81 protein-coding genes, 2 tRNA genes, 1 pseudogene and 2 riboswitches are annotated in these 82894 nt (G+C 35.4%); of the genes and pseudogenes, 61 read left to right on the top strand and 23 right to left on the bottom strand.

Annotated elements, in window-relative coordinates:
- Positions 1-78: 78 nt before the first annotated feature.
- From FH036_RS24375 to FH036_RS24290, 18 genes and pseudogenes are all read left to right on the top strand, one after another.
- Positions 79-150, top strand: a tRNA-Gly gene (locus FH036_RS24375).
- Positions 151-160: 10 nt separating this feature from the next.
- Positions 161-233, top strand: a tRNA-Ala gene (locus FH036_RS24370).
- A 117-nt stretch (positions 234-350) separates the two neighbouring features.
- Entirely contained in the window at positions 351-1496 is a 1146-nt protein-coding gene (locus FH036_RS24365) for a glycerate kinase (protein ID WP_044790559.1), read from the top strand.
- Positions 1497-1705: 209 nt separating this feature from the next.
- Positions 1706-2599, top strand: a complete 894-nt coding sequence (gene rocF, locus FH036_RS24360; protein ID WP_044790560.1) for an arginase — start codon at positions 1706-1708, stop codon at positions 2597-2599.
- Between the two features lie 248 nt (positions 2600-2847).
- Entirely contained in the window at positions 2848-3669 is an 822-nt protein-coding gene (gene cdaA / locus FH036_RS24355; protein WP_001115700.1) for a diadenylate cyclase CdaA, read from the top strand.
- Positions 3662-5149 (top strand): CdaR family protein, encoded by a 1488-nt coding sequence (locus FH036_RS24350; RefSeq protein WP_139896334.1) that lies wholly within the window; start codon positions 3662-3664, stop codon positions 5147-5149. The genes cdaA and FH036_RS24350 overlap by 8 nt, the downstream gene beginning before the upstream one ends.
- Entirely contained in the window at positions 5142-6488 is a 1347-nt protein-coding gene (glmM, locus tag FH036_RS24345) for a phosphoglucosamine mutase (protein WP_000521482.1), read from the top strand. The genes FH036_RS24350 and glmM overlap by 8 nt, the downstream gene beginning before the upstream one ends.
- 286 nt (positions 6489-6774) lie before the next feature.
- Positions 6775-6960 (top strand): hypothetical protein, encoded by a 186-nt coding sequence (locus tag FH036_RS24340; protein WP_001208183.1) that lies wholly within the window; start codon positions 6775-6777, stop codon positions 6958-6960.
- A gap of 12 nt (positions 6961-6972) precedes the next feature.
- A complete protein-coding gene (gene glmS / locus FH036_RS24335; RefSeq protein ID WP_000334168.1) occupies positions 6973-8775 on the top strand; it encodes a glutamine--fructose-6-phosphate transaminase (isomerizing) in 1803 nt (600 codons plus the stop codon).
- A 112-nt stretch (positions 8776-8887) separates the two neighbouring features.
- Positions 8888-9106, top strand: a pseudogene (locus FH036_RS24330) (transposase); the annotation flags it as partial.
- A 266-nt stretch (positions 9107-9372) separates the two neighbouring features.
- Positions 9373-10041: a hypothetical protein gene (locus tag FH036_RS24325; protein ID WP_001171286.1), complete on the top strand. Its 669-nt coding sequence runs from the start codon at positions 9373-9375 to the stop codon at positions 10039-10041.
- 261 nt (positions 10042-10302) lie between these two features.
- A complete protein-coding gene (locus tag FH036_RS24320; RefSeq protein ID WP_000029411.1) occupies positions 10303-11112 on the top strand; it encodes an alpha/beta fold hydrolase in 810 nt (269 codons plus the stop codon).
- A gap of 407 nt (positions 11113-11519) precedes the next feature.
- Positions 11520-12251 carry a gluconate operon transcriptional repressor GntR gene (gene gntR, locus FH036_RS24315; protein WP_000167470.1) on the top strand — a complete coding sequence of 244 codons (732 nt, stop codon included), beginning with the start codon at positions 11520-11522 and terminating at the stop codon, positions 12249-12251.
- Complete coding sequence (gene gntK, locus FH036_RS24310) at positions 12244-13779, top strand: gluconokinase (RefSeq protein WP_000100548.1); 1536 nt, start codon at positions 12244-12246, stop codon at positions 13777-13779. The genes gntR and gntK overlap by 8 nt, the downstream gene beginning before the upstream one ends.
- Positions 13780-13898: 119 nt before the next feature.
- Positions 13899-15245, top strand: coding sequence for a gluconate permease GntP (gene gntP, locus FH036_RS24305; RefSeq protein ID WP_001131723.1), 1347 nt, complete (start codon positions 13899-13901; stop codon positions 15243-15245).
- Positions 15246-15509: 264 nt separating this feature from the next.
- The gene (gndA, locus tag FH036_RS24300) at positions 15510-16919 is read left to right on the top strand and encodes an NADP-dependent phosphogluconate dehydrogenase (protein ID WP_139896333.1); all 1410 of its coding nucleotides are present in this window, start codon (positions 15510-15512) and stop codon (positions 16917-16919) included.
- A 313-nt stretch (positions 16920-17232) separates the two neighbouring features.
- Positions 17233-19191 (top strand): S9 family peptidase, encoded by a 1959-nt coding sequence (locus tag FH036_RS24295; protein ID WP_138322572.1) that lies wholly within the window; start codon positions 17233-17235, stop codon positions 19189-19191.
- 118 nt (positions 19192-19309) lie between these two features.
- Complete coding sequence (locus tag FH036_RS24290) at positions 19310-19876, top strand: DUF4256 domain-containing protein (RefSeq protein ID WP_044790565.1); 567 nt, start codon at positions 19310-19312, stop codon at positions 19874-19876.
- Positions 19877-19947: 71 nt separating this feature from the next.
- On the opposite strand, the gene FH036_RS24285 is transcribed toward FH036_RS24290, so the two are convergent.
- The 4 genes from FH036_RS24285 to FH036_RS24270 form a co-directional block, all read right to left on the bottom strand.
- Positions 19948-20454 (bottom strand): DoxX family membrane protein, encoded by a 507-nt coding sequence (locus FH036_RS24285; RefSeq protein ID WP_000236350.1) that lies wholly within the window; start codon positions 20452-20454, stop codon positions 19948-19950.
- A gap of 240 nt (positions 20455-20694) precedes the next feature.
- On the bottom strand, positions 20695-21612 hold the full coding sequence (locus FH036_RS24280) for a sigma factor regulator N-terminal domain-containing protein (protein WP_044790567.1): 918 nt from the start codon (positions 21610-21612) through the stop codon (positions 20695-20697).
- A complete protein-coding gene (locus FH036_RS24275; protein ID WP_000514137.1) occupies positions 21612-22103 on the bottom strand; it encodes an RNA polymerase sigma factor in 492 nt (163 codons plus the stop codon). The genes FH036_RS24280 and FH036_RS24275 overlap by 1 nt, the downstream gene beginning before the upstream one ends.
- 140 nt (positions 22104-22243) lie before the next feature.
- Entirely contained in the window at positions 22244-23545 is a 1302-nt protein-coding gene (locus FH036_RS24270; RefSeq protein ID WP_070805074.1) for a DUF5068 domain-containing protein, read from the bottom strand.
- Between the two features lie 440 nt (positions 23546-23985).
- Here FH036_RS24270 and FH036_RS24265 point away from each other — a divergent pair, with 440 nt between their 5' ends.
- A complete protein-coding gene (locus FH036_RS24265) occupies positions 23986-24762 on the top strand; it encodes an SDR family oxidoreductase (RefSeq protein WP_041184059.1) in 777 nt (258 codons plus the stop codon).
- 53 nt (positions 24763-24815) lie between these two features.
- Here FH036_RS24265 and FH036_RS24260 read toward each other — a convergent pair whose 3' ends face one another.
- Positions 24816-25724 carry an NAD(P)-dependent alcohol dehydrogenase gene (locus FH036_RS24260; RefSeq protein WP_070805075.1) on the bottom strand — a complete coding sequence of 303 codons (909 nt, stop codon included), beginning with the start codon at positions 25722-25724 and terminating at the stop codon, positions 24816-24818.
- Between the two features lie 145 nt (positions 25725-25869).
- Between FH036_RS24260 and FH036_RS24255 the strand changes: the two genes are divergently transcribed.
- The 6 genes from FH036_RS24255 to FH036_RS24230 all read left to right on the top strand — a co-directional run bounded on the left by FH036_RS24255 (position 25870) and on the right by FH036_RS24230 (position 32654).
- Entirely contained in the window at positions 25870-26634 is a 765-nt protein-coding gene (locus FH036_RS24255; RefSeq protein WP_000720093.1) for a DUF6612 family protein, read from the top strand.
- Between the two features lie 111 nt (positions 26635-26745).
- The gene (locus FH036_RS24250) at positions 26746-28182 is read left to right on the top strand and encodes an FAD-binding oxidoreductase (RefSeq protein ID WP_139896332.1); all 1437 of its coding nucleotides are present in this window, start codon (positions 26746-26748) and stop codon (positions 28180-28182) included.
- Positions 28179-28712, top strand: a complete 534-nt coding sequence (locus FH036_RS24245) for an MFS transporter (RefSeq protein ID WP_070805077.1) — start codon at positions 28179-28181, stop codon at positions 28710-28712. The genes FH036_RS24250 and FH036_RS24245 overlap by 4 nt, the downstream gene beginning before the upstream one ends.
- A 78-nt stretch (positions 28713-28790) precedes the next feature.
- Positions 28791-30512 (top strand): DUF3981 domain-containing protein, encoded by a 1722-nt coding sequence (locus FH036_RS24240; RefSeq protein WP_139896331.1) that lies wholly within the window; start codon positions 28791-28793, stop codon positions 30510-30512.
- Positions 30513-30677: 165 nt separating this feature from the next.
- The gene (locus tag FH036_RS24235; RefSeq protein ID WP_116777297.1) at positions 30678-31889 is read left to right on the top strand and encodes a multidrug effflux MFS transporter; all 1212 of its coding nucleotides are present in this window, start codon (positions 30678-30680) and stop codon (positions 31887-31889) included.
- Between the two features lie 261 nt (positions 31890-32150).
- Complete coding sequence (locus FH036_RS24230; protein ID WP_000756528.1) at positions 32151-32654, top strand: hypothetical protein; 504 nt, start codon at positions 32151-32153, stop codon at positions 32652-32654.
- 16 nt (positions 32655-32670) lie between these two features.
- Here the strand turns inward: FH036_RS24230 and FH036_RS24225 are convergent, their stop codons facing one another.
- Positions 32671-32886 carry a DUF3951 domain-containing protein gene (locus FH036_RS24225; protein WP_000371388.1) on the bottom strand — a complete coding sequence of 72 codons (216 nt, stop codon included), beginning with the start codon at positions 32884-32886 and terminating at the stop codon, positions 32671-32673.
- A 171-nt stretch (positions 32887-33057) separates the two neighbouring features.
- Positions 33058-33163: riboswitch (SAM riboswitch) on the top strand.
- A gap of 135 nt (positions 33164-33298) precedes the next feature.
- On the opposite strand from FH036_RS24225, the gene FH036_RS24220 reads away from it, so the two are divergent.
- From FH036_RS24220 to FH036_RS24200, 5 genes are read left to right on the top strand one after another with little or no spacing between them, the layout of a single operon-like run.
- Positions 33299-34216, top strand: a complete 918-nt coding sequence (locus FH036_RS24220) for an ABC transporter permease (RefSeq protein WP_000289331.1) — start codon at positions 33299-33301, stop codon at positions 34214-34216.
- Between the two features lie 16 nt (positions 34217-34232).
- The gene (locus FH036_RS24215; RefSeq protein WP_000501524.1) at positions 34233-35237 is read left to right on the top strand and encodes an ABC transporter permease; all 1005 of its coding nucleotides are present in this window, start codon (positions 34233-34235) and stop codon (positions 35235-35237) included.
- Positions 35194-36204 carry an ABC transporter ATP-binding protein gene (locus FH036_RS24210; protein ID WP_139896330.1) on the top strand — a complete coding sequence of 337 codons (1011 nt, stop codon included), beginning with the start codon at positions 35194-35196 and terminating at the stop codon, positions 36202-36204. Before FH036_RS24215 ends, FH036_RS24210 begins: the two co-directional genes overlap by 44 nt.
- Positions 36201-36974 carry an ABC transporter ATP-binding protein gene (locus tag FH036_RS24205; protein WP_000205663.1) on the top strand — a complete coding sequence of 258 codons (774 nt, stop codon included), beginning with the start codon at positions 36201-36203 and terminating at the stop codon, positions 36972-36974. The genes FH036_RS24210 and FH036_RS24205 overlap by 4 nt, the downstream gene beginning before the upstream one ends.
- A gap of 13 nt (positions 36975-36987) precedes the next feature.
- A complete protein-coding gene (locus FH036_RS24200) occupies positions 36988-38598 on the top strand; it encodes a peptide ABC transporter substrate-binding protein (protein WP_000714127.1) in 1611 nt (536 codons plus the stop codon).
- Between the two features lie 16 nt (positions 38599-38614).
- On the opposite strand, the gene FH036_RS24195 is transcribed toward FH036_RS24200, so the two are convergent.
- Positions 38615-39082 (bottom strand): YusW family protein, encoded by a 468-nt coding sequence (locus FH036_RS24195; protein WP_001221555.1) that lies wholly within the window; start codon positions 39080-39082, stop codon positions 38615-38617.
- Positions 39083-39255: 173 nt separating this feature from the next.
- Here FH036_RS24195 and FH036_RS24190 point away from each other — a divergent pair, with 173 nt between their 5' ends.
- The 4 genes from FH036_RS24190 to FH036_RS24175 all read left to right on the top strand — a co-directional run bounded on the left by FH036_RS24190 (position 39256) and on the right by FH036_RS24175 (position 42213).
- Positions 39256-40155, top strand: coding sequence for a helix-turn-helix transcriptional regulator (locus FH036_RS24190; RefSeq protein ID WP_000544196.1), 900 nt, complete (start codon positions 39256-39258; stop codon positions 40153-40155).
- A gap of 18 nt (positions 40156-40173) precedes the next feature.
- Positions 40174-40365: a hypothetical protein gene (locus FH036_RS24185; RefSeq protein ID WP_000922536.1), complete on the top strand. Its 192-nt coding sequence runs from the start codon at positions 40174-40176 to the stop codon at positions 40363-40365.
- A 65-nt stretch (positions 40366-40430) separates the two neighbouring features.
- Positions 40431-41012: a TetR/AcrR family transcriptional regulator gene (locus tag FH036_RS24180; RefSeq protein WP_000124366.1), complete on the top strand. Its 582-nt coding sequence runs from the start codon at positions 40431-40433 to the stop codon at positions 41010-41012.
- A 58-nt stretch (positions 41013-41070) separates the two neighbouring features.
- On the top strand, positions 41071-42213 hold the full coding sequence (locus tag FH036_RS24175) for a YhgE/Pip domain-containing protein (protein ID WP_000444664.1): 1143 nt from the start codon (positions 41071-41073) through the stop codon (positions 42211-42213).
- 44 nt (positions 42214-42257) lie between these two features.
- Here the strand turns inward: FH036_RS24175 and FH036_RS24170 are convergent, their stop codons facing one another.
- The 4 genes from FH036_RS24170 to proC form a co-directional block, all read right to left on the bottom strand.
- Positions 42258-43898: a peptide ABC transporter substrate-binding protein gene (locus FH036_RS24170; RefSeq protein WP_000731078.1), complete on the bottom strand. Its 1641-nt coding sequence runs from the start codon at positions 43896-43898 to the stop codon at positions 42258-42260.
- 386 nt (positions 43899-44284) lie between these two features.
- Entirely contained in the window at positions 44285-45925 is a 1641-nt protein-coding gene (locus FH036_RS24165) for a peptide ABC transporter substrate-binding protein (RefSeq protein ID WP_044790576.1), read from the bottom strand.
- Between the two features lie 132 nt (positions 45926-46057).
- Positions 46058-46164, bottom strand: a riboswitch (SAM riboswitch).
- Positions 46165-46314: 150 nt separating this feature from the next.
- The gene (locus FH036_RS24160; RefSeq protein ID WP_000060176.1) at positions 46315-47148 is read right to left on the bottom strand and encodes an aldo/keto reductase; all 834 of its coding nucleotides are present in this window, start codon (positions 47146-47148) and stop codon (positions 46315-46317) included.
- A gap of 1 nt (position 47149) precedes the next feature.
- Complete coding sequence (proC, locus tag FH036_RS24155; protein WP_000956262.1) at positions 47150-47953, bottom strand: pyrroline-5-carboxylate reductase; 804 nt, start codon at positions 47951-47953, stop codon at positions 47150-47152.
- Between the two features lie 187 nt (positions 47954-48140).
- Between proC and pnuC the strand changes: the two genes are divergently transcribed.
- The gene (gene pnuC / locus FH036_RS24150) at positions 48141-48791 is read left to right on the top strand and encodes a nicotinamide riboside transporter PnuC (protein WP_000621370.1); all 651 of its coding nucleotides are present in this window, start codon (positions 48141-48143) and stop codon (positions 48789-48791) included.
- A gap of 67 nt (positions 48792-48858) precedes the next feature.
- On the opposite strand, the gene FH036_RS24145 is transcribed toward pnuC, so the two are convergent.
- The 3 genes from FH036_RS24145 to modA form a co-directional block, all read right to left on the bottom strand.
- The gene (locus tag FH036_RS24145) at positions 48859-49710 is read right to left on the bottom strand and encodes a GRP family sugar transporter (RefSeq protein WP_000353544.1); all 852 of its coding nucleotides are present in this window, start codon (positions 49708-49710) and stop codon (positions 48859-48861) included.
- Positions 49711-50011: 301 nt separating this feature from the next.
- Complete coding sequence (gene modB, locus FH036_RS24140) at positions 50012-50686, bottom strand: molybdate ABC transporter permease subunit (RefSeq protein ID WP_001996525.1); 675 nt, start codon at positions 50684-50686, stop codon at positions 50012-50014.
- Positions 50687-50691: 5 nt separating this feature from the next.
- Positions 50692-51498, bottom strand: a complete 807-nt coding sequence (gene modA, locus FH036_RS24135) for a molybdate ABC transporter substrate-binding protein (protein ID WP_001032218.1) — start codon at positions 51496-51498, stop codon at positions 50692-50694.
- 133 nt (positions 51499-51631) lie between these two features.
- Between modA and FH036_RS24130 the strand changes: the two genes are divergently transcribed.
- Complete coding sequence (locus tag FH036_RS24130; RefSeq protein ID WP_000712210.1) at positions 51632-52579, top strand: helix-turn-helix transcriptional regulator; 948 nt, start codon at positions 51632-51634, stop codon at positions 52577-52579.
- 214 nt (positions 52580-52793) lie between these two features.
- Here the strand turns inward: FH036_RS24130 and FH036_RS24125 are convergent, their stop codons facing one another.
- Both FH036_RS24125 and FH036_RS24120 read right to left on the bottom strand, forming a co-directional pair.
- On the bottom strand, positions 52794-52895 hold the full coding sequence (locus FH036_RS24125) for a DUF3948 family protein (RefSeq protein ID WP_001060013.1): 102 nt from the start codon (positions 52893-52895) through the stop codon (positions 52794-52796).
- A gap of 255 nt (positions 52896-53150) precedes the next feature.
- Complete coding sequence (locus tag FH036_RS24120; protein WP_000423069.1) at positions 53151-54017, bottom strand: LysR family transcriptional regulator; 867 nt, start codon at positions 54015-54017, stop codon at positions 53151-53153.
- A 127-nt stretch (positions 54018-54144) separates the two neighbouring features.
- Between FH036_RS24120 and FH036_RS24115 the strand changes: the two genes are divergently transcribed.
- Positions 54145-55113: a DMT family transporter gene (locus FH036_RS24115; protein WP_139896329.1), complete on the top strand. Its 969-nt coding sequence runs from the start codon at positions 54145-54147 to the stop codon at positions 55111-55113.
- Between the two features lie 21 nt (positions 55114-55134).
- Entirely contained in the window at positions 55135-55275 is a 141-nt protein-coding gene (locus tag FH036_RS24110; protein ID WP_000894070.1) for a YrzO family protein, read from the top strand.
- Positions 55276-55335: 60 nt separating this feature from the next.
- Here the strand turns inward: FH036_RS24110 and FH036_RS24105 are convergent, their stop codons facing one another.
- Complete coding sequence (locus FH036_RS24105) at positions 55336-55431, bottom strand: DUF3948 family protein (protein ID WP_070805086.1); 96 nt, start codon at positions 55429-55431, stop codon at positions 55336-55338.
- 337 nt (positions 55432-55768) lie between these two features.
- On the opposite strand from FH036_RS24105, the gene FH036_RS24100 reads away from it, so the two are divergent.
- The gene (locus tag FH036_RS24100; RefSeq protein WP_139896328.1) at positions 55769-56374 is read left to right on the top strand and encodes a lysophospholipid acyltransferase family protein; all 606 of its coding nucleotides are present in this window, start codon (positions 55769-55771) and stop codon (positions 56372-56374) included.
- A gap of 73 nt (positions 56375-56447) precedes the next feature.
- On the opposite strand, the gene FH036_RS24095 is transcribed toward FH036_RS24100, so the two are convergent.
- Positions 56448-56543: a DUF3948 family protein gene (locus tag FH036_RS24095; protein ID WP_001060010.1), complete on the bottom strand. Its 96-nt coding sequence runs from the start codon at positions 56541-56543 to the stop codon at positions 56448-56450.
- A gap of 457 nt (positions 56544-57000) precedes the next feature.
- On the opposite strand from FH036_RS24095, the gene FH036_RS24090 reads away from it, so the two are divergent.
- The 6 genes from FH036_RS24090 (at position 57001) to FH036_RS24065 (ending at position 63323) form a co-directional block, all read left to right on the top strand.
- A complete protein-coding gene (locus tag FH036_RS24090) occupies positions 57001-57978 on the top strand; it encodes a LacI family DNA-binding transcriptional regulator (RefSeq protein WP_098922458.1) in 978 nt (325 codons plus the stop codon).
- A 152-nt stretch (positions 57979-58130) separates the two neighbouring features.
- Positions 58131-58460 carry a PH domain-containing protein gene (locus FH036_RS24085; protein WP_139896327.1) on the top strand — a complete coding sequence of 110 codons (330 nt, stop codon included), beginning with the start codon at positions 58131-58133 and terminating at the stop codon, positions 58458-58460.
- Positions 58461-58578: 118 nt separating this feature from the next.
- Positions 58579-59415, top strand: coding sequence for a YitT family protein (locus FH036_RS24080; RefSeq protein ID WP_044790585.1), 837 nt, complete (start codon positions 58579-58581; stop codon positions 59413-59415).
- 139 nt (positions 59416-59554) lie between these two features.
- Entirely contained in the window at positions 59555-59911 is a 357-nt protein-coding gene (locus FH036_RS24075; RefSeq protein ID WP_000728417.1) for a YxeA family protein, read from the top strand.
- 896 nt (positions 59912-60807) lie between these two features.
- Positions 60808-61605 carry a TatD family hydrolase gene (locus tag FH036_RS24070; protein WP_139896326.1) on the top strand — a complete coding sequence of 266 codons (798 nt, stop codon included), beginning with the start codon at positions 60808-60810 and terminating at the stop codon, positions 61603-61605.
- A gap of 212 nt (positions 61606-61817) precedes the next feature.
- Positions 61818-63323, top strand: a complete 1506-nt coding sequence (locus FH036_RS24065; RefSeq protein ID WP_070805091.1) for a DL-endopeptidase inhibitor IseA family protein — start codon at positions 61818-61820, stop codon at positions 63321-63323.
- A gap of 35 nt (positions 63324-63358) precedes the next feature.
- On the opposite strand, the gene FH036_RS24060 is transcribed toward FH036_RS24065, so the two are convergent.
- Positions 63359-65008 carry a DUF2334 domain-containing protein gene (locus FH036_RS24060; RefSeq protein ID WP_000710540.1) on the bottom strand — a complete coding sequence of 550 codons (1650 nt, stop codon included), beginning with the start codon at positions 65006-65008 and terminating at the stop codon, positions 63359-63361.
- Positions 65009-65258: 250 nt separating this feature from the next.
- Between FH036_RS24060 and FH036_RS24055 the strand changes: the two genes are divergently transcribed.
- Entirely contained in the window at positions 65259-65792 is a 534-nt protein-coding gene (locus tag FH036_RS24055) for a transglycosylase SLT domain-containing protein (RefSeq protein WP_000713259.1), read from the top strand.
- A 16-nt stretch (positions 65793-65808) separates the two neighbouring features.
- On the opposite strand, the gene FH036_RS24050 is transcribed toward FH036_RS24055, so the two are convergent.
- Positions 65809-66597, bottom strand: coding sequence for a DUF4931 domain-containing protein (locus FH036_RS24050; protein ID WP_000381049.1), 789 nt, complete (start codon positions 66595-66597; stop codon positions 65809-65811).
- A gap of 134 nt (positions 66598-66731) precedes the next feature.
- Positions 66732-66854, bottom strand: a complete 123-nt coding sequence (locus FH036_RS24045) for a hypothetical protein (protein WP_000709145.1) — start codon at positions 66852-66854, stop codon at positions 66732-66734.
- Positions 66855-67280: 426 nt separating this feature from the next.
- Between FH036_RS24045 and FH036_RS24040 the strand changes: the two genes are divergently transcribed.
- The 7 genes from FH036_RS24040 (at position 67281) to FH036_RS24010 (ending at position 74864) form a co-directional block, all read left to right on the top strand.
- Positions 67281-67415, top strand: a complete 135-nt coding sequence (locus tag FH036_RS24040; protein ID WP_000830642.1) for an RAxF-45 family protein — start codon at positions 67281-67283, stop codon at positions 67413-67415.
- A gap of 124 nt (positions 67416-67539) precedes the next feature.
- Positions 67540-69420, top strand: a complete 1881-nt coding sequence (abc-f, locus tag FH036_RS24035; protein ID WP_000150899.1) for a ribosomal protection-like ABC-F family protein — start codon at positions 67540-67542, stop codon at positions 69418-69420.
- 150 nt (positions 69421-69570) lie between these two features.
- The gene (locus FH036_RS24030; protein ID WP_139896324.1) at positions 69571-70764 is read left to right on the top strand and encodes a sensor histidine kinase; all 1194 of its coding nucleotides are present in this window, start codon (positions 69571-69573) and stop codon (positions 70762-70764) included.
- Positions 70765-70778: 14 nt separating this feature from the next.
- Positions 70779-71423 (top strand): response regulator, encoded by a 645-nt coding sequence (locus tag FH036_RS24025; RefSeq protein ID WP_002035574.1) that lies wholly within the window; start codon positions 70779-70781, stop codon positions 71421-71423.
- Positions 71424-71561: 138 nt separating this feature from the next.
- On the top strand, positions 71562-72494 hold the full coding sequence (locus FH036_RS24020; RefSeq protein ID WP_044790876.1) for an ABC transporter ATP-binding protein: 933 nt from the start codon (positions 71562-71564) through the stop codon (positions 72492-72494).
- Between the two features lie 15 nt (positions 72495-72509).
- On the top strand, positions 72510-73706 hold the full coding sequence (locus tag FH036_RS24015; RefSeq protein ID WP_139896323.1) for an ABC transporter permease: 1197 nt from the start codon (positions 72510-72512) through the stop codon (positions 73704-73706).
- Positions 73707-73718: 12 nt separating this feature from the next.
- Complete coding sequence (locus FH036_RS24010) at positions 73719-74864, top strand: ABC transporter permease (protein ID WP_000758387.1); 1146 nt, start codon at positions 73719-73721, stop codon at positions 74862-74864.
- A 12-nt stretch (positions 74865-74876) separates the two neighbouring features.
- On the opposite strand, the gene FH036_RS24005 is transcribed toward FH036_RS24010, so the two are convergent.
- Positions 74877-75074, bottom strand: a complete 198-nt coding sequence (locus FH036_RS24005) for a hypothetical protein (protein WP_000369247.1) — start codon at positions 75072-75074, stop codon at positions 74877-74879.
- 99 nt (positions 75075-75173) lie between these two features.
- On the opposite strand from FH036_RS24005, the gene FH036_RS27585 reads away from it, so the two are divergent.
- The 6 genes from FH036_RS27585 (at position 75174) to FH036_RS23975 (ending at position 81222) form a co-directional block, all read left to right on the top strand.
- A complete protein-coding gene (locus tag FH036_RS27585) occupies positions 75174-75293 on the top strand; it encodes a hypothetical protein (protein ID WP_048553621.1) in 120 nt (39 codons plus the stop codon).
- A gap of 247 nt (positions 75294-75540) precedes the next feature.
- Positions 75541-77268: an ABC transporter substrate-binding protein gene (locus tag FH036_RS23995; RefSeq protein ID WP_139896322.1), complete on the top strand. Its 1728-nt coding sequence runs from the start codon at positions 75541-75543 to the stop codon at positions 77266-77268.
- A gap of 108 nt (positions 77269-77376) precedes the next feature.
- Positions 77377-78333, top strand: a complete 957-nt coding sequence (locus tag FH036_RS23990) for an ABC transporter permease (protein WP_139896321.1) — start codon at positions 77377-77379, stop codon at positions 78331-78333.
- Positions 78334-78345: 12 nt separating this feature from the next.
- A complete protein-coding gene (opp4C, locus tag FH036_RS23985) occupies positions 78346-79269 on the top strand; it encodes an oligopeptide ABC transporter permease (protein ID WP_139896320.1) in 924 nt (307 codons plus the stop codon).
- Positions 79270-79279: 10 nt separating this feature from the next.
- A complete protein-coding gene (locus FH036_RS23980; RefSeq protein WP_000030798.1) occupies positions 79280-80260 on the top strand; it encodes an ABC transporter ATP-binding protein in 981 nt (326 codons plus the stop codon).
- Positions 80257-81222, top strand: coding sequence for an ABC transporter ATP-binding protein (locus FH036_RS23975; RefSeq protein ID WP_001294511.1), 966 nt, complete (start codon positions 80257-80259; stop codon positions 81220-81222). The genes FH036_RS23980 and FH036_RS23975 overlap by 4 nt, the downstream gene beginning before the upstream one ends.
- A 37-nt stretch (positions 81223-81259) precedes the next feature.
- Here FH036_RS23975 and FH036_RS23970 read toward each other — a convergent pair whose 3' ends face one another.
- A complete protein-coding gene (locus FH036_RS23970; protein WP_139896319.1) occupies positions 81260-82132 on the bottom strand; it encodes a Cof-type HAD-IIB family hydrolase in 873 nt (290 codons plus the stop codon).
- 460 nt (positions 82133-82592) lie between these two features.
- Here FH036_RS23970 and FH036_RS23965 point away from each other — a divergent pair, with 460 nt between their 5' ends.
- Positions 82593-82700, top strand: coding sequence for a DUF3948 family protein (locus FH036_RS23965; protein WP_000664237.1), 108 nt, complete (start codon positions 82593-82595; stop codon positions 82698-82700).
- Positions 82701-82733: 33 nt separating this feature from the next.
- Positions 82734-82850 carry a DUF3948 family protein gene (locus FH036_RS23960; RefSeq protein ID WP_001984868.1) on the top strand — a complete coding sequence of 39 codons (117 nt, stop codon included), beginning with the start codon at positions 82734-82736 and terminating at the stop codon, positions 82848-82850.
- Positions 82851-82894 lie beyond the last annotated feature (44 nt).

Here is an 82894-nt window from a genome sequence, read left to right as displayed (position 1 = left end):
CCATTAGCTCAGTTGGTAGAGCATCTGACTTTTAATCAGAGGGTCGAAGGTTCGAGTCCTTCATGGCTCACCATTTTCGCGGAAGTAGTTCAGTGGTAGAATACAACCTTGCCAAGGTTGGGGTCGCGGGTTCGAATCCCGTCTTCCGCTTAATTACTAAGGGGCCTTAGCTCAGCTGGGAGAGCGCCTGCCTTGCACGCAGGAGGTCAGCGGTTCGATCCCGCTAGGCTCCATCTAATAGAGAAAGCTTACATCATATGATGTAAGCTTTTTTTGTGTTTAAAAAGACAACTTTCATACTTGTCATTTAAAATGGAGAAAACGTGAAAATAAAGGGTGGGGGGATAATTATGAAAGTTGTTATTGCATCTGATTCATATAAAGAAAGCTTAACAGCTATAGAAGTATGTGAAGCTATTGAAAGAGGTTTTGGAGCAATTTTTCCTAAAGCAGAGTACGTAAAAATACCAATTGGAGATGGAGGGGAAGGAACGGTCGATTCCCTTGTTGATGCTACAAGCGGGAGGATTATATCATTTCATGTGACAGGACCGCTTAGAGAGAGCGTACAAGCCTTTTACGGTATGTCTAAAGATAAAAAGACAGCGTTTATTGAAATGGCAGCAGCATCAGGTTTACAACACGTTCCGGCTAAAAAGCGAAACCCACTTATTACGACGACGAAAGGAACAGGAGAACTTATACTACATGCGCTAGACGAAGGAGCTGAGCATATCATTTTAGGACTTGGGGGAAGTGCTACAAATGATGGAGGAGCGGGTATGTTGTCAGCTTTAGGAGTCAGGTTTATAAATAGAAAAGGAGAAGTAATAGAGCCGTCTGGTGGAACGTTACATTCGATTGTCTCTATTGATTTTTCACAAATGGATTCACGCTTAAAGCATATAAAGATAGAAGCAGCATGTGATGTAGATAATCCGTTAGTTGGAATAAAAGGAGCATCTTTCGTATTTGGACGACAAAAGGGTGCGGATGAAGAGATGATGAAAGAGCTGGATGAGAATTTAAAGCATTATGCGCATATCCTTAAACAATACCTATTTTGCGACGTATCTAAAATACCTGGTGCAGGAGCTGCAGGAGGTATGGGAGCAGCTGTTATTGCAGTGCTAAAGGGAGGCTTGCGGAGAGGAATTGAAATTGTATTAGATTATACAAATTTTGATAAGCATATAGAAGGTGCAGATTTAATTATAACTGGCGAAGGGAGAATAGATGAACAAACAGCATATGGAAAGGCACCAGTAGGTGTTGCGGAGCGTGCAAAGCGTCTTCATATTCCTGTCATTGCGATTGGGGGATCAGTATCTCCGAATTACTCGGCTGTTCATGAAAAAGGAATTGACGCAGTATTTAGTATTACAACAAGTCCGATGACATTAGAGGAGGCATATAAAGTAGCAGAAGAGAATATCGAAATGACAGCAAAGAATATTGCAGCAGTGTGGAAAATAGCATCAGAAAAACACTTCTAAATGCGGGAGTGTTTTTTATTATTATCTAATAATAATGATGGTAGTTGTTTCATTAAGTTAACTTTATACATAGAATAGTCTTAACATTTGGATTTTTAGGTGGATATAAGTGAATAATTTGTATATCCATACAGAAAAATGTCGAGTTGAGTCAGACTATATAAAAGATTTAAAATATTTAGTGAAGGCACAGAAGGGGGATACTATCTATGAAAAAAGAAATTTCAGTTATTGGAGTTCCAATGGATTTAGGGCAGATGCGTCGTGGCGTTGATATGGGACCGAGCGCAATCCGTTATGCAGGTGTAATTGAAAGAATTGAAGAAATTGGATATGACGTTAAAGATATGGGAGATATATGTATAGAGAGAGAAAAAGAAGTAGAGGTAAATACAAGCTTAAGAAACCTTACACAAGTTGCAACTGTATGTAACGAATTAGCAAGTAAGGTGGATCATATTATAGAAGAAGGGCGTTTTCCACTTGTATTAGGTGGCGATCATAGTATCGCTATCGGTACATTAGCTGGTGTTGCGAAACATTATAAAAACCTAGGTGTTATTTGGTATGATGCACATGGTGATTTAAATACAGAAGAAACTTCACCATCTGGAAATATTCACGGTATGTCACTTGCAGCAAGTTTAGGGTATGGACATCCCACGCTTGTAGATTTATACGGGGCATATCCAAAGGTGAAAAAAGAGAATGTTGTAATTATCGGTGCACGTGCATTAGATGAAGGAGAAAAAGACTTTATTCGAAATGAAGGTATTAAAGTATTTTCAATGCACGAGATTGATCGTATGGGTATGACGGCTGTTATGGAAGAAACAATCGCGTATTTATCTCATACTGATGGTGTGCATTTATCATTAGATTTAGATGGTCTTGATCCTCATGATGCACCAGGAGTTGGAACACCTGTAATTGGTGGCTTATCTTATCGTGAAAGTCATTTAGCAATGGAGATGTTAGCGGAAGCTGATATTGTTACATCTGCCGAGTTTGTTGAGGTAAATACGATTTTAGATGAGCGAAATAGAACGGCAACAACAGCGGTTGCTTTAATGGGTTCTTTATTCGGTGAAAAACTAAAATAAATGTAAGAAAAGCAACTGAGAAGTTGCTTTTTTTATTTGAAAATAGGCGTATAATAATGATTTATATTATACTGTACGATAAGAATGTTTGACATCTTACCAATTTAGACTAAAGGGGGTTGTTTGTAATTGTCGTTTGTTTCATGTATGGTATAATTAACTAGTTGTTGGAAATACATACAGATAGAGCATAAAACAATATTTCAATATATGGATAGAATTGCTCGTAAGTAGGAGGAAGGGTTAGCATGCCTTTTGAAGATACGACCATTTTGAAATATCTTAGTACGGCATTAGATATTGCCGTTGTATGGTTTATTATATATAAGCTAATTCTCATAATCCGAGGGACGAAAGCTGTTCAACTTTTAAAAGGGATTACAGTTATTATTGTCGTTCGGATGATCAGTATTTTCCTTGAATTGCGAACGCTATATTGGCTAACTGAACAAGTATTAACGTGGGGATTTTTAGCCGTTATTATTATTTTCCAGCCAGAATTGCGAAGAGCGCTTGAGCAGCTAGGACGCGGGAGTTTATTTTCGCGTACTGGAACTCACGAGGATGATGAGCCTGAAATGGTTGCAACAGCGATAGCGAAAGCAACGGAATATATGGGAAAACGTAGAATTGGTGCATTAATTACCTTGTCAAAAGAGACCGGTATGGGTGATTATGTAGAAACGGGTATTCCGCTAAATGCAAACGTATCATCGGAATTACTCATTAATATTTTCATTCCAAACACACCTCTTCACGATGGAGCAGTAATTATGCAAGGAAGTACCATTAAAGCAGCAGCTTGCTATCTTCCGTTATCGGAAAGTCCATTTATTTCTAAAGAGTTAGGAACTAGGCATCGCGCTGCAATGGGAGTTAGTGAAGTTACTGATAGTATTACAGTAGTTGTGTCGGAAGAAACAGGCCAAATTTCTTTAACGAAAAATGGTAAGTTGCATCGTGATTTGAAGACAGAACAACTGAAAGATATGTTGTTAGCTGAATTTAGTGCGAACGAAAAAACGACTTCTTCGTCTTTATGGAATTGGAGGAGAAAGCGTCATGGATAAGTTAATGGAGAATCATTGGTTTTTAAAGGGGATCTCATTACTATTGGCGTGTATGCTTTTTATGTCAGCGACTTTAACTGAAAAAAATACGACATCGGGGATACTACCTTTTGCAAATGATGCGAAAGAAACATTAACTAATTATGCTATTAACGTTAAGTATGATGAAGAGAAATATATTGTAAGTGGTATTCCGGCAGAGGGCGTTAAGGTGAAGTTAGAGGGTCCAAAAGCAGCAGTTGCTACGGCAAAAGCGAAAAAACAATTTGATATACCAGTTGATTTGAGAGGCAGCGAAAAAGGAACGTATGAAGTTTCTTTGAAAACGAATGGACTTCCAGATGATGTGAAAGGAACAGTTCAGCCATCAACAATTAAAATTACTCTTCATGAAAAAGCGAGAAAATATGTTCATGTAGACTTGAAATTATCAAATGAGGATCAAATGCCAGCTGGTGCTACTCTCGAAAAATCAAACATTAAACCTGATACGGTTGAGGTAGTTGGGACGAAAGAAGAAATTGAAAATATTTCATCTGCTAAGGCGTATGTTGATTTAAAAGGTGTTAATAAAACTGTTACAAAAACAGCCGAAGTTACATTATACAATAAAGAAGGCAAACGTTTAAATGTAAGAACAAGTCCATCTAAAATTAGTGTAACGTTGAATGTGGCGACGCAAGCTACGGCCAATAATACTGAAAAAACTGTTCCTATAACATATGCGAAAAAGGGGAGTTTACCGGAAGGATTGGCCGTTACAAATATTAGTGTTGAGCCGAGAGAAGTAACGATAGCAGGTCCAAAAGATATATTGGATAATATACAATCGATAGAGGGGGTCGAAGTAGATCTTAGTCAATTGACAGAGTCTACAACATTCGATACCTCTGTTTTATTACCAAAGGGTGTAACAAGTGCGAAGCCAAATCAAGTAAAGGTTTCAGTAGGTGTACAAAAAACAAAACAAACGAAAACAAGAACGATTGATGGTATATCAATTCAAAAAAATGGACTTTCTAAAGACGTTACGGCCCAGTTACTTTCGCCGCAAGATGGGAAGATAAGCGTTGATATTTCAGGAGAAACAAGTATAGTAGATAAAATAACAGCTGCTCAAATAACAGCAGTGATTAATCTACAAAATGTGTCTCCTGGGACGAAGGATGTTGCTATTCAAGTGAGTGGCCCTGGTAATATTTCAATAGAGCCAAAACAAAAAAGTGCTAAAGTTACAATTGTGAAGAAAGAAAATCCCGATAAAGAAGTACAGGGTAACGGTGAGCAACCAAATTCAAATAATAATAAAGATAATCAAACTGAAAAACCAAAAAATCCTGAACCTGAACCTAAGCCTGATCCAGAAAAGGAAAAGGAAAAGGAGAAGGAATCGGAACAAAATAAAGATAAAGAAACTAGCCAAGAGCCAACAGTAGATAATCAAAAAGAGCCAGAAAAAGGAGCGAATCATAATGGGTAAATATTTTGGTACAGATGGAGTACGCGGGGTTGCGAATCAGGAGTTAACACCTGAATTAGCGTTCAAAATTGGACGTTTTGGTGGTTATGTATTAACAAAAGATACAGACCGTCCAAAAGTAATTATCGGCCGTGATACACGTATATCAGGACATATGTTAGAAGGAGCTTTAGTAGCAGGTCTATTATCAACTGGAGCAGAAGTAATGCGTCTTGGTGTTATTTCTACACCAGGTGTTGCTTATTTAACGAAAGCGTTAGATGCACAAGCTGGTGTTATGATTTCTGCATCTCATAATCCAGTACAAGATAACGGAATTAAATTCTTCGGTTCAGACGGTTTTAAATTAACAGATGAGCAAGAAGCAGAAATTGAAGCTTTATTAGACAAAGAAGTGGATGAATTACCACGTCCAACAGGTACGAACCTTGGGCAAGTGAGTGATTATTTTGAAGGTGGACAAAAGTATTTACAATACATTAAACAAACTGTAGAGGAAGATTTCTCAGGTTTACATATCGCTTTAGATTGTGCGCATGGTGCTACGTCTTCTTTAGCTCCGTACTTATTTGCTGATTTAGAAGCTGATATTTCAACAATGGGAACTTCACCAAACGGTATGAACATTAACGATGGAGTAGGTTCTACGCATCCAGAAGTATTAGCTGAATTAGTAAAAGAAAAAGGTGCTGATATTGGTCTTGCTTTCGATGGTGATGGTGACCGTTTAATCGCTGTAGATGAAAAAGGAAACATTGTTGATGGCGATCAAATTATGTTTATTTGTGCAAAGTACATGAAAGAAACTGGTCAACTAAAGCATAATACAGTTGTTTCAACAGTTATGAGTAACTTAGGTTTCTACAAAGCACTTGAAGCTAACGGTATTACAAGTGATAAAACAGCAGTTGGTGACCGCTACGTAATGGAAGAAATGAAGCGCGGAGGTTACAACTTAGGTGGAGAACAATCAGGCCATATTATCTTACTTGATTACATTACAACTGGTGATGGAATGTTAAGTGCACTTCAACTTGTAAACATTATGAAAATGACGAAAAAACCATTATCTGAGCTTGCAGGAGAAATGACAAAATTCCCGCAATTACTAGTAAACGTTCGTGTGACAGATAAAAAACTAGCACTAGAAAACGAAAAAATTAAAGAAATTATTCGTGTTGTAGAGGAAGAAATGAATGGTGATGGCCGCATTCTTGTTCGTCCATCTGGAACAGAACCACTTATTCGTGTAATGGCAGAAGCACCAACACAAGAAGTTTGTGATGCATATGTACATCGCATTGTAGAAGTTGTGAAAGCGGAAGTTGGCGCTGAATAATTTAATAAATTTATTGAAAAGGAGCACAATAAGTGCTCCTTTTTCATATGTTTTATAGATGGTGAAAAAATTTTCATTGACGGTTTATCCATGTTTGTTATAAGATGGTCTTGTTCTTTTTCTCAAAGGAAATATTGTAAATTATAGAAGCGCCAGAACTACAAGTAGTGTAGTTGACGAGGTGGGGTTTATCGAGATTTCGGCGGATGGCTCCCGGTTGTTCATCACAACCGCAAGCTTTTACTTAAATCATTAAGGTGACTTAGTGGACAAAGGTGAAAGTGTGATGAGAGAAAAGGAACGGATACAAACTAGCTGTATAAGTATATACGGACTTAAACCCAATCGAGAGGAAGGTGAAAGCCGTTACAAGCTTACAGGGCTAGCAATATGTAATCCGTTTTTTAGTATAAATAAAAATGGTATCGGACTATGTCGTTACATGTTCGCAGAGCAGTGTAAGCATTTGTAACGGCGACTAAACATGTGTGGAATCGTAGGATTTATTGGAGAGCAAGATGCAAAGGAAATTTTATTAAAAGGTTTAGAAAAGCTAGAATATCGTGGATATGATTCAGCAGGTATTGCAGTACAAGCAGAGAACGGTGTTGTTGTATACAAAGAAAAAGGCCGTATTGCAAAACTTCGCGAAATCGTAGATGAGAACGTAGCAACAAGCGTGGGGATCGGTCACACACGCTGGGCTACACATGGTGTTCCGAGCAAAGTAAACGCGCATCCGCATCAAAGTACATCAAAGCGTTTTACACTAGTTCATAACGGTGTAATTGAAAACTATGAGTTAGTGAAGAAGGAATATTTACAAGATGTAACGTTCGTAAGTGAAACGGATACAGAGGTTATCGTACAGCTTATGGAACAACAAGTGAGCACAGGACTAAGTGTAGAAGAAGCGTTCCGTAATACGCTATCTCTTTTACATGGCTCTTATGCAATCGGATTACTTGATGCTGAAAATCCAAACATGATTTATGTTGCTAAAAACAAAAGCCCGCTATTAGTAGGTGTTGGTGACAACTTTAATGTTGTGGCGAGCGACGCTATGGCGATGTTACAAGTTACAGATCAATTTATTGAATTAATGGATAAAGAAATTGTAATTGTAACGAAAGAAAGTATTACAATTAAAAACTTACAAGGTGAAACGATTGAACGTGCACCGTTTACAGCGGAATTAGACGCAAGTGATATTGAAAAAGGAACATACCCTCATTTCATGCTTAAAGAAATCGATGAGCAACCACTTGTTATCCGTAATATAATTCAAAAGTACCAAGATGAAAATGGCGAGATTGAATTAGATCAAGACATCCGCAATGCGATTTTAGATAGCGATCGTATTTACATCATTGCATGTGGAACAAGTTATCATGCAGGTCTTGTTGGAAAACAATTTATCGAGAAGTTTGCAAAAATGCCAGTTGAAGTGCATGTAGCAAGTGAATTCTCTTATAACATGCCATTATTAACAGAAAGACCATTCTTCATTTACATTTCACAAAGTGGTGAAACAGCTGATAGCCGTGCAGTACTTGTACAAACAAATGAAATGGGTCATAAAGCATTAACAATTACAAACGTACCTGGTTCTACACTTTCTCGTGAAGCAGATTATACACTTCCGTTATACGCGGGACCAGAAATCGCCGTTGCATCAACGAAAGCTTACACAGCACAGCTTGCAGTACTTTCAATTTTAGCTGCAGATATTGCTAAAGCAAAAGGTGAAGTTCTTGGTTTTGACTTAACACACGAACTAGGACTTGTAGCAAATGCAATGGTACAACTTTGTGATCAAAAAGAAGAAATGGACGCTTTAGCAAAACAATTTTTAGCAACAACTCGTAACTGTTTCTTCATCGGACGTAGCGTAGACTTCTACGTAGGATTAGAAGGAGCGTTAAAGCTAAAAGAAATCTCTTACATCCAAGCAGAAGGATTTGCTGGAGGAGAATTAAAACACGGTACAATCGCTTTAATCGAAAATGGTACACCAGTTATCGCACTTGCTACACAAGAGCACGTAAACCTTGGAATTCGTGGTAACGTGAAAGAAGTAGTAGCACGAGGAGCTAACCCATGTATCATCTCAATGAAAGGCTTAGAAATGGAAGGTGACAGCTTCGTATTACCAGCTGTACACGAAGCACTAGCACCGTTAGTAGCAGTTATTCCATTACAACTTATCTCATACTACGCAGCACTTCACCGCGAGTGTGACGTTGATAAGCCACGTAACTTAGCTAAGTCTGTTACGGTTGAGTAGGAGATTAGTAGGTTAGTAAATATAGTTGTGGATTTGAAATAAAGTCGCGATGTTTTAAAAAAAGTTGTGATGCTTCACCCCTTTAGATATGATTATCTAAAGGGGTGTTTTTATGTCTAAAAGAAAAAGAACACCTGAAATTGAAAAGTGGATAAAAGAAGGTCGTGGTTCAGGTATCGGTATAAATTATAAAACATGGCTGAAAATTCAAGATGTATCCTCTCTAGGTCGTTCAACTCGTTTAAAAGGAATAAAAATGAGTAGGTAACATGAATTTTTATCGGATTTAGAACAAAAATATTTTTATTTAAATGAATATTCAGATTTTATTAAGAGAGAAATTGTTTAAGAGGTTATTGAAGTGAGGAAATATCCGAAAGTTTATTTTGAGAGATCTGTCAATTTTTATTCTGAATATTATAAAAAAGAGTTGTTTTGTAATAAAATTAGAGTAGATTTAAATAGCATTTACTGATGAATTGCATTAATTTGTAAAGATGAATAAATTTCAAAATAATTGTACTTTACTTGAAGGTATGATGGTGAAAACGGGTGCGAAAAAAGCTTGGTCAACAGTAGCGGGGTGGTTTAATTAACATGCAAAAAAATATAGATTTTAATAAGAAAGCTTTTGAATACTATATGGCTGTTTATGCTGCACAGGATATAAGATCGACCATTATTACTCTTGTTATTGGGATAGCAGACATATTTGTTCTTGCGCCTGCTTTTGCGAATCCTTTTCGATTATTGTATGTATATATAGTGGCTCCTCCGATTATCTTTTTGAACTTATGGGCGATATGGATTATTATCAATCCTCGGAAACGGCAATTACAATACACTCTATTTCGAGGAGTATTTGGTATCGTATGTTCAGTAGGATTATTGGTTATAGCTCAAAAATTTGCATATGAAATGTTAGAATTACAAACGCCAATTTATTTTATTTTTTCATTTGGTTTATATAGTTTTGCTTTGTATCATTATTATAAAAATCATATTAAAAAACTTCAGGAACCAAGAAAAAAGTCAAAATCATCGAAAGGAATGGGGGGCATAGGAGCAGTTGCTTTTGTAGGATTAGGGCAACTTATTGCTAACATCAGTCTTGGTTTTGCAACACAACAGATGGTGGCAATTGTATTAATGTGTGTATACTCAATGCTTTCGCTTATTTTGTTTCATTTCATTATGGAACTTCATAGATATTATTATTTACGGAAGCATATAGAAAGTGGAGGGAAAACACATAGAGCCTTTTAAAGAGGGTTTGTTGAACCTTGATTATATAATTGCGTTCCTCTTTTGGATAAGAAACCATTTTGATTAGACCTTTTCAAAATGGTTTCTTTTTATTCATCATAGAATACGGTTTAACACAATATTTTTAATCAAACTTTATTTTAAAGCCACACATTGCTTTTTCTTATGGTAAATTTGTTTCTTAGTTATTTCCTGCATTTTATATCGTTCACCAATTATGTAATGTTAAGGGAGATGACAAAAGAAAGGAAGAATGTACAAATGAGTATAGTAAAAAACGGAACATTGCAAGTAATTGGAGCAAGCATCTATTATGAGGTGCGTGGCTCGGGTCCAATTCTTCTTTTGATTCATGGTGGGGGTGGTGATGCCGACAAGTTCCATAATATCGCCGACCATCTTGCTAAGTGGTATACCGTTGTTACTTACGATCGTCGTGGTCATTCCCGTAGCAATCTCGTCAATAAAAATGAGGATTACCATGTGCACACGCATAGCGAAGATGCTCATCGGTTGCTAGCTAATCTGACCAAAGAACCGGCTTATGTATTCGGAAGTAGTTCTGGTGCTGTTATCGGACTTGATTTGTGCATACGTCATCCTGAGCAGGTACAGTTACTAATTCCACACGAACCGGTTTTATTACAACTTTTATCTGAAAATGAGTTGAAGCAGGCTATAAATTTCATGGAAGACCTTAAAGGGAATCATCAAAGTGAGGTCATGAAGTTATTGTCAAATATTGATGATAGTAATTCCGAACCATCGAAGGATATGCTAACAGAGCGACTACTTGGCAATTCGATGTATTTCACTGAGTATGAAATCCCGGGAATTCTCAGCTATACTTTAAATATCGATGCATTAAAGTCCCTATTAAAACCTGCATCGATACAGGTACGTCCAGCTGGTGGAAGTATTTCAAGAGAAACTTTTCCTTATCATTGCGCATTCAACTTAGCAGAACACCTCGGAACAGAATTCGCAGAGTTTCCAGGACATCATGTGGGTTATAACACAGTGCATCATAAAGAGTTTGCTGAGAGGTTACATGATGTTATTGAGAATTAATCGGGAAGCTATCAATGAGCAGTGTATAAACACAATAGTGCGAATAGATATTCATGGAGTTACAAGACAATACGTAATTTAGGGTTTTGTCTATATGTCTAAATTAATTTCAAAGCATCAGCAGAATATGAACAACTAAAAAAGCAGCTACCTCTCCATTTAAAGGTAGCTGCTTCTTTTTACATAGATTCTATAATTATTTGTCTTTCATACCACTTGTTTCGTTTTCCATTTCCTAAATCTTCTTTATCAACAATAATAGTTTTGGGGTGACTTGATTTGTTAGCTTAATAATTATGGGCTTTCCTCTAATAGAACTAAAGCAAATAATAAAAGCGCTTGCATAATTAAAAATCCGAGTTATAATACTTGTATACAAGTATACTTGATTAACACGAGGTGGATTTATGACGAAATCAATGGAATTTCTTTATCCTGAAAAATGGCTTTCAAAAGCTTCTACAGGTGATCGTGTTGCGAGCGAATTGAGAATGCGCATTATTGCAGGTGCAATTGAAAGCGGTACCATATTGTCAGAAAATAAAATAGCTGCCGATTTTTCTGTAAGTCGGTCACCCGTTCGTGAAGCATTAAAATTACTAGCTTCTGAAAATATTATTCGCTTAGAAAGAATGGGCGCAGTTGTCATTGGTTTAACCGAGAAAGAAATTGAAGAAATATATGATGTTCGTTTACTTATAGAAACGTTTATCTTTGAGCGACTTGGAAAGATGGACACAAATGATTTAGTAAGAGAACTAAATAAAATAATGGAAATGATGAAAATCGCCATTAAATATCATGATTCTGATGAATTTTCTTATCAAGATCTCTTATTCCATGAAACGATTATTCGAACCATTGAGCATTCCTACATCCTGATGATTTGGAATAATTTAAAGCCTGTTATGGAAAGCTTAATCCTTTTATCAATGCGTACTCGTTTCAAGGAAAAGTACGAAGACTTTGAACGGATTATTAAAAATCATGAGCTTTATATAAAAGCAATCGAATCAAAAGATCGAGCCCTCATGATTGAGGCCTTACATCAAAACTTTGATGATGTTCAAGGGAAAGTCGAAGACCTCTGGATGTCACAACAAATGTTATCTAAAGGAGTTGAGCAAGGACATGAGTAGCTATATGTTAGGTATAGATATCGGTACAACAAGTACGAAAGCAGTTTTATTTACTGAAAAAGGCGAAGTCATTCAAACTGAGAATATTGGTTATCCACTTCGCACACCGGATATATCCACAGCGGAACAAGATCCAGAAGAGATTTTTCAAGCAGTTTTACAAGCAATATCAAATATAACGAAACAGCATTCAGATAAAAACCCATCGTTTATTTCATTTAGCAGTGCTATGCATAGTGTCATTGCCATGGATGAAAATGATCAGCCGCTGACACCTTGTATCACTTGGGCAGATAATCGCAGTGAAGCATGGGCACATAAAATCAAAGATGAACTGAATGGCCATGCAGTTTATAGACGAACAGGAACACCTATTCACCCAATGTCACCATTAAGTAAAATTACATGGATTGTGAATGACCATCCAGAAATTGCGATTAGAACGAAAAAATATATTGGAATCAAAGAATATATCTTCAAAAAATTCTTTGATCAATATGTTGTGGATCATTCCATCGCCTCGTGCATGGGTATGATGAACTTAAAAACGCTAGATTGGGATGAGGAAGCTTTAAAAATTGCTGGTATAACATCAGCTCAATTATCTAAACTCGTACCAACCACCAAAATATTCAGCAACTGCAATCCAGATTTAGCCCAAAAGATTGGTATCGATTCCCAAACATCGTTTGTCATTGGTGCCAGTGATGGGGTGCTTTCTAATCTAGGTGTGAACGCAATTCGAAAAGGGGAGATTGCTGTCACAATTGGAACAAGTGGTGCTATTCGGACCATCATTGATAAACCACAAACAGATAAAAAAGGAAGAATATTTTGTTATGCCTTAACCGAAAAACATTGGGTAATTGGTGGACCGGTAAACAATGGAGGGATGGTCCTTCGCTGGATTCGTGATGAACTTGCTTCATCAGAAGTAGAAACTGCGAAAAGACTAGGAATTGATCCATACGATGTATTAACTAAAATAGCAGAACGCGTGAGACCTGGTGCAGACGGATTATTATTCCATCCGTACCTCGCAGGGGAACGTGCACCATTATGGAATCCAGATGTACGTGGCTCCTTCTTCGGTTTAACGATGTCACATAAAAAGGAACATATGATTCGTGCAGCTTTAGAAGGTGTTATATATAATTTATACACTGTATTTTTAGCATTAACAGAATGCATGGATGGTCCTGTAACTCGTATTCAAGCAACAGGCGGCTTCGCAAGGTCTGACGTTTGGCGACAGATGATGTCCGATATTTTCGCATCTGAAGTCGTTGTTCCAAAGAGCTACGAAAGCTCTTGTCTAGGTGCATGTATATTAGGTCTCTATGCCACAGGAAAAATTGATTCTTTTGAAATCGTTTCTGAAATGGTTGGCAGTACCTACAAACATACACCGAAAGAAGAAGCAACAAAAGAATACAGACAATTACTGCCTATATTTATTAACCTATCAAGGGCGCTAGAAGACGATTATACACGAATTGCAAATTATCAAAGAAATTTAATAAAGTAAAACTTTCATCAGTAATCTCCCATGCCTCGCTTCTATCTAAATCTCGAGGTGGTGGGGGCCTTACTGCCCACGAATAGCGGGATCAATACAAATACAGCTAAGATTAGGGGGGAACTACGATGCCATTAGTCATTGTAGCAATTGGGATTTTAGCATTACTTTTACTGATTATGCGCTTTAAATTAAATACCTTTATTTCATTAATCATTGTATCCGTCGGGGTTGCGTTAGCACTTGGAATGCCACCAGAAAAGATTTTTAAAACCATTGAAGCGGGATTAGGCGGAACACTTGGGCACTTAGCACTCGTTTTTGGACTTGGTGCGATGTTAGGTAAGTTGCTTTCAGATTCTGGGGGTGCACAACGCATTGCCATGACCCTTGTGAAAAAATTTGGTGAAAAGAACATTCAATGGGCTGTTGTGACCGCCTCATTTATTATAGGGATTGCATTATTTTTTGAAGTAGGATTAGTATTATTAATTCCGATTGTATTTGCAATTTCAAGAGAATTAAAAGTTTCTATCTTATATCTCGGTATTTCGATGGCAGCTGCTTTATCTGTAACACACGGATTTTTACCACCACACCCAGGACCAACTGCTATCGCTGGTGAATTGCATGCAAACATCGGTGAAGTATTACTTTACGGTTTTATGATAGCGGTTCCAACGGTTGTGTTAGCTGGACCTGTATTTACTAAACTTGCAAAAAAACTAGTACCTGAGGCGTTCACAAAAACCGGTAATATACAATCATTAGGTGAGCAGAAAGTATTTAAACTTGAAGAAACTCCTGGTTTTGGAATCAGTGTTTTTACCGCTTTACTGCCTGTTCTTTTAATGGCAGTCGCTACAATTATTACTTTGTTGCAAAAAACAATGGGATTCAAAGATAATAGTTTACTAGCAACGATCGAGTTTATTGGGAATGCGGATACTGCCATGTTGATATCCTTACTAGTTGCGATCTATACAATGGGATTGGCAAGAAATATTCCAATCAAAAACGTGATGGAATCTTGTACAACAGCGATCTCGAATATTGGGATGATGCTCTTAATTATTGGTGGAGGCGGCGCTTTCAAACAAGTATTAATTGATGGCGGCGTTGGTAACTATGTAGCCGAATTATTCAAAGGAACTTCATTATCACCGATCTTGCTCGCATGGATTATCGCTGCCATCTTACGTATTTCATTGGGGTCTGCTACGGTTGCTGCATTAACAACTGTCGGTTTAGTGATTCCGATGTTAGGTCAATCTGATGTTAACCTTGCTTTAGTTGTCCTTGCAACAGGGGCTGGTAGTTTAATTGCTTCACACGTGAACGATGCTGGTTTCTGGATGTTCAAAGAGTACTTTGGTTTAAGCATGAAAGAAACATTTGCAACATGGACTTTACTTGAGACTATCGTTTCTGTAGCCGGATTAGGGTTTACTTTATTATTAAGTTTATTTGTATAGATCTTTCTAAACAGTAAAAGGGATACGGAAGCTGTTTAATGTGATTTTTCATAATTAACCAGTGATTTTTCATGATTGATTAATAAGGATGAAAATTTCTCTTTATTTTTTAACTTGATAGTGATGTGCCGTGTCCCTTTAACCTTTTGCACGAATACTGGCAGAGCCTATTGAAATGAAAAAGTTGGATTATTTGATTAAAATGTTATTTTAGGTATATATACTATAATACAGAGTAACATACATGGAAAGGAACGATAGAATATGGAAAAGTTACAAATTGGAGTTGTTGGTGTGGGCGTTATGGGAAAAAGCCTCGCACTTAACTTTGAGAGTAAAGGGTATTCTGTTGCCCTATATGATATTTCAAAGGAAAAAGTTGATGAAACCATTGAGGAAAACCGTGGTAAAAACTTAGTTGGTACTCATATAGTTGAAGAGTTTGTTAACTCACTCGAATCACCTAGAAAGATTTTATTAATGGTTAATGCGGGGGAAATTACAGATAAAGCGATTGATTCTCTAGTCCCTCACCTCGATAAAGGCGATATTTTAATTGACGGTGGTAATACATACTTTGTCGATACAATTCGCCGAAACAAACGTCTTGCCGAAAAAGGAATCAATTTCATCGGGGCAGGTGTGTCAGGCGGCGAAGAGGGTGCATTGAAGGGACCATCTATTATGCCCGGCGGACAGAAGGATGCATACGAAAAAGTAAAGGATATGCTTGAAAACATCTCTGCAAAAGTGAATAACGAGCCTTGCTGTTCTTATATCGGACCTAATGGGGCAGGACACTATGTAAAGATGGTTCACAATGGTATTGAGTATGGAGATATGCAATTAATTTGTGAAGCATATTTCTTCTTGAAACAAACACTAGATTTGACTGCAGAAGAGTTCCATGAAATATTTGCTGAATGGAATAAAGGTGAACTGAACAGCTATTTAATTGAGATTACAGCCGATATTTTCAAGAAGAAAGATGAAGAAACTGGTAAGCCATTAGTGGATGTTATTCTTGATACTGCAGGACAAAAGGGTACAGGGAAATGGACAAGTCAAAGCGCACTTGATTTAGGTATCTCTCTGCCTATTATCACGGAATCTGTATTTGCACGTTGCATTTCTGCTTTAAAAGAAGAGCGTGTGAACGCAAGTAAAGTTTTATCTGGCCCTAAAGATAAAACAGCAATTGGAGTTGAAAAAGCCGAATTAATTGAAGCGGTGCGTCAAGCTTTATATATGAGTAAAATTTGTTCTTATGCACAAGGATTCACGCAGTTGAAGGCAGCTTCTGAGGAATATGATTGGAACCTTGATTTTGGCAACATTTCTATGCTTTGGAGAGGCGGATGTATTATCCGTGCTGCCTTTTTACAGAACATTAAAGAGGCTTATGAGACTAACATTGACCTACCGAACCTTTTACTTGATCCATACTTTAAAGAAATTGTAGAGTCATATCAAGGTGGATTACGCCAAATTATCTCAATGGCGGTACAACAGGGCATTCCGATACCTGCATTTTCAGCAGCAATTTCTTATTATGACAGCTATCGTACTGCCAAACTACCTGCAAACTTGTTGCAAGCGCAGCGCGATTATTTTGGAGCGCATACGTATAAACGAGTAGATAAAGAAGGTACATTCCATACAAAATGGATATAAAATAAAAAATGGACTAAGATTAAATTCTTAGTCCATTTTTTATTCCACAATTCGTAGGCTATAAGACTCCCACTGATGGAAGTTCACTTTAAACGAATGTATGAATCAAAATGCGTTTATTTTTCCCATTTAGATGAAAACCACATAATCTTTAATTTGAGTGGATAGAACCCTATAGATTAAAGTTTTACTTTATCAGATGCACTTTTATTTATCTGAATTTTCCGTTACTATTTTAAGTATCCGTGAACAATTTGCTTTATTATGACAAAAAGAGACGAGAGATTTATGGACATTACAAGGGGGCATATTGATGAAAGTGAGTGAAAAAACATATTTAAGTATAGAAGAGATTATTTCATTACCGGCCGTATCAAGTACAAACATAAGTGATGATGGCAAAAACGTAGCATTTGTTAAGAGGACAGCTAACTGGAAAGACAATACATATAGAAATCATGTATGGATATATGAAAAAGGTAAAGGGCAAAATTATCCATTAACAAATGGGGATATAGATAGTACATGCCCGTTATGGTCTCCAAATTCTAGGGATATTGCATACCTTAGTCCTGGTGGTAATGGGAAAAATCAAATCTTCGTTAAGTCATTAGATGGTTATGGTGGGGTGCAAATTACTGATGAGGAAGAAGGGATCAGTACATTCAAATGGGATCATACTGGTAAAGGTTTTTATTATATTACACAGTCAAAAGAATGTGAGGAAATAAAGAAACGTAAGGAGCTATATGGAGATTTTCAACATGTAGGTAAGGAACATCAAAATAATTGTTTATGCTACATTGAAATAGAAAAAGTGATACAAAATGATAAAGAGGAACGAGAGATTAACGGTGTTTATCAATTAACTGATGGTAAGGAGTTTTATATCCATGACTTTGATATTTCAAATGATGGGAAAAAAGTTGTATGTATGGCTACACCAAGCCTAAACGATTATATGAATGGTGATCTATATATATTAGATGTTGAAGCTGAGGAACTGCAAAAGATGAATGTAGATAAGTTGTTGGGCGGGAGCATTTGCTTTTCTCCTGAGGGCAGCAAAATATGTTACTCAGCAAGCATAAGAGAGAAGGATTACTATAGAAACCATATACAAGATAGTACATTAGAGATATATGATATGAATACGAGAGAGGTAATTCAACCTTTAACAAATTTTGATAGTACGGTTATGCCATTACAGTGGACAGCTAAAGGTATTTTAATTAGATGGCAGGATAAAACGAATTATCGTATTGGATTACTAGCTGAAGATGGCACTGTGGAAGCATTAAGTGACAACATAGATGGCTTTATAATGGATGCCTCTATAACAAGGGATGGCAATCATATAACCTATAATAAGGCTATAACAAATGAAACCTTTGAAATCTATTTGGATGATAAAAAAATAACGAATGAAAATAGCTTTTTCGAAGACAAGCTTAAAAGCAACAGGGAAATCATCTCATGGCAAAGTAGTGATGGTCTTAAAATAGAGGGTGTTTTATCAACACCAGTAGAGTTTGATACAAATAAAAAATATCCTTTATTAGTAGTAATTCACGGAGGTCCGGCTTGGGCATCCTTTCCGATATTTTCAGACTGCTTCAATGAGAAATATCCGATTGAACAGTTTGTTGAAAAAGGCTTTATCGTTTTAGAGCCAAACTATAGAGGAAGTTCTGGTTATGGTAATGAATTTTTAAAAGCGAACTACAGAAAACAAGGACTTGCTGATTACGATGATGTTATATCTGGAGTGGATGAACTAGTTGAAAAAGGGATTGTAGATAAAGATAGAGTAGGAGTTATGGGATGGAGTAACGGAGGATATATATCAGCTTTCTGTTCTACATTTAGTAGCAGATTTAAGGCAATTTCAGTTGGGGGCGGAATTACGAACTGGAGTACTCATTACGTAAATACAGATATCCCTTACTTCATTAGGATGCATTTAGGAAATACTCCATGGAATGATCCAGATATATATACGAAAACATCACCAATGACGTATATTAAATCAGCTTGTACGCCTACCTTAATCCAACATGGCGAAAAGGATGCAAGAATTCCAGTTACAAATGCATATGAGCTACATCAAGGATTAAGGGATATGGAAGTTGATACAGAATTAATGATATTTAAAGGAATGGCATATAGTCCTGATCAGCCAGGAATGAATGTAGCTATTATGAAGCAGAATTTGATGTGGTTTTCACATTATATTCTTGGAGAAAGTATGGAGGGTTTTAGTACTATATAATGGATATCCGCACAGGGATTATTCGTTGTGCAATCGGGCCAGATTGTTGTAAACTGCAAGTAAACCATTATTGAGAAGATTTAAGTGGTTATAAGGAAGCTTAATTCGGAGGACGAATATGACAGAGAATAAAAATGAGTTATCTGTAGAACGACGTGAAGAACTATTAAAAGTATTACAAGCCCGTTTTGAGAAAAACATGAACCGCCATGAAGGCCTTGAATGGGCTAAAGTTGAAGCGAAGCTGGCTACTAATAATGAAAAATTGTGGTCACTTAATGAAATGGAAGTAACAGGCGGTGAGCCGGATGTTGTTGGTTATGATGAAGAGAAGGACGAATATACTTTCTATGATTGTTCAAAGGAGAGTCCTAAAGGCCGTAGAAGCCTTTGTTATGATCTTGAAGCGTTAGAATCAAGAAAGAAGCATAAACCAGAAAATAACGCTATTGATGTGGCAGCCGCTATGGGTATTGAACTATTAACTGAAGAACAATATCGAGAGTTACAACAACTTGGAGATTTTGATATGAAATCATCAAGCTGGGTACAAACACCTTTAGATATTAGAGAACTCGGTGGTGCGCTATTTTGCGATTATCGCTTCGGGCATGTTTTCGTGTATCACAATGGGGCAGATTCTTATTATGCTGCCAGAGGTTTTCGTGGCTCGTTAAGAGTTTAAATTTGGAGTAAACAAAAAAGAGCCTATACGCAGGCTCTTTTTCTTATTTATATTTTAAGAGTAAACCGTTACTACGCAGTTTTACTTAATTTATATGTTCCGTGGTTGTTTTTACGGAAAATTTTTGGGAAAACATAGCCATCTAATCCAATACGTCCAGCGTTCTGTCCTGCAACTAAAATGAACATAGTCAAAATAAGCAGGTTTGGATTTACACTAACAGTTCCGCTTAATAAAAATGATAGATTCATTATGATTCCGAAAAATGCAGCTGTTTTTGTTAATCCACCTAAAATTAAACCTAGACCTACTAAAATTTCTCCCCATTGAACTAAAAAGCTAAATAGGTCTGCGTTTGGAAGGACAAAATGTTGAAGAAAATCTGCCCACCAACTTTGCACTGCAGGATGGTCACCTGATGCTTGAGCAATAGCGCCCTTTAGAAAACCACTTGCGTCAAAAGATTGTCCAAAGACTTTGCCTATTCCAGCAGCGAGCCATGTATACCCTATGTAAAGTCGTAAAAATAATAATATGAAAGTAGCACGTTTATCAGTTCTTAAAAAATTGATAACCATCGAAATCCCTCCAATATTGTATTTACAAGTTTATTATATATCCATTGTGAAAAAATTCACAATGGATATAATGTGAACAAATTTATGATTTTTTATTTATAAAATTGCACATAAAATATTGTGAAGTTTATTTTTGAAAATTAAGCAATAAATGAGAGATGGGAGCTATCTATTGTAGCGGATAGCTCCCGTAGTAAACAGGTTCATGTATGTTCTTTAAGTTCATCTGGGGGTTCCTTATTATTTCTCTGGTTTTATATAAGGAACAATTGGTGCAGTAACCCCTACAGAAGCACCACGAATAAATTCTTGATTTTCTAATGCCTTAAAGTTTTCCGTTTTTCCTGTTAGCATAACACCTAAAATTTTCACTTGATCGAATGGTTTGCCCTTGTTTGATTTTAAAAACTTTTGGATATCTTCGTGATATCCATCGTCATCGTATTGTTTAAGTGAATCAACGAACTCTTTGTACGCTTCTTTAGGAGAATTGTCTGGATTGAATCCGTAAACGGGCATACCAGCAGGTCCTTTGCTTTCATCTCCAATTGGTGAGGTCATATATAACCATACAATGTTTAAGTTGTCTGGAATTTTTTCTTTAATTTCTTGTAGTGTGTAGGGCTGATTGAAAGAGATAGCAACTTCGGCAACATAGTTGTTCATTTGTGAAACTTCTCCTAATTCATTTTGGACATCATCAAAATAGTCCTTAATAGCAGGATTATAAAATGTTGCAAATTTATTCTTTGTTTGTTTATCATACTCATAAAACTCTGTATTGGACCTAGACCAATAAAAACCAGGCGTTAATTCATTGGAATCAATATTGATACGGATCCAACCATAGGAGCTTGTTAATGTGTTCCATGGGACGATATAACCATTAATATTTTTGGAACGATTTGATATAATATTGCCGCCAAACATAGATGAATTACTCGTTACTTGAGAATCAATTTGTACATTTGGTTCTGCAATTGCATTATGTAAAAATAGTTGTTCGTGAAGTTTCGTAGAACTTTTGGCTGCGAAGTAATTGCCCACCTTATAAATGATAGGGATAAGTATGATGACAACGATAATAGAAGTAATGATGATTTTAAGTAACTGTTTCCTTTTAGCTTTTTTTAATGCATCTTTTAAAGAAGTATCCATTAAGGTTTTCCTCCTACTGTAGAATGAATTGTTTTACGTGCGCGATGTAACTTTTGTTTGACGCTGTTTACTCGAATATCTAGTATTAGTGCGATTTCTTCGTATGTAAAATCGTAATAATACTTTAAAAAGAAGGCTTCTTTGTATTCTAGTTTTATATCTTTTAATAGATAGAAAATCTCATCTTTATTTAAAACAGCATCTAATTCTCGGTCTGTATATTGTAGTTTTGAATAAATCTCTTCAGTTAAATAGATGTTTTGCTGCTCTTTTTTTCTCTTCAAGTCAATGTATTCGTTTAATGCAACCCTAAAAAACCATGGACGTATGTTATTCTCTGTTAGGTCATCTAGCAACGTATATACTTTATAGAAAGTATTTTGGATGATGTCTTCTGCGTCTTCTTTTATAGCCCCTTTCGCTAGTAATAGTTTGAACACTTCCTCCCCTAAATTGATAAGATAGGAGGTCAATATATTTTCTTTTCCCATCATTTTTCCTCCCTATACTTATACAACGAATAGGTAATCATAAATGTATACACTTAAATGAAAGTTTTGTTCTTGATACAAATAGAAAAGGCATATAACAATCATATGTTATATGCCTTTTCTATTATATATTTAGTAATTTATTTAGGTAATGTAAATTTAGCTTTTTTACCTTGTGAAATATCTTTAGCTTCTTTATTTCTCATAGGTCCTAACTCAATCTCAAAGCTTTTGTCTTTCCAAATCTTCTCATACTGCTCTTGATCTAAAATAAATACTTGCAGTAACTCTCCAGATGTTCCCGTTTTGACTGCAGCGTTATAGTCGTAATTTAGTAGCATACCTTCATTAATCGTATATTGTGTACCATCATTCACTCTCAATGTAGAGCTTATAGGAGATAGTGAAACGTCTTGAGTATCTTTGTTATCAAGCTTGAATTTCACTGTTAATAGAACAATACCATTTTTGAAATTTGCAAAGCGTGGAGCTTCGACGGAATTTGGTGTGAATTGAGTAAATTGGTATCCGTCTAATGTAACATGAACAGCACCTAATTCTTGGCTGCTATTAATACTTGATTTCTCTTTTAACATTTTTTTATCGCCCATGTTATTAGCCGTAGCTTTATCTTGGTAGAAAGTTTTATCTGTTGCAACCTTCTCAGCACCTTGTTTATTTAAACTTAATGAAAAGCTTCCAGGGCTTCCGATTGGAGCATCGAATTTTCCTTTATTAGCTTGTGCAGTTGGGACTGTGACTGAGACTGTTGAGAGACTTGAAATTTTTTCTAGATCATCTTTTCCGAATGGATACGCGATATAACCAGAAATAGTTTCTCCTGCTTTTACTAAGTAATCATTCGTTGGAGCAAGCTTAGTTGGTAGCTGATCTTCTTTTGGAATTAAGTCTTTATAGTTACTATATACTTTCTGAGCACCAGTAAATGACATGTCCAATGCTGGCATATAATAAATATCTTTAGCTGAACTATTTTTTACGCTATAGTTCACAAGAATAACTCCGCCCTCTGTTTGACGGTTAAATGGAATGTTAAAGTCCGTATGGAATCCATTTAATTCAACTAATGTATAGCTGTTCATCGATACTGAAACATCTTCAGCTTTATGGACTTGTGGTTCCTTATTTTCAAAAAGAACTTTTGTTTTACCACCTGTTTCTTTTTCCATGTAGGAAATAAGTTTAGAATAATCGCTGGAGCTAGTAGCGGTATTTTCCGTCTTTTTATCTTCAGTTTTCTTATTTTCGGATTTTTTATCTTCAGGTTTATTTTCTTTCGTCGTATCCGTTTTTTCTGTTTTGCTTTCTTTTGTTGCATTCTCTTTTTGTTCTTTATTTGTCGTATCGCTTTGACCACAGCCGGTTATTACAAAAGCTGCTACGATTATTGCAGAAAATAAAGAAAGTAATTTTTTTGACATGTTTCTTCCCCCTATTTGTATAAAACTAAACTCTCACATTAGCCCCACGTTTTATTATAAGAAGGCTAGTCAATATTTACCAGTGTTTTTTTTCTAATTATTTCCATTATTTAAATATTATAATATAATAAATTTGATAGAAGTTTGGAATGGAATATTGGTTTTTATTTTTTATCATTTAAAATATTACATCATATTGTTAAGATAGAAATAGAGGTATATGGAAAGGAGACAAGGACTCAATATGTGGATGAACTTGTAATGATTAGAAATTAGATAGATGAATTTTTCTCTCATAAGTGAGGGGTTATTTAGCTATCTGTAAATCATGCAAGGATTGCATATTTGGCTTGTGCATCCCCTTTGTAAGGATAGATACGTATGTGGGGAAATTCATATCTCTTATATAAAATATGCGTCCTTTAAAATTGGAGGAGTATATGATGAATCAATTAAAACATAAAGTAGCAGTTGTTACAGGTGTAAGTCGTCTAGATGGTATAGGTGCAGCAACTTGTAAAGAATTAGCTGAAGCAGGATACGATATATTTTTTACATATTGGACAGCTTACGATAAAGAGATGCCTTGGGGCGTTGATCAAAGTGAACAAATACAATTACAAGAAGAGTTACTAAAAAATGGTGTGAAAGTATCGAGTATGGAGTTAGATTTAACTCAGAATGATGCACCGAAAGAGCTTATAAATAAAGTTACTGAACAACTAGGCTACCCCCATATATTAATTAATAATGCAGCATATTCTACGAATAATGATTTCTCTAATTTGACTGCTGAAGAACTGGATAAGCATTACATGGTAAACGTTCGTGCGACTACATTGTTAAGTAGTCAATTTGCCAGAGGATTTGATAAGAAATCTGGTGGTAGAATTGTGAATATGACGTCGGGACAATTCCAAGGGCCTATGGCGGGAGAACTAGCGTATGCAACAACGAAGGGAGCTATTGATGCTCTAACTAGTACGTTGTCAGCAGAAGTAGCTCATTTAGGAATAACAGTGAATGCAATTAACCCAGGTCCAACCGATACAGGCTGGATGACTGAAGAGATAAAGCAAGGATTAAAACCGATGTTTCCATTTGGTAGAATTGGTGAACCAAAGGATGCAGCAAGACTTATTAAGTTTTTAGTAAGTGAAGAAGCGGAATGGATTACTGGACAAGTTATTCATTCAGAAGGTGGATTCAAAAGGTAAAAAGAAGGTATCTCACCCTGGTGAGATACCTTCTTTTTTAATCCTTATATATTTTATTTTAAGGTAATCGAAACGTTTCCTTTTTTATGCCCTTTTTCCACATACATATGAGCTTCAGCAATTTCTTCTAATCGGTAAGTTCTATCAATAACAGGTTTTAAATGTTCTGTTTCAGTTAGTTTTTTTAGTAGAATCATATCCTCTTTACTTACCTTTGCCATCATTCCATTCACAGATACATATTTTCCATTGGGTGTTAATGTATTTGTACAAAGGGATTTTTTATACTTCCCAACTGCATCAAATATAATATCGTAGCGCTCGCACCCCTTAGTAAAATCTTCTTTCGTATAATCAATTACTTTATCAGCCCCTAAAGATTGAACGAGTTCAAAATTTGAATTACTACAAACAGCCGTAACGGTCGTACCAAAATATTTAGCAAGTTGTACGGCAGCTGTTCCTACTGATCCAGATGCGCCATATATTAGTACTTGTTGCCCCTTTTTTATCCGGCCTTTTCTCAGAAAATGCAACGCTGAAGTTCCACCAAAAGGAATAACTGCCGCTTCTTCATACGTTACATTGGTAGGTTTTAATGTTATTAATCCACTTTCATGCACGCATGTGTATTCGGCATAACCACCAAGATTGAGTTCTGTTAATGCAAAAATTTGATCCCCTTTTTTAAATTGAGTTACATCTGTCCCAATATCCTCTATCTCTCCTGCTAATTCTACGCCAAGTATAGGGTTTCTCGGTTTTCTAAGTCCTAATATAAGTCGCATAGGAATCCAAAATAATAGAGGGCTATTAAATCCGCGTATTTTACAATCTCCAGTCGATACACTTGTTGCGTGAATTTTAACTAATACTTCGTTCTTTTTAGGTATAGGTTTCTCTATATTTTGAAGCTGAAGAACGTTAGGTGGTCCATACTGTGTGCAAATGATCGCCTTCATAATGTCCTCCTGAAATGAGTTGTCGTTATTTACATCATATTTAAAATCTTTATTAAACATGTCGCTATATAGCGAGTATAGATTAAAAATTATATAGATTTCATAGGAAAAGAGGTGATATTATTTTGGGAAAGGGGGCAACAGTATGAAAAAAATTATTTTTGTTTCAAGTTTAGTACTTGCAATCAGTCTAGGGGTAGGGTGTAGTAATGAGAAAACAGCAAAGACGGATGAGCCGAAAAAAGAATCCGTTCAAAAAGAAAAGGAATTAACGGCGAAAGATGTTTTCAAGAAAACGAATGAAGCTTTTAAAAATGAAGAACATGTAACGATGACATATGGTGTAGGGGTAAAAGCTGAGGGGACAGAGATGGATATATTAAAGGCTAAGATGCAATTAGAGCCAAAGACAAAGAATTCTCGTTCTGAAATGAATATTTCCGGTACAGATGTTGTAGTGTATACTGTGGATGGTAAAGTTGCTGGTGAGGTAAAAAACCCTAATACAGGAGAAGTTATAACCGTACCAGAGGAGCAATTAAACGCTGGTGGAATGAAAGCGACTCAAGATATTATAGATAAATTAGAAGTACCGGAAGTAGTTTTAGATAAAATGAAGCTGGAGAAAAGCGGAGATAAATATAAACTGAAATTTACATTAAAAGGGCAAGAAACAGAAAGTATGTTAACTAGCATGGATGAAACGCAGAAGAAAATGTTACAAGCACAAAATGCGAAGATAGAAGAAGTGGATGCAGAATATATCATTACAAAAGATTTTAAATATGAATCAGCAAAGATAGACATGATTATGAGTAGTAATGGCAAGGATAAAGCACACATTATTACGAACGCAAAATATACGTCGTATGAAAAGTTTGACCCAATACAATTGCCAGCAGCAAAGTAACAGTTTTGATAAGGAGGGACCTAAAATAAGGTCCCTCTTTTTTGTATTCTTTCTTCATAGGAAAATAGGTACAATATAAAGAGGAAAAGATGTAGAAGAGGAGAGTGTCATTTGAAAAAAAGAAAGATAGCGGTGGTCATTGTAGCATATACAGTGTTGCTTGCAACGTCTGTACATACATATAAAAAACAACTCGATCATCCTATTATGAGTGATGTAGGTAAATTGCTTCCGACAAAAATAAAACGTGTTGAAAGTGCTACTGATGAGCAATCGTTAATAAAATTAGTGCAAGATGCGAATGTTTCTGGAGAGAAGATTTCTATTGCTGGTATGCAACATAGTCAGGGCGGGCAGACGTATTATCCACATGGTACGATGCTTGATATGAAAGGGTATAATAAAATATTAGAATTTGATCCAGAGAAGAAGCGCATTACAGTTCAAAGTGGTGTCACGTGGAATGATATTCAGAAGAAAATAAATCCATATGGTCTTGCAGTTCAAGTTATGCAATCTCAAAATATTTTTACGGTTGGCGGTTCATTAAGTGTAAATGTACATGGTCGTGATATTCGTCATGAAGCATTGATTGATACAGTAGAGTCGTTTAGATTGCTAATGGCGGATGGTACGGTGCGTAATGTAAGTAGAGAAGAGAATGCAGATTTATTTCCTTACGTCATTGGCGGTTACGGGTTATTTGGTGTCATTTTAGATGTGACCTTAAAGTTAACAAATGATGAATTATATGAAACGCATACGAAAATGCTAGATTATAAAGAATACACGTCTTATTTCAAAGAAAAAGTGAAAAAAGATGCTAATGTTCGTATGCACTTAGCTCGTATTTCTGTTGCTCCAAATTCATTCTTAAGAGAAATGTATGTGACAGATTATACATTGGCACAAAATCAAAATATGAGGGAAGAGTATAGTGAACTAAAAGAAGAAACTATTATAGCAGCGCCGAAATTTTTACTTGGATTATCACGTTATAGTGATTGGGGAAAGAATACGTTTTGGGATATACAAAGAAGTTATTTTGAACGTACAGATGGAAAGTATGAGACGCGAAATAATGTTATGAGGTCAGATAGTGCCTTTATGGAATATGAAAACCCGAATAGGACAGAGGTGTTACAAGAATATTTTGTGCCTATAGATTCTTTTACGGAATACATAGATGATTTACGTAACGTATTAAATGAAGAAGAGTTTAATTTGCTCAATATTACGATTCGTTACGTGGAAAATAATGGAAATTCGGTTTTATCCTATGCGAAAGATGATATGTTTGCACTGGTTCTTTTAATTAATCAAGGGCGTTCTGAAAATGAGATAAAGAAGACAGAGGATGTTATTCAGAAAATGATTGATGTTACGTTAAAGCATAACGGTAGTTATTATTTACCGTATTATTCTTATCCAACGAAAGAGCAGTTAAAGAGAGCATACCCTCGTATAGAAGAATTTCTTGGGAAGAAAAAAGAAGCGGATCCAAAAGAGAGATTTGTGAATTTATTTTATAGGGAGTATACGAAATGACATATAGAAGATTTATAGCTTCACAAAGCATTATTATGATGGCGGGAAGTATGGTGTTTCCTTTTTACATTCTATTGCTCCGGAATGTTGGAAATAGCTTTTCGCAGTTTGGCTGGGCTTATGGTTTATTTGCCTTAACTTCAGCACTTGTATACCCGTTAGTAGGAAAACTGTCTGATCGAGTAGGCGATCAAAAATTATTAATTATATATGCCTGGACCATGGCAATATTAATGCTTTGTTTTCCTATTGCAACAGAAGTATGGCATGTATACATTCTTCAAATTTTAATGGGTATTTTAGGGGCTGTGCAGCGTAATACGGAGAAGACTTCGTTAGCACGAAAAGTTGTACAAGAAAATGCTGGTTATGAGATTGGAAAATATCATGTGTGGACATCGATTGGAGGAGCAGTAGCAATTATTGCAACAGGATATTTAGTAGATTTCTTTACGATCGGCACGATTTTTTATATTGCATCTATCTTATATGTAGTGAGCGGAGTTGTATTAAGTAGTAAAAAAATATAACAATTCCCATTTTTACCTGAATAACCTTTATTTGTTATACTAAAGAGGAAGACAAAAGAAAAGGGGACATTGCCTTTGATGAAATTTTTAATTTTAGCTATTCTCACTTTGTTTTTGATTCCATGGACAAGAAGAAGCGGTAGTAAACTTCGAGCAGTGGATAAGAAAGGGGATGAGAAGGTTGTAAAGGGTAAGAAATCATCTATTTTAGTTATTCCAGTTTTATTTTGGATAGGTATTGCAATCTATGAATATTTTTGGCTAATTGATGATCGAGCAGATTCAATTCTTACTCATTATTCTGTTGCAGTAGCGATTTTAATTGGGCTTGTTTTATTTTCCCAAGATCAAATAGGTAAATTAGAAGTTACGTTAAAAGGACTTCTAATGCTTGTTTTACTTGCAAGTTACGGCTACTTTGGTTATTTGCACGATATAGTAATCTCGCAAAAGAAATATGATTCTGTTGTAAAGGTAGAGAAAGATATTTCAGAGCCATTTACTGAAAATGATCAGCCATTTACAGTGCCGCCAAAGACAGCGGAGAATAAGCTGAAAAAAGTATTTGGGGATATTCCGAAAGTAGCTTATTTTGAGCTAGGAGAATTAACGCCACAAATGGTAAATGGCGAGGCTTTATATGTAGCACCGATTGAAGTTTCAGGATTTTTTAAAGCACGTAAAGCTGAGACAATTCCAGGGTACGTCACGATGTCAGGTACGAATCCTGATGCAGAAGCAAAGCTGCACCTTGGTTATAAAATGAAATACGTGCCAAGCATGTTTTTCGGAAATAATTTAGAGCGTGTGGTAAGGCAAGCAGAACCAAATTTAATCTTTAAAGGAAAACCTAAATTTGAAGTGGATGATAAAGGGAAACCGTATTATACAATGACGTACGGTGAATTTATTTCAGGAAGATCTGGATTTGAGGTAGAGGGCGTTGTAGTAGTGGATGCACAAACAGGCGAAGTGAAAAGATACGATAAAGGAAAGGCACCTAAATTTGTTGATGGCGTATTAAATCACGAGACTGCATCTACGTTAAATACGTACTTCGGTAAATATATTCACGGATTTTGGAATACAAAATTCTCGCAAACTGATATGAAGATCCCGACTGAGTGGGGAACGAAAGAAGGAGTTACACCGATTTTCGGTAAGGATGGAACACTATATTACTTTACTGATTTCACTTCTCCGAAAGAAGGAGTAGATTCTGCGTTAGGTTACTCACTCATTGATGCGCGTACAGGTAAGTTGTATTACTATAATGGAAAAGAAGTAAAGGGAATTATGGATGGTTCGGCTGCTTCGGAAGTCGTGGATAATTCCTTTAAGAGAGAAAAGTGGCATGGAACAATGCCGGTTATTTATAACGTGTACGGTAAACCTTCTTGGATTGTACCTGTTATTGATGATGGAGGGTTAGTACGTGCCCATACTGTTATCTATGCTTCTAATGCGAAAATATTTGCAACAGGTTCGACGCAAAAAGAAGCGCTTGAGAATTATAAAAATGCGCTGAGTGGAAGTGGAGATTCATTTAGACCGACTTCAAATGGAAAAGAGGCGCAAAAAGAAGGCGTTGTACAACGTGTATATAAAGAAAAATCAGGTGAAAATACAATTGTTTATGTACTGTTGGAGAACGAACAAAAAGTGTTTATGATACCTGCGAAAAAGTTCCCATATGCTATGTTTACAGAAGTGGGAGATCCAATTCAAATCACATATTTAGATACAGGAGAGGCGATGTCTTCCGTATCCAAATTTAAAAATAGTAATTTGAACAAGTAAAGCGATAGAAATTCTATCGCTTTTTTTACAGAATTAAACAGGAAAATGCGCTATACTTGACGTATGTTTATGTTGTAACTATAATTGTTACGATTTAGTATGTATAGGAAAGGGTGAACGAAAAAAGTGAATGAAGTTAATCAGGAAATATATAAGCCTGTAAAGATGAACAGGTTATGGATGATTCTTGTATTAGGAACACTTACGGCAATTGGGCCGTTATCTATTGATATGTATTTGCCTTCGTTACCGAAGTTAACGGATGACTTGCAAACGGGTGCATCCCTAGCACAGCTTACATTAACAGCTTGTTTGCTTGGGCTTTCAGTAGGACAATTATTTGTTGGCTCAATTAGTGATATTTATGGAAGACGCAAACCTCTTATTATTGCTCTCATTATTTATGTTGCTTCTTCTTTACTTTGTGCTGTTGCGCCATCTATTTGGACTTTAGTGTTATTACGCTTCCTACAAGGAGCTTCAGGATCAGCCGGGATTGTTATATCACGTGCAATGGTACGTGACATGTATTCAGGTTCTGAAATGACGAAATTCTTCTCATTGCTTATGTTAGTAAACGGAGCAGCACCTATTTTGGCACCGATTATAGGGGGACAATTATTACAGTTCACAACGTGGCGCGGTGTCTTTATCGTTCTCGGGGCAATAAGTGTATTTATGTTAATATCAGCTACTTTCGTATTACGTGAAACATTACCTCCTGAAGAAAGAGAAACAGGCGGTTTGTCAGGGACGTTAGCGACGTACGGAAAACTATTAAAGGATCGTTTGTTTATGGGATATGCATTGTCACAAGGATTAGTAACAGCGGCAATGTTTGCTTACATTTCGGGATCGCCATTTGTATTGCAAAATATATACGGGGCATCACCACAGCAATTTAGTTTATTCTTTGCGATTAACGGTATCGGTATTATTATTGCTAGTCAGGTAACGGGTCGTTTAGCAGGGAAAGTGAATGAGAAGACATTATTTGTCTCTGGTATCATTATTGCAGCTGTTGGTGGTTTATCTTTATTACTGACAATCTTACTGGGGATAGGGTTAATTGGTGTTTTATGCTCGTTATTCCTTGTCGTATCAAGTGTTGGGGTTGTCTCAACAACTGGGTTCTCATTAGCGATGAGAAATCAAAAACAAGCTGCAGGAACAGCATCAGCTTTATTAGGCTTATTACAGTTCATTTCAGGAGCGCTTGTTGCACCGCTAGTAGGTATAGGTGGAAGTAACACGGCATTACCGATGGGTGTTGTAATAGCTCTTTGTGAAATTGGTGCGGTACTATGCTATTTATTTATGGCTAGAAGAAGTGAAAAGCAGTTTGAACTGCAAGCAAGACAAAATTTAGAGGCTTAACAAAAAAGAACTGATTCAAAGGGAATATTTGAATCAGTTCTTTTTTCATTTCTTTGAAATACCTCATATAGTTTTGTAAGGTGCTGTAGTAAAGCAGTGCAAAAGTTATTTGTATAAAGTGACGATACTGTGACAAACATGTTGGTATATATATTATGATGTCGTCTTAAGTGTAAAAAGTAGGATGTTCTCGGTATAATAACAAGTGGAGATAAAAGAAACTATAATGAGTAGTAGCTGTAGATAAAAGGAGAAGAAGAGATGAAGAAGGTTTTGGGTATTGCTGTAATGGGAAGTATGATCCTTCTAGCAGGATGTAATGGAAATAAGGATACGAAAGAACCGAAAGAAAAGGTAGAGCAATCTACAGAACAAACAGAAGAAATGAAAGAATACCGTGCAGTACATGAAAAATACGATTTGAAAATGAATAAAGAAATTAATAATGCACTGCAGTTATTTGAAGTGGCAAAAGAAAAGGGCGGTAAGGAAATAACGACTGCTACATATAAAGAAGATGTGCAAAAGGTAACAACGAGCATGTTAGAAGATATTGATCATATACGAAAAGAAATTCGTGTTCCGAAGTCGAAAGAGCAAGAACATGAGGTATATGTTGGTTTCTTGAATGAATCGGAACAAGCAATGAAAAAATTACAGAAGTTAGCTAAAGAAGAAGATTCATCGTTGATTCGTGATATAGAAATTAATTTTGCAACAGCATCGACATACTATAAACGTTTTCAAGCAGAAACGAAAAAATAACCTTGCCTATGCAAGGTTATTTTTTCTTCTTGCCATCTCCATCTTCATCCTCGGATACTAATATCTTCTGTTCTTCGTGAAATTCGGAAATAGTTTGCCCGGTAATATTATCAAAGGGGGTGTAAAAAGAGGTAATGCTTTTCTTTTTAATGAAAAGCTTATAAAATCCAATGATAACAAGTATAACGATTGTTAATGGTAATCCTATAGTTGCTAGAAGTAAGGGATCCATCATATAACTCCTTTCATATTGTTTTTTTTATTATAGGCGAAAAACTGTAATTTAGATAAATACACTATTAAAAACTGATTTTTCTAAATATATCCAATTTGATTGACTTTTCATTTTTTCAGAATTATAATTCGAAATATACAATTTGAACCAAATAATAATATAGCAATTTACTTATCCAGAGAGGTAGAGGGACTGGCCCTATGACACCTCAGCAGCGGGTTCTGTAATAGGAACACCGTGCTAATTCCAGCAAGCAAGTCTTGAAAGATAAGTGATAGGCCTTTGTTTATTAAGCCTTGATCTTATTTTTTAAGATCAAGGCTTTTTGTATTCTAAAAAGAGAAAGGGAGTAATGGAAAAAGTACGTTCATAAAACTAAGTAAATATATGTGTTTAGGGGGTTATTGGAGTGTATGTAATTAAAAAATTATCGGTTATGGTGTTCACACTATGGGTTATTACGACAGTGACATTTCTAATTATGCATATTATTCCGGGAGATCCATTTTCATCAGATGCAAAGATCTTTCCGGAGGAAGTTGTGCAAAATATGAGAGCGAAGTATCACCTTGATGAACCGTTATGGAATCAATATGTTGCTTATTTAGACGGCGTAGTTCATTTTGATTTTGGTGAATCTGTTCAATCAACCGGGCAAGGTGTATCAGAAATCATAACAACTGGCTTTGGTCCATCAGCAATTATTGGTTTACAAGCACTTATTATTTCATTGCTAGTCGGAATTGCTGCAGGTACATTTGCTGCTCTCTATCATGGGAAGGTAATTGATTACGGTGTAAGTTTACTTGCCATCCTCGGTATTTCTATTCCAAGTTTTATTTTAGCACCACTATTTATACAAATATTCGCTATTCAATTCGAGCTCTTACCAGTAGCCTCTTGGGGTACATTTGAACATACGGTATTGCCATCCTTTGCATTAGCGTTAGGACCAATCGCAGTGATTACAAGATTTGTTCGCTCTAATATGATCGAAGTACTGCAGAGTGATTATATTAAGTTAGCGAGAGCGAAAGGTATACCGATTAAGAAGATTATTATAAGACATGCTCTTCGAAATGCAATTGTTCCGGTACTTACATTTGTTGGACCATTAATGGCGGGACTTTTAACAGGTACTTTCGTTATTGAAAAGATTTTTTCAATTCCTGGTCTCGGAAAATATTTTGTAGATAGTATTTTTAATCGAGATTATCCAGTGATTATGGGAACAACCATTTTTTATAGTGCACTTTTAATTGTATGTATTTTTATTACAGATATTATTCATCGTATTGTTGATCCACGTATTCGTTCTATTACGTAAGGAGGGAGATGTTTAGATGGGGGCTTATGAAATTAATGACCAGTTATTAACGAATGAAGAGAAAAAAGAATTAACGATAAATAAAGATCAGCAAAAGATTAGCCGAAAGAAAGAAGTGTTTCGTAAGTTTGTATCGAATCCAATCGCAGTTTTAGGATCAGTGACGTTATTACTCATTATTGTTTTCTCACTTGTTGGTGAAAGTTTAACGCCATTTACTGCGAGTGAACAAGTAAAAGAGGCAACAAACTTACCACCTAGTAGTGAACATTGGTTCGGAACAGATGATTTGGGAAGAGATATATGGGCACGTACTTGGGCTGGCGGGAAAATTTCATTAACAGTTGGATTAGTGGCAGCTGCTCTTGATATAGGACTTGGTGTGCTAATCGGAGGATTTAGTGGATATGTGAGAGGGCGCAATCGCCTTGGGACATTAATTGATGAGTGGATTATACGAGGAATCGAAGTGTTATACGGCATCCCATATTTATTAATTGTTATTTTACTATTAATTGTTATGAAACCAGGTCTTTTTACCATTATCATCGCCCTTGCATTAACAGGATGGATTGGTATGGCACGTCTCGTTAGGGCGCAAGTTTTATCTTTAAAACAAAGAGAGTTTGTTATTGCAGCGGAGCGATTAGGTACATCACATATGAAAATTATATATGGGCATTTAATTCCGAACTTAACAGGCATTATTATCGTAAATTTATCATTTACAATTCCAGCAGCTATTTTCTCAGAATCATTTTTAAGCTTTATCGGACTAGGAGTGCAATCACCGGCAGCAAGCTGGGGGACGATGACGAATGATGCACTTGGGACATTACTAAGCGGGGAATGGTGGCAGCTATTCTTCCCAGCAATCATGATTGCGCTCATTATGTTCGCATTTAATGCGATTGGTGATGGTTTACAAGATGCAATTGATCCAAAAATCGTAAAACAGAATCGAAAGGAGAAAAAACATGGGACAGCTCTTATCTTTAGAAAACGTAACGTTAGCCGTTGAAAAAGAGAATAGTAAACAAGCAATTGTGAAGCATGTTTCCTTTTCTATTAACGAAGGTGAAATTGTTGCACTTGTAGGAGAAAGTGGCTCAGGGAAAAGTGTTACAGCACAATCTATTATCGGCTTAAATCAAGAATCAATTCATATTGATGATGGAAATATATCTTTTGAATCAGAGGAATTAACGAATCTACAAGAATCAGAATGGAATCAAATTCGTGGGAAAGATATTGCTTTTATCTTTCAAGACCCACTTTCATCTTTAAATCCGACGATGAAGGTGGGAAGGCAAATTACAGAGGTGATTTTGCAACACGAAAAGAAATCGAAAAAAGAAGCAAAAGAAATTGCGATTAACTTATTAAATGATTTAGGGATACATGAAGCAGAGAAACGCTTTGAACAGTACCCACATCAATTAAGCGGAGGCATGAGGCAACGTATTTGTTTAGCGATCGCATTTGCCTGCCACCCAAAACTCGTTATTGCGGATGAACCTACGACAGCGTTAGATGTAACAATTCAAAAGCAAATTATGGAGTTATTAAAGGAAAGAAAGGAAAAGCAAAATACGAGTATTTTACTAATTACGCACGATTTAGCACTTGTACGTGAAGTAGCGGATCGAGTAGTTGTCATGTATGGAGGACGTGTTGTTGAAAAAGGAACGATAGAGGAAGTGATAGGCTCCCCTAAACATCCATACACAAAAAGCTTATTACAAGCAATTCCCAATATAGATGATTCTGAAAAGGTACTTCGGGCAATTGAGGGAACAACACCATCAATTGAAATATTAAATAGCTTTGGGTGCCCATTTGTCAATCGTTGTCCAGTAGCGATAAAAGAATGTATTCATCGTTTCCCAGAGAGAACAACATATTCTGGGGAGCATAGTTCACATTGCTGGCAACATGTTCTAGAGCATGACCAAGCGAAATCAAAAGAGAAGGTGAATGCCTCATGACGACAGATTTAATTACTGTAAAGCAAGTAACGAAAACGTATGGAAGTAAAAATAAAGAAATCGCAGCGTTAAAAGACATATCACTTGCGATCCCGAAAGGAACAACGCTTGGCATTATTGGAGAAAGTGGTTCAGGAAAAACAACACTTGGTAAGCTCATAGCTGGGATTGAGAGTCCAACGTCTGGTGAAATTGATTATAACGGTCAAGTCGTTCACAAGTTGAAGGCAGCTCATAAACGTGATTTCTTACAGAAAGTACAGTTTATTTTTCAAGATTCCACAGCAGCATTAAATCCGCGCTGGAAAGTACGCGATAGCGTAACGGAAGGTTATATTTCATTCGGTTTAGGTGATAAAGGATTAAAGGATAAAGTAGCAGGTGATGCGCTAGAACGTGTGGGATTAGATAGACGATATATCGATCGCTATCCGCACGAATTTAGCGGAGGACAACGTCAACGAATTGCTATTGCAAGAGCGTTATTGTGTGAGCCAGAAGTATTAATTCTTGATGAACCAATTTCAGCCTTAGATGTTTCATTGCAAATTCAAATTGTACATCTGCTGCAAAAAATCCAAAAAGAACAAGGTTATACATATTTATTTATCGCGCATGATTTACCGATGGTTCACTATTTATGTGAAAAAGTAGCTGTCTTATACAAAGGAGAACTTGTTGAATTTGGAAATACGGACGAAGTATTCCGTAATCCACAACATTCTTATACAAAAACACTATTGGCATCAACACCAAAAATTTCAGGTTAAAGGAGAATGTAGGATGAAGAAGTTTTTACTGTTTGTCATTATGACTGTTTTAACAATTACTTCTGTCGCTTGCGGTAAGAAAGAGACGCAAAAGGCGAGTGCTGGTAAGGGAGAAGGAGATCGATTAGTAACGAATATTGGTAGCGATCCATATACACTTGATTCCGCTATCGCCACAGATAGTACTTCAGGTTATGTAATTGGACATTTATTCTCAAGCTTATATACGCAAGATAGTGATGGGAAATATCAAAATGAATTAGCAGAGAAAGAAGAAGTAAATGCTGATGGAACTGAGTATACAATTCATTTAAAGAAAGATATTAAATGGTCAGATGGTTCTGCTATTACAGCAAATGATTTTGAATTTGCATGGAAGCGATTATTAAATCCGAAAACGGGTTCTATGAATGCGACAGAAATGTATTTTATTAAAGGGGCAGAGGCATACAATACTGGAAAAGGTGAAGAAGGACAAGTTGGCATTCAAGTCATTGATCCTCAAACATTAAAGGTAACACTTGAGCACCCAGTGTCTTCTATTAAACAAAAGTTAGCAAGCTCATTATTCATTCCATTATCTAAAAAATCAATTGATGATAATAATAAATTAAAAACAGATCCAAAAGAGTTAATTACGAACGGACCATTCACATTAAAAGAATGGAAGCATAATCAGGCTATTACAGTACAAAAAAATAAAGAATACTATGATAAAAAGGTAACATTAAAAGAAATTGAGTTTCGTATTATTCCAGATTCTAAAACAGCGTACCAATTATACAAATCAAAAGAATTAGATGTACTAAGTGGTTTACCACAAGAGATGATTGAGAAAGAAAAAGGAAATAAAGAATACAAGCGTGTTTCAGGATTTTCATCTTATATTTATTCGTTTAACGTAGAAAAAGAGCCGTTCACAAATGCGAAAGTACGTAAAGCATTCTCGTTAGCAGTTGATCGTAAGTTTATTGTTGAAAAACTGTATAAAAACAATGCACAAGAAGCAAATGCATTCGTTCCAGAAGGAGCAAAAACACAAAGTGGGCGTGATTTCCGTAAAGAAAAAGGTGGTTACGTTAAATTTGATCCAGCAGAAGCGAAAAAATTATTAGAAGAAGGCATGAAAGAACAAGGCTGGTCTACATTACCTGAAGTAACATTAAAGTTCACTACAGATACACAACATAAAAAAGTAGCAGAAGCAATGCAAGAAATGTTTAAGAAAAATCTTGGCGTAGATATTAAATTAGAAAATAAAGAGTGGAAGAGTTACATCGACACATATAAGCAAAGTGATTTCCAATTAGCTTATATGGGATGGGGCGGTTCTCTATTAGATCCAATTACTAAATTAGATTTATATGCAGGTGATGGTCCAAACAATTATGCAAAATGGCATAATAAAGAATTTGATGCTTTAGTGAAGGAAGCAGAAGTTGAACAAAATGAAGATAAGCGTTTTGACTTATTGCATAAAGCGGAAGATATTATGTTTACAGATTCACCATTAATTCCAATTATATTCCCGTCGGATTCCTATTTACAAAAACAAACGGTATCTGGACTTCAATATTATGTTGGCTCTAAACCAGATTTAAGATATGCAAAAATAAAGAAGTAGGCAACTGCCTACTTCTTTATTTTATTTCTCTTTTATATTCTTTTTTCGTTCCATCAGAGAAGACAACTTCTAACTCGAATTTTTGATAGTCTTTATCAAGTTTGAACACGTTCACTACTTGATCGATTACTTCTTGGTCAGCAGTATCTTTATCAAATTTTAATTCTTGTAGAAGTGGGCTTAATTTTGTAATAGCCTCGTCTCCTGTTAATTTTACATCTGCTTTATGATCTTCAATTTTTGCTTCCATTTTCTTATCAGCTGCTACATTTTTATAATCAGCTTCGTAGTCTTTCTTCGTATCTTGATAGTCTGCATCTAAACTAAATTCATTAAAATTAAGTTTTAAATCTGCAGGAGCTTCATTTTTTGCTTCTTCAGTTGTTTTCTTATTCGAAGTTGTATCTTCTTTTGCAGGAGCTTTACATCCTGTTAATGCAGGTACTAGCATAAGAGCTAATAAAACTGATAGTAGAATTCTCATTATAAATTCCTCCTTATGTAAATTGGTTCTATACAAGTTTTTCCCAAAATCATGTAATTATGTATGTGTTGAAAATAAATTATTATTCTGTATTCACAAGGGCTAATCCGCAATTTAAATCAAAAAAGATTTGTATGTATATGGTAAATTGAAGTTGTGAGGGAGGTACTAACATGCATGAAGAGTATAAAGAGATAATAAAAAAATCAATTGAATATATAGAGAATCACTTACATGAGGAGCTTACAACAGAAAGAGTGGCATCTCACAGTGCAGTATCGATGTACCATTTTCATCGTATCTTTCAAAGATATGTTGGGATGAGTGTAACAGATTACATTCGAAAGAGAAGATTAACTCATGCTGCACAGGCTTTAGTATCAACTGAAATAGCTGTTATTGATATTGCAATGCAATATGGTTTTTCCTCACAGGAGGCATTTACGAGGGCTTTTAAAAGAATGTTTCAATTGCCACCAAAGAAATATCGAAAGTACTTCCAGTCATTTTATATAGAAAGAGAGGGTGTTTCAATGCAAAAAGGTATACCGAAAGGATGGATCTTAAGTGGAAGTCATCCTGCTGAATATGAGATGGGTTTAGATTATGAAGTTGTCCATCAAGGGAAAGTATCTGCATACATAAAAGCAAAAGAGAATGTTACGCACGGAGGATTTTCAACATTAATGCAAATGTTCCGAGCAGATAAATATGTAGGGAAGAGATTACGTTTTACAGCATTTGTTAAGAGTGAAAATGTAAGAGATTGGGCAGGATTGTGGATGCGAGTAGACGGAAAAGAGACAGAACCGCTCGCTATGGATAACATGCAAAATCGCCCAATTAAAAATACGAATAACTGGCAATCGTACTCGGTTGTATTAGATATAAAAGAAGGAGCGCTTGGTATTGCATTTGGTGTTTTATTATCAGGAGAAGGTTGTGTATGGCTAGATAGTATTCGATTTGATGAAGTAGATGAAAAAATTCCTACAACAGATTTGGCAGAGAACTTTTATGAAACACTCTTAGAAGAACCAGTGAATCTACAATTTGAAGAATTAGAAAAATAAAAAGCAAGGAGAAAAGATATGCTCAAATATGTAAAACTAATAAGTATTAGTTTAGTAATAGCGTCTTGTATTATGGGAATTAATTATTTAGTTAGCTATCTTTGGTCAGGGCATACACCTTCTTTGACATGGAGAACATATTTAATGTTTTTGTTTATATTTATGATGAGTTTTAGTTCAATGCAAAAAGAAGGGGAAGAGGATTGTTGACAATTGTTAGAAAAGTTATATAATCTAAATGTAAGTGATCACTTGCATGAGGAAGAGAGGATTTTATGGCGCGCTCAAAGACAGCAGAAAAAATTATTCAAGCAGCGATTGAACTAGTGAAAGAAAAAGGATATACAGCAGCGACAACGAAAGAAATTGCAATGCGTGCTGGTGTTAATGAAGTAACGATATTCCGCAATTTTAAAAGTAAGAAGGGTGTTATTGAAGCGGCGGTTGCTGAATTTTCATATGTACCGCATTTAAAACAGTTTTTACAAACAGAAATTGTGTGGGAATTAGAAACGGATTTAAAAAATTTAGCAAGGCATTATCATAATTTTTTAGATGGGGTAAAAGATATTATTGCTATTGGTATACGTGAGGCTGGAGAATTTCCTGAATTAGACGGGGAAATTGCTAAAATACCACAAGGACTAAAAGAAGAATTAAGTATCTATTTTGCAAAAATGCAGGAAAAAGGAAACATTATTGATACGAATATTGAAGCGCAAGTAATGAACTTTATCTGGATCAATTTTGGATATTTCTTATCTAAATTACGTTTTGCAGATCGCCTGACAGAAGTTGATGATGAGAAATTTATTGAAAATAATATTGTTTTATATGCTAGGGCATTAAGACCCTAGTATTTATTTAAAATAAAATGCAAGCATGTACTTGCTTGCTGGATAGGAGAGTGAGAAGATGGAATCATTAAAACAATTTTTAAAACGACCTGGTACGTATGTAGGAATGGTAGTGGCATTATCATTCCAACTTATTTTCTTTTGCGTGTGGTTAACAGCGTATGATGGAGTGAATGGAAGAGCAGATCAAATGCGTATCGCTATTGTGAATGAAGATGTCAATATAGGTAGTAAAATAGCAGAAGGCTTACAGAGAAATTTACCATTTCAAGTGAAAGCAGAACGGTCTGTAGAAAAAGCAAACAAAGAAATGAATGACCATGTGTACGATATGATTATTGAAATTCCTGCTTCTTTTTCAAAAGATATAAATGAAACAGGAAAATCAAATTTAAACTTCCACATTAATCAAGCGAATGCCATGATGGCAAAGCAAATGATGGAAGGAGCTGCAAAACAAATTCGAGATAATGTAAATAAAGAGGTAGCAAATTATAAGAAACAAGCGATTGTTGGAAAGCTACAAGCTGTAGGAACTGAGAATGTAGAAGTGATAAGAGGGTTAACTGAAGATTCAATTGGTTTTACAGTTCATAAAGTAAATGATGCAAAAGGATTTTCAGTGAATATGGTACCGCTAATGATCGTATTAGCTTCATTTGTAGGAGCAATGATTATGAGTATGGAACTATCAAAAGTTGCAAAAGAAGTAAAGGGCGGTTGGAGTAATTTCTTATCAAGACAAATCATAAACGGTACAGTATCAATTTTACTTGCATGTATTACAATTGGTTTAATGAAAGGGTTCCAAATCGAAATGCACGAAACGGTATGGAGTGTATGGATATTTCAAGCGATAGTTTTCTTCGCATTTCTTTCATTAACACAAATGTTTCTAACTGTGTTTGGAAACGCAGGTATGATTTTTAATATTATCTCACTATCGTTACAACTTGTAAGTTCGGGAGTAATCGTACCACATGAGATGCTTTCTAAAACATATCAAACAATCGGCGGATTATTTCCTGCAACATATGCAGCGAATGGCTATTATACAATAATATTTGGAGGAGTTAATTTAGAGAGAAATATTATTTCGTTATTAATTATTGTATTGGTTACGCAATCAGTAGCAGTGATGACTTTAGCTATAAAAGGAATGGTAAAGGGAAGAAGAAGCTCTGTAGTTAAAGAAGCATAAAATAAAAAGGTATCCTCGGTGGGATACCTTTTTATTAGTACTTATTATTTTGCAACTTCTGTCCACTTGTAGTTAAACTCACCACCGAAGTCAGTTGTTACAAGTCCTTTAATGAAAGAGCGTTGTAAGTAAGAACGACCTTGTTGGTATAAAGGAGCGACAGCACCGTCTTGTAATAGAATTTTTTCAGCTTGCTTCATTGCTTCCCAGCGAGCTTTTTCATCACCAGCTAAATCTGTTTTTACTTTATGAATTAGCTCATCGTACTCTTTGTTAGAGTATTTATCGAAGTTGTAAGCACTATCTGTTGTAAATAAATCTAAGAATGTAATTGGATCAGCGAAGTCAGGGCCCCAGCCATCAATACCGATTTCATAGTCACCACTTAACAGTAGTTTTAACTGTTGTTTACGTGGTTGTGGTTTTAAATTCACTGTTAATCCATCTAAGTTCTTTTCTAGTTCACCTTTTAAATATTCACCAGTCTTTTTAGCTAAAGCATTATCACTTGTTAGGAGTTCAATTGTTACTTTGTCAGTACCAAGTTCTTGCTTCGCTTTTTTCCAGTTTTCTTTCGCTGTTTTCACATCATCTTTCACTAGATTTCCATTTTCTTTACGGAAGTCGTTGCCATCAGGACTTTTTGCGAATTTCGCAGGAACCATTCCTTCAGCTGCAACAGCGCCGTTATTTAAAATTGTTTCTACATATGCTTTCTTATTCATTGCTCCGTTAATAGCAAGGCGTGCATGTTGATTTTTTAATGTTTCATTTTTTTGATTGAGTCGTAAAAATTGAATGCCAACTTCAGCGCGTTCTTTGAAGTTTGGATCGCCCTTATATTTATCAACAAACTCCGCAGTTAAAGCAACGCGATCAATTTGTCCTGAATCATATAAATTAACTTCTGTAGACTTGTCTTTAACGACATTGAAGTTGATTTCTTCTAATTTCACCGTTTTAGCATCCCAATAGTTAGGATTCTTCTTCAGTTGGAAGCTTTGCTCGTGTTTCCAGTTATCTAATGTGAAGGCGCCGTTGTAAATTAAATGATTTGTTTCTAAACCGTATTTATCGCCTTGAGACTTTAAGTACTCTTCATTAATTGGTAAGAATGTTGAGAATGTCGTTAAACTTAAGAAGTAGGGAACAGGACGATCTAGTTGTACTTCTAACGTTTTATCATCAATAGCTTTGACCCCTAGTTGATCAATCGGCAATTGTTTTTGGTTTATTTGTTTCGCATTCTTTATATCGAAGAATAAGAATGCATATTCAGCTGCTGTATCAGGGTTTACAGCACGTTGCCAAGCGAAGACAAAGTCTTTTGCTGTAACAGGAGTACCGTTTGACCATTTTGAATCACGCAGATGGAATGTATATTTCGTTTTATCGGGACTAACGTCAACCGACTCAGCGACACCAGGAATCGGTTTATTATCTTCTCCCATTGCATATAACCCTTCAAAAACATTACGCATTACGTTCATGGATTCCCCATCCGTTGCTTTTGCAACATCCATTGTTGGAATTTCTGAAGCAAATGATAAGTTAATTGCCTGTTTATCAGGTGCTTTATCATTTGCTTTCGCTCCGCTTGCGTTATCTTTATTTCCCCCGCAAGCAGTTAGTAATAGACTTGCCCCTAAAACAGATGCAACAACAGGTACAACTTTTTTCTTCATTGTTCGTTCCTCCCTAAATGTGTTGTTCGTAACGTCATAATGTCCATGTTTTGAAGTGTATCTATAGAAGAAGAGAAAACCTATTATAAATATGTACATGTAGGTAATCAGGTGTTCTATATGTATATACATGTTGAACTATAATTTATCATTATATGCTTCGACGTAGTAGACGTTATATTATGATGGTGAAATATTTCGTTTCTTTGATTATTTAGAATATTAACACTGGAGAGAACTATATGTCAATAATAAAAAGTTGAGCATTAATTTTTTAAAATAATATATTAAAAAAGCGGATTTCCTCTTATTGAGAATCCGCTTTTAATACATTTTTTCAATAAAATAATTGGTTTAGATAGAAAAACTTCAATTCAGGTTGTCTTTTATTTTTCAATTTGTGCCCATTTGAAGTTTAATTGGCCTGCAAAGTCTACTTGCACAATTCCTTTCACATAAGAACGTTCTAAATAAGATTCACCTTTTTGGTAAAGGGGAGCGATAACAGAGTCTTTAAATAATATTTTCTCAGATGCTAGTAATGCTTCCCATCGAGCTTTTTCATCACCAGCTAAAGTCGTTTTAACCTTTTCAATTGTTTCATCGAACTCCTTATTAGAGTAATGATCTAAGTTGTATGGATTATTCGTTGTAAACAATTCAAGGAATGTAATGGGATCAGCAAAGTCAGGGCTCCAGCCATCAATACCGATTTCATAGTCACCTTTTAATAAAAGTGAAACTTGTTGTTTACGTGGTTGTGGTTTCACATTTACTGTTAATCCATCTAAATTCTTTTCTAGTTGTCCTTTTAAGAACTCACCCGTTTTCTTATCAAGGTCAGCATCACTTGTTAATAATTCTAATGTAATCTTTTCAGAACCAAGCTCTTGTTTTGCCTTTTTCCATAACTCTTGTGCAGATTTTGTATCAACTTTGGTTAAATCCCCGTTTATAGTACGGAAGTCCTTTCCATCAGGCCCTTTTGCAAAGTTTTTTGGAACGAGACCAAAGGTTGGTGTAGAGCCATCATTTAATAGTGTATTTACAAAGGATTTTCGATCGATTGTTTGATCGATTGCTTGGCGTGCAGAAACGTTTTGAAGTACTTTATTTTGTTGATTCATACGTAGAAACTGTACCCCTACGTTCGGACGTTCTTTAAAGTTGGCATCTTTTTTATATTTATCAACGAAGTCGGATGTTAGTTTTATACGGTCTAATTGTTTTGATTCGAATAAATTTACTTCTGTAGATTTTTCTTTTACGACGTTAAAATTGATTTCTTCCAGTTTGACAGTATCTTTATCCCAATAGGTAGGATTTTTCTTGAATTTAAAGCTTTGCTCGTGCTTCCAATCGCTTAGTGTAAAAGCTCCGTTGTACAAGATTGCATTGTCTTCTAAAGCGTACTTATCACCTTGTTGTTTAAAGAATTCCTCGTTAATTGGTAGAAAAGTTGGGAACGCTGTTAAGCTAATAAAGTACGGAACAGGACGTTCTAATTCTACCTCAAACGTATGGTCATCAATTGCTTTTACACCAAGTTGGTCGGCTGGAAGTTCTTTGTTGTTAATTTTTGTTGCATTTTTAATATCAAAGAATAGAAATGCATATTCAGAGGCTGTTGCTGGATCAACAGCTCTTTGCCAAGCGAAGACAAAATCTTTCGCTGTAACAGGAGTACCGTTTGACCATTTTGAATCTCGCAGGTGGAATGTGTATTTCGTTTTATCACCACTTACTTCATGAGATTTTGCAACACCAGGGACAGGTTTGTTACCTTCACCAAGATTATACAAACCTTCAAATACGTTTCTCATTACTTGACCAGAATCAGTATCTGTAGCACGAGCTGTATCCATTGTTCGTATTTCAGTAGGTGAAGATAAGTTTAAAACCTGCTTACTAGGCGCCTCGTCTTTTGCATTTGCTCCGCTTGCTTCGTTTTTATAACTACCGCAACCAGTTAATAAAATACTTACTCCTACAACTGATGCAATACCGGGTACAAACTTTTTTTTCATTTGATTTTCCTCCTAAATAATTAAGTTTGGATGATGATGAGGGAAATGAAAAATAAAAAATCCCTCTTTTCATATTGAGAAAGAGGGATTTTTACGTACAAGTTATGCACCCGTATATAAACGAAGTCCCTCATTCTATCTTTCAAGCTATAAAGCTTGCAGGAAGTGGCACAGTATTCAAAAATGAACCTGCTGCCGAGGTTTCAAAGGGCCAGTCCCTCCACCTCTCTTGATACAATGAGTAAACGAATAAACTTTATTAATTTTTGTGTTTCTTTGATAATTCAAAATCTTACACCTTGGATGATGAAGTGTCAACTGAATGAAATGTAGTTTAAATTTTCAGTTTTCTTTAATGAAAAACCACTGCATATGCAGTGGTTTTTCTATTAGAAGTTAAAGTTATCTGGATCTGGACCAACGCGACGATCTTCATTTAAAGCTTGAATTGCTTTCATATCATCAGCACTTAATTCAAAGTCGAAGATGTTTGCATTTTCAATAATACGATGTTCTTTAATTGATTTAGGAATTGTTACAACTTCGTTTTGTAAATCCCAGCGTAAAATAATTTGCGCAGTTGATTTATTATATTTTGTCGCAATTTCTTGCAACGTTGGATTATCTAGTAGTTGTCCTTGCATTAACGGTGACCAAGCTTCAAGCTGGATATTATGTTCTTTACAGAAAGCGTGCAACTCTTCTTGTGCTAGACGTGGGTGGTATTCCACTTGATTGACCATTGGCTTAATTTCAGCAATTTCAAATACGTCTTGTAAGTGGTGAATATGGAAATTACTCACGCCAATTGCACGAACACGGCCGTCTTTATAAAGTTTTTCTAACGCTTTCCATGATTCAGTATATTTCCCTTTTACAGGCCAATGTACTAAATATAAATCTAAATACTCTAGTCCTAATTTTTCTAATGTAGTTTCAAATGCTTGAAGTGTTGTTTCATACCCTTGATCGCTATTCCATACTTTTGATGTAATAAATAATTCTTCACGTGAAACACCTGATTCACGGATTGCTTGGCCAACGCCTTCTTCATTTTGATAAATTGCTGCAGTATCTATACTGCGGTAGCCATTTTTAATTGCTGCTTTCACAGACTCAATTACTTCTGAACCATCTTCTACTTTAAAAACACCTAAGCCGAACCAAGGCATTTTTACACCGTTATGTAATGTTGTATAGTCTTTTAAACTTGTTAAACTCATATTATTTCCCCCTAGCTTTTTTGTTTGTCGCTTCTACTGCTTTTTGAATTGCCTCTGAAAAATTATATTCATATAAAGCTTTGAGACCTTCAGCTGTGGAACCACCTGGCGTTGTTACTTGTTCACGGAGGTTAGCTGGATCTTGTGTTTGTTCAAGCATAGAAGCAGAGCCAGAAATCATTTGAATGACAAGGTGTTTTGCGGTTGCTTCATCGACTCCATAACTTTTTGTTGCTTCAATTAAACTTTCAGCAAAGTAATAAAGGAAGGCTGGTGCACTTCCAGTAACTGCAGTAAGTTGATGAACTTCTTCCTCGGTACAAAGTTGCGAAGTACCAATGCCCCCTAAAAGCAATTGCAGGGTTTCTTGATCAGTCTCGTTTACGAATTGTCCCATCGTGTATAAGGAGATAGACTTACCAATTTCAGCAGCTGTATTTGGCATAATCCAAGCAACAGGCGTTCCTTTAGGAAGTCTTTCTTCTAAATAAGATGGGCCGATGCCGGCAGCTACCGTTACGACAAGTTGATTCGATAGTAACGGAGATAACTCTGCTAATAATTCTTCGTGTGCAGAAGGCGGCATTGCTAAAACAATCGTATCAACAGATGTAACATGTTGCTTCCAATCTGTTGTAGTAGACACATTATATCGCGCTCGTAATTGATCTAGCTTTTCTACGTTACTTCGGTTAGAAACGATAATCTCTTCGATGTATTCTTTGCTTGTTTTAAGTAATCCGGAAAATATAGCTTCTGCCATACGACCAGCACCAATAAATAGAATTCGATGTTTAGTTAGCATATCCTCTATTCCTTTCTAGTGGAGATATGTTATAAAAAACGATAACATTTTTAAGAGAATTTTGTAAAAAGAAAAGACTTCCCGTAGGTGGAATGGATAATGAAAAGTAGGAAATTCATGGTAAATGTAAAGTCTATTACTTATACTGGTGATAGGGAATTTATTATACATCTGGGGAGAGATGATCATGATTAGAAGTCCGCTATTTTTAGTTGTTTCTAGTATCATTTGCGTATTGGTTGGATTGTATATTCAATCGAGCTATATTGAAATCTTTGCATCGGTTATGGGGATTATTAATGTTTGGCTATTAGCAAGAGAAAAAGTATCCAACTTTTTATTCGGTATGATTACCGTTGCGGTATTTCTGTATATTTTTATTACACAAGGTTTATATGCAATGGCAGTATTGGCAGGTTTTCAATTTATATTTAATGTATATGGTTGGTATCATTGGATTGCACGTAGTGGGGAGGAAGAGGTAAAAGCAACAGTGCGTTTAGATTTGCAAGGTTGGATTTTTTATATAATCTTTATTTTAGTTGCATGGATTGGTTGGGGATATTATCAAGTCCATTACTTAGAATCAACAAGTCCATATTTAGACGCTTTAAATGCTGTACTAGGATTAGTAGCTCAATTTATGCTAAGTCGAAAAATCCTAGAAAACTGGCATTTATGGATTTTATATAATGTAGTTAGTATTTCAATTTATATCTCCACTGGGTTATATGTTATGTTAATATTAGCTGTTATTAATCTCTTTATATGTGTAGCGGGTTTGCTAGAGTGGAAGAATAATTATAAGGGCCAAAAACATAAAAATAATTATATCTAGAAAATAATTAGAATTAAAAAACCCCTGAAGCATATGTGCCTCAGGGGTTTACTAATAGATTATAAATTTATGCTTTTGTCATACCAAGTAATACAGCGCCACCGATAATTAAAACACTACCTAGTGCAATAAAGATCAATTGACGTTTCGTTTTCTTTTCGCCTAAGAAGACAATCGCACCAAATGTTGAGATAACGATTCCAGTTTGAGATAATGGGAAGCTTGTTGCTACTCCGACACGTGGTAGTGAAAGAAGTAAGAATAAGTTTCCAGTTCCCCATAGTAAACCAGATAAAGCATTACGGATTGCATATTTGTTAAATGGTTTATGTTTAGATGTCAGTACAACCGCCCCAACAAACATACCAACTGCTTGTGGTAAAATAGCAGACCAACCATCGATGTTATACCAACGAATAATAATTACATATACAAGATAGCCGAAAGTAGAAACAATTAAAGTAAGAAGTCCTTTTTTCAATTGTCCTGGTGGCTGAGCATTTTCTTTATCATCTAATGATGTGAATACAACACCAACTACGATTAATAGGATTGCAATCGTTCCCAGAATGATCGTTGTAGTAGTAGTCCACTCGCGGAAAGCGATAACCCCAAAGATAGAAGTTGCAACAAGCTGCATACCAGTAGAAATCGTTACAGTAGTAGAAACACCTAACTTTTCAACTGTTTTTAATTGGTTTACTTGTCCTAAAGCCCAGAATAAACCTGAAATAAAACCAACAATCAAGATTGTCATTGTTAAAGCGGGTTGAGTAAATACATACATAATTGTTGCGAAGAATAGAGCACCGATTGTCATACCTACCGTTTGGCTATATGCACCACCGCCCATTTTTACGCTTACTAATAAGATGTTTCCCCATGCAATTGCAGGAAGAAGCGCTAATAAAATGTCCATTACAAGACTCCCTTCGTTTTGCTATACCAATATAATTACATATCGTTCTAACGATCGGTAATGCCCCACTAATAGAGTAGAAGATTACCGATCGCTAAAACAGGATGAAGAATTCACGATATAAATGCGTTTTCATTTCTTCAATTTTTGAAACACCTCCATATAATAACAGGAAATTGCCTATTTTAGAAAGTAAATTCAAATAGAATGTATATTTAAATAAAAGGTAAAATTCAGTTATCTCCCGGCGGTATATTTTTATTTCCTAAGAAATAAAAAAGCAGCTTTAAAAAAAGCTGCTTTACGAGTTAGTAATTCTTTTATTAATAAGCTGAATACATAGCAAAAATAGGAGGGACATACTAATCGTGATAACTACTAGTGTCCAGGCGAGCTGCATATTACTTGCATCAATCGCCATGTAAATGGCTGTTGGGATAGTCTGTGTTTTACCAGGAATGTTCCCAGCAAACATGAGTGTAGCACCAAACTCACCGAGCGCACGAACAAAGCTCAAAATCATTCCGCTTAGTAAGGCAGGAAATGCAAGCGGAAGTGTGACGTGCAGAAAAACTTGATATTCACTTGCACCAAGATCACGAGCACTTTCTTCAATTTGTACATTCGCGATAGAAAATCCTGTTTTTGCTGATTGGTACATAAGCGGAAATGCAACAACTGTAGAAGCAATGATAGCAGCAGTAGATGTGAACATAATAGATTGCTGAAATATTGATTCTATCCACGTTCCAATAGGACTGTTATTTCCAAAAATGATAATGAGAAAAAAGCCGATTACAGTTGGCGGAAGTACCATTGGTAACAAGAAAATAGTTTCTAATATTACTTTATATCTCCATGAGGAGCGTGCTAGCGCTCGTCCGATTATCGTTCCTAAAATGGTAACGATAATGGTGGCACATGCAGCTACTCGTAAAGATAGAAAGATTGGTGATAAAATAGTATCAAAGCTCATGGCAATTATGATAGGACTGTAAATCCGTATTTTTTAAAGATAGATTGTGCATCTTTTGACTGCAAATACTCATAAAACGAGGTCGCCTCTTTCTTGTGCTTAGATTCTTTTATAACACCTAAAGGATAGTGAATTGGCTCATGAGAAGTATCTGCTGCTGTCTCACCAATTTTTACTTTGTTTGAAATAAGAGCATCTGTTTTGTATACAATACCAGCATCAACATTACCTGTTTCTACATATGTTAACACTTGGCGAACATCTTTTGTAAATACGACTTTATTTTGAACGTCATTCCAAAGATTTTCATGTGTGAGAGAAGCTTTTGCGTATTTTCCCGCAGGTACAGATTCAGGTGTACCAAGTGCGATTTTTTTTATTTTTTCATCTTTTAAATCTTGAATTTTTGTAAGAGAACTATCTTTTGGGACGACTAGAACGAGTTCGTTTCCAAGGAGATTTTTCCCCTCTTTTTCATTAATGAATCCTTTTTTAACGAGAGTTTGGAATTTATCTTCGGCTGCTGAGAAGAATAAATCAGCAGGTGCACCTTGTTCGATTTGTTGTTGAAGTGCACCAGAAGCGCCGAAGTTAAAAGAAAGTTTAATATTAGGTTCTTTTTCTTTATATTTTGTTTCAATTTCTTTTAGCGCATCTTGTAAGCTTGCAGCTGCTGATATAGTAAGTTCAACTGTTTTTCCTTCTTTAGCGGTTGATTTCTCTTTCTTCTCTCCGCTTGTACATGCAACACTAAATATAAGAAGAAAAGAAAGGATAAGTGCCCCGATGGATTGTAATGTAAACTTATTCATAAAAAATCCCCTTTCGTTTTTACATAATTAATTATAACTAAATATAAATAAATATAACTAGTTATAATTGAATATAATTTGAACGATGTAGTTATTTTTAAAATATAGGAGAAATATTCTTTTCTTTGTTACAATGAAGAAAGAAAGTGAGGAATCGTCTATGGATCATCATTCCTACACAACGGAAGAAGTAGCGAAGCGATTAAAAGTATCAAAATTAACTGTATACGATTTAATTAAAAAAGGAGAACTGCCTTCTTATAGAATTGGTAGACAGATGCGCATTGATGCAGCAGATTTAGAACAATATATTAAGCAAATGAAAACAGGTAACGTACAAGTTACTTCTGTAAAGAATGACAGTAATAGTATCTCGAATACATGTATTATTAGCGGACAAGAACTAACGTTAGACATGTTGGCAAAACGTATAGAAAATCGCCTGCCAAGTTCAAATATATTAAGGGCATATCAAGGTAGTTTAACGAGCCTAGTAAAAATGTATCAAGGAGAAGGAAGTATCGTTAGCTTGCATTTGTTTGATGGCGAAACGGGTACATATAATGTTCCTTACGTAAAACGTATTTTAGTAGGACAACCATGTACGATGATTAATTTATTAGCAAGGAACGTTGGGTTTTATGTGCAAAAGGGGAATCCTAAAAATATAAAAACATGGGCTGATTTATCTCAATCATCTATACGATTTATAAATCGAGAAAAGGGTTCTGGTATTAGGGTGTTAGTCGATGAACAATTGCGCATTCAAAATTTAAATAAAGAACGTATTAGTGGATATGAATGGGAAGAATCGAATCATCTTGGTGTTGCTACGCAAGTCGCGAATGGGAAAGCTGATGTGGGAGTAGGATCAGAAAAGTTTTCGCAAATTGTAAATGTAGACTTTATTCCAATCATGAAAGAGCAGTATGATTTAGTGATTTTGAAGAATAAAGAAAATGAAGAGTTGATCGAAGTTGTAAAAGACATTCTGCAATCGGAAGAATTTCATAATGAACTAAAAGCGATTGGCGGATATGATATGACGAAAACAGGTCAAATTATATATGAAATAAAGTGAAACTTTAATCAGTGGGGGGCTTCATCCCCCACTGATTATCAGCCCTCACCAATCGGACTTTAATGGGCAGCCCGACCCCACCTAACTTCTTTGCTTTCGCTGAATTTTGAGGTGGGGGTCTTACTGCCCATTAAAGCGGGACAAATTAAAAAGCTGCTTGTCTATAAGACAAGCAGCTTTTTCTATATATAAAGGGGTTTGGGGAAACAAAGTGTTAAACAAGACCTTGAGCAAGTGTGTAAATGAAAGCTGTAAGAAGAGTCGCTCCACTTGCAAGTCCGAAGAAATCTGATTTGTTAAATGTAATGTTGTTCATTATAATCTCTCCTTATTTGTTTAATGTAGTTGCAACGGCTTTTGCATCGACAAGTGCGGATAGCACCATGCCCATTGTATTTAAAAATTTGTTTGATTTCATTTTGTTCATCATGCGTATCCGCTCCTTTTCGAATTGTTGTTGCCCTGCTTTATATCTTAATTATAGGAAATATGATCGCCTGCAACTATCGAATTAGCTTACGGAAGACTTACACTTTTGTAAGAAAAAAAGACATTCGTGTAAGAATGTCTTTTAAAGCATATTAATGTGGTGGTGCTCTTCGATTGTTTTTAAAAAGCTACGCATTGAATTTGTCATATAGCTATCCTTGCGGCGTATGAAAACCGTTGAAATACTGCCGTATTTTTCAGGGATTGCATGACAATGTACTTTCCCTGCTTTAGAAAGGTGGTGGACAGCAGACTGTGGTACGAGCGTAATTCCAAGGCCGAGTGCAACACTGTTTAATATAGTCTCTAATATATTAAATTCCATAATTCTTTTTGGTAGCAAACCTTCGTCTTTCAGCCATCGTTCTAGTTTGGAACGGTATCCACAACCTTGGTTAAAAACGAGTAGAGGCGTTGTTGTAAATTCTTCTATATGAAAAGCTTTATTTTGTGTTACAAGCATTAATTTCTCTGTACTAACATCATATTGTTCAATAAGGGGATGTTTTATTGGCCCTGATATAAAAGCGCCATCTAGTTGATGATCGAGTACTTCTCTAATTAATTCTTCTGTTAGACCTGCTTGTAATGATAAATCGACGTTCGGATAGCTTTTATAGTAAGAAGATAAAATGGTAGGTAATGTACTTACTGTTTCGACAGTACCGATTTTTAATATGCCAGAGGGTGTTTCACTATCTAAAAATACTTGTTTTAGCTCCTCAACATCTTGCAAAATTTTATTAACATAAACGAGCATTTTTCTTCCTTCAGCTGTTAAAGTCATGCCTCGTTTATGACGATAAAAGAGCGGTGTTTTCAGCTCGTTCTCCAGTTGTTTAATACGCGTTGTTACATTTGATTGTACGTAATTTAATTCCTTTGCTGCACTACTTACACTACCTTGTTCGGCAACGCTCTGGAAGATTTGTAAATCTCTTAATTCCATAATACGATCCTCCTTGATGTTAACTATCATTATAAATGATAGTTAACATCATTTTGAATCATTTTACGTGATATATTTTTTCTTTTACAATTCTCTTTGTGCAAATAGAAAGAAGTGGGGGATTGCGGTGAGAAAAGGTCAAATGATAATAGGCGCTTTAGCGTGTTTAATTGCAAGTATGTCATGGGGAGCAATGTTTCCAGTTGCTGATCATGCGTTAGAATACATAGATCCATTTTACTTTTCGCTTATTCGCTATGGAGCGGTGGCGATAATGCTGATTGTATTGTTGTTAATGAAAGAAGGAAAACGAGCATTTCGTTTAGAAGGAAGAGGAAAGCTGCTCGTCTTTTTCGGAACGATGGCGTTTACTGTATATAATGTACTTGTATTTTTAGGTCAAATGTTAATGGGAAAATCAGGTGTGATGGTAGCTTCCATTATGGAAGCACTTATGCCGATGATTTCTATTTGTATTTTATGGGGATATAAGCATGTAAAACCGAAAAAATATATGATAACGAGCATGATTATCGCTTTTGTAGGGGCTGTATTTGTTATTACAAAGGGCGACATGAGTTTCTTTTTAACATTGAAAGATAACATGTTTTCACTAGCATGTATATTTGTTGGAGTTGTAGGTTGGGTTATTTATACGATGGGTGGTCAAACGTGTAGCGATTGGTCGACATTACGTTACTCTACGTTGACGTGTGTATTCGGTACGACCGTTACAGGAATTATAACGGTACTTATTACGTCGCTTGGATATGTTTCAGTTCCGAGTATGGGAACGATTTCTGTCGTGAAATATGATTTGTTATTTATGATGACATTACCGGGAATTGTAGCATTACTTGCTTGGAATTACGGTGTGAAGATTTTATCATCGATTAATGGGATTTTGTTTATTAACTTTGTGCCTATTACGACTTTAATGATTATGATGATGCAAGGATATCAAATAACGATGTTTGATATTATAGGAACTTTACTTGTTATCGCAGCGCTTATTCGCAATAACGTTTGTCAGAGAAAAGAAGAAAATATAAGTAAGAAGATTTTACAAGAAGAGCAATTACGCCAAGCTGTTTAATAGCCAATTGGAGGATTTCATATGTTAGAAAGTTTATTGTTTTTCTTTGCCGTTGGAGTTGCTTGTGAGCTTGCAGCAATTAATCGGAATGGTCGTAAAAAGATAAAACAACAAGCTGAAATGATACAGCTTTTAAAAGAGTTGAAAGAAAGAAACATGTAAAAAGACGACCGGGCATAGACGGTCGTCTTTTTCTATATAAAGGGGAAAGGGGACACAAAGTTATACAAGCGTAGCAGCGTAAATAAAAGTAGTAAGAAGAAGAGAGCCGCTAGCTAATCCTAAAAAATCTAATTTGTTAAAAGTGATATTGTTCATGATGCATTCTCCTTACTTGTTTAATGTAGAAGCAACAGCTTTTGCATCGATAAGAGCGGAAAATACCATGCCCATTGTATTTAAAAGATTGTTCGTTTTCAGCTTGTTCATCATATTGATCCGCTCCTTTTCGAATAATGGTTGCCCTGTTTCTGACTTAATTGTATGAAATATCGCAAGAAGTAACTATCGAATTAGCTTACAAGAAAATTACACTTTTGTAAGAATTGAAAATTAACAATTAATACTCATTTTTATTACCAACTCCTATAACTTAGTGTTATAATTAAGGTAAGAAAATGACTATACTTCGGATGTTCAGAAAGGAACGAAACCAATGTATAAACCAATTACATTTTTGTTGAAATATATATTTAAAACAGCTGGGAAAGTAGAAGTGCAAGGAAGAGAAAAGCTACCAGAAGGTGGTCCGTATGTTGTTGCTTGTACACATACAAGTTTTATGGATGTATTAATGTTAGCTACAGGGATGTACCCAACAGAGATTCATTACATGGCCAAAAAAGAATTATTTGAAGGGAAATTCAAAAATTGGTTCTTTAAAAATGTAAATGCATTCCCTGTAGATCGTGCAAATCCAGGACCGAGTACACTTAAAATTCCATCACGCTTATTAAAAGAAGGAAAAGTGGTAGGGATTTTCCCGAGTGGAACGAGATCGACAGAAGACGTTTCGTTAAAAGCTGGTGCTGTGACAATTGCGATGCGTTCTAACGTTCCATTAATACCGGCAGCTTATATTGGTCCATCAAGTGTAAAAGAATTAATAAAAGGGAAAAAGGCACAATTGATTTTTGGAGACCCAATTCAAATTGATGCTGAAGAACAAATAGATCGAAAAACAGCTATGAAAATGATGACAGATCAATTAAATGAGAGGTTTGAGGAGCTAAAGGAAGCTTTGCAATCAAATCAAAAGTAAGAAAAGACGACCGGGCATAGACGGTCGTCTTTTCTATTACTATTTATAATGAAGGGGAAAGGGGACACAAAAGTTATACAAGCGTAGCGGCGTAAATAAAAGCAGTAAGAAGAACTGATCCGCTAGCTAGTCCTAAAAAATCTAATTTGTTGAAAGTGATGTTATTCATCATACATTCTCCTTACTTGTTTAATGTAGAAGCAACAGCTTTTGCGTCGATAAAAGCGGAAAATACCATGCCCATTGTATTTAAAAAATTGTTTGTTTTCATTTTGTTCATCATATAAAGTGAAACTTTAATCAGTGGGGGTTTTGTTCATCCCCCACTGATTATTAGTTGAACCAATCGGGCTTTTACGGGCAGTTGATCCCCCACCTAGCTTCTTTGCTTCCGCTGAATTTTGAGGTGGGGGTCTTACTGCCCGTTAATGCGGGATAAATCCGCTCCTTTTCGAATAATGGTTGCCCTGTTTCTGACTTAATTGTATGAAAAATAGCGGAGAGTAACTATCGAATTAGCTTACAGGGAAATTACACTTTTGTAAGAAAAATGAATGAAGGTGTAATGATGAGAAGGTTTGACATATGTTCATGGAATTTATTAATTTAAAAGTAGAGGTGAGTGTATGGCTAATATTAAAGATATTGCAAAGATGGCGGGAGTTTCAGTTACGACTGTTTCGAGAGTATTGAATGATCATCCGTATGTAAGTGAAGAAAAAAGGAAAGCGGTTATAGAGATAGTTGAGAAGTTGAATTACTCACAAAACGCAAATGCTGTTCATTTATCAAAGGGAAAGACGAATATTGTTGGTGTAATTCTCCCTTACATTAATCACCCGAGCTTCGATGCAATGGTAGGGGGAATGATGGAGGGAGCGTTAACTCATAACTACAGGGTGCTACTTTGCCAAACAAACTATAATAAAAAAGAAGAAATGAAAAGTTTACATATGTTAAAAACGAAACAATTAGATGGCCTTATTATTTGTTCACGTGCAAATGATTGGGAAATGATAGAACCGTATGCTTCATACGGCACAATCATTGCTTGTGAAGACAATGATATTTCAAATATCTCAAGTGTATATACAAATCATTCGGCAGCTTTCCAGCTAGGAATGAATCACCTTATTGAAAAAGGTTATAAAAAAATTGGTTATTGCACGGGGAGAAAGCTAGGACCGAGTAGTCAAAAGCGTTTTGATGTGTATAAGCGTCAATTGCAATCTATAGATGAAGAAGTGAATGAAGAATGGATTTTCACAGAATGTTTTACGTTAGAAGATGGTGTGAGAGTGGCTCATAAATTAAAGGAGATGCAGCATCTTCCTGAAGCATTAATAGTAGCAGGAGATGAAGTTGCGATTGGGGTTATGACAGAAGCTGAAAAATTAGGTATTCAAGTTCCTGAGGATTTAGCGATTATTGGCTTTGATAATCAACCTATCTCGCAAGTGTTACAACTTACAACTATTGATCAAAATTTAAAGGAAATAGGTAAAAAAGCCTTTGAAATGTTTTATCGGCAAACAAATGATGAAAGTTCTAAACAAGAAAAGGTGGAAATTCCATATGAACTTGTGGAGCGATCTACAGTGTAGTTTTAATCCGTTATGTGTATAAGTGCATAACGGATTATTTTTTTGAAATACCTTTGACAGGAAACGCGTTTCATACTTTATAAAGGGGTTAAACCGGTTTGTAACAATCCATGGATTCTTTTCAAGAATAGTATTTTGGAGGGATGATATGCATGAATGAGCTTTTATTGAGCGTAAAAAAGTATATAGAAGGTGATGAACAGGTTGTCGCTTTTGTAGTAGGGATATTTGAGAAGGATGATTTTACGCTATCGTACCAACATGGGATTTTTGCGGCTACTACTAGACGTCTCCTCTTTTACGGGAAGTTTCCATACTATCCTTCAACATGTAAAGAGTACTCATATTTGCATATAGATAGCATAGTTTTTCGCCCGTATTTCGAATTTATTTGTAATCATGAAACCATCCGAGCTAAGTATATTCAGAAGGGGAATGTGGAGCGATTTGTCCGTATAGTTAGAGCAAATATGAATAATTAATCACCCCTCTGTTTAAACATAATATCCTGGTCTTTATGAGGAAAAATGCTGAATAAAAACAACTTCTAAACCTCTAGGAGATAGTGATACAATGTCAAATGGGGGGAGGGTATGAACTATGGTTAATCAACGTATAAAGGAAATAACACTAATTACAATTGGTTCATTATTATTCGCAATTGGTATTAATTACTTTGCAATTCCAAACCGTCTATCAGAGGGTGGAATTATTGGTTTAACGGTTGTTACGTACTATTTATTTGATTGGTCGCCTGGGATTGTGAACTTTGCTATAAATGCAATTTTACTAGCTGTTGGTTATAAATTTTTTGATAAGAAAACGATGGTTTATACAATTTTAGGGATTGTAGAAACATCCTTGTTTTTATATGTTACAGAACATATTGAGTATCATGTAAATAGTGATACGTTATTAGCGGCACTATTTGCTGGTGTATTTGTCGGTATCGGATTAGGCTGTATGTTCAAAGCTGGAGGTACATCAGGGGGATCGGCAATTTTAGCCCGGTTAGCAAATCAATATTTAGGTTGGAGCGTCGGTAAAGGTGTACTTATTATTGATATCGTTGTAATTGCTGGTTCCGTATTTATAATAGGGCAAGAAAAAGCGATGTACACACTTGTTGCGGTATTTATCGGAGCGAAAGTGATTGATTTCATTGTAGAAGGAATGGATACAAAAACGGCTGTTACAATTATTTCAAATCAACCAGAGTTAATACGTGAGGCTATTACAAAAAACATGACACGCGGCGTTACTGTATTAGAAGGGCGCGGCGGATATACTGGTAAAAATAAAGAAGTTTTATATGTTGTTATTAATAAACAAGAGCTTGTTAAGTTAAAGCAAGTTATTAGTCGAGTGGATGAAGATGCTTTCGTTGTTATCCATGATGTACGTGATGTACTTGGTGGAGGCTTTAAAGCGAGTTAAAAGGTGAACGAGTAAATTCGTTCACCTTTTTTTAATTCTTACAAAAATGTAAGTGTAATGTAATGAGATTCAATAGTAGATTGTATTCCTTCTTTTTAAAATGGATGTATATATATCCTGCAGAGGAGGAATGTTTATTATGAAGAAAAAAATGATCACTACTATAATAGCGATGATAGTCATAGTAATAATGTTACTACCTACGAAACTTGGACCGGTTATCGATAAATATAATCCGTTTTATAAGACGAAAGAATACTATACGGTTGTGAATACAATTGGTCAGCATATTGGTGATGAGTGGTATGAATATGAATTTATTGCATTTGACGAACGTGGAAGAGAACAAAAAATAAAGAAGACTGTTAAGCATATGTTAAAGAGAGATGAAACATTAAAGGTGTATGCAAAAGGACGTTACGGCGAGGCAATTGAAGAAATTGAAGCGATAAATATTCCTATTAATGCAAAGAGTAAACTTTTAGCGATGAGATAGCAAATTATACCCCCACCTATTTTTTGTCGAAAACAAAAATACTAGGTAGGGGTATTTTGGTGTGTGCAAAAAAAGCCTTATTCCATATGGACTAAGGCTTTTTTTAATATATAAAGGGGAAGGGGGTACATTGTAGTAGCATGAGTGAAAGGTATAAGAAGAGTAGCTACTAGCAATGTAATTTGGTTATGTGAGTGTTCTTCTTATTTGGCTTACTTGCTAACTTTATTGTACGAGATGTAGGTGAGAGAAACTATCGAATTACATTACACATAGCTTACAAACATGTAAGTCTTCTGTAATGTAATTCGATGGTTAAAAGATAGTGAATTTTATATAGTGTAATTAGAAAGTCTCACTGTATTACTTTCTGTTTGTAATATGAATGAAGAATGAAAAACCAACTACTTTTTAATAGCCTCATCTGTATGGAGATGAGGCCCTTTTTATCCCGCTTTAATGGGCAGTAAGACCCCCACCTCAAAATTCAGCGAAAGCAAAGAAGTTAGGTGGGGGATCAACTGCCCATAAAAGTCCGATTGGTTCAACTAATAATCAGTGGGGGATGAAGAACCCCCCACTGATTAAAGTTTCACTTTATAAACCTTACAACATTGTAAGGTTTACGTAAGTTAATTCGATAGTAATTTTGTCATATTTTTTGCATAATAGATACAAATAGATAAAAATAATTAGGGATATAGTAAGAAGGGAGAAGAATGGGATGCGTAAAGAAGAAGTAGTGAAGTTTCCAATTAAAGATTTCTGTAGCTACTTTACTGTTGCCGTAGTATGTATTGGGTTATTTGATATCATAACAAACTTAATTGTTAAATAATATAGATGACAAAACAAGAAGGGAGATCCTTTCTTGTTTTTTTTATGGGGGAATAAAGGTGAAGTGGATTGATAGTCATATACATGTTGACCAATATAAGGATGAAGAGAAAAGTAAATTACTTAAAGATGTGGAGCATAGTAAAGAGATAAAGGGGCTTATTGCAGTATCTATGAATTATCAATCATGTAAAGAAACTTTATCTTTAGCAAAACTATATCCTTTTGTACATCCAGCAATAGGTTTTCATCCGGAGCAACCGATTCATAAAGAAGAATGTGAGCAAATTTATAAATTAATTGAAGAGCATGTAGATGATATAGTTGCGATTGGTGAAGTTGGCTTACCGTATTATTTAAGAAAAGAAGATGAGCGCATTGCTATCAATTCGTATATATCAGTGTTACAACGGTTTGTTGAACTAGCTAGTAAATATGATTTACCAATTATATTGCATGCAGTGTATGAAGATGCTGATATTGTATGTGATTTATTGGAGAAATATAAAGTTCCACGTGCACATTTTCATTGGTTTAAAGGAAGTGAAACAACAATGAAACGTATGATGAGGAACGGTTATTATATTTCTATTACACCAGATGTTTTACATAAGGAGAAGATTAGAAAAATTGTTTCGTATTATCCTCTTGAATATATGATGGTAGAAACGGATGGACCGTGGGAATTTCAAGACGATGTTATGACGCATCCGAGAATGATTCGAGAGGTATTAAAGGAAATTAGTGTTATAAAAAACATGTCTGTTGATAAGGTTATGAAAACGATATATGAAAATACGATTCAATTTTACCCCGCATTAACGGGCAGTAAGGCTTCCACCTCAAAATTTGACTAATGCGGAGGAATTAGGTGGGAGATCAACTGCCCGTAAAGCCCGATTGGTTCAACTAATAACCAGTGGGGGATGGACAAAACCCCACTAATTAAAGTTTCACTTTATTTGAAAGGATAGGAGCGTTACTCTTATCCTTTTTATTATGGATATTTTTTCTAATATTTTCTATAATTTATGATGTGTTTAATTTGATGAAGGAAGTTGGGAAGAAAATGGGGAGAGCATATAAAAAAATAGCTATTACAATGATGATCGGTACACTTTCACTTGCAGCGTTTGGATGTGAAGCAGAAAAAAAGACTATCAATTCAAACGTAACACAAGAAAATAAAGAAGAACAAATTGATCCAGTAGTTGAAAAACAGATGAAAGAAAATGAGAAAAATGGCAATACGGTTGGAAACAGTTCTAATAAAGGGAAGATGGCAGAGAGTGATGGATGGGTTTACTATGCAGTAAATGGTAATAAAAATACAGGAGGCATTTATCGTACGAAAGATCAATTTCAGACTTCGGAACGTGTAGTGGAAGGTGTAAATGCTTCTTACATAAATATAAAAAACAAGGTTTTATATTTTATTCATACGGATGAAGATAAGAATGCGGGATTATCTTCTTTAATGAAGTATGATATATCTAACAAAAAGCTAGACACGTTAAAAGCGGATATAAATTATGTTTATATAAAAGATCAAACTTTATTTTATCCGAAAAAATATTCTGAGCATGGTGGTTTTGATATTGTAGGGATTGTAAAGATGGATTTGAAAACGGGACAGGAAGAAGAAGCAGCATTTAAAAATTCTGGTTGGTCTCAAACGATAGATGATAGTATTCTACATTGGAATAAAAATCGTGGAACACAAGTTACAAAAGATAATAAAACTTGGTCAAAAGAAAATTATGCAACAATATCTAGTGCTACATATGATAATGAAAAATTATATGCTGTTGTCGACTTTTCGTTACCTTTTGAAACAAATGAAGCTGAGCATGGCATATATGAAATAGACGTTCAACAAAATAATGAAAAGTTATTGGTAAAGGATGCCTTGCAGATGAATGTGAAAGGGGACACTTTTTATTATATAAAAAAGGATGGAGTATATAAGAAGAGAATGAATGGAGGAAAGGAAAAAGTAATTTATAATAAAGCGGTTGAACCAACTAAATCTTATTTATATTTTGTAGCAGGAGATATGTACCTCTATACGGATAATGGAACTATCATGAATTTGGATACAAAGAAATCAAATGAAGTAAAAGATAAGAAGCTAGCAGATAACGTTATGTTACAGAAAGTATGGAATGCACAGAAGGAACTGACTAATGTTCAAATGGCTGCACTAACAGGAAACCCAAAACGAGTAGGGGATTTTTCATACGGGGAATTAGTGAACCCTATTTATAATACGAAGGATAATTTAGAGACTACGCTATCTACGTATTTCTCAAAATCATTTATAGCAGAGTATATGAAGAGTAAGTATGTGAAAGAGTTAAATGGAAAAATGCACTATGCTATTGGAGATCCAGGGTCAAAAGCAGCAACTAAATTTACAAAAATTATTTCTGCCGAGTTAAAGGATGGAAAAATAAAAGCGCAGGTAGAAACGTATAATGACTATGATAATGTAACGGAAAAAGTGGAAGTTGAATTTATTTATGAACATAATCAATGGGTTATTAATAATATGCCGCGTTTTGGTTTAAGTTAAAAAAACCACCAAGAATTTTGCTTGGTGGTTTTGTATTAGGATTCTAATTTTTTTGCACGTCTTAATAACAATAGAAAGACAATGATGAAGAAACCAAGTATAAGGAAGAATCCATATTGTTTTACATAATCCATTACGTCGCTTGCGCTTGTTGGTTTTTCAACGTGAATGCCATCTTTATTAGTAGTAATATGAATATCCTTCATTTTCACTTCATTTGTTTCTTTTTGTAAATCAATCCATTCTATATTTGGAATACTTTCTAGATCCTTTAGTACTTCTTTTAATGGTTTCACACCTAAGTAAGGATGATAGAATGCACCGATAATGCCGTCAGATAGTTTTGCAACAGATACAGCACGTTCTTTCATTTTAGCGATAGCATGTGGCTTATCTTCTTCAATAAATCCAACTGTTTCAGGCATTAGTTTCATGCCATGTAAAAAGGATGGGGTACTTGTATAAAATGGTGAGTGCATGGATTTCCAAGTTGTATCACTTAGCTGTAGTTGTCCTACATAAGTTGAAAAGTACCTTGATAATATTTCATATCCTTTTTGAGACATCGTGTAATGAGGTGCTTCAAATGCGACAGGATATAATTTGGCATCTACAAGTTCTTGAATGCCTTTTTCAATATGATCAGTTGTATATTTTTCTTCAAATTCTTCCCCTTTTTTTACGTATGCATTATAGGCATCTATAGTAGGGAAATCATCTTTTGTTTTTGGTTTTTCATGCTTTGGTTGACGAATTGGCTGGTCTGTTTTTACGTCCCAAAATTCAAAACCTTCACCAGTTTCACTATCATAAAATTGGTGGGTATAACCATGCATAATAATTGCTGCACCATCATCTTGCATAGAGCGTAAAAGATCGACTAGTTCTGGTTTATCTTTTAAATGTAGTGTTTTACCTGTTTCCGGATCCGTATATACAGGTATAACAGTGATCATGTATGGCATCTTTTTCTCTTTTAGTAATTCAGCAATTTCTTTTAATTGATTTATATCTGCGGCTGGATGAACGTCTTCAAGACGTAAATAAGCTTCTACTTTATTTGTCGTTGGTTTTTGTCCAAAGTAAGAAAATAGCATTTCACCGACGTAATGAGAGATCCAGTCAAAGAGATTTGGTGTTGCAACGTAGTAAGATGTTTCATGTTGAACGATTAGTGGGTTCTTGTTATTTGAGCTTAAAGCGTTAGCAAGAACAGTTCCGTTTGTATCAAAAGATTGAATCAAACGTTCTTCTTCTAGAGTGTTTTTTAATTTATTACTTGGATATTCGATTTTATTAGTTCGTATATCATTATCCTTTAGGGTAATGAATGAAAAACGATTAGATAATTGTTCAACATTTTGCCCTAAAACTAATACTGGGCCTGAGAAATTTTCTATAAGTTGTTTTGCTTCAGTAGGAAACTCTTCTTTTTGTTCACCGATATAGACAATATGTGTATAAGAAGATGAATTAGTAATTTCATGAGCTTTGTTTAAACTTTTCGTAGTTATATCGTTTGTAAAATGTCCTAATTGAGTGTTAAGAATTTGAATATTATTTGTAATTTTATCTTCTTTTGTACTATATAAAACAAGTACTTTTGGTTTTGATGATGTTTGTGCAGAGATGTGGATAGGGATAAGAAGTAAAATACTGAACAAGAGTATTATGCACTTTTTCATTTGGTCTGCTCCTATTCTATATGTAGAGTTCAATTTACAATTATATACAAGAAATACGTTGTAGTCTATGAAAGTTACATTTTTGCACGTATTTACCAGCTGTTTTTTCACAAAATCGGTCTAAAGCATGATGATAATATGTATAGTTATTTGCTATGATAAAAGAGTAAGAGAATGATAGAATGTGGGTAATTGTAAAGGGAAGAAGGCTGAAAGGGGACAAATTTCAGCGGAGAAAGAGGTAGAGGTAGTGAAGAAATTCTTTGTAGGATTTTTAGTTGTTCTTGGGGTGTACTTATATTTCCAAGGAAAGTCTGAAGGAATGGGCAAATTAGTAAATGAGACAAGCTATGTTGACTCAGAAGAAGCAAAACAGATGAAACAAATTATTATAGAGGAAGCAAAGAAAGTCAATCTTCCAGAATGGATACCTCTTACAATTGCCGAACATGAAAGCCGTTTAAATCCAAGAAGTGTTGGAGATAACGGAACTTCATTCGGATTGTTTCAATTGCATCGCGGTGGTGGACTTGCGCCGGATCATTTAACGGATGATGAGCTAAAAGATCCACGTACAAACGCGCAAATTGCAATGCCGCATTTAATGAAAGGATATAAGCGCGGGGTGCAAAAAGGTTTGACGGATTTTGCATTACTAAAATATATAGCAAATACATCTGGGTGGCCAGGGAATTTAGGGCCAGAGTGGACGGATAATAATATGAAGTATAACATCGGATTAGAAGATGTGTACTATCGAAATAAAGGTGTAATTAAAGAGTAGGTTTTTGATACCTACTCTATTTTTTGTGGATAATCGCGTCGTTTTGTTTTGTGAAATATGCTGCTAGTTGTATTTTCACGTTTTCTAGTTTGGTGGAAACTTGCGGTATTTTATATCCTACATACAATGGTGAAACGACAAACCTAGGAACAACTTTACAAATGATTTTTCCGTTTAAGTAATAGAAGAATAAGTTATAACTACTACATCCTTTATGGAAATCTGTCAGTATGTAACGTACAGTTTGCTGAATATAAGTTGCTAGTTCATCTATGCATCCAATATCTTCAATAATGATATTAAATTCAGTAAAACCGATAATAGGACGATCTGAAATGTTGAGTTCAATGTGTTCGTTCTTTTGAACAATTACGCCTTGAAAGTTGTCGTGTTCTACGTTATCGAGGTAGTTTACATATTTCATTCCAATAATCTGCATGTGTGCATGATGCAAACTTCCACCTGAGAATGGACCATGATTTTTGTATAAAATTACAGATGTGAATTCTTCATTCTTCTGTAAATCTAACCAATGTTTAATGGAGAAACGGATTAACGATCGCATATGTTCTTCTGTATATGTCGCAATATGATCTTCACAATTATCTGTTTCGATTAGCACCGTTTGAAATGTATCTTTTAATGTAGGAAATTTGTTTTTTAGCCAAATAATTGAGCCTTCAGTTGCTAAAATATCCGTTAAATTTTCTCTGTCACAAAAAGGACATGCAGCGCTTCTATTCCGGATGCTTTCTGGTTTTTGTTTGCCAATATCGTTTAAAAAGTATAGTTGTTGTGTATCCATTTGTATATATGCCCCTTTAAAATATGTGTAAAAATCCCGCTTAATACATTCGGGAAAAGGAGAAGAAAATCCTTTAAAGGGAATATAAAAAATAAAAGACAAGATATCCTCATTAAGATAGGGTACCTTGTCTTTTATTTTTTCTTTAATAATGTGTATGGATAATATAAATCGTTTTTATTATGCTTCTTTTTTCTATTTTTTATTGTGTATAAGGCAATTGCTGTACTTGCGATGACAATAATGGCTTTCTTCATATTCGTTTACCCCTTTTTTATTGTTGGTTTAATTCTTGGCTAACTGCTTTTGCATCAACTAGAGCGTGTAAAATCATTTTTACCATGTTCATCATATTCTTTCACTCCTTTTTATAGTTCATTTAGTTCTTTTACAACTGCTTGTCCGTTCACTAATACCTCAAAGATTGCTTTTACGATTTCTTTCATCATGATTGTTTCCTCCTTTTGTTGTCTCTCTTGTTTACATCTTTATTGTATAGGGAGGCATCTTTTCGTACTATCGCTTTCCATTACGTGAACATAACAGTTTTGTAAGATTTGATGTCACTTATTGAAATGTTTAGTCTATCTTCATTATTTTCAGAAAAATGACTATTCAAACATGAAATGGGAAAGTATAATAAAGAAGTAAGTATTAAATTCCGTACGAAAGAGGTGAATGAGATGAAACGTTCTTTAGCTGCACGTGCCAAATTTTTAGATTTTATCTATTTTTGTCGTGCGATTTTTCATGATGTAGTTGTTAACGGGATACGTCTGTCCTTTTTTAACAATTGCATAGTAGCTATAGAACGATAGAGATCTCTTCACCCATTTTTAATAAACGTGTGAAAAGGGAGCTATTTAGCTTCCTTTTTCTATGCCGAAAACCATGGGGAATGTTTCTTTCCCATGGTTTTTTATATTGAAAGGAGTACGGAAAATGACAATTTGTAGTGTAAATAATGTAACGAAATCTTTTGGTGGAAACATCATATTTGAAAATATATCGCTTGAAATAAAGAATGGTGAACGTGTTGGATTAGTTGGTCGTAACGGTAGCGGGAAGACAACAATCTTTCAGCTTTTAACTGGAATGGAAAGTTTGGATGCAGGGGCCATTCATATGAAGAAAGGTACACGTATTGGTCATGTGGCACAAATTCCGAAATTTGATGAGAGTATGACTGTATATGAAGTATTGAGTTCCGCTTTTAAAATAGAAAAGGAATTAGAAAGAGAAATGCGTACTTTAGAAAAAGATATGGCGGAAGAACAGGAATCTTCTGTTTTACAAAAATTAATGGAAAGATACGGAATCATCCAAGAAAAGTTTGCGTTTCTTGGTGGTTATGAAATCGAAGCGAACATTATGAAGGTAGCAAATGGTTTACAGGTGACAGAACTATTCCCACGATCATTTGTGGAGATAAGTGGTGGGGAACAAACAAAAGTAAGCCTTGCATACATGTTGTTGCAGAAACCAGATTTACTTTTATTAGATGAACCAACCAATCATTTAGATTTATTTGCAGTCGAATGGTTAGAGCAATTTTTAAAAGAATACAACGGAACAGTTATGGTGATTTCACATGATCGCTATTTCCTTGATGAAGTTGTAACGAAGATCTTTGATTTAGAAGATGGAGAGATTCACGTGTATCATACAAACTATTCTCGGTTTGTTGAAGAGAAGGAAGAAAGGTTGCTTCAGGAGTTTCAGGCTTATCAAGAACAGCAAAAGAAAATAAAGAAAATGAAAGAAGCAATTAAGCGACTACGTGAATGGGCAAATCAGGCGAATCCTCCGAATGAAGGATTGCATAAGAGAGCGAGAAGTATGGAACGTGCACTGGAACGTATGGAAAAACTAAAGAAACCTATTTTAGAACGAAAACAAATGGGACTTCAGTTTGAAGGGCAAGAGAGAAGTGGAAAAGATGTTGTTGTAATGAAAGAAGTGAGTAAAGGGTTTGCGGAACATCTTTTATTTAACGAAGCAAACTTACATGTTCGTTTTCAAGAGCGTGCAGCTATCGTTGGTCGTAATGGTACAGGAAAGACAACGCTATTAAAGTTATTATTAGAAGAAATAGAACCAGACGCTGGAGAAATTCGAATTGGAAGTAGTGTGAAAATCGGTTATTTATCCCAGCATGCGTACGGAAATATGAAGAGTAACGTATTGGAGGCTTTCAGGGAATGTGTAGCTGTAACAGAGGGAGAAGCGAGACATATATTAGCTAAGTTTTTATTTTATGGTCCAGCGGTGTTTAAGAAAGTAACGCAACTGAGCGGTGGAGAAAAAATGAGGTTAAGACTTGCACAACTTATGTATCAAGATATCAATTTTTTAATTTTAGATGAGCCGACAAATCATCTCGACATTGAATCAAGAGAAGTTTTAGAGGAAGCTCTTGAACAATATAATGGAACGATTTTAGCTGTTTCACATGATCGTTATTTTTTAAATAAGTTATTTGAAAAGACGTATTGGATTGATGAGCGTAAATTATTTGAGTTTGCAGGGAACTATGCATGGGCGCGTCAAAAGTGGGAGGAAAAGCTCGAGACGCAAGTGATAAAGCAGCAACGCCAAGGAAGAAAAAGTATGGAAACAGTCCCTGTAAAAAAGAAAGAAGTTAGGAATATTGAGGAAATTGAAACCGAGTTAATGCATGTTGAAGAAGATATATATACGCTTGAGTGTAAGATGGAACAAGTAGTTGATGTTGAAATGCTTGAACAATTGTATGAAGAAAAAACGAAGAAAGAGTTGTTACGAGCGGAGTTATATAATGCTTTAGAGAATATCATGGAGTAAAGAGATTAGAATGAAAGAGCAAGTTGTTTTCTCATGTTTTGAGGGGGGCTTGCTTTTTTTTGTGTAAGGAAAGAGAAGTAATTGGTATAATTTTCTTGTTATTATAATGAAGAGATGCACTTTAGGTTATTAAAATGTGAGGAGAATTTTATGTTAGGATACGCGCGAATTGTTACAATCGTCATGATTTGTTTTGTTTATGCAAACCATGTTTCACGTGAAACAGCACATTTGCAATATTTTGTGGGTACAGCACTTTTTATTTATATTGTGAATCATATTTTGCTAGTAAAAGTGAATGGAGGTAAAAAACTTGTTTTTTATACACTATTAGCAAATGGGATAGTCACAGCTTTATTAGGTTTTTTATTTCCCGAGACATGTTTATATTTAATTATATTTGGAATTGATGCAGTAGGGCTATTTATTCATGAATTTCGTAGAAGTATGATGTACTTTTTTATTACTTTTTTCTTTCTTTGTTGGTTTATAAATATATTACATGCGTATCAACATACAGGTAGTTTAGAATTGGAGAGTAATGCCATTAATTTTATGTTCATCGTTTTTAGTGCTTTAGCTGGAAGTTTAATAAAAAAACTTACAGCTGCTCGGAAAATGGTAGATGAGCAATATGAGGAATTGACATTGTCTCATACAGCTCTAAAAGAAGCGCATGAACAATTACGTCTATATGCCAAAGAGGTAGAAGAATTGACAGCCGTTCGAGAGCGAAATGATATTGCCCGAGAAATTCATGATACTGTCGGTCATAATATGACAGCTTTACTTGTCCAATTACAACTGGCAGAGGCTTTGTGGAAACAAAAGTCGGACGCTACGGAAGAGGTTTTACATACATGTCATAGGCTAGCCAGGAAATCACTTCAAGAGGTGAGAGCGTCTGTACATGCCTTAAAAGAAGAAGGTAAACTAGGGAACATAATAGAGAATATGCGTGAAATGTTACATGGATATTCTAAGGCGACGAAAGTACAAGTATCGTTTCAATTACAAGGAGATCCGGTTGTGATTCCGCTGTCACTACAGCCTACACTGCTCCGGGTTATGCAAGAGTCTTTAACAAATGCAAAGCGGCACGGCAAGGCGACTTTATGTGAAGTGAGTTTAACTTGTTCGGCGAAAAAAGTTAAACTATGTATTTTGGATAATGGCGTGGGAGTTAACGAGGTAAGCCCAGGTTTTGGTTTACTTAATATGAGAGAACGAGTAGAGGAACATGGTGGAACTATTCAATTTGAGAGTGAGATAGAAAAAGGCTTTCGGTTACAGATTGAATTTCCACTTCAGGAGAAAACGTGGTTAATAGGGGGAACTGTATGATTCGGATTCGGATTATGATTGTTGATGATCAATCACTCATTCGTGATGGTTTAGCGATGTTATTAAATTTACGTCAGGAACTTGAAGTAGTGGGAACTGCTACAGATGGAGACGAAGTGATACAAAAGGTGAAAGAGTTACATCCTGAAATTATTTTGATGGATATTCGGATGCCACGTATGAATGGTGTTGAAGGAACACGTTTAGTTAGAGAACAGTTCCCTCATATAAAGGTACTTATGTTGACGACTTTTAGTGATAGTGAGCTTATCTTTGAAGCATTGGAGCAAGGAGCAAGTGGTTATTTATTGAAGGACATGGAGACAGATGCAATCGCTCAAGCAATTTTAACGGTGCATAGTGGAGGGGCTGTGCTTCCTCAGGATATAACAGCGCAAATCATAAAAGAATTAAAAAAGACAAAAGTAGCAGTAGAGTGCACCACACCAGAACAATTAGCGCAATTAACTGAGCGAGAAGTAGATGTTTTAAGGGAAATTGGACTTGGGTTAAATAATAAAGAGATTGCGGAAAAGTTATTTATTACAGAGGGAACTGTTAAGAATCATGTTTCTAATTTAATTAGTAAGTTAGAACTGAGAGATCGAACGCAAGCAGCCATATACGCAGTAAGGTATGGCATCACGATGTACACATGACTTTTGGCATATATAAGTGTGAAAAAGCAGCAGAATTTGCTGCTTTTTTATTTTGTATTTCTATCTCAAGGATGATGGAGAGAAGAAGGAATTTTTCTACAATGAAAGTGTAGATGAATGCAAAGGGGCTGAATCAGTATGTTAGTCATAGATCATATTACGAAATCATTTGGTAAGAAGGAAATCATAAAGAATGTTTCTTTTGAGGTGAAGAAAGGGGAAACATTTGGATTGCTTGGTCCAAATGGTGCGGGAAAATCAACGACGATATCAATGATTTGCGGGTTAATTTCATACGACAGTGGTGATATAAAAGTTGGTGGGAAATCAGTAAAAGAATATCCATTAGAGGCGAAAAAGAAAATTGGTATTGTTCCACAAGACATTGCGCTCTATCCAACACTTTCAGCGAAGGAAAATTTGGTTTTTTGGGGGAAAATGTATGGTTTAAATGGAAAAATTGCAAAAGAGCGAGCGGAGGAAGTATTAGCTTACGTCGGTTTACAGGACCGTGAAAAAGATAAAATTGAAACATTTTCAGGTGGAATGAAAAGGCGTATTAATATTGGTGCAGCACTTATGCATGAGCCAGAGTTGTTAATTATGGATGAACCGACAGTTGGGATTGATCCGCAATCGAGAAACCATATTTTAGAGACTGTTAAAAAGTTAAATGAAAAAGGGATGACAGTTATTTATACGAGTCATTACATGGAAGAAGTAGAGTATTTATGTGAAAGAATTGCAATTGTTGATCATGGAAAGGTAATTGCATTAGGAACGAAAAGGGAACTATGTAATCGTCTGGCGGATGGGTTTATAGTGAGATTGCAATTAAATCGTTATAGTACGGAACTGCTACAAAAGTTGAAAGCACTCTCTGTTGTTGAACGAATTATTTTTGATGAAGATAATAGTACGATTGATATTGGGCTAAATGGTGGCGAGTCCATTGGTACAGTTGTGTCAGTAGTTGTGGAGAACAACGCTCAAATTTTAAAGCTTGAAGTGCAAGAACCGAATTTAGAGGCACTCTTTTTACAATTAACAGGACGTTCACTTCGTGATTAAGGAGGTTAGTGCGAGATGAAAAGTTTTATTATTGCATGGAAAGATTTAAAAATACGTTTAATTGATCGGCGCGGATTTATGATGATGTTAATTATGCCGCTTTTATTAACAGCGATTTTAGGTTCAGCGTTAAGTAATATATTTGATAATAGTGGACTACCCAAAACAGTGATTGGCTATTATCAAGTAGGAAATGATGAGTTTGCAGATGTCTTTCAAAAAGACGTATTACAATCTAAAGAATTAAAAGATGATGTGAAAGTAAAGATAGTTAATTCTCAGGAAGAGCTTGAAGATATGTTAAAGGAAAAGAAAATCGATGTGGGAATCGTCATCCCGAATAAATGGAGCGAACAAGTACAAGATGGAAAATTAAAAGAACCAAAGGTGTTTATAGACCCATCAAAAGATATACAAGCGAAAATCGCTGAATCAATGGTCCGCTCTTTTTCAGAGCGTGTTCAAACAGTTGCGGTATCTACTAAAAGTGTTGTGACGGAATTAGCAAATTCTCAGCATAGTAATGTGGAACAAGTTGCAAAAGAAGTAAGTGGAGATTTACAAACAGTAGCAACTTCGGGTGCAGATAACATTGAAAAAGGAACGATAGGTAAAAAAACAGTTGTAGCGATGCAATATTATGCCGCAGCGATGTTAGTCATGTTTTTACTATATAACATAACAGTAGGTGCAAAGTCAGTTGTAACAGAGCAACGAACTGAGACGTTGGCGCGTTTGTTCAGTACACCGACGAGTTCATTTTCAATTTTATTCGGGAAGTTTTTAGGTACATTATTATTTGCTTGTATACAATTTGGGATATTTATAGTTGCTACACACTTTATGTTTCATGTGGAATGGGGCGGAGACTTATCTCAAATAGTAGCGGTGGGAATGTCTTATGCAATTTGTGTTTCGGGTTTATCTATGTTAATTGCCGCTTTTATTCGTGAGGAAAAAACGGCAGATGTAATGGGAGGAATCGGTATTCAAATACTCGCTATATTAGGAGGATCGATGTTACCAATTTACGTATTCCCTGATACACTTCAAACCATTGCGAATGTTGCTCCGAATAAATGGGCACTTACAAGCTTTTTAAATATTATGTCGGGAACATCTTGGGATGTGTTACTCCCTGTTATTTTTAGTTTATGTGGTGCAGGAATTGTCTCCGTTATGATAGGGACATTACGTTTACGTACGAGATAGGAGGGAGAAATGATGAAGAAGGTTTGGGCACTTTGTTGGCTAGAGTTAAAACAAATTTTAATAAAACCACAAAGTTATATACTTATGTTTGGAATGCCTATTATTTTTACACTCATTTTCGGCGGACTTTTAGGTGGAAGTGGGAATAAGAAAGTAAATGTTAGCTTAGTAGATGAAGATGGTTCTGTATTATCTAACAAGTATTACGAGGACATAAAGAAAAGTGACTTAATTTCTATAGAGAAGGTAACGTATAAGGAAGGCAAACAGAAGATTGAAAACAAAAAATCATCCGGCATGGTTCTTATTCCGAAAGACTTTCAAAAGAATATGTTAGATGGAAGGGTAGAAAATATTCAGTTTCAAGCTAGTGCTGATTTTACTGGTGGAACTTCTGTAGAGCAAGTATTGGCAAGTGCATTAAAAAAAATGGAGATAGAAGTTAGTGCAGCGAGAGATTTTGAGAAGAAAAGTAACGCTTCGTGGGAACCTATGTATAAAGAAATTTATACAAAAGTAGAACCTGCTTCGATTCAAAAAGAGTCAATTTCACATGATGATCAAAAGTTAAATAACGTTACAGGGCGAGCGGCAGGCTTTTCAATTCTATTCGTTATGATTGTTATGTTAAGTGCGACGGGGACTATTTTGAAAGCTAGACAACTTGGTGTTTGGTCTCGTTTATTAGAAGCACCAGTTTCAAAAGTTCAAATACTAACGGGATATATCCTTTCATTCTTTTTAATAGGGTGGATTCAATTTGGTGTTCTAATGATATTAACGCATTCCTTATTTAATGTGCAGTGGGGAAATTTATTAGGGGTTATTATACTCGTTTCCGTGTTATTATTAGCTGTCATTGGTCTAGCCTTATTATTAGCAAGTATCGTGAAAACAACAGAACAACAGTCTGCATTAGGTAATATCGTTGTGATTTCAACATGCATGATTGGCGGTCTTTATTGGCCGATTGAAATTGAACCAGCATGGATGCAGACGGCAGCAAATTTTGTTCCGCAAACTTGGGCGATGCGTGGCTTTACTGAGTTAATTGTAAGGGGAGGTACATTGGCAGATATAGGAGGATATATTGGTATACTCATTTTATTTGCAGGAGTCTTTTTCATAATTAGTTTAACAAGAATACGTTACGACTGAAAAAAAACAGAGTTACAGCTTTACACGCTGAACTCTGTTTTCTTTTTGTGTCGTATCTTCCTTTGTTGAAATGATAATAGCGATCCCGAGTATAATAAAAAAAGCTAAAAAGAGGACGAACTTTGGGAAGAATGGGAATAGTAATAGCGCCCCGACTATCATAATTGTTAATAATACGTAGTGCAGGACGTATTGGAATAGGTTGTCCATGTTTTCGCCCCCTTTTTGGTAATTGGTTATTAGTATTCTATGTTTCATACGGAACGAATAGAAGTGAATTTTTAATTTTTTAATACGAAATAAAAGGGAATGGTTGACATGTTTAATAGTAAAGTTGTGTCTGCACATCATGCACGCATTCAAGGATTACAAGAAGATAACTATAACGGTATCTTGTTAAGTTTACCTAAATTAAAGATAGAACGATAATTTTTAAAAAATTCTCAAAATATTTATTTAGAAAGAATTGACAAAATATAACGGAAGATATAAGCTAATAACCATAAAGTCTACCGGAAAGGTCGGAATAGGATTGTTACCCCTCAAAAACATCCATTTTTTTACGATTAAAACCGACTTTTCCGATTGGCTATAAAATGTTGCTGTGGGAGGCATACATAAGGCAAGCAGTTCATAAGGTTTAATTATTAAAAAAAGAAAAGTTAGGGTGGGGACAATGAAGAAAAAGACAAAAAAATGGGCTGGTGTATTTTCGGTATTACTGAGTAGTTCGCTTGTGTTATCTGCTTGTGGGGGACAGGAAGATACGGCTTCTACAGAACCGGTAAAAAAACAAGACTTAAAAGACGCTAAGATTGAATCAATTCCAGCTACAGATAAAAAGAAAAGTCCAGAGAAAGCAAATCAGCGAAAGGATACTTTTATTACGGCCATTTCTAAGCCAGGGGGAGTTTTCCTTCCATATTTCCAAGAGAATGGTTGGGATGGGAATGTAACGTCTGTAATTTTTGCGTCACTAGTAACAACAGACAAACAAAGTAAACCTGTTCCGGATCTGGCGGAAAAATGGGATATTTCTGCTGACCAGTTAACATATACATTCCACTTACGTAAAAATTTAAAATTTAGTGATGGGTCGCCTTTAACAGCGGATGATGTAGCATTTACATTAACACTACTTCATGATAAAGCGTATGAAGGTGGAATGGACATTGCTCAGTATGCTGTTAAAGGCGGGAAAGAATATAAAGAAGGAAAAGCAACTTCTATTGAAGGGATTCAAGTTGTTGATCCACAGACAATTAAAATTACAACTGAAAAAGTTAATTCACAGGCGCTAACGAATTTAGGTGGCCCAGTGCTATCAAAAGCTTATTATGGAAAAGATTATAAACAAAATACAAGTTTGGACTATTTAAAAGCATTATATGGGCAACCAATTGCAGCGGGTCCATATAAATTTGAAAAATATGTTCCAGGTCAAGAAGTACGCTTTGTTGCTAACGAACATTATTATGCAGGTAAACCCAAAATTAAAAACTTTATTTATAAAATCACATCAGGTGATACTGGATTCCAATTATTCCAAACAGGTGAATTGGACTATAGTGGATTTAGAGCGAACCCTGAAAATATAGACCAATTAAAAGGATTAGAGTTTGCAAATATTAATCTTGAATCATCAAGTGATATTGCTTATATCTATGTAAATAATAAGAAGTCGTATTTGAAAGATAAAAAGGTCCGCCAAGCACTTACTTATGGATTAGACCGTAAGAAGTATGTGGATACAGCTTTACAAGGATATGGATCTGTTGCTAACGTACCAATTGCTCCAGTTTCATGGGCATATACAGAAGAAGGTATTAATAAATATCCGCACGACGTAGAAAAGGCTAAAAAATTATTGGATGAGGCTGGTTGGAAAGTAGGTTCTGACGGGGTTCGTGAAAAAGATGGTCAAAAATTAAAATTAACATACTACGCATCAAATACAGGTAAAACAAATGATATCTTTATTCCAATTGCAAAAGAAAGTTACAAAGAAATTGGTGTGGAATTAAATCCAGAGTTGATGGACTTTAATACAATGCTTTCAAAAGTAGGAAAAGGTGACTACGATTTAGCAGCAGTTTCAACACCAGGGATTAGTGATCCAAGTGAAGTTGTAAGTGATTACTTATCGACTAATCCAAAAAGTGATACGGGTTATAGTAATCCGAAAGTAGATGACTTGATCGTAAAAGGTATAGGGACGACAGATATTGAAAAACGTAAAGCAATTTATAAAGAACTGTATAAAGAGTTAAATGATGATCCGCCAGTTATTTTATTAAACTATCGTAAACTACTTTATGCTCATAATGCACGTATAAAAGGAATTGATCCAGAAAAATACGATAGCATTAGTTCTAACTTACCAGTGTTATCTATTGAACAATAAGGGTTGACCTAAATAATAGAAGACGTTTTTTCACACAGCAATGGAATGGTAGCTGTTTTGAAAAAATGTTCTTCTATTTTTAAGTAAATAGGATTGGGGAGACAAAAGGTGAAAACATATATCATTCGTAGGTTCCTTCAAATGATCCCTACATTGTTTGGTACATCTATTATTATTTTTTTCTTATTTGCACTTTTGCCGGGAGATTATATTGATTCAAATCCAAAGTTAACACCAGAGAGGGCCCAAGAATTAAGGGAATTATACGGCTTAAACAAACCAATTATTGAAAGGTATTTTCATTGGTTAGTGAATGCCTTGCATGGTGATTTTGGATTTTCTTTGCAGTACCAAGAACCGGTAACTTCATTACTTAATAAATTTATTTGGAATACATTTATTGTTGCTGTTGCAGCTTTATTTTTCACTTGGATTGTTGCTCTTATTATTGGGGTTATTTCTGCAACAAAGCAGCACTCTTGGTTTGATAGATTGGTAACAATCGGTGTCTTTGCAGCAATGTCATTTCCATCATTCTTTATTGGACTATTTTTAATTAAATTATTAGCAGTTGATTTAAAGTTATTACCTATTGGTGGCATGATTGATATTGGGAGTAATTCAACAGGGATAGCATACATATTAGAAGTATTACGTCATATGATTCTACCTGTATTTATTTTAACACTTCTTGGTGTAGGATCGTTAACACGATATTTTAGAACCGGCATGTTGGATGTTATTAGACAAGATTATATTCGTACCGCTCGTGCAAAAGGTCTAAAAGAAAGAACTGTTATTTATAAACATGCATTGAAAAATGCCATTTTGCCAGCAATTACATTACTCGCTTTTGAATTACCAGGTTTATTTTCAGGAGCTATTATTATTGAACAGATTTTTAATTGGCCAGGGATTGGGAGTATTCAATTAGAAGCATTAAACTTCCGTGATTATACGGTATTAATGGCCTTTACAATGTTTCTTTCTTGTTTAACAATTATGGCTAATTTCTTAGCTGACATTGTATATGCGTTTGTTGATCCAAGAATTAGATTGAAGTAAGGGGGGAAAGATATGGAGACTATTACACCAATAATAGAGAAAAAGAAAGAACAAAAAAAGCGAAATGAATCATCACCATGGCACCAAGCGTATAAAAAAATCAAGAAAAACAAGATGGCACTGTGTGGCTTATACGTTTTAATATTTATGTTTTTATTTAGTTTTATCGGTCCAATCTTTTCACCGTATGCTGATGGGAAAGTACAAGTAACACAAATTAATAAACCGCCCAGCCTGTCACATTGGCTTGGAACAGACCAGTTGGGAAGGGATATTTTAACTAGACTTATGCAAGCAGGGCGTATTTCATTAACAATTGGTTTAGCGTCGATGCTACTATCCGTTATATTAGGAGCTTTATTAGGAGCAATTGCTGGTTTTTATCGAGGGGTTGTGGATCATTTAATTATGCGTGTTGCAGATGTGTTAATGTCCATTCCGGGATTACCGCTACTTATTATAATGGGAGCGATTTTATCAGAATGGAAATTACCATCGGAATATCGTTTATATGTTGTAATGATTATTTTAAGTTTAGTAGGGTGGCCAGGACTTGCCCGTCTTGTAAGGGGACAAATTTTAACATTGCGGGAGCAAGCCTTTATGCAAGCGGCAGATGTATTAGGATTAAAGGATTCCCGAAAAATTATTCATCATCTAATTCCTAACGTCTTTCCGTTGCTTATTGTTGTAGCAACTTTGGGTGTGGCTGGATCTATTTTAAGTGAGTCCGCACTAAGCTACTTAGGTCTCGGCGTTGTCCCACCTACACCTTCATGGGGGAATATGATTAGCGCAGCGAACTCATTAATTGATTTTCAAAAGCGTCCGTGGTTATGGATTCCGCCTGGTTTTGCAATCTTTATAACAGTTGTATCCATTAATTTACTTGGTGATGCACTTCGTGATGCGTTAGATCCAAAGATGAGACGGTAGGTGAGGGAATATGAGTAAAGCGGTAGTAGAGTTGAAAGACTTACAAACACACTTTCAGACAGAAGAAGGAACAGTAAAAGCTGTGAATCATGTTAGTTTTACAGTTCGAGAAGGTGAAACTGTTTGTGTTGTAGGTGAATCTGGTTGCGGGAAAAGTGTAACGGCTTTATCTATTATGGGACTTATTGCTGAATCAGGCAGTGTAGTAGGTGGAGATATTTTATATGAAGGAAAAAGTCTTTTAGGAATGAAAGAGAAAGAGCTTCGTAGTTTACGAGGGAATGATATTGCGATGATTTTCCAAGAACCGATGACATCGCTAAATCCAGTCTTTACTGTAGGGGAACAAATTGTAGAGACGTTAAGGGAGCATGAACTGCTTAGTAAAAATGAAGCATATAAGAAGGCGATTGAGTTAATTCGTAAAGTCGGTATAGCTCGTGCGGATGAAATCGTCCATTCTTATCCACACGAACTAAGTGGTGGTATGTTACAACGTATTATGATTGCTGTTGCACTTAGTTGTAATCCGAAGTTATTAATTGCGGATGAACCGACAACGGCTCTTGATGTTACGATTCAGGCTCAAATATTGGATCTATTAAGACAAGTGAAAGAAGAATTTAAAACATCGATTTTATTAATTACACATGACTTAGGTGTCGTAGCAGAAATGGCGGATTACGTTGTCGTTATGTATGGCGGGAAAGTTATTGAAGAAGCACCAGTACTAGAAATATTCCAAAATCCGAAGCACCCGTATACGAAAGGTTTGTTGAAATCAAAACCAGTGATGGGTAAACGAATAGATAAACTATATTCTATTCCAGGGCAAGTTCCTAATTTAGTTGGTTTGGATGAGTTTTGCTACTTTAGTGGTCGTTGCGAGCATTGTATGGAAATATGTAAAGAAGAAGTGCCAAGTTTGAATCTACATGATGAGAATCATAAAGTTGCTTGCTGGTTATATGAGGAGCGTGCGGAACAATGAGTGAACCATTATTAGAAGTAAAGAACTTAAAAACATATTTTCCAATTAAAGGCGGCATATTTAGTAGAACGGTTGGACATGTAAAAGCAGTTGATGGAGTAAGTTTTACTATTAATAAAGGTGAAGTATTCGGCCTCGTTGGTGAATCGGGAAGCGGAAAAACGACGATAGGAAAAACAATTTTACGTCTCGTTCAAAAAACGGAAGGGGAAGTGAAGTTTAAAGGGCAAGATGTTCACTCTTTATCTAAGGAAGAATTGAGAAAACATCGTCCTAATATGCAACTTGTTTTCCAAGATCCATTTAGCTCATTAAATCCGAGAATGAGAATTGGGGAAGCGCTTGGTGAGCCGATGTTAGCTCATGGATTAGCGACGAAAGAAAATGTTCGTGAGAAGGTGACAGAAGTATTAGAGTTATGTGGCTTAGCTCCATATCATATTGACCGGTACCCTCATGAGTTTTCTGGTGGACAACGTCAACGTATCGTTATCGCAAGAGCTATGGTATTAAATCCAGAATTTATTGTGGCTGACGAACCTGTGGCAGCACTAGATGTATCTATTCAAGCACAAATCATTAATTTATTTAGTGAGTTACAGGAGAAAAAAGGACTATCTTATTTATTCATTTCACATGATTTAAGCGTAGTAGAGCATTTATGTACGAAGATTGGAATTATGTATTTAGGAACGATTGTGGAAACAGCGCCACGTGATGAGTTATTTATAAATCCGCTTCATCCGTATACAAAAGCATTGTTATCGGCTGTGCCAATACCAGATCCAACAGTGAAGCGAGAGAGAATCATACTAGAGGGTGACATTCCGAGCCCGGCAAATCCACCTTCGGGGTGTCGTTTTCATACACGTTGCCCGTTTGCAACAGATATTTGTAAACAAACGGTACCTGAATTTCGTAATGTTGGTGAGGAGCATTTTGTTGCTTGTCATCATGTATAAAAGAAAAAGACTCTTTCAAATAGAAAGAGTCCTTTTTTTATTTACTAGATGAAGTTTGTTTCAATACAAATTGCTCGATTGCATGAGCAACACCATGTTCATTGTTTGTTAATGTTACAACATCACATAGTTTTTTTACATCTTCTTCAGCGTTTCCCATTGCAACTGATAAACCAGCTACTTCTAACATGGGTACATCGTTAAAATTGTCACCGATAGCAACTGTATCTTCAATTGATATATTAAAATGGGCTGCCATTTGTTTCAGTCCATTTCCTTTATGTCCATTCTTGTCCATAATTTCTAAATTAGTAGGAGCAGATGCTGTAACCATAATATCAGTATCTTCTTGTAACATACTTAATAGCTGTGCGCGATGCCCTACGTTAAATGTCAAAATAAAGAATTTAGATATTTCTAATTCTGGATTATTTACAACATCTTCGATTTTTTGGAAATCAGTAATTAAGTTTGATTTCTTTTGTTTTTCTGTAATTCTTTCAAGTTCCTCAAGCGTAACATCTAGTGCATGCTTGTTCTCTTCGAACGCTTGCATGACTTGATCTTGCCATGTATATGGAGAATAAACTCCTTTATTCGTATATAGCTTATAAGGAAAACCTTCAGATTCTAGTAATTTTGCAAGCTTGTATACTTTATCATTTTGTAAACAACGCGAGTTAATTACTTTTCCATCCACATAAACAATTGCCCCATTGCTCGCTCCAACTGGAAGAGATAGTTTATATTCTTCCAATAATTTCAAAGCATCCTCTTTTGCACGACCAGAACAAATCATGACTATATGACCAGCCTCTTTTGCAGTTTGGATAGCTTGTAAGTTCTCTTTGGAGATTTCAAGACTAGATGATAGTAGTGTTCCATCCATATCTAATGCGATTAATTTCAAAATGACCACCTCTTTGTTTTTATTATACATAGTTATATGGAGGAAACATATAAACTTATCTTGGAAAGATTGTATTTTATCTCGTATGAACTATCAGTAAGAATTTGATAGATTCCACTTTATTAATGAAGGATTTATCTTAATTTGTAACAAAAGTAGAGGTGAGTATGGCGATATTTCGTTATATGACTGTAATGTTACAATAACATTACAAACATAAACTTAGTAGAAAATGCATTAAAACAAGGTTTTTAAGGGTGTTTATAAAAAAACGTAAAAAAAACGTAAAAAAAGTGTAATAAAATTTACGTAATTATATTGCAACGTAACAATAGTTATGTTACATTAATGTTACAAACGTTACGTTATTAAATTTAATGTAACGTCAACATAAAAACTATGAAATAAACATTTCTTAGAAATTACATATAGATAACTTATTAAAAGGAGGATACATAATATGAAAGAGCAAGTATTACAAGTAACAAAAGGTGACTTCGTAGGATCAGCAAGTGGAGCAGTAGTGTTAACGGCGTTAATCGTATTTCTATCAAGCGTATTAGTATAATAAAAGTTTTGTAACAAAAGAAGAGAAGGGAGAATGAAAAACATGAAGGAGCAAGTATTACAAGTAACAAAAGGTGATTTCGTAGGATCAGCAAGTGGAGCAGTAGTATTAACAGCATTAATCGTATTTCTATCAAGCGTATTAGTATAATAAAAGTTTTGTAACAAAAGAAGAGAAGGGAGAATGAAAAACAT

The sequence above is a fragment of the Bacillus sp. CD3-5 genome (assembly GCF_006349665.1).
GTDB lineage: Bacteria > Bacillota > Bacilli > Bacillales > Bacillaceae_G > Bacillus_A > Bacillus_A paranthracis.
The sequence above is the reverse complement of the archived record's forward strand: the minus strand, read 5'-3'. Positions and strand labels throughout refer to the sequence as shown.

Coding starts and splice junctions, on each gene's coding strand:
- FH036_RS24365 (WP_044790559.1), top strand. CDS start 351: ATGAAAGTTGTTATTGCATCTGATTCATATAAAGAAAGCTTAACAGCT.
- rocF (WP_044790560.1), top strand. CDS start 1,706: ATGAAAAAAGAAATTTCAGTTATTGGAGTTCCAATGGATTTAGGGCAG.
- cdaA (WP_001115700.1), top strand. CDS start 2,848: ATGCCTTTTGAAGATACGACCATTTTGAAATATCTTAGTACGGCATTA.
- FH036_RS24350 (WP_139896334.1), top strand. CDS start 3,662: ATGGATAAGTTAATGGAGAATCATTGGTTTTTAAAGGGGATCTCATTA.
- glmM (WP_000521482.1), top strand. CDS start 5,142: ATGGGTAAATATTTTGGTACAGATGGAGTACGCGGGGTTGCGAATCAG.
- FH036_RS24340 (WP_001208183.1), top strand. CDS start 6,775: ATGAGAGAAAAGGAACGGATACAAACTAGCTGTATAAGTATATACGGA.
- glmS (WP_000334168.1), top strand. CDS start 6,973: ATGTGTGGAATCGTAGGATTTATTGGAGAGCAAGATGCAAAGGAAATT.
- FH036_RS24325 (WP_001171286.1), top strand. CDS start 9,373: ATGCAAAAAAATATAGATTTTAATAAGAAAGCTTTTGAATACTATATG.
- FH036_RS24320 (WP_000029411.1), top strand. CDS start 10,303: ATGAGTATAGTAAAAAACGGAACATTGCAAGTAATTGGAGCAAGCATC.
- gntR (WP_000167470.1), top strand. CDS start 11,520: ATGACGAAATCAATGGAATTTCTTTATCCTGAAAAATGGCTTTCAAAA.
- gntK (WP_000100548.1), top strand. CDS start 12,244: ATGAGTAGCTATATGTTAGGTATAGATATCGGTACAACAAGTACGAAA.
- gntP (WP_001131723.1), top strand. CDS start 13,899: ATGCCATTAGTCATTGTAGCAATTGGGATTTTAGCATTACTTTTACTG.
- gndA (WP_139896333.1), top strand. CDS start 15,510: ATGGAAAAGTTACAAATTGGAGTTGTTGGTGTGGGCGTTATGGGAAAA.
- FH036_RS24295 (WP_138322572.1), top strand. CDS start 17,233: ATGAAAGTGAGTGAAAAAACATATTTAAGTATAGAAGAGATTATTTCA.
- FH036_RS24290 (WP_044790565.1), top strand. CDS start 19,310: ATGACAGAGAATAAAAATGAGTTATCTGTAGAACGACGTGAAGAACTA.
- FH036_RS24285 (WP_000236350.1), bottom strand. CDS start 20,454: ATGGTTATCAATTTTTTAAGAACTGATAAACGTGCTACTTTCATATTA.
- FH036_RS24280 (WP_044790567.1), bottom strand. CDS start 21,612: ATGGATACTTCTTTAAAAGATGCATTAAAAAAAGCTAAAAGGAAACAG.
- FH036_RS24275 (WP_000514137.1), bottom strand. CDS start 22,103: ATGGGAAAAGAAAATATATTGACCTCCTATCTTATCAATTTAGGGGAG.
- FH036_RS24270 (WP_070805074.1), bottom strand. CDS start 23,545: ATGTCAAAAAAATTACTTTCTTTATTTTCTGCAATAATCGTAGCAGCT.
- FH036_RS24265 (WP_041184059.1), top strand. CDS start 23,986: ATGATGAATCAATTAAAACATAAAGTAGCAGTTGTTACAGGTGTAAGT.
- FH036_RS24260 (WP_070805075.1), bottom strand. CDS start 25,724: ATGAAGGCGATCATTTGCACACAGTATGGACCACCTAACGTTCTTCAG.
- FH036_RS24255 (WP_000720093.1), top strand. CDS start 25,870: ATGAAAAAAATTATTTTTGTTTCAAGTTTAGTACTTGCAATCAGTCTA.
- FH036_RS24245 (WP_070805077.1), top strand. CDS start 28,179: ATGACATATAGAAGATTTATAGCTTCACAAAGCATTATTATGATGGCG.
- FH036_RS24240 (WP_139896331.1), top strand. CDS start 28,791: ATGAAATTTTTAATTTTAGCTATTCTCACTTTGTTTTTGATTCCATGG.
- FH036_RS24235 (WP_116777297.1), top strand. CDS start 30,678: ATGAACAGGTTATGGATGATTCTTGTATTAGGAACACTTACGGCAATT.
- FH036_RS24230 (WP_000756528.1), top strand. CDS start 32,151: ATGAAGAAGGTTTTGGGTATTGCTGTAATGGGAAGTATGATCCTTCTA.
- FH036_RS24225 (WP_000371388.1), bottom strand. CDS start 32,886: ATGGATCCCTTACTTCTAGCAACTATAGGATTACCATTAACAATCGTT.
- FH036_RS24215 (WP_000501524.1), top strand. CDS start 34,233: ATGGGGGCTTATGAAATTAATGACCAGTTATTAACGAATGAAGAGAAA.
- FH036_RS24210 (WP_139896330.1), top strand. CDS start 35,194: ATGGGACAGCTCTTATCTTTAGAAAACGTAACGTTAGCCGTTGAAAAA.
- FH036_RS24205 (WP_000205663.1), top strand. CDS start 36,201: ATGACGACAGATTTAATTACTGTAAAGCAAGTAACGAAAACGTATGGA.
- FH036_RS24200 (WP_000714127.1), top strand. CDS start 36,988: ATGAAGAAGTTTTTACTGTTTGTCATTATGACTGTTTTAACAATTACT.
- FH036_RS24195 (WP_001221555.1), bottom strand. CDS start 39,082: ATGAGAATTCTACTATCAGTTTTATTAGCTCTTATGCTAGTACCTGCA.
- FH036_RS24190 (WP_000544196.1), top strand. CDS start 39,256: ATGCATGAAGAGTATAAAGAGATAATAAAAAAATCAATTGAATATATA.
- FH036_RS24185 (WP_000922536.1), top strand. CDS start 40,174: ATGCTCAAATATGTAAAACTAATAAGTATTAGTTTAGTAATAGCGTCT.
- FH036_RS24180 (WP_000124366.1), top strand. CDS start 40,431: ATGGCGCGCTCAAAGACAGCAGAAAAAATTATTCAAGCAGCGATTGAA.
- FH036_RS24175 (WP_000444664.1), top strand. CDS start 41,071: ATGGAATCATTAAAACAATTTTTAAAACGACCTGGTACGTATGTAGGA.
- FH036_RS24170 (WP_000731078.1), bottom strand. CDS start 43,898: ATGAAGAAAAAAGTTGTACCTGTTGTTGCATCTGTTTTAGGGGCAAGT.
- FH036_RS24165 (WP_044790576.1), bottom strand. CDS start 45,925: ATGAAAAAAAAGTTTGTACCCGGTATTGCATCAGTTGTAGGAGTAAGT.
- FH036_RS24160 (WP_000060176.1), bottom strand. CDS start 47,148: ATGAGTTTAACAAGTTTAAAAGACTATACAACATTACATAACGGTGTA.
- proC (WP_000956262.1), bottom strand. CDS start 47,953: ATGCTAACTAAACATCGAATTCTATTTATTGGTGCTGGTCGTATGGCA.
- pnuC (WP_000621370.1), top strand. CDS start 48,141: ATGATTAGAAGTCCGCTATTTTTAGTTGTTTCTAGTATCATTTGCGTA.
- FH036_RS24145 (WP_000353544.1), bottom strand. CDS start 49,710: ATGGACATTTTATTAGCGCTTCTTCCTGCAATTGCATGGGGAAACATC.
- modB (WP_001996525.1), bottom strand. CDS start 50,686: ATGAGCTTTGATACTATTTTATCACCAATCTTTCTATCTTTACGAGTA.
- modA (WP_001032218.1), bottom strand. CDS start 51,498: ATGAATAAGTTTACATTACAATCCATCGGGGCACTTATCCTTTCTTTT.
- FH036_RS24130 (WP_000712210.1), top strand. CDS start 51,632: ATGAAGAAAGAAAGTGAGGAATCGTCTATGGATCATCATTCCTACACA.
- FH036_RS24125 (WP_001060013.1), bottom strand. CDS start 52,895: ATGAACAACATTACATTTAACAAATCAGATTTCTTCGGACTTGCAAGT.
- FH036_RS24120 (WP_000423069.1), bottom strand. CDS start 54,017: ATGGAATTAAGAGATTTACAAATCTTCCAGAGCGTTGCCGAACAAGGT.
- FH036_RS24110 (WP_000894070.1), top strand. CDS start 55,135: ATGTTAGAAAGTTTATTGTTTTTCTTTGCCGTTGGAGTTGCTTGTGAG.
- FH036_RS24105 (WP_070805086.1), bottom strand. CDS start 55,431: ATGAACAATATCACTTTTAACAAATTAGATTTTTTAGGATTAGCTAGC.
- FH036_RS24100 (WP_139896328.1), top strand. CDS start 55,769: ATGTATAAACCAATTACATTTTTGTTGAAATATATATTTAAAACAGCT.
- FH036_RS24095 (WP_001060010.1), bottom strand. CDS start 56,543: ATGAATAACATCACTTTCAACAAATTAGATTTTTTAGGACTAGCTAGC.
- FH036_RS24090 (WP_098922458.1), top strand. CDS start 57,001: ATGGCTAATATTAAAGATATTGCAAAGATGGCGGGAGTTTCAGTTACG.
- FH036_RS24085 (WP_139896327.1), top strand. CDS start 58,131: ATGAATGAGCTTTTATTGAGCGTAAAAAAGTATATAGAAGGTGATGAA.
- FH036_RS24080 (WP_044790585.1), top strand. CDS start 58,579: ATGGTTAATCAACGTATAAAGGAAATAACACTAATTACAATTGGTTCA.
- FH036_RS24075 (WP_000728417.1), top strand. CDS start 59,555: ATGAAGAAAAAAATGATCACTACTATAATAGCGATGATAGTCATAGTA.
- FH036_RS24065 (WP_070805091.1), top strand. CDS start 61,818: ATGGGGAGAGCATATAAAAAAATAGCTATTACAATGATGATCGGTACA.
- FH036_RS24060 (WP_000710540.1), bottom strand. CDS start 65,008: ATGAAAAAGTGCATAATACTCTTGTTCAGTATTTTACTTCTTATCCCT.
- FH036_RS24050 (WP_000381049.1), bottom strand. CDS start 66,597: ATGGATACACAACAACTATACTTTTTAAACGATATTGGCAAACAAAAA.
- FH036_RS24045 (WP_000709145.1), bottom strand. CDS start 66,854: ATGAAGAAAGCCATTATTGTCATCGCAAGTACAGCAATTGCCTTATAC.
- FH036_RS24040 (WP_000830642.1), top strand. CDS start 67,281: ATGAAACGTTCTTTAGCTGCACGTGCCAAATTTTTAGATTTTATCTAT.
- abc-f (WP_000150899.1), top strand. CDS start 67,540: ATGACAATTTGTAGTGTAAATAATGTAACGAAATCTTTTGGTGGAAAC.
- FH036_RS24030 (WP_139896324.1), top strand. CDS start 69,571: ATGTTAGGATACGCGCGAATTGTTACAATCGTCATGATTTGTTTTGTT.
- FH036_RS24025 (WP_002035574.1), top strand. CDS start 70,779: ATGATTGTTGATGATCAATCACTCATTCGTGATGGTTTAGCGATGTTA.
- FH036_RS24020 (WP_044790876.1), top strand. CDS start 71,562: ATGTTAGTCATAGATCATATTACGAAATCATTTGGTAAGAAGGAAATC.
- FH036_RS24015 (WP_139896323.1), top strand. CDS start 72,510: ATGAAAAGTTTTATTATTGCATGGAAAGATTTAAAAATACGTTTAATT.
- FH036_RS24010 (WP_000758387.1), top strand. CDS start 73,719: ATGAAGAAGGTTTGGGCACTTTGTTGGCTAGAGTTAAAACAAATTTTA.
- FH036_RS24005 (WP_000369247.1), bottom strand. CDS start 75,074: ATGGACAACCTATTCCAATACGTCCTGCACTACGTATTATTAACAATT.
- FH036_RS27585 (WP_048553621.1), top strand. CDS start 75,174: ATGGTTGACATGTTTAATAGTAAAGTTGTGTCTGCACATCATGCACGC.
- FH036_RS23995 (WP_139896322.1), top strand. CDS start 75,541: ATGAAGAAAAAGACAAAAAAATGGGCTGGTGTATTTTCGGTATTACTG.
- opp4C (WP_139896320.1), top strand. CDS start 78,346: ATGGAGACTATTACACCAATAATAGAGAAAAAGAAAGAACAAAAAAAG.
- FH036_RS23980 (WP_000030798.1), top strand. CDS start 79,280: ATGAGTAAAGCGGTAGTAGAGTTGAAAGACTTACAAACACACTTTCAG.
- FH036_RS23975 (WP_001294511.1), top strand. CDS start 80,257: ATGAGTGAACCATTATTAGAAGTAAAGAACTTAAAAACATATTTTCCA.
- FH036_RS23965 (WP_000664237.1), top strand. CDS start 82,593: ATGAAAGAGCAAGTATTACAAGTAACAAAAGGTGACTTCGTAGGATCA.
- FH036_RS23960 (WP_001984868.1), top strand. CDS start 82,734: ATGAAAAACATGAAGGAGCAAGTATTACAAGTAACAAAAGGTGATTTC.